Source organism: Aureimonas phyllosphaerae, from assembly GCF_047943035.1.
Lineage (GTDB): Bacteria > Pseudomonadota > Alphaproteobacteria > Rhizobiales > Rhizobiaceae > Aureimonas > Aureimonas phyllosphaerae.
Window position 1 is genome coordinate 3,633,507 of record NZ_CP181348.1, and the last position, 115,343, is coordinate 3,748,849.

A 115,343-nucleotide genomic window follows, 5' to 3' on the forward strand; every position below is an offset into this window, starting at 1 on the left:
GACTTCGAAACCAAATTCACCTTGGAGGACTGAGCATGGCGATTGAAACATCTAGTAAAGAACCGATCAACGCCATCGAGCGGCTGCGTGCCCACCGCAATGCTGACGATGTCGCGAAGAGCAAGCGCGTCCAGCACGTTCTGAATGCGTATCTCCCTTTGCCCCGTGACGAGGAACTTCAGGATCGGCTTAACGACCTTATCGAGCACTGCGCGATGGCCTTGGAACAGGTGTCTGAGGGACGCGCCCGTGGCCGTCTCTTGGAGGGGCGCGCACTCTGCCTGATCGGTCAATCCGGAACCGGAAAGACCACTGTCTTGCACAAAGCTCTCGCCCGCGTGAAGGCGTTCGAGGGCTATCAAGACCCGACTAGTGACAGCCTGCTGATCTCGATCGTTGCCCCCTCCCCTGGTGTATCGAAGCAGGTCGCGATGCAGCTCTTGCGAGCTCTTGGGTACACGACCGAACGGGTTTTGCAGGAAAACGTCGCATGGGATCTGGTTCGTCGCCAGATCGCGTTGCGCGGCGTACGCTTCGTACACATCGATGAGCTACAGCACATCCATCAGGTCCCGAACCCAATCGAAATACAGAAAGTCCGGGATACGCTGAAGGCGCTCATGCAGAACAGCGTGTGGCCGGTCTCGCTGATCCTGTCGGGAACGCCTGAGATCGCGCCGTTCTTGCAGGCGGATACGCAGATCCGACGCCGGTGCACCATCGTAAAGTTCGACAGCCTCAGCATGCCCCGCGACATCGCCATCGTGCGCACGATCGTCGCGCAATTCTGCCAACGCGGGGGCCTCGACCACGACGGCTTGATACGCGATCTACGTAGCAAAGAGGATAAAGCCACCGACGAATTCGTCCGACGGCTCGCGCACGCATCGATCGATGAAATCGGCATAGTCATCGAGATGGTCCAGGATGCGATCACGATCGCAATCCGGGCCGGAGACGACAAATTAACGGGCGGACATTTTGCGTCGGCGTATCAGCGTCGGACCGGTTGCGACGCTATGCGCAACGTTTTCTTGGCCTTCGAATGGGAAACGATTGACGTGCGCAGCGCGCTGTATCCTGAAAACGCTTTGAAGGAAGAGGATCGAAGCCGCCGCCGCACTGTCAAGAACGGGGGCACGTATTGATGCTGCTCCACCGCTCGTTTGTCCCGCACCTGCATGAAGACGAGACGCTTGCCAGTGCCGTCTCGCGCACGTCCGCCCGCCTCGGCCGCACCGCTCGCGAATTCTGCGCGGATTACGGAGGCCTCTTCCAGGGCATAGTGGAGGGTAGACTTGATGAACTCAGACTATTCGAGAGGACAATTGGACGCCCATTTCCGGGGGTGATCGTCGAGGGTGCTGGCCGGACCTTCGCGATAGCGAACCAGCACATTCCGCGTCACCTCTTGAGCCGCGGCCGCCTGCGGGTGTGCGCTTGCTGCATTGAGGACGATGTGAAAAACGGCAGCGGACCGGTCGAAGCTAGACCGTATGGTCGAGCTATTTGGCTAATCGACGCGATCCGCACTTGTCATGTGCACGGCATCGCCCTCGTCGTGATCGATGAAGATCCCGCGCCGTCCATGTTGCACGATTTCGCGCAACTCGTGGCGCCATTCGCCGACGGCCTCAGCCACGGCACATTTGCGACTAAGGGTAGACAGTCATCCCGGCTGGAAAATCACCTGATCAATCTGTTTCAGGGCAGGACCGGCGGGACGGGCTGGCTCGCAACCTACCCGCCCTATGCGGTGGTTAGCCTGTGCGAGATCTTCGGCGCGGTAGTTTCTCATGGCTCGTCGGCTGCTCCCGCGTCGTTGACGGCCGATGAACTGTACGCTGCAGGCCAACTCGGGTTCGAAATTTTGGACGCGGGACCATCCTCGATTGAAGCCGCTTTGAAGAGCCTCGTTTCTGTTCACGGGGCGAAGAAAGGCGAGCTCGGCGGACGGCTTGTGTTTGGCCGTCTTTACGAATGGCTCGCGCATGAGACCGATGACGCAGTCTACGAGCCGCTTCGCGTCATCATGAGGAACGTGGCGGTAAACGCGTTGCCTCTCGGACCAGGCGAAACCTTCCTTGGGAAAGCCGTTGAGGAGAGGAAGGTACATTCCATCCACACGCTGCATCTGTCGACCGGTGAACACCCGAAACGTCTGCGTAAGCTCCTCGTGGCCGCTGAAGTTGTCGGGCCCGAAACCTCAGTTCTGTCGGACGATCGGGTCGTTTTCCCCGCCGTTGTTGCCGATAGCCTGAGTGGTAAAATGCTGGGGACGATGACCCTGGCCGGCGCAGCCCGATACCTCGGTGTTCCCCGGCCAAACGACCGTGCTCTACTCACCTCTGGTGTGATCGATCCGTTAGTCTCAACGTCGCATCGCGGTCCCCTCAAGCACGTGTACTCGGTTGCGGATCTCGAACGTCTGGTGGAGCGACTCCAAGCCGATGCATCACTAATCGATGCGTCCGAGACGCACCTCGTGCCGATCCTGGCTGCCGCGAAGAAAGCGAACTGTTCCGTGATGGAGGTTGTTCAACTGCTGCTCGATAGGCGTCTTCGCGCGGTTCGTATCACGCCGAAGCTGAAGCCTTTCCCTTCCATCATGGTCGATCCCAAGGAAGTCGGTGCGCTTGTCCGGGGACCGGAACACGGCGGTATATCGCTTCGGGAGGTGATGCGCCGGATGGGAACGAACGATTCGGTCGTGAAAGCTCTGGTGGATTCGGGAAGTCTTCCGTCCAGACGGGCGATCAACCCGACGAACAGATGTCCTCAAACGGTGGTTTCCGAGACCGATCTTCACGACTTCATGTCTCGTTACGTCTCGCTGATGAAGCTCGCCGACGAAACCGGTGTCCATTTCCGTCGCCTTAATTCCGAGATCACCCGGAGAGGCGCCACTCCGGCATTCGATCCGGAAAAGATCGGCGCTCGGTTTTTCGAGCGGTCGCTTATCATGCCCATGATCGACGACTTGTCAGTGGATCTCTGATCCCCTTGCCTTTCGCCAACAGAGAACCCCGGCGTCGACCGGGGTTTTTTATTGCCTTGGCTGCAAGAGTAGCAGGTGCGCTACCTTTAAGACTGCAATGTGAGCCACACGAATGGCTTCATATCATCTACGGACGCGCCAACTCCCCTAAAATATCATTCCTTACCAATAACTTATACTACGGGTGCGCCATCCTTTGCCACGTCTTTCACAAAGGATGCACTCGGGCGCCTATAGTTCGCACTCGTTGCCGCCATTCGACTGCCTCACCTGATCGAGGCAGTGGGACCACCTGAAAAGCAGACCGGCCGCTTCTCTCGGAAGCGGCCGGAACCAGTAAGAGGAACATATCGTGAAACTTCAGCCGGTCGGCCGCTTTGCACGATCTGACGACCGTTTTGCCGCACTCTGAAGAGCCGTGGTCGAATGACGAGCCAGACCTAATGAGCCGAAGACACAATCCAACCTGAGGGTCGCGCCGTTCGGAGGCAATCACCATATCCGGAACTGGCTTCGCGGTCGGGGAGACACCATGAACATCCGTGCCAACATCGACGACAGACTCGCGATCGATCCGGTCGAGGCCGCCCTGATGGATCTCGCCCGCGCGATACAGTTGACCCCCACGATGCACCGAGAGGCCACCGACCGCTATGTAGCGCTCGCGGACTATGTCGATCGCCCGGGCAGCCCGCTCGAAGACAGGGTAACGGAGGTGTATCCGTCGGGAAGCTTCGCCATCCACGCCGCCACGCGATCGGACGTGAAGCGCGAGCAGCACGACGTCGATGCGGTCCTCGAGCTGCTGGTCGAGTTGAATGCCGATCCCGAGGTCGTCCTCGATGATCTTTACGAAGCCATCATCGGCGATCCGGGGAGCCGATACCGTCAACTCAAGGTCGAGCGCAACAGCCGCTGCATCACCATCCATTATGCGGACGGCGTCACGGTGGATCTGATGCCCGTGGTCCGGCTCCCGAACACCCCCGACCGGGTCGCCAATCTGTTCCACCACAATGCCGACAAAGGCGAGAAGTACCCGAAGGAGGTCAATCCGAAGGGATTCGCCCTGCATTTCAACGAGGCCGTCGAAGTCAGCGAGGAGTTCGCGAAGCGGTTCGACACGCGTCGCTTCCTGGTGGAGGGGGCGACCTATGCAGAGCGGCTCGTCCGGGATCTGAACGCCAGCGAGCAGGTGTTGGCCGAGAAGGCTGAAACCCAGCCGATGCCCGACTATCTGCCTCTCGACCAGAAATCTCCCCGTGTCGTGGCTCTGCAGATCCTGAAGCGGCTCCGCGACAAGCGATATCGTATGCGTGACGATCACCACGGACGGAGGAAGCCGCCTTCGGTCGTTCTGGCCGCCCTCGCTCTCGATGCGGTGTCGACCGCGCCTACCTTGACCGACGAGGTCATCGCTGTCGCGACCGCCATTCGAAACGCGATCATCGATGCGGAACGTGCGGGGCGTACGCTCGAGGTCCGCAATCCTGCCCACCATCCGGACGTCTTCACGGATCGATGGCCGGAAGATCGAAGCGATCAGCAGCTCTGGGCCGCCGATCTTCGCGACCTCGTCGCGGGGCTGGAAAACCTGCGGGCCAGAGGCTTCGATCCCGTATCGGTGACGCGAACGTTCGATGATCTCTTCGGAGCCGAGGTCGCTACCCTCGTGCTCGAAGAGCATTTCAAGGTTCAGAACCGGGCGATTCTCGACGGGACGTCGCGCATGACGCAGGACGGAAGATTGAGTTCGCCGGCGGTACCCGCCCCTCCGCCCCCTCTCGGCCGACCCGCCATCATCGGCGGGGCCGCGGCAGGTGCCGGCCTCATCACGCCGGCCCGAGCCAATACCGGTATGGGAGGTCCGATCCCCCATGATGACGATTGACCGTCAGATCGACGACATGGCCGCCCGGTTGCCGGAATGGACGGTGAGCCGCATCGATGAACGGACGGCATCGTGGACAGGCGAACTCCGACCCTACAACACCACCTACAGTGTCCGCCTGGAGCTTAACGTCCCTCCGGTGATAGAATACAGGAGCCTGGTCTACCTGCAGCCGCTCGTTGAGGTGGTGGCGCCGCGCCTTCGCCGCCTACCGGGCAACCCCGAAGGATCCTTGCCGCACGTCTACTGGTCCCACCCGCGCACGTCGCGTCCTGGACCGTTCCTATGCGTGTTCGACCCGGATGCACGCGAGTGGACCCTCAGCGACCCGTTGTCGACGACGACCGTTCCCTACACCCTACATTGGCTGCAGTCATATGAGGGATGGCTCGCGACAGGACGTTGGCTAGGCCTCGGACGTCATCCAGGACAGGAGCGCACCGGTGAACCAGACTACAAGCGAGAGCGAGGACCTGGCACCGATCCCTCGAGGCATTCGCTCGACAGGGGTTCGTCGCTCGCGACGCCCTCAGCAACCTTGGCCGTCTGACGAGTTCCGCATTCTGTCCATCGACGGGGGCGGCATCCGCGGGATCCTTCCGGCGACGATCCTCGAACTCTGTGAACGGCATTTTTTGGGCGGCAGTTCGGCAGGACGTTGCTTCGACATGATCGCGGGCACGTCGACCGGCGGCATCATCGCCTTGGGGCTAGGGCGGGGCAAGACTGCAGCCGAGATCCTGAAGCTCTACACGGATCATGGAAACGAGATCTTCCCGCCGGAGCCCGAGGCGGAGGGGATCGCTCGAATCTCGCAAAAGTGGCTGAGGATCAGTCGGAACGTCCATCGTGTCCGGTACAGTCCACATGCTCTTACGGCGCAATTGGAAAAGACGTTCGGCAGCGATGTGTACGGAGAAAGCGAGAGCCGGCTCGTCATCCCGACCTTCGACGCTCATACGAAGGTCAATGTCCTGAAGACGCCGCATCACCCCGACTTCCAGGTCGACTGGCAAAAGCGGATGGTCGACGTAGCCTTGGCCACGTCCGCAGCGCCGACGTATCTGCCTCCTCACAGGATCGGGACGCAGGTCTTCGCGGACGGCGGCGTCTGGGCGAACAATCCGGTGATGCTGGGCCTCGTGGACGCCCTGACGTGTTACGACCTCGACAGGCACAAGATCCGCATCCTGTCTCTCGGTTGCGGCTCAGGAGAACTGAGGTTCACTGAGCAGCAGATGGTACGCGGCGGCCAGTGGGATTGGCGCGACCTCGTCAGTACGGCGATGGATCTGAGCAGCCAGAATGCCGATGGTCAGGCTAGGCTGCTCGTCGGGGCGGATCGCTTCTGCCGACTGGATCTCCCGGATCAGGTTCATCCCATACCTCTGGACGACTTCAAGGCGGCCGTCAGTCTACTTCCGCCGGAGGGAGAGCGCCTTTTCCAGGAAAACCGGCAGCAGCTCGCCGCCTTCTTCGATGGCCCCAGACCCGCGTATGCCGCCCACTACGGTCCTCGCGCAGCCGCACCTTGACGGCATGGACCACCGAGATTTGCAGGCAAGATCAACAAGGGCTTGTCACTAAGCGCGACATCGCGAGACCTCCGCACTGGTGAGGAAGCGGGTCCGCATCGCATGCGATCCGCGTAGCTACCAGCCGATGCGGGACAAGCAGTTTGTTTCCATCGCTGTCACCAGAGCCGAGACGGGTTGGACGCCCTCTCCGTATCGGCTTCCTCCTCGGCTCTGACGTCCTCCGCCAAAACGACGTCTTCCCGGGTCGAAACTTCGTAGAGCGCCGTAATCATGGCCGGCAGCTGGGACAGTTCGGAACACGGGTCGATCAAGGTTCTCAAGTAGGCCGCTCGTGCCAGGCCGAGCGATTGGGCCGCCCCGGACAGCGACAAGGTCGCGTCGTAGAATCCGCCCAGCGCTTCGTCCGCGCTGCGCTGTCTTTTCAGGAGACGACCTGCAGCCGCGGACAGCTCCTGGCGATCGAAGATCCACGGTTTCACCCTGACCAGGCGCAAGGCGGCCTCCTTGATGGTCCGCTCCCCTTGCTGGATGCTGCAGTACAGGAAGCCTGCCGACCGCGTCGTTCCATCCTGCAGGATCGCGATCTACCGATCCGGATGGGAAAGTTCTCCGATCCTCCTGAAAGCGCTCCTGCGCTTCGTGGTAGCGATGCAAAAACCCTGTCCGTCGGTCATGGGTTTGAACAGCAGGACGCCGAGTTGACTGTCCACCAGGTATTCTGTCGCCGCCGCGATCTGGGTGAATTCGGATGCTTCGATACCTTGCGCGATTCCATCCGGAAGCTGTCGCAAGACGATCGCGTGGTCCTCCTGCGCGACGTCGACGCTGGCCTGCGCCTCGGCCAGCGCATCGGCCGACGCGAAAGGCGCCGAAACGGAGTGAGATCGCCGAGATGTTCCGGGAATTCTGCACCCGGCTCCTCGCGGCACCCCACCCGAACTACATCTATATGCGGATTCCGGAACCGGTGCTGCGCGTGGATCTACGACCGGACGGCAGCCCGGAGCTCTCCTATTGCTATTCGTGGAGGTGCAGGTTCGAGGCACGGCCTTCTGGCGGAGGACCCGTACCCTTCATCTTTCCGCTCCCAGCCTACGACGAGGCCCTCGCCTTCAGGAAGCTATTCAATCGAACGCCGACGAAGACGACCACGCGTCCGGTGCTGGACGTGACCTCGGTCTTCTCACCCTCCTTCGACGAATGGAGTCTGAAGGTTGCGCTCGTGCACATGCTTTCGGCCGAGGAAGGACCGCTTGCTCTCCTCCCGACGCCGACGATCGAAGCGGGCGTCCGGGTCACGCAGTTGCTCGATCTATGGTGCATGGACACGGTTGCGGCTCGTTCATTCCAGCATGGTAGCTTCCTCGGAGACTGCGGCGAACTGCTAGACGGAATCGCGCGTCCGATCTTCGGGCGACCGGTTCGACAGCTCCTGCATCGCTTCTCCGCAGAGATCGTAGATCGGCTCAGACAGCACGATCACAAGTCCGCAGCAGCGGTGCAGGAGGACGACCACGTTTTTGATGCGTCCGGGTGTCTGCCCTCGCCGGGATAGCACTTCCCCGGCGTAGGCGGCTGTTTGGTGCGCCGCTGGATCGCCGACGATGCCATCGTGGCTTCATCTCGACAATGGAGCGACGAAACGTGCCCATAGATATGAAGCCAGGTCGTCTGCGCTCAGCCGCTTCATGTCGTGCGACTTCTCGAACTCGGTGTACCCCATCGCCATGAGCGCGGAGAACACGAGTTCGTCTTCACCGGATACCGTGATCATGTCGTTGTGCGCGTTGCCGGACATCGACCTGCCTTCGGCGAAGAGGATCGCATCGCTGCCCATCATGTCATCGATCCACACGCGGCACGCTCCGCGGCTCGCTCCGTCAACGAACAGCTCTCCCCGCAGATCGGCGTTTGTCCGCATCTCGATATCAATCGTGATGCGGGGTTCGTGTTCGGAGGCCTGCACGGCGTGCGCCTCGAAGAGATTGCGGATCGTCTCGAACCCCTGCCGCAGGAACCGGCGTCTGTCCGCATCAGTCGCAGCGAGCCGAAGCTTGGGCACCGGACTGGGACGGACGGTCGCCTCGTCCGTCCTGGTACCTCCTTGCGAAGAAGATCCGCCAGGACCCGGAAACGATTTCGCCTGCGCGTGCCCTACGGCACCAGGAAATGCCGGACGGATCGACGGCTTGGCGCGGCTGCGATCGAGCCCGGCAAGCAAAGCCGCTCGAGCGGCGTCCTCGGTCACTCCGTTGATCCTGATCTGGACGATCGAGGTAAGAAGGCCGGGCGCATCGACAGCCTCGACGGCGACGGGCAGCAGCTTCTGCTGGAGTCCCTTCGGATCTCTGGAGAAGGCCGAGACCCATTCGGGCTCGGCGAAATCCGATTGGAGATAACGCTCGGTCAGGACCATGATCGTGCGGTCGGCCGTGGATGCGGCCCTCTGCATCTCAACGACGAAGTTGCTGCCGGGACGGAAGTCCCACGCCTGGATGACGACGGTGTACCCCTCCTCCTCCAGCACGTACGCGATCCATTCCGCCCACGCTTGGTCCCTACCGGTATAGCTGATGAAAAAGTCGGTCATCCTGCCCTATTCCATTTGGTACGATGCGCGCACATTCATCCCTCCGAGATCTCTCCTTCATCTGTGTAGCGCGATCGATCCGAAGTTCATCTGCGACCGATCCGGCTTCTTCAGCTATCCACAGTGCCAATAGGATCGCCGATCCCGCCGCTTCGGGTTCCCAACCATCGCCGTCCCCAGGACGATCCACGAATCGCCCTTCCCCGAGACCAACAGGACGACGAGCACAAATGTCGAGCTCACCGAAGCTCTACGAGAGTCCATCTTTTCCGTAACATAGTGCGATTTATTAGGGGCTTAGGAGAAATGGGCGTTCCAAGCCAAAAGAGCCGGGATGTTTCCACCGCGGCCCTTTCTTCGTTGCTTCTGGTTCGGGTCAGACGACGCTCCTGACGAGATCGATCGCAGCTAGTGGCCGTCGAGCAAGCTCGAAGGTGTCCACCAGAGCGATATCTTCTGGTATCGCGAGGCGTTCCCTCAGTCCGCTCAGTTCCCAGAGAGGGTGAACGACGACCGCCCAGCGAATGCCTTCTCGATCGACGGTGAAGCCAGGCAGATCCAGCTTCCCGATCGGTCTACGCATGCGTCCCGGAACATAGCTTTCGACCTCGTCCGCCATGGCGGACGCCATCTCACGCCAATCCTGCAGCTCGAAGTGATCGCCGAAACGGCCGTCCAAGCCACAGGTGAAATCCGGGTCAACGAAAGCTCGAAGATAAGAAATCCCGAGACGCCAGTCGAGAAGACCATGATAGTTTCGATTGTCGAAGCGCTGAAGGCAGCGATAGCAGGAGGTATCGCATGCCTTTCTATGGTCGAGCGATGCATCCTTGAACTCCAAGGCCTTCCGCGGCCATGAATGCCTATCTTGCAGGATACTGCGGATCAACAGAGGAACTGAACCTTCGCCGGACTGCAGATGGCGACAGAACCCAGATCCATTCGCAAGGCTGTCGGCGATCTGCAGAAACGGCTTCATTGTGCCGTCGGACCCTGCTGCCGATCGCGGCGAAAGGATCTCGAACTCTTCAGGTGCGACATCGAGATCGAGGGCCGCCCGATTGACAACAATCTGCGTCGCACTGATCGCAGCCGCACGAACACTGGTGAGTTCCGGCTGTCGCTCGCCGAAGGGCGATGCATCGATGTCGCGGATTCGGAGCGCGGCGTTCACTCGTTGGGGTGATATCTGAAGAGCGTTCGTCCTCTTGGACGAGGCAAGCCAGCCATGGACGCCGGTTTCCCCCGCCAACGGAAAGCGATGCTCATCGACAAGGTCTGCCTGCACCGCCTGATCGTGCAGTATGGTGTTGACGTCCCGGCCGAACACGCGTCTTTTCGGAAAGCCTCGGACCGGCTGAGTATCAGTCACCTCACGGACGAGGTACCCATAGGGTTTTCCATCCTGAACCTCCGGGCCGGGATTGATGGTGTGGATTTCGGTGACCTCCTGGAAATAGATATCGAGATTGCCGGTAGTTTCTGGCTTCTGCAGCGTTCCAATGCTGGAGAGCTTAAGACTGCGGCGTCCGCCAACCCTCACGTCGTCCTGCCGTGGAGAGAAGTCCGTCCGATAGCCTGCCGGGCTGATGCAGGCTCTTCGGCTGCCCTCGTCTATGGAGCTTCCGCAGACTGCGCATTCCAGAAGGTCCCTCTGCCAGTTTCCGCATGCGGCGCAATAGCCCAGGACGTACTTGTCCTTGTACCAATGCCCGTAAGGCTCGACATCAGCTTCCTTGTGAAAGGAAAGGTCTGGCAGCTCTCCGGTAAAGCCGACGGCGAGATGACGCTCCTTGTCTCGGACGACGACACTGCCGGGCGCGAAATCGAAGATCGCCATGTCCTGATCTCGGTCGATCGTATCCCAGCCGTCGAACTCCCCAGTCTTCTCACGCTCCATCTCCAAGTAGAGGTTACGGCTACGGGTCGGCATGCCGTAAAGCGGAAATAGGCCCCTCTCGGCCATCGCAGAGGCGAGGCCCGTCTTTTGAAGCCCGAACTCCTCCTCCATCCCGGCGATCGAATCCAGGAGCTTGTCTTGCGAGACGAGAGCGAGCAACTCGCTCTCGTCGACCGAACACGCCGAGGCTAGGAGACGTGCGAGCTTTCGCCGGCGGTCATCGGTCCGATCGAGGGCGTCGCTCAACTTCTGCGGCCAATCGGCTCCGTCCTCGAAATAGGTGGAGCATTTGACGAACTCGCCGTGAAAGTCGCCGGGGACCAGGTCGTCGCCCGCCCACTGGTCTCCTGCTTCTTCGCGGATCAGTTCGAATGCCGCGATCATCCAGAACTTCCTCAGCAGACGGGCCGGAATGTCGGTGAGGCCATTCGTAAGGAACGGAGGCGGTGGTGCGTCTCCAGTGATCGCCACCGGGTTTCTGAAGTAGTGCAGATCATGCGACCGGCTTCGGCAGACGGTATAGACCGAGGAGAATGCCTGCCCTCGCCGACCCGCCCGACCGACACGCTGCTGATAATTGAACCGTTGTGGAGGCATGTTTGCCTGATACACGGCCTGGAGCGCTCCGATGTCGACACCCACCTCCATCGTGGTCGTCACCGACAGCAGATCAATCTCGTGGGCGCTGCGTCGCAGTTCGAAGGCCTTGTTGCTCTCACCCTGCCTTGTGACGAAGATCCCCTTGAACTGTTGCAGGCGTTCGCTCGGATCTCCGGTCTGGCCCGTCAGTTCCTGGCAACGCAGCCGGAACGGCTCGCCGCCTCCATTCATGGCCCGCACGACGCGAGATCCCAAGAAGTTTCCGTTGCGCAGTTCGTCGACGGCCCCGGAAGCCGATTCCGGCAGCGGGTCTGCGCAGCGGGTGCACTTCCGAAAGGCTCTGTGCAGATGGATCCTCGAGCATGTTCCGCATCGCCAGAACGGATCGCCGCTCAAGGTCGGACGGAGGTGGAGCTTTCGAACGTCGATCCTGCCGTTCTTGTGCCCCGCCGCGTCGATCTTCTTCAAGAAACCGTCTATCGTCAGTGCTGCAGCCGCATCGGTTCCGAAGATCGACTTGGTCAGCTCACGAACCCTCCGGTTCCTCGAAACGTCGTGCCAGCTGTCCCAAGGCTTCGCATCGTCGGTCTTCATGAAACGATTCGGAACGATCCTGTATGCATCGCCGAATATCCGGAGGAGCGCGTCCTCCTGGTCCAGTTCATCCAGATACGCCTGGGTTCCGAAGAAGCTGGGCCAGCCGAGGCCGGTCTCTTCCAGAGCGAAATAGGTCTTGCTGAAGAGCAGATCCGTCGCCTCCGGACTCTGCTGAAGCTCGAGCTGCGAGCGAGCGTCATCGAGTTTCTTGGCGTCTGTCGCGTCGGTGCTCTGCTTCCAACGAAAGCTTCCGTCCTCGTGCCGGTAGAAGTTCTCCTCCCACCGCCGTTTACCGAGCAGTCTGCGCTTCGTGTCGGCGCCTTCGATAGGATTCGTTCCGAGGCCGACGAGAGTCGACATCAGGGGACGCAATCTCCCGTGCTCGCGATCCGATCCCTCGTTGAATTCGAACAGGTCCTTTAGGGGCACAGCGACTGGAAGGTTCGCGCTGTCTCTTCTACGCTCCAGAGACTCGATGCGACTGCTGATCTCCGCTAGATTGCCGAACTGCTTGTTCTTAAAAGCAGATTCCGCCTCGGCTTCGGCAGCCTTGAGGGCGTCGGCGTCCTGCGTTGAGAACGCCTGTCCTTGCGCGATCTTCTCCGCCTTTATGACCAGCAGCTCGCGGCGAAGATCTCTTTGGTGAGCTTCCTCCAGTTCCATTGCCAGACTCGCCGAATCCCGTCGACTGTCCGAGAACGCGACCAGCTTGCCGTCGCCGCCCTGCATCTTCAAGGCGCCTACGAGTTCGCTGGCGAGAAGCTGCGAGAATTTGTTGAAGCCGGTTCTGAAGCTTCGGATGGGAGATAGTCTGCCTTCTCGCCGGAGTGCGTTCTCTGAAAGGCGGCGAGTGGAATAGTTCGCCGCACACTTCGGACAGCAGTAAGGGACCGATGTCCCCGGGGAATCGTCGGTCCTGTTGTGCGTATCCTTGCCGGTGGATCTGTGGGAAAGAAGGAACCCGGGCACCTGGCCTTCAACTGCGGCGGTCGAGACGACACCGGTCCTCTGGTCGAGGCAGGCTTTCGTCCAGTGGTACTTTGGGTCGTCCAGCACCGGGTCTGCCAGGCTCGGCCAGAAGACCGCATATTCCCGAAAGCTGGAGTCTTCGAAGCGACCCGTGGATGCGGTCTCCGGAAGTCTCTCGAGGGCCTGCGGCGTCGGTAGGAGCGAGACCTTGTTGGTCTTCGCTCCGTCCCCTCCGCGTCGGCCTCCCACGAGAAGCGTTCCGCAGGCTTCGCAGTAGAGCATCTCGAAGCGGCGCAGTCGCTCGGTGCCTTCGCCCGGATCGAAGCCTACCCCTCTCTCCACGTCGGGGTTGATCCACTGGAATCCTGCGCCTTCCTTGGAAGCAAGAGATCCGAACAAGCCTTCGAGACTGCGGAAGAAGAAATGACCGCGAAAGCTGGGTAGCTCCGTGAACAAGTTCTTCGGAGGCCTTATGGCATCTGGAACGATGGTATCCGGCATGTCGGGAATGGCGCGGAGAAGCATCAAGCCTCGAGTGACCCTCGGATCGCTCGATCCCAATAGTCCGTTCGCGATGGACGAGATCGGCTTGGGTCCTTCGGCTAGGACCGAGGCGATGACGCGTCCGGCCAAGATGACGGCCTCTTTCAGTGCCGTCGCACCGGTCTTTCCCGAAAGCCGATCGGCAGCCTTGGCGATGGCCGATCCGCAACGAGCGGCGTCGGGGACCCTCTGTTCGAACTCGCCAGCCAGTTCGATCAGGCTCGGACCGTCGATGATCACGCCTTCAGGCATCGATGGCCTGATCGCCTCGCCCTTCACGATCGAGTCCTCCCAGACGGAGGGAACGTCGCGGTCTTTGTCTATACGGCCGTTCGTTCCGGCGGAGCCGAACATGTCCGAAAGATAACCCAGGCTTCTTTCCGCGACGGCCTCGTCATCGACCGGCAGCGAGGCCGATGATGCAAGGATGCGAAGCTTGTGTCTGTGATCCAGCTCGTCCAGGCCCAGTCTTTGCAGAAGGATTCTGATCAGTGCCGATACTTCAGCACCTCCCGAGCCGCGGACAAGGTGAAGCTCGTCCATCACAAGAAAGAAGCGTGCCTCCTTGGTCCGGAGCAGCCACTCTCGTGTCTTATCGAGAATGTTGCGATCGACCTCGCGTGTCAGAAGAGCGCTCATCATCGCCTGATTGGTCACCAGGATATCTGGTGGATAGGCGTGCATGTCCCATCGGCTGTACATCTCCGCGCCGTCCAGAGACTGGAAGAGGTATCTGTTCTCTTCGGCACCGCGGTTCGCCGCCAGGCGCCGCTCGTCGTCTTCGCGCACCCTGGTCTGCAGAGTGTCCAGTTCCTGGAGCTTCCTGCGAAGGTCGCGAACCTTTCGATCTTTCCGTTTCTTTTCGTAGTCTTCGACTGGACGAGGATGATCGAGGAAGCCGGTCACAGGAGTCGCTCCTGTATAACGACCGAAGTAGATCCGGTTTCCCGAGAAATGATCCTTATGAACCGCTCGGGCTGCAGGCGAGTCGAGTGCCCTTCTCAGCCTCGTCAACTGATCCTCAACGAGCGCGTTCATCGGATAGAGTACGAGAGCGCGAACCGCGGCGGTTCGGCGTTCGCCCGAGCGTTGATAGGCGAAACTGTTCCCATCTTCCCACCAGCTGGTCCCGAGATGGCGGGAAGGGGCTGCCCAAGAGACTGCCTCTGCCGCGATCTGCGCCAGCACCGGCAGCATCATCGACTCGGTCTTGCCCGAGCCGGTTCCCGAAGTCACAATGCCCGGGTTGCCGTCGAGTGTTCCCTTCTCGAGCATCTGCAACTGATGAGCGTAAGGCGCGTATGCGCCAACGACAGTTCCATCTTGGCTGATGCGACTTTCGAAGAGGCCGGACAGGACGAGTCCAACGAAGGCACGCCGCTGCTTCGACGAATACCCAGAAAGATATTTGTCTCCGGCAGGACCGATAAGGTCTTCAATCCTGGCGTCGGCGGACTTGTAGCGCGGCACCATCTCGAGGATGGGGTCCAGCGTAAGTGTTCCGGGTCGCTCTAGGATCTCCCGGCGGACCCTCGACACCATCGGGTCATCGATCCGAAAAGCTGTCTCGATGTACGAGATCAGGAATTGCTTTGAGCGTTCGAAGCCGCCGATCGGATCGTACATGTTGGATTCAGCCCTTAAGAATTTCGATCGCCTGGACGATCGCATCATCGGCAGCAAGATCTGCTCGGCGACCCCACCTCAATGGCTTCTCGAACCCACGTTCTACGTCAACCGGATCGAGTTCGAGGTAGCCGCATACCGTCTTGAGCAAGGTGTCGGCATCGTGAGCAACCTCCGGGACGAACGAAGTGCCGCATGCTCTTCGCGCAACTTGGAGAAGCGCTTTTGTGACACCCGAAGGAAAGGGTCCTTCGGCCGGGGGGCAGTACGGCCAGTGCGTATGCATGAAGGCCTCTGGATTCGAACCAGCGACTGTCTGATCTTCCGCCTGCGAGTGTTCTGCCGATAGTGGAACCAGATGCATCCAGTGCCCCTGAGGAACACCGACTCTGAGATCGTCCACCGCTATTGTTGCAAGGACGATCATGTTTCTTGGAATAGGCGTCGCCCCACGTCGTTTTGCAATCGCACTCAGCCAGAACTGGCAAGGCGCATAGTTGATGTTGTGGAGTAGGACCGGAATCAGCAGATCCGGAGTTTCTCTTGCCGTCTTTATGGCGTCTTTGAAAGGCGCGAAGAACTCGTCTTGCCTCCCGATGAGATCCGCCAACGAAATCATCGTCGGATCACAGTGGATCGACGCGAAGCCGTCGCCGCCGACGATGGCCTTACAGACTGCCTCCGCGGCCTGATCGGCATGGGGACCGTAGAGCATCGGCACGCGTCCGGACATCGCGACGCCTAAGGCAGCTGCGAGCGAAGCGAAAGAAACCTCTGCCTTCTGCGCCCATCCCCTGAGGCTACTGCTTCTTGCGGAGGCGTTCTCGGCGCGAGGTCGAAGTGGCGTAGAACCGATGATCCCGGTGCTATCTTGAGAACGTACTACCGAGACTATGCGCTGGATAAGACGATCATCGGCGAGAAGGTCGTCGACTTCGATACGAGGCTCCTGGACTCGACCTTCTGCCGCCTCGTGTTTGCTTTCCAGTGCGGAGACACGATCGGAAAGGTCGATTGCGCCTTCGCCAAGGAACTGGATGACGGCCTCTTCCAGATCGTTCTTGAACCCGGCTTTCGCCGATGCGGCGCTTTCGTTGAATGCACGAAGTCTTTCCGAAGCCAAAGCGGCCTCTCGCTTCAGGCTCTCCAGCGTCTCGCGGGCGGCGGCGAGTTGGGACTCCGCCTCCTTCCTGGGAGCAGCGAAGTCCTTCTCGATCTTGTCCAGCGCTTCCTCTGTGGCCCGTTCCGCCGACGTACGCAGCTCTTCCGCGTAGACAGGGTCTTCGCGTAGCAACGCAGGGATTGCCTCAATGATCGGTGTCCGATCGGTGATTCCGATGAGCGTCGCTCTAGCGACGTCGATCTCGTCGGCATCGAGCGATCCCGAGGCCAGAAGTTTGACGAGTTCGGCTGCTCGCGAGAGCACTTCCCGGTCCGCCGGCTTGAGATGTTCCGACGAAGCACCTCTGTCGAGCAGATCGCGGAGTGCCTCATCCTTCTCTCGCGCTGTACGAATATCGGCGGGATGTTCTTCTCGGACTGGGCCGTCCAGAAATATTCGGATCGTACTTCCCGACAGGACAATGTCCTGATGCCTGCCCGACAGAGCGTAGGTAGGAAATCGAGAGAGCTGCCGGTCCGGCGCAATGAAACGTCCATCGCGCAGAGAAAGGGATTCGCGGCGAACGAACCGATTCCGGCCGATTCCTATGAAGTCCAGCTCGACACCGCCGGGTGCCGGCACTCCGTCCGATCTGAGGATCGTGGTGGAGTCTTCGGACGTCTGGTTCGGAAGAAGCGCGGCGACGAGCTTGGTGAGACTGCGAACCAGTCTCGCCGATCCGGTGTCGGCCAGTCGAACAGAAGTCGCTGGGAGGGAAACCGATGCACGGAAGTGGCTGGTGCCTGCGGCTGTCGGAAATTGCTTGGAGGGTTCAGGTTTCTTGGCAAGCGGGGTGAATGGGTCTGCCGGAGGGGCATCGAGCGTCGACTTCTTCGCGTCGTCCAGTTCGATTTCCCAGAACGAGCCGATGCTCTCGTTCTGGAGTGCACTGGCTTGTACGACGAGCGGGTGCGTCGGAAGGTTGCCATGCTCAGGGGCGTGGCCGTCCAAGCCTTTGAGAGGTTCGATCATGACGGTGCCGAGGCCGACGTGACCTCTCAGCCTGCATATCAACTTGTATCGCGGTGTTCTCGTAAGCATGTCCGCAGGCCGCCCAGATCGTATGTCGCCCTCAGCTTCCCGTCGAGCCAGATCGGACGACGGTCTTTTGCGAAGCGGATTCTTGTCCGTTCCATCCATGGGAGCATGCCTGATTCGGTCGCGCTATGACTGGGAATCATATGCAAAGCAGGGTAAATTTCTGCCAAGATCGAAGCGGAGCGAAATGTCGCTGGATAGCTGCACGACCAGCCCTCGTCATTCTCCTGCAGGGCGCAGTTTCGAAGGTGTACAACGCTGAGCCATCTCGCCCATGAAGACGGAAGCCTGAAGCGAGGATGCACTGCTCTGATTTCGTCTCCTGATGCGACGAACGCCGGACTATCCTGAAGATCGAGGTATCGAAGAAGGGCGAGGTTCGCGGAAACGAAGGTTTCCCGTAGCCCGTTCTCGTGTTCGATCAGGAAGCGGGCGTGAGTGTCGCGATCTGCGCGATCCATCCTCGACAACCGAGGCCAACGCTCCGTCGCGTAATTTCCACCGAAGCGGATCTCTACGGAATCCCAAGTGCCCGTACGCTCGAACTCTGCGCCGACCTCTATGGCGGCCCATTCGATAGAGCGGTTTCGCGCTTCGGCTATCTGCAGCTCACCGAGGTCACTGGAGTCGATGAACGCGTGGACTGCCTCCTTTTCCCTCGACCCGATCCAAAGCTTGGGTAGGCTCCACGCTGTCCGGCCCAGGTTTCGCTCGAGCACCAGTCCAAGCGCCTCAGCTTTCCTACGGATGGAATCTTCGAGCCTGATCGGCAGCGGCCCTTCGATGGTCATTCCGTACAAGTCGTTCTTGCTGCGCCAGCGAAAACTGGGGCGCCGCTGAACGAGAATTCGGGCTGGAACCTGAGAGAGAGACGGTACGTCGAACCATCCGCTATCCACGAACAGACGAACGAGGCCCCAAACGTCAGGAGTTCCGGGCATCGTCGCGACTCTCGATGCCATGTCCACTGCAGCCTGAAGAGGTATGGTTCTGGCGCTGCGAGCATACAGTGCTTCTTGAAGGGCTATCAGCCGCGGATCCGGCTCGACACCCGTTTCGAACATGCCGATCGGAAGGTCGTCGGGATCATGGGGTTGCGTGTCGTGTAGGACGCCGTCTTCAGGCACGTGCCGCGCCCGGTCAATGAAACGGATGTCTTGGTCCGCGTGTGGATAAGCATCACTGCGCAGCGTGATTTCCGTCGATTGTCGACCGGTCCGTGCTCGCGCTACGCCGTTCCATATGCCTTCCGGGAAGGACGCCGTGCCGTCACCGAGGTGGTCCGCATCGAGGGGCTGTCCGGCGATTTCGAGGATGGGGCGCTCCGAACCCGGAAAGGCGACACGTGGCGTCATAGGCCACCGACCAAGATAAGTGCCGCGTGCACCGACCCGGACCTTGTCGATGAAGCGAAGCGACGTCACCTGCTGCGGCGCAGCTACCTTCTTTCTCGTTCCGAACTCTATCGTGCAAAGCCGCCATGGCAGATACCGAACCTCTCCGCGTGCATGGATCGTGCTCTGTGCAGCAGGAGTAAAATTCTCGAAGGCGGCGTGCGAGACCAGGTAATCGTCTCCGCCGCCGCTATCCGTGACTATCCAGGATGCTAGGCCCGTCTTTCTTAGAGGAAGCAGGCCGTTGATTGTGCTTTTGGCTATCTTGCTCCCGAGCTTGCGACATTCCGAAACGAAATCCCTATCAGTCTGGAGAGTCCGTACCCGACCGTCCGCGAGGCACTTGAGGGCCTCGATGCTTCCGAACTCGTCACACGACAAGACAATCGTCGTGCCGATGTCCTTTTCCGCCAGCACGCGAACCCAGGCGCCCATGAACGGCAATTCTCTTGCGGCCTCTTCATCGATGACGGCGGTGGATTGCCAAGCGGCGAAGGCGCGGCGGAAGGCGGGCGAGGTGCGGTCGAACGAGTTGTCTCCGGCAATGCGCCTTGTGACCGATCTCAGATCCGTTCGCGAATAACCGTCGTCGCGGACGCGTCGAAGAAGGTCGAGATCCCGCTTCGTCGGAAAGGCGAGGCGTTTCGTAATGCCGACGTGGTTTTCATTTCCGTGATCTGGAAGTACGAGGACGATGTCCCGGTGGTCTCTAAGCCACTTCGACAGCGCCACCCACATGTGATGAAGGCCGACAAGAACCTGTGGCGACTGACGCTGGAGAGCCTTGCTCGCCATACGCCTGATATCGCCTTCGTCTTCGTCCTTCGATGCTGTAATCTGCAACCAAAGGAAGAAAAGTAGGATGCGGACGAAGTTGGGCCGAGCTTCGCTTCCGCCGAGTGAGCGAGCGGAGGCCTTTCCCACTGTTTTGAACGAGGGGCTTATTTCGCCTTTTAGATAGCCGTCAATTGTTGAAGGCAGAACAGAGAGGAATTCTCTGTGAGCCCCAGCAATGTCTAGAGAATTCGAAAAATCGACGATCCTCTCGTCGTTGATTTCGATCGCTTCGATCTTCCCATCCACCGCTGCATTCAGGAAGAATGTCTCAAGACACCAATCTTCCCACTCGGCTGATGTCGGCATCCGCCTTCCTCACGTTGCTGGTATCTCTTCGACTAAGTCGTGTGGGCACTTGCATGGATTGTGGAAATGGACTCGCTCAATCGTTCACGAAGCTGCTCAGGATTCCGCGTCTGACATTCCCAGACGACTATCACCGCCCAGCCGTTTTCCTCGAGGGCTATCTCGGAACGTCTATCCCGTTCGACATTCCTCGCGAACTTCGCTTCCCAGAAGTCCGTGCGGGTCTTGGGAGTAGAGGCCAATCGACAATTGGCATGACGGTGCCAGAAGCATCCATGGACGAAGATCGCCAGCTTGCGACGCCTGTTGACGATGTCTGGACTACCCGGCAGTTCCTTGGCGTGCAGGCGATAGCGCAGCCCGAGCGACGTCAGTGCGCGACGTACGGCGAGCTCAGGAGCGGTGTCCCGCCGTCGGACCCGGCGCATCAGCTCGCTTCGTGCGGGATCGACGGGTGACTCAGCCAAGCTTACGCTTCCGGTCAACGATCTTGATCTGCTGCGTCGCAGGCGCCGCGGCTTGGACGTTCTTGATCGTCAGGCAAGCGATGTGGCTGCCCTCGTCGGCATGCCCGTCGAAGCCGAGGGTCATCGCGATCTTACGTCTACGATCGAACACGATCCTGATCGTCTCGTCGCTATCCGTTGCCGTTACCGATCGGGGAGCGTGCTCAATCTCCTTCTCTCGAAACAGGCCAGCGATTAGCGCCATGCGGTTGCGAACGTAGCCGAAAGGAGCTTGGATCGTGTACTGTCCCCCTGCTTCGGACATGGCCGAGAGTAGTCCGACGATCGCGCAGTCCAGGGGGTCGAGCTTCTTCTGCGGGCCTGGGACGATCGAGACTGAGAAAGACGTTCTGTCGCTGGACGCGGAAAGAGCCTCTGCGACCGCCTCCTTGTCGTGAGAGCCGTCCCTGAAGAGACGCGCAAGGGGCTCGAGAGCGACTCCGTCACGCGCTTCGCGGCGCTCCCTGCGCGCATATCGCAGAGGCATGTCGCTATCCTTGCGGTGCCCGTTCCTGGCGATGACATCGCGCTCGAGCTCCGGTCCCCAGCCCTTCGGCCAGTAAGTACCGCCGCCATACCCGTCCTTGCCCAGCACCGACTCCGTCTTGCGTCCCATGAAGCGACGGACTGCTTTGGGAAGGCCCTGATTTGCGTTCACGGTCTGCACCGTAAGCCTCGGAGTCTTTCCCTCTGCACCGGAGATCAGGTGTCGGATGATAGCGGCAAAGCCATAAGGGGGTACAGCGTTGCCTACTTGCCGATATTGAGCACTCCTTGGCCCCCGAAAGACGAAGTCGTCGGGAAACCCTTGAAGACGGGCGCCTTCGCGAATGGTCAGCGAACCGTTACGTCTGGGATGGGTGAAGCAGCCGGAGGTGATGTTCGAGAACCCAGCCGATATTGTGTAGGACGGAGCCTCCTCGTGCAGTCGGCCGTAGAGCGTCCCATAGTCAGTCATCCGCACTCGTTGGAAGCGGTCCGGTAGAAGGGTGGGTGGAATGTCCTTCCAACTTCCTCCTTGAGGGACGCCGGCAATGCGGGAGACGTTCAACGGCGATATTTGGGAGCATGCATGGTTGTGCACTTGACTGCAGTCGCTTCGCAGCTCCGATTGGTAGACGCCTTCGGGACCCGCAGCGTAGGTCAATGGTTCGTGTGCGTTCTCGATGGGCGATTGCCCATAGAGATCGGACATCGCGTCGCGAACGGTACGATAGGGAGAAAGGTTTCCGTCAGGGTTCTCGGAGAATTTCGGCAGCGGAAACGTCAACGGCGCATCCGTCATGGTCGCCATCAGAATGAAGCGGTTGCGAAGCTGTGGCAGCCCGTAGTCCGCGAAGCTCACGACATCGGCTGCGACGTTGTAGCCGCGTTTGGAAAGGAATTGGAAAAGCTCTCGGACAATGGCGAGATTCTTGCCGTAGACGATGCCTGGAACGTTCTCGAGGACGATGTTCGTTGGCTGGACGCCTTCGTCGATGAACCCGTCGAGCAGTCGGGCAAAATGCACGAACAAGGCGTTTCGTGGATCGCCGGGATGGAAGATCCCCATCGTGCTGACCGCTTGGCAAGTCGGACCGGCAAAGAACCAGTCGATCGCCGTCAAGCCTGCCTTTCGAATGATACCCGCAGCCGAAACTTCAGCGACGTTCCTGTTCTCTACTATAGCTTCCGGGTGACGGTTTCGGAATGTCTCGGTCGCATGCTTGTCGATATCGAGAGCCCATTTGATTTTGAGATCGGGCATGACCATCTGGGCACCCGCCGACATGCCTCCGCAGCCGCAATAGAGATCGATCGCCGTCTGCACGCCAGCCCCCCGAATCGTTCGGTCATCCTAACGCGTTCAGGCGAACTCGTCGACCTAGATTTCTGAGGGTCCTCACCGGCGAAGCAAGAGCTGAGTTTGGCGAGGGTTAACCCTTAAGCTATCAGGAAACGGCTGAAGTGGCAGTCTCGCCGAGATCCGCCATGATCTCATCGGCGACCGCGCTGGTTGACCCTCCCATGTTCAGTTTCTACTTGAGCACCGGCACCTAGACATCATCAGTCTGGCTCCGGATGTGGGGAGCGTCCGCGGGCTGTCGACGTCGGTCTTGGCAGCAAGACTGGCGGACAAGACGTTCAAATAAGGTACGGATCATCGAAGTCGGAGGTGGATCGACTACAACACACGCCGCACCCATACGCGCTTGGGCGGCCTAACTCCGAACGAGTTTGCACCCCGGAGCAGACAGAACTAGGACCGAACCTGTTTATGAATGGGCATTCAGGGGGCAAGGTCAGCGGGAGTGTGAGCGTTGTGCCCATCTCCCTACATGCCGTGCGACAGGCACGTTGTCGGCATCAACAGTGGTGTAACGGGATTTGGTCTTCAGCCGCCATAGGTGGACGTATCCGGCACGCGATAGATACGATTGCCGATTTACGTTCCGTGAACTGTGACATCCTTGCTGGGCACTTCCCTACTGGTCCGCACAAGGCAGATCGCATAGCATCTTCCTCGAGCTGTACGCGCAGCTTGGGGCGTGGAAACCCCGGACTACGTTGGTGTGGCCGCCGACCAGAACGGCGCCGTATCCTTGATCTTTGGGTCGGGGAGCCGTGGACGCATGTCCAGGTTCTCACGAACTAAAGGTCCATGGGACCGTACGTAGTCCGGTTTTCCAACTCCCCGATCATGGGTCGAGGCAGCATATCGCGGGGGCGCACCGCGGAAGCTTCCCATCAGAGTTGGACGATGTGGCGGATACCAGCAGCGTTTATCGCAGTGACCGTACTGGCCTCGATGCCGGGCGTCTCGTTCGCGGCTCAAGGTCTCCTGACCTGTGGCCGCTGCGTCGGCACGACTCTGACGGCCTCGTCCGGCATCAGCACGGCGAAAGCGCGTATACGGTCGGAGGTGAGGGAAGCGGACGTTGCAGAGTACTGCGAACGCGAGGTCGGCGATCCGGCACGCCTGCTGACATGCCTGACTGACACGCGGAAGACGGATCTGGGAACCGCCCTCACCGCCTCCGCCGACTGCACCGCTGGCCGCATCAGGAATGTCGACGATGTGGACTATCGTATCGTCGGGGTCTGGGGACGCGAGGATCCCACCGGCGTGGCGAGCGGCACGCCGAAGTTCGCACGCGCCGATGGCAGCGTCGTGTCGACCGACCACGCGAGCGGCGGCCGCGAACTCGCGACGAACTGGCTCCTCCTTTGCGGTGCCAAGGTTCCGGCCGCAATGAAGGCCGCGGCGAAGGTCGGCCCAGCGGGCGGCGAGATCCTCGGCGAGCCGTTCACGCACAACGGCAGCGGGATGACGATCGACGTCCATTCTGGGGTCATCGCCTACGCCGAGCCCAAGGCCTCGATACGCCGCTCCATTCCTCGCGGGGCGATCCTGTTCCGTGGCGACATGAGCGATCCGCGACGCGTCCGCGGCAAGTCCTTCACGTTCAGGTACGGCTGCGAACCGGCGGCATACGACGTCACCGGCGCGTTCGCCGACGGTTACGCGTCAACTCTGATCCTGCGGGGAAAGGCTCCGGTCCGCGCCGCGTCCGGCTGCGCGATCACCGGATACTCCTCTTCTTCGCCGAACAGCCGCCTCGTCTTCAAGTACGAATCCCCTCCCGAGCTCTAAACCTCCGAGAGAAACATGAAGAACCATCTGTCGAGTGCCGCGTTCGCCGCGGCGCTGCTGATCCCTTGCGTCTGCGCGGCGGCCGAACTTCCCTTCTCCGCTCCTGAAGCGGCGGCGTCTGAGGTGTTCGAGGGGACCGTGCCGGCCATCGCCGGCTTGTCGCTCGGAACCTCGTACGAGGACGTGGAAAGGACGTTCGCCGCGGCCGTCGGCGACGAGTTCCAGCTGAAGCGCGGGAACCGCGAACTGCAGTTCGGAAACTCGAGAGACGGAACCGTCGAGTTCTCCTTCCCCGACACGCTCCAGCTGGCGGGAAAGGCGGACGGCGCCGGGCCGATCCGGGAGGAGCGCACGGCGACCTTCTCCTCGCCGTTGACCGGATCGCAGCTGCTCACCCTGGAGCGCAGCATCGTCGGCCGAGGCGGCGAAGAACTGTCGATCCCCGCGATCCAGGAAGCCATCGTGGCGGCGCTCGGACAGCCGACCGGCCGCTACGACGAGACGACGCCGAAGTGGTCCTACGTCTGGCTGGACGGGAGGCTGATCGCCGGAGCCGATGTTCCGCACCTGAAGGCGACGGTATTGGCGACAATGGAAGCGACTGGCGTTCGGCCGAGCGAACTCGGAGACCTCGAACGCCGCGTGGATGCATGCAGTTCTCTTGCAGGCTACGTCTCGAACGATCCGCTGATCGACACCGTGAATGCCCTCGCGTCCGGCGAGAAGGTACCGAGGGACTGCACGGCCCTTGCGACGGTCGTCTTCTACCCGGGCAGTCAGGACGACCTGTCGAGCCGCATCGTAGTCGAGCTGGCCTACACCGGCGCCATCGTCCAGGACGCGGAAGCCGTCGGAGCGCACATGCGCGAAGCCCTGACGTCGGGAGCCGGCCGCAAGGGCGGCGTGGGTCTCGACACCTTCTGATCCCTCCCCCGCAACGACAGGAATACGGAAATGAAGACGCGCTTCGCGATCGGAATGATGATGGCTCCCCTGCTTCTGGCCGGCTGTTCTGGCGAGCCGTCCGAATCCGAGATACGGACATCGGTATCGGCGTTCATGGTCGAACTGGGGAAGATCGTCGCGAAGCGTGCGCCCCAGCCGCTCGTCGCGACCGACGTGACGAAGCACGGCTGCACGCTCCAGCAGGGGGCGACGTACGTTTGCGACGTGACCGTCACGGTCTCGGGCGGCCACATGCCCGCGCCGCAGACCAGAACGGCACCGATGCGGTTCACGAAGGTCGAGGACGGCTGGGTCGCGAGCGAATGAAGAGCGACGATCGGTCCTCGCCGGCAAGAGGACCGAAAGACGTCGGACGTTCCTGCAAGATAATTTCGCCTTGCAACAGGCGCGACATCGGACGCTCCGGCGTTGTTCGGCACCCGATCCATTGATCAGGGCGTGAAAACACGTCAGGATGGTGCGATAACTCGCACAGATTGTGGAGAACGTCTATTTGAACAGCAGTATAACGAAGCGGGGGTGAGTCCGTTAACCACGATCGACTCGCTTCGATCGACAAACTTGCTTTCAGCCGGATCGTGATTAGATCGTCGGCGGTCGGGCGATTCGAATATCCTCCCCGACGCCCCTGATCGGCCGCCGAGCAGCGCCAACTGCATCGACGGCCTGGCCATCACGTAGCTTTTGTGGAGCTCAGCAATGGTTGACGGCAATATCGTTGCGCCGCAGCGCGACGGCAACTGCGCGCACGCGCTTTCCGCATATCTCGTTAACGCCGCCGAGGCCCGCCGGTACCGAAAGGCGCGCCAGGACCTTCTCGACCGTGCTCCCTGCTCGGGTGATACGATCGCGATCGAGGATGCAGCGGCCGTGCTGGACTGGCACGGCCCCACGGCAATCGTCGAGCTTCTCTATCTTCTGGATCGGGGCAAGTTCGTCGCCGACTTCCAGAACGCCGACGATCGGACGATCGTCCTGCGCCGCCTCTAGTCCCGTCGGATACGTCCGCCGGGCTGAGACGTTCGGCGGACCCGAACCTCCCCGCACATGGAAATCCGCTCGCCGACTGCATTCCGCGCTCGGCGACCGTGCCGCCGCATCCCGCCCGGTATCAACCGGCGGGATGCCTTGCCGCGCCATTCGTCACCAGAGGAGTTCCCATGCACGCCCTTCCTGCACCCGTTCAGGACGACACCCAGCCGGGCGGCGCTCCGCCCCCGACACTCGGGCGCCGTTTTATCGATCTGCTGCTCGCCGATGCGGCCCGTCTGCATTCCGTCATGGCGGGCGGCGATCCGGCGCCCGACCTCGACGATCTGCCGGAGTTCGGCACGTTGCCCGGCACGACCGATGCGCCCTCGACCGACGAGATCGGCCTGTCGGTCGACGTCGCGGCGACGGCCGTTCTCCTGGCCGCAGCGTTCGAGGCGGAGCCCGGCGTGCTGCGTGCGCTGCGTACGGCCGCGCCCCTCGTCGTCTTCCGTCTTCCCGACGAAGATCTCCTGAGCGCGCTGAAGACCGTCCTTGCGGTCTGCGCGTTCGGTCGTCCGACGCCGATCGTCGAGGACGTGTCCGCGATGTACAAGCTCGCCGGCCTGCGCGCAGATCGGCGGGCTGCCGTCGTCATGCCCTGCGACGGGGCTCGGAAGCGTGACGAGCTCGACGACTGGGCCATCGGTGCGATGTCTCTCGGAGTGCCGATCTGCGCCGTCTCGACGGACCCGCAGCAAGGCATTCCGAAGCGCATCCGCACCGCGGCCGATCATGTCCTGGACTTCGGCAGGTGGACCAGGCAGGACGTCAGCCTGGTGATCGAGGCCGTCACGGGATCGGCGGTCGAGGTGCCGAACGGTCCGTGGATCGGCAGCATCGCCCTGGACGACGTCAGGTCGTCCGTCTCGCGTCGTCGCGGCGCTGCGGACTCGCTGGAGCGGCTCCGTTGGACCGTCGAGAGGAGGCTCGCAAGTTCCGAGGGGCTGCCCTGGCTCGACGACCTCTCCGGCTACGGTGAGGCGAAGGAGATCGGACTCGATCTGATCGCCGATCTGAAGGCCTACCGCGAGGGGAAGATCGGCTGGTGCGACATCGACCGCGGCATGCTGCTCGCCGGTCCGCCCGGTGTCGGCAAGACCTACTTCGCGAAAGTGTTCGCGCATTCGGCCGGCTTGCCGCTCGTCTCCGCGTCGCTTGCGCAGTGGCAGGCCGCCGGCCATCTCGGCGATCTTCTCAAGGCGATGAAGCGGACGTTCGCGGAAGCCCGGGCGGCCGCGCCTTGCATCCTTTTCATCGACGAGCTGGACTCGCTCGGCGACAGGTCGACGTTCGAGCACCGGCATCGTGACTACTCCGTCCAGGTCGTCAACGGCCTGCTCGAGCAGCTCGACGGCGCCGCAGACCGCGAGGGCGTCGTCGTCCTCGGCGCAACGAACCATGTCGGCATGATCGATCCGGCCATCGTTAGGCCCGGACGGATCGACCGCATGATCCGGATCGACCTTCCCACACCTGGCGAATTGGTCGGCATCCTCAGGACATGCCTGGGACGCGATCTTCACGGCGCCGACCTCATGCCCGTGGCGCGTGCCGGGGCCGGAGGGAGCGGTGCGGATGCCGCCTCCTGGTGCCGGAGAGCACGCGGCTTCGCCAGACGGGCGGGACGCGACCTGTGCGTCGCGGATCTCCTCGAGGCAGTGCGAGGTGACCGCACCGACCTTTCCGCCGAGGATCTCCGTCGCTGCGCGCTGCACGAAGCCTCGCATGCCTGCGCGGCAGCGGCTCTCGGCATCGGAACGATCGGATATCTGACACTCAGCGATGCGGGCGGCGCGATCCATCTGACTCCCTCGAGCGAGATCGTGACTGCGGACCGTGCGCTCCGGGACATCGTCAGCGTCCTCGCGGGTCGGGCCGGCGAGATCGTCTTCCTGGGTTCTCCGTCCGCCGGTGCCGGCGGAACCAGGGCATCGGATCTGGCGAAGGCGACCGGCATCGCCATGGCATTCGAACTGAGCTGGGGCCTCGGGCACGTCGGCCCGCTCTGGCACGGAGATCCGACGAACGGCCTGTCCGCGCTCGGGAGCCCCCCGGGGGCCATGATTGCCGTCCACAGTCTGCTGCGTCACGCCGAAGCCGAAGCTGCGCGTCTGGTGAGGCATCATCGATACGCGATCGAGCGCCTTGCGGAGCGGCTCATGGATGCGGGGCATCTCGACGGCACGGAGATCGCCCCGTTTCTCGCGGAAATTCCCGCGTTCGAACTTCGGGCATGTACAACGCCGCTTCCCCCGCAATCCTGCTCCTCGGACTGAGGAACCGCGTCGCGAAGACCTGCGGGTCGACCATCGATCGTGTCGACCCGTCACGCATCCCGACCCAAATCCGAATGACCGCAGCGATGCGGCCCATTCGGCACGCGGAGTGAGAACGTGGCCGTCATCCGCTTCACAGGCGCCGTCGTACCGCGCCGTCCCAAGGCAACCGTCATATCGCCCACCCCCGCCGACATCGGGTCGGCGACGATCATCGGCGCGGCGATCCGCTGCCATGCGCACGGCATCGACGGCCCACGCAGACGCTGGCTCGTCAGGAAACTGCGGCAGCTGACCGAAGAGGGCGATCCCGCAGCGGCGGTCGTGCTCGACCATCTGAACCGGCGCCGCCGACGACCTCTCGACGAGTAGGAGGGCACCGCTCGCCGACCTATCCGGACGACACCCTTCACCGTCATCTCTCGATCCCCCACAACGAAAGGCAGCAGTATGCAGACTGCTACGGCATCGACGGACCAGACTGCTCAGGACCCGATCTGCCCCGGCACTTCGGAAGGATCGGCAACGGCGCGTCCCGACGTCCTGGACAGGATTGCATCATCGCTCCAGGAAAGCGGCCGGTATCGGATCCTGAGAAGGATCGAACCGCGCCGCATCGTGGTACCGACGAACTCCGATTCGGCGGAAGGCATCCGCACCGGTATCGTGCTCGACACGGAGACGACCGGCCTGAACCACGCCACGGACGAGGTCGTCGAGATCGCCCTGATCAAGTTTCGCTATCGGGGCGCCGAGATCCTCGACGTCATCGACGTGTTCGAAGGCCTGCAGCAGCCTTCCGGTCCATTGTCGCCCGAGGTCTCCGACCTGACCGGGCTTTCGGACACGATGCTGTCGGGTCAGGCGATCGACGGCGAGAAGCTGTCCGCGTTCCTGGACGGCGTCGACCTCGTGATCGCCCACAATGCCAGGTTCGACCGCCCTTTTGCCGAACGTCTCGATCCGGCCTTCTCGCGCTTGGCCTGGGCGTGCTCGGCAGCCGAGGTTCCCTGGCGCAGGCTTGGCGTGGAGGGAACGAAGCTGGGATACATCCTGACGCGCTTCGGCCTCTACCACGAGGGGCACCGAGCTCTTGCGGATTGCCATGCCCTGCTCGAAGTCCTGGCCAGGCCCCCTCCTCGTGGCGACACGACGGCATTCGCACACGTCCTGGACGCATCTCGGCGCGTGACCGCCGAAGTGCGGGCCGTCGATGCGCCCTACGCGGTCAAGGACGTCCTGAAGGCTCGCAGCTACCGCTGGAGCAACGGGTCGGACGGCAAGGAGCGGTGCTGGTCACGCGAGCTGCCGGTAGAGGATCTCGACGACGAGCTCCGATATCTGGGCCGTGAGATCTACGGTCGTCCCGTCACGCTGCCGGTGACGTTTCGCGGAGCGGCCGAGCGCCACCGGCCGTAGCATAGGGTCCGCCCGACCCCGGCGGGAAGCCGCGGGGGTGCCGTATCATCACAACATCGTGCTTCCGAAGCCAGTTGACAGGATTCAGACCGAATCAGCCCCGATGTCGAATCAGGATGGATTCCAACAAGATACTTGCAGGTTTGACTCCGGGTCCGATTTTTGACTCAGCCAGACTGATTCGACAAGTAAGCCTCAAGCTGAAATCAGCCCCGACAAACGGGTTTCATTGCCTAGCCCTGCGCCTCTATTTTCGAAGCGAGGGCGATTCGTAGCACCTGCTCGTTACCGAATTCTCTCGCTCGACCGTGAAACCTGCCGACGCAGGATCAGGTGTCGGACAGACGAATGGACGGGTCGGAGTGCTTGCGTTCCGGGTCCGCCGCATCGTCGAAACGAAAAAACGCGCCGACCCGGAAGGGCCGACGCGTCCTGACACGAACCGGACCCCTCGCCGTAGGAAGCAGGGTCCGACCATCCATCCATGAGAGCCAAGACGCTCTCGGTACGCACAAGATGCCGCCCGGCCGCGATTCGGTCAAGCGTCGTCCCGTGCGATCGGGATCGGCTGGCCTCGACACGAGGAGCACTCGATGCCCGTACGCGTAGACGGAACCCGTCTCTGGGTCCCCCCGAAGTCTTCCCGCGGCAGCCGCCGCCCGCCCACCAAGAACGTCTTCTCGGTCCGGGGCGTCATCATTGACCCCGCGACGAACCGCGAGATCGTCTACGAGAGCACGCTCGAGCGCGACCTGCTGTGCATTCTGCTGGCGGACCGGAGGGTGGCATCCCTGCTCGACCAGCCGCCTGCCGTCGAATACTTCGACGATACCGGAAGGATCCGGCGCCACACGCTCGACTTCATGGCGACACTTCGCGACGGAAGGCGGATCTGGATCGCCGTGAAGCCGCAGGCCAGGGTCATTTCGAGCGGCATCGAAGAGACGCTCGAGCGGATCGGCACCGGTCCGTCGCGACACCGGGCGGATGCGGTCGTCCTGCGCACCGACCGGCACATCTCCCGCGATCGGGCCGCCGACGCCAGGATGATCCTGCGTGCCCGTCGCACCCGCGTCGCCCGGGATGTCGAAGCGGTTGCCGAATGGGTGCGTCGCACGAACGGACGCATCTCCGTCGACGCGATCTGCAACGCCCTTCCGGACATCCCGGCCGTCTTCATGCGGATCGTCAACCTCGTCGACGAGGGCGTGCTGCGACCGGTGGGGACCGGCCGGCTCTCCATGTCCACCAGCGTTCGCCACATCGGCGCACCGGCGATGGAGGCTGCGTGATGTCCCTCGTCGTATCGCACGATCGCACCGACGTCCGGGTGCCCGCCGCTCCGACGGTGCCGCGCTACAGGTTCGCGCCCACCTCGACCGTCATGATAGAGGGGACCGCGTACGTTCCCGCTTCCGACGACGAGCACGGGCACGTCATGCGGCGGGCCGACAACCCCCTTGTCGTCGAGAGCTTCACGCACGACGACATCCACGCGCTCGTCGAAGGCGGACTTCTGATCGAGAACGAGGCCGGACTGTCGGTTGCGCGCTCCGCCCTGGCGCTCGCCGAGCCGGCCTGTCGCCTGAGCGACCTCACTGCGAAGGAACGGCGGACCATCCTGTTCCGCCAGCACATGTGCGACGGGATGCTGCGCCTGATCGAGGCCGGGAAGGCGTCGAGGTCGGATGCGTCGATGTCCGAGGTCATCCCGAAGATCTACGGCGAATACGTTTCCCGGGAGATCGCACGGCAGACGGTCGACGGACGTTGCGGTACGGCCGTCACGCTGCTCAACAGCCCGAGCCCGACGACGCTCAGGAAATGGCTCCGGCGTTACGAGCGGCTCAGCCTGAAGGCTCTCTCGCTGCGTCGGCGCTACCATGCCAGCGGGAATACCGTGCCGCGTCTGGGCGAGACGGAAAGCGTCGTCATCGAGCGGTTCGCGCAACGCTACGCGAGCCGGCGGAAGCCGACGCAGGCCTCCCTCCTTCTCGAGATGAAGGCGGTCGTCGCCCGCATCAACCGGTTCAGGAAGGCACGCGGCATCGCGACGATCCGGTGTCCGGGCAAGACGGCGTTGGCGAACAGGATCGCGGCGATGAACCAGTTCCACGTCCTCGCCGGCAGGGAGGGGGTCGACGCGGCACGAAGGCGCCTCGCCATCGTGAGGAGCGAGCTCGACGTCACGGCTCCGCTCGAACGCGTCGAAATGGACGAATGCAAGCTTCCCCTGCAGAAGCTCCTCAAGGATGTGGGCGCCTGGAAGACGCTCGACGGTAGCGTCAGGACCGCGGTGGAAAAGGCGAGGCTTTGGGTTTCGACCGCAGTCGATACGCGATCGAGGTGCTTCCTTGCGCTGCGCCTGATCAGGAACCCGTGCGCTGCCGCCGCGGTGGCGACGCTGGAAATGGCGGTCTCGGACAAGACCGACATTGCCGGGGCTGCCGGCTGCAGGACCCCATGGGACATGCATGGGGGGATCGACACGATCGCGGTCGATGGCGGTTCGGCCTACATCTCGGACGAGTTCTCCGCATGCGTCGCCGATCTCGGTTGCGAGCTTCTGAGACCCCCGGCGAAGCAGCCGCGGCTGCGCGGTACGCAGGAGCGCGTCTACGGAACGATCCACACCGCCCTGATCACCATGCTCGACGGCCGCTCCTTCGCGAACGTGGTCGAGAAGGGTGACTACGAGTCCGAGGCCAACGCGACGCTGGACGAGGTCAGGTTCGGCCAGCTCCTCGTTCGATACATCGTCGACATCTACCACAACACGCCGCATGCGGGCCTCGGCGGTCAGACGCCCCGGAATGCCTGGCTCGAACTGCGGAAGAGGTTCGGGGTGCCTCTGCCGCCGACGGCGGAAGAGCGGCGGCACATCTTCGGCACGCTGCTCGAACGACGCGTGACGAAGAACGGCGTTCGTTTCATGGGGCTCTTCTACCAGTCGCCCGAGCTGTACGCCCTGCTCGCCGGTCGGTCGCGGATGGACGTTCTCGTGCGCGTCGATCCGTCCGATCTCGGAAGCATTTCCGTTCGCATGCCGAACGGTCGGCTGACGGTTCCCTGCCGACGTCACGGCATGGACGGCGTCACGCTGGACCACTGGCTGATGGCCGCCAGGAACCTTCGATCCCGCTTCAAAAAGGAGGCCGCCGCGAGCGAGAAGATCGTTCTCGATGCCGTCCGCGACATCCGCGCTGCGGCCGAGGGGGCACGCAGGCGTGCAGGTATCGCGTCGCCGATCCTCGATTTCGCAGACTACGCCCGGATCGAGAAGGCGGTGTTCACGGGCTTCGAACGCACGGAAGCGGAGATCAACGACGCCCTCTTCGACGTGGTTCGGAACGAAGGGGACGGCGTCCTCCTGCTCGAAGGCCCGACACAGGACGAAGGTGTCTCCGAAGAGCCCGAACGCCTGGCCGACACGGACGAACCGGACCGCTCCGTGTCCGGCGACGGAAACGACGAAGATCTTCTGGAGGATTGATCATGAAGAACGACGCGAAGTCTCACGACGTTCTGGCCCGGCTGCAGGCTGGGCAGACACCGGAGCGGTTGGACAGGGCACGCATGACGTCGTCCGTGTGGCGCGGCTTCTTCCCCCTCGCCCGGGACACGAAGCTGAAGGCGGAGATGGAGCATCTGGTCGATGCCTGCCTCCTCAACGTGGCGGAGGGCGAAACCAAGGGTATGCCGGCCGTCGGTCGGCTTGGAGAAGGGCGCGTGCTCGGCGTGATCGGCCCGTCCGGGTCCGGCAAGACGCGCTCGCTGCATCGGTGCTTCTCGAACATGCCGGAGTTCGAAGGCTATCTGAATGCGGACGGCGGATCGGTCCTCGTCTCGATCGTCGCTCCGTCGCCCTGCACGCTCAAGCTCCTCGGGCAGACGCTGCTGCGCAAGCTCGGCTACGACTCGACGCGGGACATCAAGGAGAACGTCGTCTGGTCGATGGTCCGCCAGATTCTTCCGATCAGGGGCGTCAAGTTCATCCATATCGACGAACTTCAGCACCTTCTCACGAACAAGTCCGAGACCGACATCCAGAAGGTGCGCGACACGCTGAAGGGCATGCTTCAGGCCCCGGAATGGCCGGTGTGGCTCGTGCTGTCCGGTCTCCCGGAGATTGCCGACGTCATCGAGAGGGACAGGCAGATCAGGCGACGTTGCCTCTTCCTCCGGTTCGAACCGCTGACGCTGGCGAACGACCGTGACGAGGTTCTCGGCATCTTCAGGCAGTATGCCAACCGCGGCGGCGTCCGGGTTCGCCGAATGCCGGGCGACGACTTCTTCCTTCGCCTCCTGCATGCATCGGGAGGCGCCGCCGGCACGACGATCGAACTGGTTCAGGACGCGGTGCTGGAAGCGGCCCGCGCCGGAGACGAAGAGGTCGGATCCGACCATTTCGCATCCGTCTACGCCAGGCGGAGCGGATGCGGGGATCAGGGCAACGTCTTCCTTGTCGACGACTGGCGCTCGCTCGACGTCATGAACGTGTCCGTCGCGGCGGCGGCGAAAGCCGATACCGAAGCGAAGAAGCCTCGCGATGTGAGGGATTCATAATGATACACCCCGATCTCGTCCCCTCCTGCCATCAGGACGAAACCCCGGCGAGCTTCTGCTCCCGCACGGCCCTTGCCGTCGGTCGCAGCGCTCGTGATCTCTGCCTCGATCTTGGGCTCCGCTTCCAGGGGCTCGTCGACGGCGATCCGGTGGAGCTGGATTCGCTCGCTCGATTGACGCATCTGCCTCAGGGCCGGTTCAACGGGCTGCCCATCGTCGGACACGGACACCGGTTCGAACTGGCCGGCCAGCTCCTCACTCGTGAAACCTTGAGCCGGAAGGCCCTGCGCGTCTGCCCGGATTGCCTGGCGGCCGATGTCGAAAGCGGCGGTGGGCGGGCGGATGTCCGACCCTACGGCCGCACGCTCTGGCTGATCGATCCGATCAGGACCTGCTTCCGGCATGTCCGGGAACTGGTCGTCGCGTCCGACGACGGCCGACCGAACTCGCTGCACGATTTCGCCGGCCTCGTCGCGCCGTCCCTAGCTTCGCTTTCCGCGGTACCGAAGAATGTGCGGAAGCCTACCCGCTTCGAGCACTACGTGGCGGACAGGATCGCCGGCGGCGCCCCGGACGGCTGGCTGGCGCCGCTCCCGCTCTATGCCGTCTGCCGGATGGCGGAAGTCGTCGGCGCGACGGAACTTTTCGGACGGCGTTACCGCACGGATGAGCTTACCGAGACCCAGAAGTATATGGCGGATTCAGTCGGCTACGACATCGTCAAAGGTGGCGAGCAGTCCATCCGCTCGTTCCTCGAGCGGCTTCAGAACCGCTTCGTCGCGTCGAAGACGACCTGGGGACCGAGAGCGACCTTCGGGCGACTTTATGAACTCCTCGCCTACGAGTGCGAGGACGCGGCCTATGATCCGCTCCGAGATCTGATGATCAGGCACGTTCTCGAGACGATGCCCGTCGGTCCGGGCGACGATCTCTTCGGTAGGCCTGTTCCCGAACGTCGTCTGCACTCGATCCATTCCGCCGCGCTGCAGTCCGGGGCGCACCCGAAGCGGCTTCGGAAGTTGGCGAAGGCTGCCGGGATCATCGGGAAGGAGACGGACGCCCTCAGCGATGACCGGGTGCTCGTCGCCGCCGAGCGGATGGATGTCTTCCTGGGGCACGTCGCCGGCTCGATGTCGCTGAAGGCGGCTGGCAGGTATCTGGGGGTGGAGCGGCCCGTGGACATGCTCCTCCTCAAGAGCGATCTCTTCGAGCCGTGGATCGAAGGCGGTGCTGACGGCCTCGGCGATCACGCCTATCGTCGCGCCGATCTCGACCGCTTCCTGGCGACCGTTCTCATTCGCAAGGGTGATCCGGACGCTGGCGACCTCCGGCCCGTCGGCGAGGCAGCGAAGCGAGCGAACTGCTCCATCCTGGAGATCTTCCGCCTTCTCGTCGCCGGGCGGCTCGAAACCGTCGACCTCGATCCGAGCGCCAGGCGATGCGCGGCAATTCTGGTCAGGGTCGAGGAAATACTGCCGCTCGTACGGCAGCCCGATCACGGCGGGATGTCCCTACGAGATGCGGAGCGGCGTCTGCAACTCTCGAACCGAAGGATGAAGGAACTCCTCGATGCCGGCCATCTCCACTTTCGGCACGCCCGCAACCCGGTGAACCGCTGCGAACAGACGGTGATCGACGAAGCCGACGTCGCGGCATTCGAAAACCGTTACGTGCAGCTCTTCCATTTCGCGCGAGGAGCGGGCGTGCCTCCTCGGCGGATGCGGACCATCTTGAGCGGAAACAAGATCGAGCCCGCCTTCGTGATCGGACCGACCATCTTCTACGAGAAGTCGAGATTGACGAACCTTCCGGGGACGAGCCCCGGCTGATCCGATTCCGGATCGAATGCGGAAACAGCCCTCGGCGGAAACGCCGGGGGCTTTTCTTTGTGGCGAACTGCGAAACACCTGGATGCCGCAATCCGCCGTCTTCGGATTGCCTCACCTTTTCCCGGCGTTATCTTGAGGATCGAGGCATTTAGGGAGCGGCAATGGCTGCTGGCCGAGGCAATCACGTCTAGAGATTGCAATGATTACAGATACTTGCAGAAACCCTGAGGCATCCTTTGGCGGTCGTGACATCGGCGCCCGAAGATCGTCTTCGGACGTCGTTGCCCCGCCGCGAAACGCCTCGGCGTCAGTTGGAAGGCGGTCTAACCCTACGAACGCCGCCGACCGCCTCGCAAGGGCGGTCGGCGATTCTCGTGGGAACCTTGAGTGTTCGCGGAGGAGCGACTCGGTTCGCGAGAAGCGAGCGGACTTGCCGCACGAGCCCCGCATCGCGGTCTGACATCGGAGCTCAGCGCGGATGAGAGCTCTCGATGACAAGAGAATCTGACCCTCCGTTCCGGAGGTTGATGCGACCGGAACCACAAGAAGACAACTCCTTCGGACGCGTTAGAGGGCCGTGAACATCGGTCCGACGCCTTTTGCCGGGGACGGCAGATGTCCCGAAGCGCCGACTGCCAGCACCAAATCGAATTGCGATCAGGCGCTGACAGGCTGGTGCTTCACCGGCTCCTCTCGCCCGACCCTTGACCGGCTTGGCGCAAGGGGTTCTCGGCGAGCAGCGACAGGGCCTCGTCGTCGCTCATGGCGGCGGGTCGCTCGCAGCGCGAGGCGACGGCCAGGCTTCGGCCTTCTTCCGCGGAGCGCAGGATGGTGAGCATGACGTCGAGGATGTGGAAGGCCCACTCGCCGCTGACGCGCGGTGGGCGTCCGTCTCCGATCGCACGCGCCATCTCCGCAAGACCGAGTCCCCGGTAGTTGGCATGGATCGGCTTGGCCGCAGGATAGTTCGCGCGGCCATAGAAGCGGTCGGCCATGTCCTGGCCGGACCAGACGTCGCGATCGACCGCACGCTCGATGCGCCCCCCGAAGAAGTTCGGATCGGGAACCCGCAAGGAAGCCGTTTCGCCATGCAGCTCGATCGGCGCATGCGCATGTTTCCAGACGTCCCAGCTCGCGAGCAACGTCACCTGCGCGCCGCTCTCAAAGCAGAGGACCGCATGGACTGTCGTCGGCACCTCGACCGGAATGCGCTGGCCGACGTTGGGCCCTTCGGCGGTGACGATCCGTTCCTTCAATCCGACTCGACCAACCGCAGTGACGGTCGAGACCGGCCCGAGGAGCGTGACCAGAGCGCCGATGTAATAGGGCCCCATGTCCAGCACCGGCCCGCCGCCCGGCTGGAAGTAGTAGGCCGGTGCCGGATGCCAGTGCTCCATCCCGCGCGACATGATCGTCGCGACGCCCGAGATGACCGGACCGACCGTTCCGTCATCGATCATCCGGCGGCAGGTCTGAAGACCGGGTCCGAGGATCGTGTCGGGCGCGGAGCCGACCTGTAGTCCCCTCTCCCGAGCCTTCATCACGATCGCCTCGCCATCCGCGCGCGAGGTCGCGAGCGGCTTCTCCGTGTAGACGTGCTTGCCGGCATCGAGTGCGCGGAGCGAAACGGCGGCATGCGCCTCGGGATTGGTGAGGTTGAGGACGATATCGACGTCGGACGATGCGTAGAGTTCATCGAGCGTCATCGGACGGAGGCCGTACTGTCCTGCCCGTGCCTCCGCCGCTTCGGGCCGCATGTCGGCGCAGGCGGTAAACCGGATGTCGTTGAAGAGTGCGGCATTGCGGAGGTAGATGTCGGAGATCACTCCGCAGCCGACGAGGCCGATGCGCTGCACCATGGTCTCAGTTTCCCTTCTCGAAGCGCCCGAACGCGTCGATCGTCCGGCGCGCGAAACGGCTGAAGTCGCTCGGATTGTCGTGCTCGGCGATCATCAGGTCCGCACCGGCGGCACGGCCCCTGGCCCAGAGCGACGACCAGTCGAGCGTTCCATCTCCCACATCGGCCCAGCCGTCCTCGTCGGTCTTGGTCCCGGCTTCGGCGATGTCTTTCACATGGAGAGCGGAGACCCGCCCGGAATAGCGCTCTAGCCACGCAGCAGGATCTTCGCCGCCGCGCACCACCCAGGCGAGGTCGGCCTCCCACTCGATCGCGGAATCGGCGTCGAGGATGTATTCGAGCGGACGGCCGCCGCCCTCGACCTCGCGCAGCTCGAAGTCGTGGTTGTGCCAGGACGCCCTCAGACCCTCGCCCTTGATGCGCCGGGCGATGGCCCCGATGCGCGCGCCGAAGTCGCGCCATCCCGCCGCGTCCTTCGGCCGCTGGTCTGGCACGACATAGGGTAGCACGAGGATTTCGTTGCCGAGCATGCGTGCGATATCGAGCGAGCGGTCGAATTCGTTCTCCAAGAGATCGACGCTGAAATGACCGCTGCGGGCGGTCAGGCCGTTGGCCTCCAACCCGGACTTCAAGGCCGGAACGTCGTCGTAGAGCCCGCGAAAGCACTCGACGTCAGTGTAGCCGAGTTCGGCGAGTTCGCGCAGCCGATCGGCGAGCGGCGGTGCGTTCCGGGCGGAATAAAGCTGCATGGAGAAGGTCGTCATGAGGCACTCCCTGTAACGAAAGAGTTAGGGGCATCCGGCCATGGCGCGGCCGATGGACCGTCCGGGCTGACCGTCGGAATCGCGTGGCGGCGTGGCGCGGTGGTTCGGGCCTAGAGGCGCGCGCCGTCGGGCGCGAAGATCGAAGCCTTGCGCAGGTCGAGGGTGAAACGCAGCGCCTCGCCGACGCGGTGCCGGCTTTCGCCGTCCGTGCGGATCGCGAGCGGCTGGCCGCCGAGCCGGGTCCAGAGCAGGGTGTCGGCACCCATCGGCTCCACCACTTCGACCTTCGCCTCAGCCTCGACGAGCCCCGGCGCATCGGCGAGGCCGAGGCGGATGTGCTCCGGCCGCAGGCCGAGCGTCGCCTCGCCGAAGGGCGGTTCGCCGCCCGACACCTCGTAGCCCTGAAGCGGCAGCACGTCGGTGCCGGCGAGAAACTGGCCGTTCTCGATCCGCCCTTCGATGAAGTTCATGGCGGGCGAGCCGATGAACCCGGCGACGAACCGGTTCACCGGGCGGCGATAGACCTCGCCCGGCGGGCCGATCTGCTGGATCAGGCCGTTCTTCATCACGACGATCCGGTCGGCCAGCGTCAGCGCCTCGATCTGATCATGCGTGACGTAGATCATCGTGTTGCCGAGGCTTTGGTGGAGACGCTTGATCTCGACTCGAAGCTCCGCCCGCAGTTTGGCGTCGAGGTTCGAGAGCGGCTCGTCGAACAGGAAGACGTCGACCTCGCGCACCAACGCGCGGCCGATGGCGACGCGCTGCCGCTGACCACCCGACAACTCGGCCGGCCGCCGCTTCAGGTAGGGCTCGAGCTGCAGCATCTTGGCCGCCTTGGCGATCCGCGTCTGGATCTCGGCCCTCGACACCCCGTTCATCCGAAGACCGAAGGAGAGGTTTTCCTCGACACTCATGCGCGGGTAGAGCGCATAGGACTGGAACACCATGCCGATGCCGCGATCCTTGGGTTCGGACCAGGTGACGTTGCGGCCGGAGATCCAGATCTCGCCGTCCGTGATGTCGAGAAGCCCGGCGATCGCGTTGAGGAGCGTCGACTTTCCGCAGCCGGAGGGCCCGAGCAACACCAGAAACTCGCCCTGCCGCACTTCGAGATCGAGCCCGTCGATCGCCTTGTGCGCGCCGTAGTGGATGTCGAGCTCGCGCACCGCGACGCTCGCCGGATGGACCGTGGATATCATCATCCCTTGACGCTCCCCGCTGCGATGCCCCGCACGAACCAGCGGCCGGACAGGAGGTAGACGACGAGCGGCACCAGCGCCGTGAGGATCGTCGCCGCCATGTTGACGTTGTAGAGCTTCTCGCCCTGAGCCGAATTGACGATGTTGTTGAGCTGAACCGTCATCGGCAGGTTCTCGCGGCCGGCGAAGACGAGGCCGAGAATGAAGTCGTTCCAGATGCCCGTGACCTGCAGGATCACCGCCACGACCAGCATCGGCGTCGACATCGGCAGCATCACGTGGACGAAGATCTGCCAGAAGCCGCCTCCGTCGATACGGGCGGCCTTGAACAGCTCGACCGGCAGCCCCGCGTAGAAGTTGCGGAAGAGAAGCGTCATCACCGGCAGGCCGAAGATGACGTGGACCAGCACGATGCCGGGAAGCGAGCCGTAGATGCCGAGCGTCGAGAAGATGCGCACCAGCGGATAGATGAAGACCTGATAGGGGATGAAGGCGCCGAGCAGCAGCACCACGAACAGGATGTTCGCCCCCTTCACGCGCCAGAGCGATAGGGCGTAGCCCGTCACCGACCCGAGGGCGATCGATGCGATCACCGATGGAATCAGGATCTTCACGGAATTGAGGAAGCCGACCTGAATGCCGGAGCAGTCGAGCCCTGTGCAGGCGGTGGACCAGGCGGCGACCCAGGCCTGGAAACCGGGATCGGACGGCCATGCGAAGATGTTGGCAAGGCGCACCTCATCCATCGTCTTCAGCGAGGTGACGACCATGATGTAAAGCGGCAGGAGGAAGAAGGCCGCCGACAGCCCGAGGAAGGCGTAGAGGCCGACGCGGCCTGCGGTGAGCCGACGAGGCCGGCGGCCGCGATTGGCCGCGGCACGATCGAGCGTTGCGGGCGAGATCGTATCGATCGCAGCCATCAGGCGCCTCCCCTCTCCTTACGGAAGTATTCGGCGTAGATCCACGGCGCGAGCACGCACAGAACGGTGACGAGGAGGACGGTCGAGGCCGCCGCCGCGAGACCGATATTCTGCCGCTCGAAGAGGTAGTCCATCACGTATTTCGCGGGCACCGCTGTCGAGGTGCCGGGACCGCCGTTGGTGAGAGCCACCACGAGATCGTAGACCTTCACCACCGCGATCGAGAGCAGCACGACGGATGTGATGATCATCGGCTTGAGCAGCGGCAGGACGATCGACGTGTAGACGCGCCAGGGCGGGATGCCGTCGACGCGCGCGGCCTTCCAGAGGTCCTCGTCGACGCCGCGAAGGCCCGCCAGCATGAGCGCCATGACGAGGCCCGCGGACTGCCAGACGCCGGCGATGACGACGGCATAGATCGCCATGTCGCGCCGCACGACCCAGTCGAAGCGAAAGCTCTCCCAGCCCATCGCCTGCACCGCTTCCTGGATGCCGAGCGTCGGGTTCATCATCCACTGCCACACGAGGCCGGTGACGATGAAGGACATCGCGTGCGGGTAGAGAAAGATGGTGCGGAGCCCATCCTCGCCGCGCACGCGCTGGTCGATGGCGACCGCGAGGAGGAAACCGAGCACAAGGCAGAAGCCGATGAACAGCACGCCGAACAGCGCCATGTTCTGCAGCGAGATCAGCCAGCGCGCATCGCCGAAGAGGCGCTCGTACTGCTGCGTGCCGACCAGCGTGTTGACCGGCAGGAGCCGGGAGCCGGTGAAGGACATCCAGACCGTCCACCCCATCGTGCCGACATAGGCGAAGAGGACGATCAGGATCGTGGGGGACAGCGCGACGACCGGAGCGGCCGAGCGCAGGGTGCGCGTCGCCATGGGCGGGCCTCCTTTTTCAGCGTTCGGTCAGGCAGCGGGCCGCCGCGACGACGGCCCGCGGTCCGCTCAGTCGGCCGAGCCGATCACGGAGGCGAAATCCGCCGCGAAGTCTTCCGGCGTCGCCGCCGGATCGTTGAAGTAGGAGGTGATCGTGTCCTGCAGCGCGCCCACCGTGTCGGCGGAGACGTGGAAGTTGACCGAAGGTACCTGGTTTGCCGGATCTCTCACGAGTTCGGCGCCGCGGCGCGCACAGGCGTCCATACCCGACACGTCGACGTCGGTGCGCACGGGGATCGAACCCTTCTTCTCGTTGAAGGCGATCTGCGTGGCGGGATCGAGCATCGTTCGGGCCAGAAGGTTCTGCGCCTCGGTGGCGGCACCGCCGCCGAGCTTGGGAAACACGAAGACGTCGCCGCCCATCACGTACCCCGTCTCGCCCGGCACAAGCGCACAGCCGGCAACCCCACCCGGCGTCATGCCGGCGGCGATGAAGTCGCCCTTCGCCCAGTCGCCCATGATCTGCACGCCGGCCTGACCCGTGATAACCATGTTGGTCGCGTCGTTCCAGTTGCGGCCCGGCGCGCCGGCGTCGACATAGTCGCGCATCCGATGAAAGGTTTCGGCGACCTTCTGGAACGCCTCGGAGGTGATCGCCTCCTCGTCCTTGTCGCGATAGACCTTCAGGAACAGGTCCTTGCCGCCCTGCCCGAGCAGCACGGCGTCGAAGACGAGCGCTTCCTGCCAGGGCTGGCCGCCCCAGGCGATCGGCGTGACGCCGGCGGCCTTCAGCTTGTCCATATCGGCGAAGAAGGCGTCGAACGTCTTGGGCGCCTCGGTTATGCCGGCCTTCTGGAGCGTTGCGGTGTTGTAGAACATCCAGTTGTGGCCGTGGATGTTGATCGGCACCGCATAGAACTTGCCCTCGCGCGAGGCCGCGTTGACGATCGGCGCGGGGATCACGTCGCGCCACCTGCCCTCGCCGGCTACGGTGTCGAGATCGACCAGAAGGCCCTGACCAACGAGGTCGTCGAACTGGCGGCCGGTGTTGAACTGCGACGAGGTGGGCGGATTGCCGCCGACGATCCGGTTGATGGCGGCAGCCCGCAGGTTCTGCCCTCCGGCGATGGCCGCGTCGACCCAGGTGCCTCCGGCCTTCTCGTAAGCATCGGCGAAGACGCGGACACCCGCAGCCTCGCCACCCGAGGTCCACCAGTGCATGACTTCTGCACGGTTCGGTTCCTGCGCCGCCGCCCCCGTCAAATGGGCGCAGAGCATCGTGGCGCTCAGAAGAGCGCCGCGCATCAGTTTCGACATGGTATCTCCTCCCAGAGACGTCTCGTTCGACTGATGTAATCGATTACAATCCCGAGGCTATTCGACATGGTAATCGATTACAAGTATGCCTTGCTGTAATTCGTCATTGCGGAGCAGCATCACGTGAATGGGAGGCAGGCCACGGGGGCCGGACGGGGTGCACGGATTGGCGATGTCGCGGTCGAGGCTGGCGTGTCCACCGCCACGGTCAGCCGCGCGCTCGCAAGCCCCGATCAGGTGAGCCCGGAACTGCGGGCCCGCGTTCAGGCGGCTGTTGCCAAGCTTGGTTACACACCCAATGCCGCAGCGCGGCAGTTGCGCATCAAGCGCAGCCGAACGGCGTTGGTGGTGACGCGGCGTCGCTGGAGCGCCCCGTTCTTCGCCGAAGTTCTGCGCGGACTGGACGAGGAGTTTTCCGCCGCTGGCTACGCGATGGTCCTCGGTAACGTCGATGAGGACGGCGGCGAACGCAGCCGTCAGCTCGTCGACATGATGTTCTCGGGCACGATCGACGGTGCGGTGCTTCTGTCGGGCCGTGTCGCCGCAGCCGACGGCCGCACGATGTTCGAGGCGGGCCTCCCGCTGGTTTCGCTCTGCGCCGCGATCGAAGGCACGCACACGATCCTGACCGATGAGGGCGAGTGCATCGCACGCGGCGCCCGCGAGCTTCTGAGGCTCGGCCATTGCAAGTTCCTGTATCTGCCGGGGCCATCCGACAACTACAACGAGCAGGTGCGCTGGGCGGCCCTGGCGGAGGTCTTTGCGTCGGCCTCGACGGACGCCACGGTGTCCCGCGCGCGGCAGTGCGATTTCTCGCTCGCAGCCGGCGTTGCGGCCGCGAGGGACTTCCTGTCCATGAAGCAGAGACCGACGGCCGTCATCGCCGTGTCGGACGAGAACGCCATCGGCTTCCTTCAGACGGTGCAGGAAGCGGGCGTCAGCGTCCCGCACGACGTGTCCGTTCTGGGCTTCGACGGCATCGAGTTCGCCGACTTCTGCCGCCCGACACTTTCCACCATCCGCCAGCCGCGCCTGGAGCTCGGCCAGGCCGGTGCCCGCATCCTCCTCAAGGCGATCGAGGCGGGACCGCCGCTGTCGTTATCACGCGAGATCCTACCCAACGAGCTGCAGTTCCGCGGATCGACCGGACCGGTCTGCGATAGCTGATCGGTCAAGTTCGTGACGAGTTCCGAAAGCCGGATTTTCCACGCGATCGATGGCATGTCTTTCGGCAACGAACCGGTCGTGACGTTCAGTCGCTCGACCGCGCCGAATGCGTGACGGACCGCCCGTCGCTGCCGAACAGCCGCAGCTTCTCCGGGCTGGCGGCCAGACTCACGGCGGTACCTCGCGCCAGCTCGACGCTGCCCGGTAATTTCGCGACAAGCGGCTCGTCCTCACGGCCGACGTCGACATAGACCAGCGTCACCTCACCGAGATCCTCGGTCAGCGTCACCGTTCCCTCCACCAGCGCCGCCTCGCCCGCAACCGCCAGGGAGAGATCTTCCGGCCGAACTCCGAGATGCAGTTCGCTCTCTTCACCGGGCGGCGGTGCCAAGGGTACGCGACCAGTCCCGCCCTTCAGCGAGAGACCTCCGCCGGACGACGTCAGCGGCAGGATGTTCATGGCCGGCGAGCCGATGAAACGGGCGACGAAGAGATTGTCGGGATCGTTGTAGAGTTCCAGCGGCGTGCCGACCTGCTCGACATGGCCCTTGTTCAGGACCACGATCCGGTCCGCCAGCGTCATCGCCTCCACCTGATCGTGGGTGACGTAAATCATGGTCGTGTCCGGCATGCGCTCATGCAGGCGGGCGATCTCGATGCGGGTCTGGACGCGAAGCGCCGCGTCGAGGTTCGACAGGGGCTCGTCAAACAGGAAGACCTTGGGGTCGCGCGTGATGGCGCGGCCGATCGCCACGCGCTGGCGCTGGCCGCCTGACAACGCCTTCGGCAGGCGGTCGAGATAGGGCTCGATCTGCAGGATCTTCGCGGCCTCGCGCACCCGCCGGTCGATCTCGCCCTTGGACTGCCCTTTCTCGAGCGTCAGGCCGAAGGCCATGTTGTCGTAGACCGTCATGTGCGGGTAGAGCGCGTAGGACTGGAACACCATGGCGATGCCTCGCTCCTTGGGCGTCGCCTCGTTGACGACGCGACCGTCGATCGCGAGCGTGCCGCCGGTGATGTCCTCCAGTCCCGCGATGGTCCGCAGGAGCGTCGACTTGCCGCAGCCGGACGGGCCGACGAAGACGACGAACTCGCCGGACGGAATATCGAGGTCGATGCCGTGCAGCACCTCGACCGACCCGTAGGCCTTGCGAACGCCGGTGAGCTTGAGATGGGCCATCGGTTCTGCCTCCCCGTCAGTCGAGTTGGATGAAGGCGGCGCCATGCCGCGCGAGGTTCAGTCGCGATCCCTCCAGCCGGGCGCAGAGAGCGCCGGCTTCGGACAGGAGCCGCACGGCGCCGAGATCATGGGGCAGCGCAAGATCCGCGGCTTGGCGCGACAGGTTGAAGACGCAAAGCAGGCGTTCCGAGCCGGCCGTCCTCGTGAAGGCGAGGCAGCCCGCCCCGAGGTCGAGGAAGGCGATATCGCCCTTCACCAACGACGGATGCCCGGCGCGGAAGGACAGGAAGCGGCGATAGGTTTCGAGCAGCGAACCTTGCCGTCCCTCCTGCCGATCGACCGCCAGAGCCAGATGCTCGGCCGGGATCGGAAGCCAGGCGCGCGCGCCGTCAGTAAAGCCGGCATTCGGCGCCTCCGCCTCCCAGACCATCGGCGTGCGACAACCGTCGCGCCCCTTGATGGTCGGCCAGAAGCGCTTTCCCCAAGGATCCACGATGTCTTCGAAGGGAATGTCGGCTTCCGTCAGCCCGAGTTCCTCGCCCTGATAAAGACAGACCGAGCCGCGCAGGCTGAGAAGCAGCACGGCGGCCAGACGCAGGACGGCGTCGCGGTCCTCCTCCCCCTCCGCCCAGCGCGTCGCGTGGCGCGTCACGTCGTGGTTGGAGAAGGCCCAGCAGGCCCAGGCATCCGTACCCCCCTCGATAAACCGCTCGATTACCGGACGGATGTCGTCGATCGAGGGTAGCCGGGTGTTCAGGAAGTCGAATGCGTAGCTCATGTGGAGCCGGTCGCCGCCTTGCGTGTATTCGCGCATCAGTTCGACGCCGCGGATCAGTTCGCCCACCTCCCCCACAGCCGCAGCCGCAGGGTACTCGTCGAGAAGCCCGCGAAAGCGCTCGAGGAAGGCAAGATTCTCCGGCCGGTTCTTGTCGTAGAGGTGATCCTGGCGATTGTACGGGCGGTCGCGCGGCGCGGTGCGCTCGTTCCAGTCCGCCTCGGCGAGCGGCGGGTTGTCGCGAAGCCCGCCGTCGTGGAAGTAGAAGTTCACCGTGTCCAGCCGGAAACCGTCCACTCCCCGATCGAGCCAGAAGCGCACGACGTCCAGCATCGCGTCCTGAACCGCCGGGTTGTGAAAGTTGAGATCGGGCTGCGAGATCAGGAAGTTGTGCAGGTAGTACTGCTGCCGCCCGGCATCCCACTCCCAGGACGAGCCGCCGAAGTTCGACATCCAGTTGCTCGGCGGCGAGCCGTCCTCCTTGGCGTCGGCCCAGACGTACCAGTCGGCCTTCGGATTGGTACGGTCGCGCCGGCTTTCGACGAACCAGGAATGGCGATCCGAGGAGTGCGAGAGAACGAGGTCGATCATGACCTTGAGGCCGAGGCGATGGGCCTCCGCCACCAGCGCATCGAAATCGGCCAGCGTCCCGAAGATCGGATCGACGTCGCGGTAGTCCGACACGTCGTAGCCGAAGTCGTCCATCGGCGATGTGAAGAAGGGCGAGATCCAGAGCGCGTCGGCGCCGAGCGCGGCGATATGGGAAAGACGCTGCGTGATGCCCGGAAGGTCGCCGATCCCGTCCCCGTCGGAGTCCTGGAACGAGCGCGGATAGACTTGGTAGATCACCGCGCCGCGCCACCAGTCGCGGTCGGGAGCGGGCGCTGCCGCGGCGAGCGCGGCGGTCGCGGGCGTCGGGAAGTCGAGCATGGACATCAGCCCTTCACTCCGCCTGCCGTGAGGCCGGAGATGATCTTGCGTTGGAAAATGAGGACAAGGACGATCAGGGGCACCGTGACGACGACGGAGGCGGCCATGATCGTGCCCCACGGCGTTTCCTGCTCGGAGGCGCCCGACAGGAGCGCGATGGCGACCGGCACCGTTCGCGTGTCGTTGTTGGCGACGAAGGTCAGCGCGAAGAGGAACTCGTTCCAGGCAGCGATGAAGGCGAGGAGGCCCGTCGTCACCAGCGCCGGCCACATCAGCGGCAGGAAGACGCGGCGCACGATGGTGAACGGCGAGGCGCCGTCGACGATCGCCGCCTCCTCGATCTCCACCGGCAAATCGCGCATGAAGGTGGTGAGCACCCAGACCGTGAACGGCAGCGTGAAGATCATGTAGGTGAAGATCAGCGAGAAGAGGGTGTTGTAGAGCCCCATCCAGCGGATCATCTCGAAGAGACCGGCCAGCACCGCGATCTGCGGAAACATCGACACACCAAGGATCGTCAGCAGCAGGAGCCCGCGCCCCCGGAACGGCACGCGCGAGAGCGCATAGGCGGCGGTCACGGCAAGGAACAGCGAGATCGCCACCACCGACACCGCGACGAAGAGCGAGTTCAGGATGTTCTGCAGGAACGTGCCGCTGCTGAGCACGCCCTCGTAGTTGGCGAGGGTGATCGCGCGCGGCAGGTAGTCGATGCGGAAGAGGTCGGTGCCCGTCTTCAGGCTGGTCAGGATCGCGTAGTAGAACGGAAAGACCGAGAAGACGACGATGGCGATGACGAGGGCGTAGAAGCCGACCCGCCCGGCCGTGCGCTGGATCGTGCGCGCGCTCATCACTTGCCTCCCTCGAGATTGAGCCGCGCCGTCTTGATGTAGAGAAGCGTGATCATCGCGATCACGAGGAACAACATCGTCGAAGCGGCGGACCCTTGGGCGAAGTTGTCGAACTGGAAGAGGTTCTCCTGGGCGTAGACGCTCATGGTCTTGGTCTGCGGATTGTTCGGCGTCAGCACGTAGATGAGGTCGAAGACGCGCAGGGCGTCGAGCGCGCGGAAGATAACCGCGACCAGAATCGCCGGGCGGATCAGCGGCAGGGTGACACGGAAGAAGACCTTGATCGGATTGACCCCGTCGATCTTCGCCGCCTCGTAGACGTCGCCCGGCACCATCTGGAGCCCGGCGAGGATGAGGAGCGCCATGAAGGGCGTGGTCTTCCAGACGTCGACGATGATGACGGCGATCATTGCCGTGTCCGGCGAGGCCGTCCAGGCGATCGGCGCCGAGATGAGCCCGAGCTTGACCGAGATGTCGTTGAGGATGCCGAACTGGTCGTTCATCATCCAGGCCCACATCTTGGCCGAGACAATGGTCGGGATCGCCCAAGGGATGAGGACGGCGGCGCGCACGAAGGCGCGGCCCTTGAACTCGGCGTTCAGTACCAGCGCGAAGATCAGACCCAGCACCGTTTCGATCGAAACGGAGATGACAGTGTAGCGCACCGTGTTCCAGACGGCCTGCCACCAGACCGGATCGGCGAGCAGTCCGAAGGCCTCGCCCTCCCCGCCGCCGTAGTCGACCCATTCGTAATAGTTGCCGAAGCCGATGAAGCTGGCACCCTCGAGGTCGGAGAGGCGCGCGTCGGTGAGCGAGAAGCGAATCGTCTGCAGGAGCGGCCAGGCGGCGACCAGCGCCAGCACGAGCAGCATCGGCAGCAGAAACAGCCACGCCGCGCGCCGGCGCTGCGACGAGAGTGCCGAGCGCCGCGCCGGAGCGGCCTCGGCGCGAAAGGCGGCCTCGGTCGGAGGAGCGCCGGGGGTTGTGCTGGACATGGGACAAGCGCCTCGCTGGAAACGGGAAGCCTCGGGCGCAGGACCGCGAGAGGCCGCGCCATGCCGAGGACAAGCGAATGAGGCTGCGGTCCGCGCCCCGCCGCAGATTGGGGGCGCGGAATGATCGTTGCGGCCGGAGGTCGGCGGCGGCGGCTCCTACCAGGCGTTGCGCTTCAGGCGCCGCAACTGGCGTTCGAGATCCTGGAGGTTGGTCGCAGCGTCGCCCTGCCCGGCCAGCGTCTTGTTGACCGCGGTCCAGAACTGCTGGGACACCTCGTTGTACTTCGCCTTCGTGGGTGCGGAGGGGCGCGGCGTCGCGTTCTCGAAGACCGTCTTCCATTTGGCGACGAGCGGTTGCTTCTCGGCGATTTCCGGGTCCTCGTAGAGCGAGGGGATCGTCGGGAGGCGGGCCGTGCCGAGCGCGCGCGACTTCTGCGACTCCGCAGACGTCAGGAACTTCACGAGCTCGATCGCGACGTCCTGATGCTCGGAATACTGCGAGACCGCGAGGTTCCAGCCGCCGAGGCACGCGGCGGACTGCCCGCCCTCGCCTGCCGGCAGCGGCACCGCATCGAACTTGCCCTTGACGGGGGAATCGTCGGCCGCGCTCAGCGGATAGGCATAGGGCCAATTGCGCATGAAGACCGCATTGCCCGTCTGCCAGACGCCGCGCGACTCCTCTTCCATATAGCCGAGAACGCCCTGCGGGGCGATCGTGCCGACCCAGCCCTTGGCGAGATCGAGAGCAGCCGCCGCCTTCCCGTTGTTGATCGTGATCTCGCCCTCGGGCGAGACGATCTGGCCGCCCCCGTTGGAGGCCACCCATTCCAGCGCGTCGCAGGTCAGGCCCTCATAGGCCGCGCCCTGAAACACGAACCCGTTCATCTGGGCGTTGCCGCCCTGGCGCTCGGCGTCCTGCACCACCTTGGCCGTCTCGGTCAGCTCGGCCCAGGTCTTCGGCACCTCGCGCCCGTGCTTCTCCAGAAGGTCCTTGCGATAGTAGAGCGCCGGCGCATCGGCGAAGAGCGGCATGGCGACGAGCTTGCCCTCGACCGTCTGCGACTGGATCACCGCCGGCAGGTGCTGGCCGACGACGTCCTTCATCGCGTCCGTCAGATCGACGAGATTGGCGGCGAGTTGCGGCGCCCAAATGACGTCGGTCCGATAGACGTCCACGTCCTTATTGCCGGCCGAAAGCCAGAGGCGGTACTGGCCGAACTGGTCGGTCGTCGATGCCGGCATGGTCACGATCTTCACCGTGTGGCCGGTCGCCTCCTGGAAGGCGTCGAGCTGGCCGCGCATCTCGTCGACGTCGCGGCCGACCGAACCGAGCGCGATGGAGATCTCTTCCGCCCGGGCGGAGCCGACGGACAGGATGGTCGCGGCCAGAAGTGCGGCGGCAAGGACTTTGGGCATGCGTTGATTCCTCCCGTGGATACCTCGGCGCCCGTTGAGACCGGGCCTCCCGCCGAACTCTGCTCTCTGCACCGGGCCGATGCGATGGTCTCCGACGCCGACGCTAAAACGGCAATGGCTCGGCCCCAAGACACCTAGCGCCCTGTTCGCCCGCGTCTCCCGCCGCCGACGAACGATTGTGTCAAAAAGTTGTAGCTTACCTCTCAAAGCGCTTTGGACTGAGTTTGAAGCGGTTTGAGAAACGTGTCAACATGGCTTATTCGCCAACGGCGACGCTGCGGCGCGACAAGCGCGCGCAGCCAGTCGGGCGATGCGCAGGGGAGGTCCGGCAGCATGGTGCGCAATCTCAAGGATCTGGCGGAACACCTGAAGCTTTCACCCGCGACCGTCAGCCGGGCGCTCAACGGTTTCCCGGAGGTCAGCGCCAAGACACGTCGCCGCGTCGAGGAGGCGGCCGAACGGCTGAACTATCGGCCCAACCCCGTGGCGCAACGCCTTGCCACCGGGCGGGCCGACGCCATCGGCATCCTGTTCAGCACTGCCGACCATCTTCTCGCCAACCCGATCGTGACCGACCTCCTCACCGGGATCAGCGAAACGGCGGCAGAACACGGCCTCGCGATCCACCTGTTTCCGATCAAGGCTGGCGAGGAGCGGTCGGCCTGCGAGAGGATCGTCGGATCGGGCGCGGTGGACGCCCTCGTGTTTCTCTCGCCGATCCTCGATCGGCCGGAGACGGCGGATCTGGCGGAGATCGACTTTCCCGTCGTCTGTCACGGCCGGCCGCTGCTCGGCCAATCCGTCGCCTCGCTCAGCGTCGACAATCTCGGCGCCTTCGCCAAGGGCACAGCCCACCTCACCGGCCTTGGCCATCGTCGGATCGCGCTTCTCAACGGCGAGGAGGACTACGCCTACGCCCGCGACCGGCGGCAGGGCTACCTTGCGACCCTTCGCGAGGCGGGGCTGCACATCGATCAGGACCTGATGGCGCAAGGGCCGCAAAGCTTCGCGGAGGGATATGCGGCAGCGGGGCGGATGCTTGACCTGCTAGAGCGGCCCACCGCGTTCCTGTGCACGTCCGTCCTGGTCGCGACAGGCGCCGCGCGCGCCATCGCGGAAGCCGGACTGTCGGTGCCCGGCGACGTTTCACTGATGGCCCATGACGACGTGATCGCCGCGTTGCCGCCGGAGATCGCGGCCCCGAGCCTTACGGTGCTCCGGTCCAGCGTTCGGCTCGCGGGGCGCCGGGTCGCCGAAATGGCGATCGAGCGACGGCAGGGCACGCCGGCGTCCGATCTCGCGGAAGTCTGGGACGTGCCGCTGATCCCCGGTGCTTCGACGGCCCCCGTTCGAACAGCCGCCGCCGCATCGGGAAAAGCCGACGCCTGAGCGGTCTCTTCTCCTTGCAAAACGTGCCGCGATCCGGCGCATCGCTCACCGCATCGCGCTGACGGCCCCGAGGACGAGCGAGGCCGCGAGAGAGAGCATCACAATGCCGACCAAGGCGTCGAGAACGCGCCAGGCCGCCGGCCGGGCGAAGACCGGCTGAAGCAGGCGCGCGCCGTAGCCAAGGCCCGCAAACCACAGGAAACTCGCCGAGGCCGCACCGAGCACGAAGACCGGGCGCAGCCCCTCCGGTTGCGCCGACCCCGCCGTGCCCATCAGAAGCACGGTGTCGAGATAGACGTGCGGATTGAGAAAGGTGAAAGCGGCGCCGGTGGTCAGCGCGCGTCCGAGCGAGATGGTGCCGGCCGCGCCGGTCGTGATCGCGGACGGCGCCGCCACCCGGCGAAAGGCTGCAACGCCGTACCACGTGAGGAACGCTGCACCGCCGAGAGCGAGCGCGATCTCCAGTTGCGGGACGGCCGACAGGAATGCACCCATCCCGCCGACGCCAGCCGCGATCAGCACCGCATCGGACGATCCGAAGAAGAGGACGAGCGGCACGACGTGCTCGCCCCGCAACCCCTGCCGCAGAACGAAGAGGTTCTGTGCGCCGATCGCCATGATGAGCGCCGCGGACAGGGCGAAACCGGAGAAGAAGGCGGAGAGCGGTGCTGTCATGGCGCAAGGGATGCGGGATCGACTGCGTGAAGTAAAACTTGTTCGCCTTACGCCAGTGAAGCATAGCTTCACACCATGCTGGACTATCCCGCCCTTTCAGCCGTTGCCGCCGTGATCCGCGAAGGGTCGTTCGAACGGGCAGCCCTGGTTCTGGCCATCACGCCGTCCGCCGTCTCGCAGCGCGTGCGAGGGCTCGAGGAACGGCTCGGGGCGATCCTCGTCGTCCGCGGGCAGCCCTGCCGTCCGACGGATCTCGGTCGCACCCTCTGCGCGCATCTGGAGCGGGTGCGATTGATGGAGATGGAGGTCGCGCTAGGCCTCCCGACCACGGGAGCCTCCGAGACCAACCGGTTGCCACTGCGGATCGCGGTCAATTCCGACAGTCTGGCGACCTGGTTTCCCGCAGCCGTTGCCGCCTTCGGCCGGGCGACGGGCGCGCTTCTCGATCTGACGCTGGACGACGAAGCTCACACGGCCGACCGCCTGCGCTCGGGAGACGTGCTTGCGGCCGTGACTGCCGATGCGCGTAGCGTTCAAGGCTGCCGGACGACGCGGCTCGGCGGCCTTCGCTACATCGCCTGCGCGAGCCCGGACTTTGCGGCACGATTTTTCGCAGACGGGGTGACACCGACGTCGTTGTCGGCAGCGCCCTGCCTGCGATTCGATCGGCGGGATGGACTGCAGGCGCGCTGGGCGAGGGAAACCCTCGGGGTCGAGTTCGACGCTCCCGTCCATACGGTCGCCTCGACGCACGCCTTCGTCGACTTCGCGCTGGCGGGACTGGCCTGGGGCATGCAGCCAGCCGCATTGGCCGCGCCGCATCTGGCGACCGGTCACCTGGTCGCCCTGACGCCGGACGCGACGCTCGACGTCATGCTCTACTGGACCGTCGCGAGGCTGCCCGTCGCATCGCTCCCGCGCCTCACCGACGCGGTGCGGGCGGCTGCCAAGGCGGCTCTGGTTCAGGCCGGCACGGCCGCGTCGTAGGGCGCGCCGACGCATTGAACGTGGAAGCGCCGACGGAATCGGCGGGAGGCCCGCTGCTGCGATGCCCCCGCCGACAAGCCTCAGAAGTTCGCGGTCATCGGATCGGGACCCATGCGCCCGTCGGGCGAATCGAGGCCGGCGAAGGTCGCCATGTCCTCCTCGTCGAGGCGGAAGTCGAAGACGTCGAAATTGGCGACGATGCGGCTTGGTGTCACGGACTTCGGGATCACCACCAGCCCGTTGTCGATATGCCAGCGAATGATGACCTGAGCCGGCGTCTTGCCGTGCTTCTGCGCGATCCAGCCGATCGTCGGATCTTCCAGCAACTGGCCTTGGCCGAGCGGGCTCCAGGATTCGGTGGCAATACCTCGCTCCGCGTGTGCGGCGCGCATGGCACGCTGCTGGAAGCGCGGGTGAAGTTCGATCTGGTTCAGGACCGGCTTCACGCCGGTTTCCGCGATCAGTCGGTCGAGATGTTCCACGGTGAAGTTGGAAACGCCGATCGACTTGGCGCGTCCCTCTTCCTTCAGCCGCACCAGCGCACGCCAGGTCTCGACGTAGAGATCGCGGTTCGGCGCCGGCCAGTGGATGAGATAGAGGTCGACGGTTTCGAGGCCGAGCCGCTTGAGGCTCGCGTCGAAGGCCTTCAGTGTCGCGTCAAATCCCTGGTCGGCGTTCCAGACCTTGGTGGTCAGGAAGAGGTCGTCCCGCGCGACGCCCGACTGGCGCAGGCCTTCGCCGACGCCGCTCTCGTTCTCGTAGACCGCCGCCGTGTCAACATGGCGGTAACCGGCACCGATCGCCGCGGACACGGCGTCCGCCGCGCCGTCGTTGGGCGTGCGCCACACGCCGAGACCGACCTGCGGGATCGTATGGCCATCGTTGAGCGAGACGGTCGTTTGCTGGTTCATGGGAGCTCCGTAAGTGACGGGTCGGGGCGGAAGGCCGGCCCCAGTCGCTGCCGTAGATAGGCACGAGCCGCTAAAGCCGAAACCGAAAGTGCTTGGTTCGCCACGACGGCTTAGTCGAAACAACAAGCCGGGCCACCTTCGGAACACTGGTCGCGCCGCACCGTTTGCACGCAGGCTCCTGCGGCTCGTCCTCGGACGGACGAAGGCCGAAGCCGATCGCCGAAACAACGGATGCGCATGACCCAGGACGTCGATTTTCTCATCATCGGGGCAGGAGCCGCCGGCATCGGTGCCGCGCGCCAGCTCAGGAGCCTCGGTGCCTCGCCTCTCGTCCTGGAGGCTGCCGACCACATCGGGGGACGCGCCGAGACCTTTTACCATGGGGCTCTCGCGCTCGACCTCGGATGCGGCTGGCTGCATTCGGCCGAGCGTAATGCCTGGACGAAAATCGCCACGGAGACCGGCTTCGCCGTCGACCGGCGCACGCCCGCCTGGGGCCGACAGTACCGCAGCCTCGGGTTTTCCCCGAGCGAACAGGCGGCCGCCTCCGCCGCGATGGAGCGTTGGGCCGAGCGGCTGGTCGAAGCGCCCCCGGCGAGCGATCGCGCGAGCGATGCCCTGGAGCCGGACAACCCCTGGAACGACTTCATCGCAGCGCGCACCGGCTATATCAGCGGCGTCGGCCCGGAACGCATCTCGGTGGCCGACTACGTCGCCTATGACGAAGCCTCGTCGGACGAGAACTGGCGTGTCGAGGCCGGCTACGGAACGCTCGTCGCCGCCAGCCTCCCGCCCGCCGCGGACCTTCGCCTCGGCGTTTCGGTGCGTCGGATCGATTTGGGCGCGGATCGCGCGATGGTCGAGACCGACGCGGGCACCCTGCGCGCACGCTGCGTGATCTCCACCGTCTCCACCAACGTCCTTGCGGGCGATGCGATCGCGATGCCCGCCGCGCTCGATCCCTGGCGCGACGCCGCCGCGCGCCTGCCCCTCGGCCGCAACGAGAAGGTGTTCCTCGAGATCGTGGGCGACGCACCGTTCGAGGACGAAACGCACGTCGTCGGCGCACCGCACAGCCGCAGGACGGGAAGCTACTACATTCGCCCGCTCGGCGCGCCCGTGATCGAGGCATTCCTCGGCGGTGATAGCGCCGAGGTTCTGGATGGCGGACCGGAGGCCGGGTTCGATTTTGCCGTCGGTGAGCTCAGGGGACTTTTCGGCTCGGACATCGCCCGGTGGCTCCGCCCACTGACGTCGACGCATTGGAGCGGGCTCGTGACCATCGGTGGGGGCTACAGTTGCGCCCTGCCCGGCCATGCGGACGCTCGGGCCCGCCTCGCCCGCCCGTTCGAGGACCGGCTGTTCTTCGCCGGCGAAGCCACGAGCCGCACCGATTTCTCGACCGCGCACGGGGCGCACGACAGCGGCGTTCGCGCAGCCGACGAAGCGTTCGCGGCGAGAAAAGGCCTGCAACGGCTGACCGGAGCGTGATCCCGAACGGTTGGGTCTCGACAACAGGCGCCCGCTTGCCCATCAGGGGACAGGCACACAAGCGGCGGTTCTCATGGTGAAGACGACAGGTTCCGGATCGCGACGCCGCCGCATCGGACGCGCCCCGATGGTCCGTCGCTCCCGTGCGATGTGGCTGTCGAGGCGCCTGTGGCGGCCCCGGCTCGTCTTCTGGTTCGGCGCGCTGGCAGTGGGCCTCGTCAGCGTCGCCTTCGCCGAACTGGCCGACTGGGCACAACGGGCCTTCGCTTCGATGCGCAGCGACGATGGCACCGGCTTTCTCGTCGCGCTTCTGGTGCCGCCTCTCGGCTTCGCCCTTTCCAGCTTCCTTGCCCTTCGCTTCTTTCCCTATTCGCAAGGCAGCGGCATCCCGCAGGCGATTGCGGCGCGCCATTTCGAGGCGGACGGAGAACGCGGCATCCTCCTGTCGCTCCGCGTCGCGGCGGGCAAGATCCTGCTGACGCTGCTCGGTCTCCTGTCGGGCGCCTCGATCGGGCGCGAGGGCCCGACCGTGCAGGTCGGCGCAGCCATCATGCTGGCCGCGGGGCGGCTCGGCGGCATGGCGCATGCACGGGGGCTGATCCTCGCCGGCTCCGCCGCCGGCATTGCCGCCGCCTTCAACACGCCCCTGGCGGGGATCGTCTTCGCCATCGAGGAGATGGGCCGAGCCTACGAGGCGCGGACCAACGGCCTCGTCCTGTCGGCGGTGGTGCTTGCCGGTCTCGCATCGCTCGCGCTGACCGGCAACTATACCTATTTCGGCCAGAGCGACGCCGTTGTCGCGTCGGCCAGCGAGTGGATGCTCGTCATCGCATGCGGCGTCGTCGGCGGTGGGCTCGGCGCCCTGTTCAGCGCGGGCGCTCTCGCCCTCATGCGCCGCGTTCGGGTCTGGTCGAAAGGCCGGGCGATGCGCGTCGTGGGCATCGCGGGTGCCTGCGGCCTGCTGGTCGCCCTGATCGGCCTCGCATCGGGCGGCGCGACCTACGGCACCGGCTACGAGCAGGCGCGCTCCGCCATCGAAGGGTCGCCGCTTCCGCCATCTTATTTCCTCGCCAAGTTCGCGGCCGGACTGGCTTCGATGGTCTCGGGCATCCCCGGCGGCATCTTCGCGCCTTCGCTCTCGGTGGGCGCCGGGATCGGCTCGACGATCGGCCTCGTGCTCGGCCTCGGCACGGGCCTCGCCGCGACGCTCGGCATGGCCGGGTATTTCGCCGGGGTCGTGCAGGCGCCGATGACGGCCTTCGTCATCATCCTCGAGATGACCGGCAACCAGGGAAACGTCGTGCCGATCATGCTGGCGTCGCTGATCGGCTTCGGCACCGCGCGGCTCGTCTCGGGCACGCCTCTCTATCACAGCCTCTCGCGCAACTACGTCGCCGAGGTGCTTCGGCAGACACGCAGCGAACGCGAGGGCCCAGCGACGTGACGGCGACGCGCTGGCAGTGGGTCCTGCGCCGCGTCACGCGGCGCATCTGGTTCCGGGCAGGACTGTTCTCGCTTCTGGCCGTAGCGACGGCGCTCGTCGGGGCGTGGGCCAGCCCCTTCATCTCGTTCGGGCTGTCGGCCTCGATCGGCGCGGATGCGGTCGACAACATACTCGGCATCCTCGCCTCCTCGATGCTGACGGTCACGACCTTCTCGCTGTCGACCATGGTCTCGGCCTATTCCGCCGCGACCAGCAACGTCACGCCGCGCGCGAACGTCCTCATCATGGAGGACTCGACCACCCAGAACGTCCTGTCGACCTTCATCGGCTCGTTCCTGTTCAGCCTCGTCGGCATCATCGCCCTGTCGACCGGCACCTATGGCGAGCAGGGGCGCGTCGTCCTGTTCGGCGTCACGATCCTAGTCATCGGCTTCATCATCGTGACGCTGCTTCGCTGGATCGATCATCTGTCGCGGCTCGGCCGGGTGACCGAGACGACGCAGCGCGTCGAGGAAGCCGCCATCGCGGCGGTCCGCGAGAGGCGGCGGCGGCCATATCTCGGCGGGCTACCGCTGCACGACCGCACGTCCGGCGTTCCGGCCGGTGCCGTGCGGCTGGCGGCGCGTGAGATCGGCTACGTCCAGCACATCGACGTCGAAGCGCTGGCTTCGCTGGCCCGCCGCGCTCGGGCACGCGTGTTCGTTCTGCGTCTGCCCGGCGAGATGGCCGATCCGACCGAAGCGATCCTGGCCGTCGAGGGCGCGCGGATCGAGGAAGCAGCGCTTCTCCGGTGCGTGACGATCGGTGACCGTCGCTCCTTCGACCAGGACCCGCGCTTCGGCATCTGCGTGCTGAGGGAGGTCGCCAGCCGCGCCCTGTCGCCGGCGACCAACGATCTCGGCACGGCGGTCGACGTGGTCGGCCGGCTCCTGCGCGTGCTGGCCGCATGGGCCGAGCTGGGCGAAGCCGACGAGCCCGCGTTCGCCGAGGTGCTTGTCCCGCCGCTCCGGGTCGATGATCTGTTCGACGATGCCTTTCTCGCAGTGGCCCGTGACGGGGCCGGCATCGTCGAGGTCGGGGTGCGTCTCCAGAAGGCGCTGCGCACGCTCTCGCGTCTCGACCATCCCGACTACGCGCCAGCCGCCCGGCACCATGCAAGGCAGGCGCTTGAAAGGGCCAAAGTCGCCATGACGCTGGAAGCGGACAAGAAGGCGCTGCGCGAGATCGCGGCGACGGTTTGACCTGTCGGCTGTACCCTCCGAGCGTGTCATAGGCCGAGGTCAGACCGGCAGCACCAGCGCGTCGGGCGGGCAGGTTGTCGCAAGCTATGGTCAGCGGCGGGAGGGTCTCTAGCCAGCGAAGCGTTCCTGCCTAAGTGCCCCTTCCCGATCGTTCGACGGCTGGACCTTGCCGCGCGATCATCCGAAGGAGCTCGACATGGACACGATGACGCCCGGCGCAGGGACCTGCCCTTTCGGTGGGACCCGGATCAGCGGTGCGGCCGGCAGCGAGCCGCAGATCGATCACTGGTGGCCGAACCGGCTGAAGGTCGAGCTCCTGCATCAGGAGCCGCCGGCAGCCAACCCGCTCGGCCCGGACTTCGACTATGCCGAGGCCTTCAAGGCGCTCGACCTCCAGGCCGTGAAGTCCGACATCAAGGCGTTCCTGACGACGTCGGTTTCGTGGTGGCCGTCCGACTACGGGAACTACGGGCCGCAGATGATCCGCATGGCCTGGCATTCGGCCGGCACCTATCGCATCGCGGACGGGCGCGGCGGCGCGGGCCAAGGCATGCAGCGCTTCGCACCGGTCAACTCCTGGTGGGACAACGGCAACACCGACAAGTCCCGCCGCCTTCTCTGGCCGATCAAGCAGAAGTACGGCGCGGCGCTCTCCTGGGCTGACCTGATGGTCCTGACCGGCAACTGCGCGCTGGAGATCATGGGCTTCAAGACCTTCGGCTTCGCCGGCGGGCGCGTCGACGCCTGGGAGCCGGATCGCTCGACCTACTGGGGTCCCGAGGGCTGGACCGGCAAGGCCCCGAAGGACGCGCCGCGTGGCCCCATGGCCGGACACCCGGAAGAGATGGTCAATCGCGGCCTACGCTGGCAGGGCGGCCCGAAGGACGCGACCTACGAGCTCGACAGCCCGCTCGCCGCCTCGCACCAGTCGCTGATCTACGTCGATCCGGAAGGCCCGAACGCCAACGGCGATCCGCTAGATTCGGCCCGTGACATTCGCCTCACCTTCGGCCGGATGGCGATGAACGACGAGGAGACGGTCGCGCTGATCGCCGGCGGCCACGCCTTCGGCAAGTCGCACGGCATGGTGAAGGCCGACCGCATCGGCGGCGCGCCGGAAGTCGCGCGCATGCACGAGATGGGTCTCGGCTGGCACAACCCGGAAGGCTCGGGCAACGCCGAGTTCACGATGACCAACGGCATCGAGGGCTCGTGGACGCCGAACCCGACGCAGTGGGACAACGACTACCTCGAGAACCTCTTCCGCTTCGAGTGGCGCAAGACCAAGAGCCCGGCCGGCTCGATCCAGTGGACCCCGGTCGATCCGGACGCGCCAAAGACCCCGGACGCCCACGTTGAGGGTCGAATGAACCCCTTGATGATGATGACCTCGGACATCGCCCTCAAGGAGGATCCGGCCTATCGCGCCGTCTGCGAGAAGTTCCTCGCCGACTTCGATTACTTCTCCGACGCCTTCTCGCGCGCCTGGTTCAAGCTGACCCATCGCGACATGGGCCCGAAGGTTCGCTACCTCGGCCCCGAGGTGCCCGCCGAGGACCTGATCTGGCAGGACCCGATCCCGCCGCTCGACCATGCCGTAATCGACGACGCGGACATCGCGCGCCTGAAGTCGGACATTCTCGCGAGCGGCCTGTCGGTCACCGACCTTGTCGCGACGGCCTGGGCCGCCGCCTCGACGCATCGCGTGTCCGACAAGCGCGGCGGCGCCAACGGCGGTCGCATCCGCCTGCAGCCGCAGCGCGGCTGGGCGGTCAACGAGCCCGACCGGCTGGAGCGCGTCATCCCGAAGCTGGAGGAGATCGCCGATCGCTTCAACGGCTCGGCGCCCGGCGGCAAGCGCGTGTCCTTCGCGGACATGGTCGTGCTCGCCGGCTGTGCGGGCGTCGAGAAGGCGGCGCGCGACGCGGGATCCAATGTCGAGGTTCCGTTCGTGCCGGGTCGCCGAGACACGACGCAGGAGCTGACCGATGTCGAGCAGTTCGACTGGCTTCAGCCCGTGTCGGACGGCTTCCGCAACTACCACGACACGTCGATCGACTTCACCGTATCGCCGGAGGAGCTGTTCCTCGACCGCGCCATGCTCCTGTCCCTGACCGCGCCGGAATGGACTGCCCTCACTGGCGGCCTGCGTGTCCTCGGCGTCAATGCCGGCGGCTCGCAGCACGGCGTCTTCACCGATCGCGTCGGCACGCTGACCAACGACATGTTCCGCCACCTCACCTCGATGGACTACGTCTGGTCGCCGCAGGACGCCTCGGAGATGACGTTCGACATCAAGGACCGCAACAGCGGCGAGCGTCGCTTCACCGCCACGCGCTGCGACCTCGTGTTCGGCTCGAACTCGCAGCTTCGCCAGATCGCCGAGGTCTATGCGGCTGACGACGGCAAGGACCGCTTCGTTCGCGAGTTCGTCGATGCCTGGCACAAGGTGATGATGCTCGACCGCTACGAGGTGAAGCCGACGCAGCGTTGAGCCGGCACGGCGCATGACCCTTCGGGACGGTCCGACGGATCGCTCCCAGCATCCATGCCCTTGCCGATCGATGGGGGTTTCGGCGACATGGTGATCCGTGTCGCCGAAACCGGAGCTTCAAATTGGACGCGCCCGAACCGCAGCCCGCAACCGCCCCGTCGGGCGCCCCCACGATCCGCACCATCGCCATGCCCGCTGACACCAACCCGGCAGGCGACATCTTCGGTGGCTGGCTGCTGGCACAGATGGACTTCGCGGCCGGCACGGCGGCGGCTCGCCTCGCACGAGGTCGCTGCGCCACGATCGCGATCGAGGCCATGCGCTTCCTCAAGCCCGTCTATGTCGGCGACGAGGTGAGCCTCTACGCCGAGATTTTGCATGTCGGCCGCACCTCAATGCGCATCAACGTCGAGGCCTGGCGCCGCAGCCGCGAGGGCGAGGAGGTCGAGCAGGTGACGCAAGGCGTCTTCACCTTCGTCGCGATCGACGCCAATCGGAAGCCGCGGCCGATCCCGGTTCAGAGCTAGCCCCACCGCGACACACGGCGTCATCCGCCGGAAGCGCGGATAGGCTAATCTGCATGGCGCAAAGCGGGAGATGGCGGATGGACGGTGCCTTCAGTGTTCTGGCGACCTCGGCGCTGTTCGTCGGCTCGCACTTTCTTCTGTCCCACCCGCTCCGGGGCCCTCTCGTCGCGAGGTTGGGAGAGAAGGGCTTCCAGGGCGTCTACACGCTCGTTGCCTTCGCAACGCTCGGCGCCACGGTCTGGGCCTATCGCGCCGCGCCCGTCACCGAACCCCTCTGGGACGTCGGCGACGGTCTCTGGGCGATCGCCACAGTCCTGATGCTCGTCGCCTCGATCCTCTTCATGGGCTCGCTGGTCCGCAACCCCACGCTGTCCGGCTCGAAGACCGACCCCGCCCATGCCGAGGCACGTGGAGTCTTCGCCGTGACCCGGCACCCGATGATGTGGTCCTTCGCGATCTGGGGCCTGTCGCATATCCTCGTCTATCCGATCCCGAAGAACGTCGTGCTCTGCCTGGCGATCATCATCCTGGCGCTGGTCGGCTCGGCGCTGCAGGAGCGCAAGCGCGCGGCGCTCGATCCGGCGGGATGGCGATCCTGGAGCGCACGAACCAGCTTCTGGCCGTTCGCCGCCGTCGCGGCAGGCCGGGCGCGTTTCGGCGGTTTCGGCATGCATGCCCTTGCGGGCGGGGTGGTGGTCTGGCTTGTCGCAACCTGGGCCCACATTCCCCTCGCCGGCTGGGCGGCCGGCATCTGGCGCTGGGTTGTCTGACGGCTCGGCCAACGCTCCTGTGGACTAGGGGCTGGCGCCGTGCGAAGCGGCTTGCCATTGCGTTCCTGATCTGTTCTGTCGGCTGGTGACGACGGCCGCAGAGAAAGGCGATGGTGGCGCGCGAGGCAGAGGTGGAAGCCGACGACGGGATCGATCGCGCGGGCGCCGCGAGACCGACCCGCCAGCGCAAGATCATCCATGTCGACATGGATGCGTTCTATGCCTCGGTCGAGCAGCGGGACGATCCGTCGCTGCGCGGCAAGCCGCTGGCTGTCGGCGGTTCGGCGCAGCGCGGCGTCGTGGCGGCGGCAAGCTACGAGGCCCGTGCCTTCGGCGTACGCTCGGCCATGCCGTCGGTCACCGCCAAGCGCCGCTGCCCCGACCTTCTGTTCGTGAAGCCGCGCTTCGACGTCTACAAGGCCGTCTCGCTCCAGATTCGCGAGATCTTCGCCGAACACACCGACATCATCGAGCCGCTGTCGCTCGACGAGGCCTATCTCGACGTGACGGAGAACAAGCAGGGCATCACGTCCGCCACCGCGATCGCCGAAGCGATCCGCCGGCGCATCCGCGAGGTCACCGGCCTCACCGCCTCGGCCGGCGTCTCCTACAACAAGTTCCTCGCCAAGCTCGCCTCCGACCATCGCAAGCCCGATGGGCTCTTCGTGGTGACGCCCGCGATGGGCGCGGCCTTCGTGGAAACGCTGCCCGTCGGCCGCTTCCACGGCGTCGGCCCGGCGACCGTCGCCAAGATGGAGCGGCTCGGCATCCACACGGGCGCCGACCTCAAGGCGCAATCCCTCGCCTTCCTGCAGGAGCGCTTCGGCAAGATCGGCCCCTACTATTACGGCATCTCGCGCGGCATCGACGAGCGTCCGGTGCGCGCCAACCGCATCCGAAAGTCGGTCGGGGCCGAGAACACGTTCTCCGCCGATCTCTATACGCCGGACGAAATGCGCGAGGCGCTGGGGCCGATCATCGACAAGGTCTGGCGGCATTGCGAGGGCGCGGGAACGCGGGGGCGGACCGTGACGCTGAAGGTCAAGTATGCCGATTTCCGCCAGATCACCCGCGCCCTGTCGTCCGCCGCACCGGTCGGCTCGCGTGCCGAGATCGAGCGGGCGGCCTTCCGCCTGATCGACGATCTGCCGGCCGATCCACGCGGTGTCCGTCTTCTCGGCGTGACGCTTTCGGCGCTGACCAACGAAACCATGTCGGCCCCACCGCCCGCCCAGTTCGCGCTGCCGCTGTGACCGGCGGCTGACGGTCGCAGGTCCTGATCTATCTTTCGAAGGCCAATCAGGGAGCGCGGGCATGGATACGTTCGACACGATCGGTTTTCTCGGCTTCGACGTCTTCGGCACCGTGGTCGACTGGCGCACGAGCGTCGCGCGCAGGGCCGAACCGTTTCTCCGGCGTCATGGGATCGACGTCGATCCCTCACGCTTCGCCGACGAATGGCGGGCGGAGTACCAGCCTTCCATGGAACGGGTGCGGTCAGGCGAGCGCGCGTTCGTGCGGCTCGACATCCTGAACCGCGAGAACTTAGGACGCGTCCTCCTGCGCCATGGCGTCGAACCCGCAGCCCTGCCCGACAGCGAACTGGCCGACCTCAACCGCGCGTGGGAGCGGCTCGATCCATGGCCGGACAGCGTCGAAGGACTGGCACGCCTCAAGCGTCGTTTCGCGATCGGCCCGATCTCCAACAGCCATATCGCAGGCATGATGAACCTCGCGCGTTTCGGCGGCCTGCCGTGGGACGTGATCGTCGGGGCCGAGATCGCGCAGACCTACAAGCCGCGGCCGGAAACCTACCTGCGCTCCATCGAAGCCGTCGGCCTGCCGCCCGAACGCGCCGCCATGGTCGCCGCCCACAACGACGACCTCGCAGCCGCCAGCGCCCTCGGCCTTGGCACCGTCTTCATCTGCCGACCGCGCGAGCACGGCTCCGAACAAGCGACCGATCTCGAGCCCGCGCGAGACTGGGACGTGGTGGCGGAGGATCTCGTGGATGCCGCAAGGCAACTGGGATGCTAGACCGCCCCGCCGCGCCTCTTTCTTCCGACCCGGACCCCACGATGAGCGTCACGATCTACCACAACCCCGCCTGCGGCACGTCCCGCAACGTTCTGGAGATGATTCGCCAATCGGGTGAGGATCCGACGGTGATCGAGTACCTGAAGACGCCGCCGAGCCGCGAGCGTCTCGTCGAACTGATCGGCGCGATGGGTCTGGGCCCACGTGAGCTCCTGCGCGAGAAGGGCACGCCCTATGCCGAACTCGGCCTCGACGATCCCGCGCTCTCCGACGATGCGATCCTCGACGCCATGATGGCGCACCCGATCCTGATCAACCGTCCGATCGTCGTGACGGCCAAGGGCACGGCCCTCTGCCGCCCGTCGGAACGTGTGCTGGACCTGTTGGACCGTCCCGTCGCCAGCTTCCGCAAAGAGGACGGCGAAATGGTCGGCCTGACTGCCTGAACCGTTCGCCTTCAGGGCACGACGTTGGAGCCGCGGATCGCTTCGCATACGGCGTCCGTCACCTCCTGCGTCGTGGCCGTGCCGCCGACGTCCGGCGTCATCACGCCGCCGCCCGTCACCGTCTCGATGGCATGCATCAGGCGCCGGGCGGCCTGCGGCTGTCCGAGATGCTCCAGCATCTGCGCCGCGGTCCAGAAGGTCGCGACGGGATTGGCGATGCCTTTGCCGGTGATGTCGAAGGCCGAGCCGTGGATCGGCTCGAACATGGAGGGGAACCGCCGCTCGGGATCGATGTTTGCCGTCGGCGCGACCCCGAGACTTCCGGCCAGCGCACCGGCGAGGTCCGAGAGGATGTCGGCATGGAGGTTGGTGGCGACGATCGTGTCGAGGCTTTGCGGCTTGAGCGTCATGCGCACCGTCATCGCGTCGACCAGCATCTTGTCCCAGGTCACATCGGGGAATTCGACTGACACCTCCGCCGCGATCTCGTCCCACATCACCATGCCGAAGCGCTGGGCGTTGGACTTCGTCACGACGGTCAGGAGCTTGCGCGACCGGGACTGGGCGAGGCGGAAGGCATAGCGCATGATCCGGGTGACGCCGACGCGGGTGAAGATCGCGACTTCGGTGGCGACCTCCTCCGGCAGGCCGCGATGGGCTCGGCCGCCGTGGCCGGAATACTCGCCTTCCGAGTTCTCGCGAACGATCACCCAGTCGAGGTCGCCGGGCTTGACCCCGCCAGCGGCGAGACGATGCCCGGCAGGATCTTGGTGGGGCGCACGTTGGCGTACTGGTCGAAGCCTTGGCAGATCGGCAGACGCAGCCCCCACAGCGTGACATGATCGGGCACATCGGGCGCGCCCACGGCGCCGAAGAAGATGGCGTCGAAACCCTTCAGCTGCTCGGTGCCGTCCGCCGGCATCATGACGCTGTGCTTCCGGTAGTAGTCCGACACCCAGTCGAACTGCGTCACGTCCAGCCTGAAGCCACCGTCGCGCCGCTCCAGCGCCTCTAGCGCCTGAAGGCCAGCGGCGATGACCTCCGGTCCGATGCCGTCGGCAGGAATGGCGGCGATCCTGTAGGTCTGCATGGCGGCGGCGTCCTCCTGGCCTCGCGTACCGGCTTACGGGGATTCGGCCGCCGGATGAAGTCGCACGCGCTGCGCAGCTCCCGCCCCGCCCTCGACCTTTGACCCGCCCGCGCCAGTTTCGGCAGCGATCAACTATGGGTGATGGCGCGTGGCAGACGGTTCGAAGATGGTGGTCTACGCGGCACTGGCGGGCAACGCGCTCATCGCCGCGACGAAGTTCGCCGCTGCCTTCTTCACCGGTTCGTCGGCGATGCTCAGCGAGGGTGTGCATTCCCTTGTCGACACCGGCAACGAGGTGCTCCTCCTCTACGGGATGCGTCGCGCGGGCCGCCCGCCGGACCGCACGCATCCGCTCGGCCACGGACGCGAGCTCTATTTCTGGAGCTTCATCGTCGCGCTTCTCGTCTTCGCGCTCGGCGCCGGCGTATCCATCTACCAGGGCATCCACCACATCATGGAGCCCGAGCCGATCGAGAACGTCGGCTGGAACTATGGGGTGCTTGCGGCGTCGTTCCTCTTCGAGGGTTTCTCGTGGATCGTGGCGCTGCGCGAGTTCCGGGAGCAGAAGGGATCGGCCGGCTACGTCGAGGCGATCACGCGCAGCAAGGACCCGACGACCTTCACGGTGCTTCTCGAGGACAGCGCGGCGCTGATCGGCCTTGCGATCGCCTTCGTCGGTATCTTCCTCGCGCAAGCGCTCGGACGACCGGAGCTCGATGGCGTCGCCTCGGTCGGCATCGGCATCGTTCTGGCGGGCGTCGCAATCTTTCTTGCGCGCGAGAGCAAGGGGCTGCTGATCGGCGAGCCGGCGCTACCGACCGTGCAGGCCGCGATCCTCAAGATGGCGGAGGCGGACCCGGCGATCCAGAAGGCGAACGGCGTGATCACGACCCAGCTGGGGCCGCGCCAGATCGTGGTCGCGCTCAGCGTCGAGTTCGAGGATCACATGACCGCGCCCGAAATCGAAACCTGCGTCCAGCGGCTGGAGGCGCGCGTGAAGGCCGAACTGCCCGACGTGACCACCGTCTTCGTCAAGCCGCAGACGGCCGGCACCTGGGCGAAGCGCGCCAGCGCAATCCGCTGACGCGGACGCGCCCCGTCATTCGAATTCGAGGATGACGAAATCGGCCGGCAGGCTGTCGCCGACCGCCGCGTGCACCGCGCCGATCGTCGCGGCCTTCGGCGCCCTGAGGTTGTTCTCCATCTTCATCGCCTCGATGGTGCCAAGCACTTGCCCCGCTTCCACCCGGTCTCCGGGCTTCACGCCGAGCCGCGTCAGGAGGCCCGGCATCGGGCAGATCAGGAGGCGCGACAGGTCCGGCGGCTCCTTGTGAAGCATGTGGCGGGACAGTTCGAACACGCGCGGCAGGGAGACGCGGACCTCGTGCGTCGCCCCGCGCGTCGTCAGGCGCGCGCCGGTCAGGGTCGGCCGAATGCGCAGCGACAGGTCCTCGCCCACGAACCGCAGTCGCGCCATCGCCTCGCCGAAGCGCCAGTCGAGCGCGGCCGGCACGGGTTCGGCCCCATCGATCGAGACACGACGCTCGCTGCCCTCGCCGGAGACGACGACCTCGAAACGTTGGTCGCCGAATTGCGCGATGCGCGCAGCATTCGGCCGGATCGGCGGTCCGAGCTGACCGTCGATCCGGGCATCGCGCTCGGCCCGGAGAACCGAGACGAGAACGCCGGCCACCGCGAGCTTTCGCGCCAGCGCCGCGTCCGGCTCGGTGCCGGTGAAGCCTTCGGGATACTCCTCCGCGATGAAGCCGGTGGTGAGGTGCCCGTCGCGAAATCGCGGGTGCTGCATGATTGCGGAGAGGAAATCGATGTTGTTGCCGAGGCCGCTCAGCTCGAAGCGGTCGAGCGCCTCGACCTGGCGGTCGATGGCTTCGCCCCGCGTCGACCCGTGGGTCACGAGCTTGGCGATCATCGGGTCGTAGAACATCGAGACCTCGCTGCCCTCGGCGACGCCGTCGTCGACGCGAACGCCGTCGCGGGACGCCGGCGGGCGATAGCGGGTCAGGCGGCCGGTCGACGGCAGGAAACCGCGATACGGGTCTTCCGCATAGATGCGGGTCTCGATCGACCAGCCATCGAGGCGAACGTCGTCCTGGCCGATCCGCAGCGGCTCGCCCGCCGCGACCCGGATCATTTCCTCGACGAGATCGAGCTCGGTGACCATCTCGGTCACCGGATGCTCCACCTGAAGACGCGTGTTCATCTCCAGGAAATAGAAACTTTTTCCCGTCGGGTCGGCGCCGGAGACGATGAGTTCGACGGTGCCCGCCGATTGGTAGCCGACGGCCTTGGCGAGCGCGACGGCCTGTTCGCCCATCGCCTGCCGCATCTCGGGCGTGACGAAGGGCGACGGCGCTTCCTCGACCACCTTCTGGTGCCGCCGCTGGATCGAGCACTCGCGCTCGCCGAGGTAGAGGACGGTGCCGTGCTTGTCGCCGAGCACCTGGATCTCGATGTGGCGGGGGCTCTCGATGAACTTCTCGATGAAGACGCGGTCGTCGCCGAAGCTCGCCAGCCCCTCGCGCCTGACCGCCTCGAAGCCCTCGCGCACGTCGCCCTCGCCCCAAGCGAGCCGCATACCCTTGCCGCCGCCGCCGGCAGAAGCCTTCATCATCACGGGAAAGCCGATCTCGGACGCGATCCGCACGGCATCGTCCGTGCTCTCGATCTCGCCGAGAAAGCCGGGAACGACGTTGACGCCGGCCGCCTTCGCCAGCTTCTTGGACTGGATCTTGTCGCCCATCGCCGCGATGGCGCCGGGCGGCGGGCCTACGAAGGCGATGCCGGCGTCCTCGCAGGCGCGCGCGAAGCTCTCGCGCTCCGAGAGGAAGCCGTAGCCGGGGTGAATGCAGTCGGCGCCGGTCGCCTTCGCGGCCTCGAGAATGAGGTCGGCGCGCAGGTAGCTTTCCGCCGCGGGCGCCGGCCCGAGGCGCACGGCCTCGTCCGCCATACGAACATGCGGGCTCAGCGCGTCGGCATCGGAATAGACGGCGACCGTCGCGATGCCCATGCGCTTCGCGGTGCGCATGACGCGGCAGGCAATCTCGCCCCGGTTTGCAATCAGGATCTTACGGAACACGGGAGACGCTTTCATTCTGCGGCGTTGCGATCGCCGGTGTCGCCGAGCGGCGGCATGTTGTGGCCGAGGAGGCGTAGCACTTCGGCCGCCGCCTCCACGAGATTGGTGCCGGGTCCGAAGATCGCGTGGACACCGGCGCGGCGAAGCGCGTCGTAGTCCTGCGCCGGGATGACGCCGCCGGCCACGACCTTGATGTCGGAGCGGCCGAGTTCGCCGAGGCGCGCGATCAGGTCCGGGATCAGCGTCTTGTGGCCGGCCGCCAGTGACGAGGCGCCGACGATATCGACCTCGCGCTCCACCGCGAGAGCCGCGGCCTCGTCCGGCGTCTGGAACAGGGGGCCCGGCACGATCTCGAAGCCGAGATCGCCGAACATCGAGGACACGAGGTTTGCGCCGCGATCGTGCCCATCCTGCCCCATCTTGGCGACCAGCATGCGCGGCCGACGCCCGAGGCGCCGCTCCGTCGCCGCCACGGCGTCCGTCAGCCGCGTCCAGCGGGGATCGTCGGCGTAGGCTCCGCCATAGACGCCGCTGACCGGCCGAGGCTGCGTGTCGTAGCGACCGAAGACGTCCTCCATCGCAGCCGAGATTTCACCGAGCGTCGCGCGGGCCCTCGCGCACGCGACGGCGAGTTCGAGAAGGTTGCCGCGTCCCGACGCCCCCTCGCGCAAGGCATCGAGCGCCGCCCTGACGGCCTCGGCGTCGCGCTCGGCCTTGACCCTTTGGATCCGCGCGACCTGCGCCTCGCGGACGGCATGGTTGTCGACGTCGAGGATCTCGATCGGCGCCTCGGCCTCCAGCCGATAGCGATTGACGCCGACGATCACGTCCTCGCCGCGATCGACCCGAGCGGCCTTCGCTGCCGCCGCTTCCTCGATCATCGCCTTCGGCCAGCCGGCCGCGACGGCCTTGGCCATTCCGCCCTCAGCACGGATGCGCTCGATGAGCGCCCACGCGCCGTCCACGAGCGCCTTGGTCAGGCTCTCGACATAGTAGGAACCGCCGAGCGGATCGACGACCCTCGTCATGCCCGTCTCCTCCTGCAGCACGAGCTGCGTGTTGCGGGCGATGCGGGCGGAGAAGTCGGTCGGCAGCGCGATCGCCTCGTCGAGCGCGTTGGTGTGGAGCGACTGCGTGCCGCCGAGCATCGCGGCCATCGCCTCGATCGTGGTGCGCATGACGTTGTTGTACGGGTCCTGCTCTGTCAGCGAGACGCCCGACGTCTGGCAATGCGTGCGCAGCATCTTGGAGCGCTCGTCCCGCGCCCCGAGTTCGGTCATCGCCCGGTGCCACAGGACGCGGGCGGCGCGCAGCTTGGCGACTTCCATGAAGAAGTTCATGCCGATCGCGAAGAAGAAGCTCAAACGCCCCGCAAATGCATCGATATCGAGCCCCGACGCCACGCCGTAGCGCACGTATTCCATGCCGTCGGCGATGGTGAAGGCAAGCTCCTGGAGCTGCGTCGCCCCGGCTTCCTGCATATGGTAGCCGGAGATCGAGATCGAGTTAAACTTCGGCATCTCGCGGCTCGTGTAGGCGAAGATGTCCGAGACGATCCGCATCGAGGGTTCGGGCGGATAGATATATGTGTTGCGGACCATGAACTCCTTGAGGATGTCGTTCTGGATGGTCCCGTCGAGCCGGTCGCGTGGCACGCCCTGCTCCTCCCCCGCGACAATGAAGAAGGCGAGTACCGGGATCACCGCCCCATTCATCGTCATCGAAACCGACATCTCTCCCAAGGGAATGCCGTCGAAGAGGATCTTCATGTCCTCAACCGTGTCGATCGCGACGCCCGCCTTGCCGACGTCGCCGACGACGCGGGGGTGATCCGAATCGTAGCCGCGATGGGTGGCCAGGTCGAAGGCGACCGACAGGCCCTTCTGGCCCGCCGCGAGATTGCGGCGATAGAAGGCGTTGGACTCTTCGGCGGTCGAAAACCCGGCATATTGCCTGATCGTCCAGGGGCGCCCGGCATACATCGAAGCGCGCACGCCGCGTGTGAAAGGCGCGAAGCCCGGCAGGCCGGGATCCCAGCCGGCGACGTCCTCGGCGGTGTAGAGAGGCTTGACCGTGATACCCTCGGGCGTCTCCCAGTCGAGATCGCGGCCCTTCACCTCGCGCGCCGCCAGCGCGTCCCAGTCCCGCAGCGAAGGCCGCTCAGTGTCCGCCATCGGGGGCCTCCATGAGTTCGATCAGAACGCCGCCCATGTCGCGCGGGTGCAGGAAGACGATCCGCGTCCCGTGGGCGCCGATGCGCGGGGGTCCGAGCGCGCGGACGCCTCGGGATGCAAGGTCCGCGATGGCGGCATCGAGATCGGCGACCTCGAAACAGAGATGGTGCTGCCCGCCGGCCGGATTGCGCTGGAGAAAACCGGCGACCGGCGAGGCGTCGTCCAGCGGTTCGATGAGTTCGACCTGCGTGTTCCCGGCGTCGACGAAGCAGACCTTCACGCCCTGCTCGGGCAGATCGAAGGGCGTGCCGACCGCTGCCTCTCCGAAAAGCGCGGCGTAGTGCTCGCCCGCGCGCGCGATCGAAGGCGTCGCCACCCCGACATGATTCAGGCGTCCGAACATCGCGGGGCCTCCCGTCCCTTTGCCGTTCATAGCGGAATGTTGTCGTGCTTCTTCCAGGGATTCTGCAACTGCTTGCCCCGCAGCTTGCGCAGGCCCAGCGCCACACGCCGACGGGTGGAATGCGGCATGATCACCTCGTCGACGAACCCCTTGGACGCCGCGACGAACGGGTTGGCGAAGCGGCTCTCGTATTCCGCCGTACGGGTCGCGATCTCCTCGGCGCTTCGGCCGCGGAAGATGATCTCGACCGCGCCCTTCGCGCCCATCACCGCGATCTCGGCGGTGGGCCACGCGTAGTTCAGGTCGCCGCGCAGGTGCTTGGACGCCATCACGTCGTAGGCGCCGCCATAGGCCTTCCGGGTGATGACAGTGATCTTCGGCACCGTCGCCTCGGCATAGGCGAAGAGGAGCTTCGCCCCGTGCTTGATGATGCCGTTGTGCTCCTGCGCGACGCCCGGCAGGAAGCCCGGCACGTCGACGAAGGTGACGATCGGGATTTCGAACGCGTCGCAGAAGCGCACGAAGCGCGCCGCCTTCTTCGAGGCCGCGATGTCGAGGCAGCCCGCGAGGACCATCGGCTGGTTGGCCACGAGCCCGATCGTGCGCCCTTCGATGCGCCCGAACCCGACGATGATGTTGCCCGCATGGTTCGGCTGGATTTCGAAGAACTCGCCCTCGTCGACGACTTTTGAGACCAGCTCGTGCATATCGTAGGGCTGGTTGGCGCTCGGCGGGATCAGTGTGTCGAGGCTCGGCTCCAGACGGTCGAACGGGTCGGGGCTCGGGCGCTCGGGCACCCCCGTCCGGTTCGAGGCGGGCAGGAAACCCATGAAGTCGCGCGCGGCGAGCAGCACCTCGATGTCGTTCTCGAAGGCGCAGTCGGCGACCGAGGATTTCGTCGTGTGCGTCACCGCGCCGCCGAGATCCTCCTGGCTCACCACCTCGTTGGTCACCGTCTTCACGACGTCCGGGCCGGTGACGAACATGTAGCTCGAATCCTTCACCATGAAGATGAAGTCGGTCATCGCCGGTGAATAGACGGCGCCGCCCGCGCACGGCCCCATCACGAGGCTGAGTTGCGGCACGACGCCGGACGCCAGCACGTTGCGCTGGAACACCTCGGCATAGCCGCCGAGCGAAGCCACGCCTTCCTGGATGCGCGCGCCGCCCGAATCGTTCAGCCCGATCACCGGCGCGCCGACCTTCAGCGCCATGTCCATGATCTTGCAGATCTTAGCCGCGTGGCGCTCCGAGAGCGAACCGCCGAACACCGTAAAGTCCTGGCTGAAGACGAAGACCAGCCGGCCATTGATCGTGCCCGATCCCGTAACGACCCCGTCGCCGGGTACGATCTGCGTTTCCATGCCGAAGTCGGTGCAGTTGTGCTCGACGAACATGTCGAGCTCCTCGAACGAACCTTCGTCGAGCAGGACGTCGAGGCGTTCGCGCGCCGTGAGCTTGCCCTTGGCGTGCTGCGCCGCGACGCGGCGTTCGCCGCCGCCCTCGCGCGCGGCGGCGCGGCGGCGTTCGAGTTCCTCAATCGTCGACGACATGCACGGCCTCCCTTTACCGCGACAGGATGGAGGAAGGGACGGGCCCGCTGCAACCGCCGTCTCGCGTCGGACACGGGCTTTCGCACATTCCGGCAAGCGAGGCATCGGCGACCCACGACGCGGCGAAGCGCCACGCTGCCTCGGTCGCGTTCAGCCGATCCGGGAACCGAACTCAGCCGCACGGCCGAGACTGGCCAACTGCCGGACGGCCAGCATCTGCAGGCCCTTGGCAGCGGCTCGGGAAGCGATCGCGTGCATGGGTCGGAGCCCAGCGCCTCCCGACATTGTGTGCCGCGACCGGATGACGACGCGCGTGCTGCCGGTAGCCGGCGGCGCAATCTGGATTAGTTACAAACTGCAGCGATGCCAGCGCATCACCGTCCGGGTGGAGCGCGATGGCATCGATCCCTTGCGTTCAGGCCCCCGATCCGCCGACCGGCAACGGCGAATCGCGTTGGGTCTCCCGTTGCGCCCCACCGAAGAGCCTCGCGAACCATGTCGAGATTCCCCGACCTTGAACTGAACCGGCGGCAGCTCATGTCCGGCGTGACGGCGACCGCCGCGCTCGGCGCCCTGCCCGCCTCCGCGCTGGCGCAGTCGTCCGCGACGAGCGGCGCGGCTGCGGACGCCGCGATCACGGCGCCTGTCGCCTTCACCGTCAACGGCGAACGGCGTGAGCTCGACCTCGATCTGCACACCACGCTCCTCGATGCGTTGCGTGAGCATATCAAGCTCACCGGCACGAAGAAGGGCTGCGACCACGGCCAGTGCGGCGCCTGCACCGTGATGGTCAACGGCCGGCGCATCAACGCCTGCCTGACGCTCGCGGTGCTGCACGAGGGCGACGAGATCACGACGATCGAGGGCCTCGGGACCCCCGACAACCTGCACCCGATGCAGGAGGCCTTCCTGAAGCACGACGGCTACCAGTGCGGCTACTGCACGCCGGGTCAGATCTGCTCGGCAGTCGGCGTCCTCGAAGAGGTCAAGGCCGGCATTCCGAGCCATGTCACCGCCGATCTCAACGGTTCGATGGAAGCCACGAACGAAGAAATGCGCGAGCGCATGAGCGGCAACATCTGCCGCTGCGGCGCCTATTCCAACATCGCCGACGCCATGGCCGAAGTCGCCGGGAGGCCCGCATGAAGTCCTTCACCTTCGAGCGCGCCAACTCCCCGGCGGAAGCCGCCAAGGCTGCGGCGGCCCGGCCCGACGCCAAGTTCATCGCCGGCGGCACCAATCTCCTCGACCTGATGAAGCTTGAGATCGAGGCGCCACGCCATCTCATCGACGTCAACCGGCTCGGCCTCGACACGATCGAGGCGACCGAGGACGGCGGCCTTCGCATCGGCGCGCTCGTGCGCAACACCGACATGGCCGCCGACGAGCGCGTGCGGCGCGACTACGGCGTGCTGACGCGGGCGGTTGTGGCGGGTGCGTCCGGCCAGCTGCGCAACAAGGCGACGACGGCCGGCAACCTCCTCCAGCGCACGCGCTGCCCCTACTTCTACGACACCAACATGGCCTGCAACAAACGCCAGCCGGGCGCCGGCTGCGCCGCGATCGAGGGCTATTCGCGTCTTCTCGGCGTCGTCGGCGTCAGCGACGCCTGCATCGCCACCAACCCGTCCGACATGAATGTCGCGCTCAGCGTCCTCGACGCCTCGGTCGAAACCGTGAAGCCTGACGGGGCGACCCGCACCATCGCGTTCGCCGACTTCCACCGACTGCCCGGCGACACGCCGGAGGTCGAGACCGCGCTGGAGGCGGGCGAGTTCGTCACCGCGGTCACCCTGCCCGCGCCGCTCGGCGGCAAGCACATCTACCGCAAGGTTCGCGACCGCGCGTCCTATGCCTTCGCCGTCGTCTCGGTCGCGGCGGTGATCCAGCCGGACGGCACGGGGCGCGTGGCGATCGGCGGTGTCGCGCCGCGGCCCTGGCGCGTCGCGGAAGCCGACGCGCGGCTGCGCGAGGGCGCCAAGCCAGCCGCCGCGCGGCTCTTCGCCGATGCCAGGACCACCGAGCACAACGCCTTCAAGATTCCGCTGACCGAGCGCACGCTCGGCGCCGTGCTGACCGAAGCGAGGAGCTGATCCGATGAAGTTCGACACCCCCGCCGGCACCAATCCGATCGACCGGGAACGCGTCGTCGGTCAGCCGCACGAGCGCATCGACGGTCGCCTGAAGGTGACGGGCACCGCGCCCTACGCCTACGAGCACCACGACGTCGCCGAGAACGTCGCCTACGGTTACGTCGTGGGCTCCGCCATCGCCAAGGGACGCATCACGCGCCTCGACTCGACGGTCGCCCGGCGCGCGCCGGGCGTCGTCGCGATCGTCACCCACGAGAACGCCGGAGAACTCGGCAAGGGCGACAAGAACACCGCCAAGCTCCTCGGCGGGCCCGAAGTGCAGCACTACCATCAGGCGGTCGCGGTCGTCGTTGCCGAGACCTTCGAGCAGGCCCGCGCCGCGGCCATGATGCTCGACATCGCCTATGAGAGCGCCGACGGCGCCTTTGACCTCGCGGCCGCCAAGGACACCGCGCCCGACGCGCCGTCGACCGAAGAGTCGCCGACCCAGACCGGCGCGGGCGATTTCGCGAGCGCCTTCGCCTCAGCGCCCGTCAAGTTCGACCAAAGCTACACGACGCCCGACCAGAGCCACGCGATGATGGAGCCGCACGCGTCGCTCGCCGAATGGAATGGTGACAGCGTCACCGTCTGGACCTCCAACCAGATGATCGCTTGGGGCTCGGCCGATCTTGCCAAGACGCTGAAGATCGCGCCGGAGAAGGTGCGCATCGTCTCGCCCTTCATCGGCGGCGGCTTCGGCGGCAAGCTGTTCCTGCGGGCGGATGCCGTGATGGCGGCGCTCGGCGCGAAGGCGGCGGGGCGCCCGGTCAAGGTCGCACTGTCCCGGCCGATGATGGCCAACAACACGACGCACCGCCCCGCCACGATCCAGCGCGTGCGGATCGGCGCGGAGCGCGACGGCAAGATCACGGCGATCGCGCACGAAAGCTGGTCGGGCGATCTGGAGGGCGGCCAGCCGGAGGTCGCCACGCAGCAGACGCGGCTTCTCTATGCCGGCGCCAACCGGATGACGTCGCTGAAGCTCGCCGTTCTCGACCTGCCGGAAGGCAACGCCATGCGCGCGCCCGGCGAGGCGCCCGGCCTGATGGCGCTGGAGGTCGCGATGGACGAACTCGCCGAGCAACTCGGCCAGGACCCCGTCCAGTTCCGCATCCTGAACGACACGCAGGTCGACCCCGAGGATCCGTCGCGTCCCTTCTCGCAGCGTCGTCTCGCGGACTGCTTCCGCCAGGGCGCGGAAAAGTTCGGGTGGAGTGCGCGCAATGCCCGGCCCGCGCAGGTCCGCGACGGCCGCTGGATGGTCGGCATGGGCGTCGCGAGCGCCTTCCGCAACAACATGAACATGGATTCGGGCGCCCGCGCCCGACTGGGCCGCGACGGCGTGGTAACGGTCGAGACCGACATGACCGACATCGGCACCGGCTCCTACACGATCATCGCGCAGACGGCGGCGGAGATGATGGGCCTGCCGCTCGACAAGGTGCAGGTCACGCTCGGCGACTCGATGTTCCCGGTCTCCGCCGGGTCCGGCGGCCAGTGGGGTGCCAACTCCTCGACGGCCGGCGTCTATGCTGCCTGCGTCAAGCTGCGCGAGGCGATCGCCGGCAAGCTCGGCCTCGACCCGTCGACCGCCGAGTTCGCGGACGGGATGGTGCGCGCGGGCGACCGGCAGGTGCCAATTGCCGATGCAGCCAGTGAGGGTGAGATCGTCGCCGAGGACAAGATCGAGTTCTCGAAGGAGATGATGAAGAACAAGCAGCAGTCGACCTTCGGCGCCCATTTCGTGGAAGTCGGAGTCGACATGGCGACGGCCGAGGTCCGCGTACGCCGCATGCTTGCGGTCTGCGCGGCCGGGCGCATCCTCAATCCCCTCACCGCCCGCAGCCAGGTCATCGGCGGCATGACAATGGGCGTCGGCGGCGCGCTGATGGAGGATCTCGTCGTCGACAAGCGGCACGGTCTCTTCATCAACCACGATCTCGCCGGCTACGAGGTGCCGGTTCATGCCGACATTCCGCATCAAGAGGTCGTGTTCCTCGACGAGACCGACCCCGACGTCTCGCCGATGAAGGCGAAGGGTGTCGGCGAACTCGGGCTCTGCGGCGTCTCGGCGGCGATCGCCAACGCGATTCACAACGCCACCGGCATCCGGGTTCGCGACTATCCGATCACCCTCGACAAGCTGATCGAGGACCTGCCGGACGTCGCCTGAACGACCATCGGCGGCGGGCGTGGAGCCTCACGGTTCCGCGTCCGCCGTTGCAATGTTTGATCCGGCCGGCGCTTTCGGACGGGACGCGGCGTCGCGCGCACCCTACAACCGGAAGGGTCCCAGACGATCCCGATTCCTTCCCGTTCCGCTTCCTTGTCCGATACCGCTCCGCTCCTTCGCCCGTTCCGCAGCGCCGACTTCCGCCTCCTCTGGTCCGCGGTTCTCGCCTCCAACCTCGGCGGGCTGATCCAGGCGGTCGGCGCCGGGTGGATGATGGCGAGCATCGCGACGTCGGACGACATGGTCGCGCTGGTGCAGACCGCGACCACGCTGCCGATCATGATCTTCTCGCTGGCGGCTGGGGCTCTCGCCGACAGCTACGACCGGCGACGGGTGATGCTGGTCGCGCAGAGCCTGATGATGGGGGCGTCGGTCGCACTGGCCGCGCTGACCATCCAGGGCTGGATGACGCCCTGGCTACTTCTCTTATTCACCTTCCTGATCGGCTGCGGCACGGCGCTCCACAACCCGTCTTGGCAAGCCTCAATCGGCGATCTCGTCAGCCGGTCCGACATCCCGTCGGCCGTGACGCTGAACAGCATGGCTTTCAACCTGATGCGCAGCATCGGTCCGGCCATCGGCGGCCTGATCGTCGCATCGGTCGGCGCGGCCGGCGCCTTCGCCTTGAACGCGGTCAGCTACATTCCCCTAATCGCGGCGCTCGGCCGGTGGGGCTACCGGCGCCAACCCTCGACACTGCCGCGCGAGACATTTCGCCATGCGATGTCGGCGGGCCTTCGCTTCGTCGCGATGTCGCCGAACCTTCTCACCGTGATCGGCCGGGCCTTCCTGTTCGGTGTCGGCGCGGTGTCCGTTCTGGCGCTGCTGCCGCTCGTCGCGCGCGACCTCGTCGCCGGCAATGCGGCGACCTTCGGCCTCCTCCTCGGCTGCTTCGGTGTGGGCGCGATCGGTGGCGCGCTGCTCTCGACGCGGCTGCGCAGCGCATTGTCGAGCGAGATGATCGCGCGGATCGGCTTCCTCACATTCGCGCTGAGCGCCGTGGTGGTGGCATGGAGCCGCCAGACTTGGCTGACGGGCCTCGCGCTGATGCCCGCCGGCGCCGCCTGGGTGCTTACGCTCTCCCTCTTCAACGTGACGGTTCAGCTGTCGACGCCGCGCTGGGTGGTCGGCCGCGCGCTGTCGATCTATCAGACAGCGACCTTCGGTGGCATGGCGCTCGGCAGCTGGATCTGGGGCCTCATCGCGGATGCCTACGACCCCTCGTCCGCGCTCCTCGCATCAAGCGCGGTTCTCGCGACGGGCGCCGCGGTCGGCCTGCGCTTCGGCATCCCCGCGCTCGTCGCGCTCGACCTCGACCCGCTGGACCGGTTCAAGGAGCCGGAACTGCGCCTGGACCTTCGCTCGCGCAGCGGCCCGATCATGGTGCTGGTCGACTACGAGATCGCGGCCGAAGACGTGCAGGCCTTTCTCGCCGTCATGGCGGAGCGACGGCGCGTGCGCATCCGTGACGGCGCCCGGCAATGGTCGCTGCTGCGCGATCTTGAGAACCCGGAAATCTGGACCGAGACGTACCATGTGCCGACCTGGGTCGAGTACGTCCGACACAACACGCGGCGCACCAAGGCCGACGCCGACGTTTACGATCGCCTGCTGGCTCTCCACCGGGGCGCGAGCCGGCCGCGCGTCCACCGCATGATCGAGCGGCAGACGGTTCCAGTGATGGACGACACGCCGCTGAAGCCGCACCCCGAGGTGCCCTGAGACGTCGTCCGCCGCCGGACTAGCGCGGCGCCTTGCCCGGTGCCGGCCCCGCCAGCACTTTCCGGCGCGCGGCGGCCTTGCGGGTGTCGCGCTCGATCCGGGCATCGCGGTCCCGCTCGGCTTGAAGGCGCGCGGCTTTCAGGCGCTGCGTCTTCTCCTGCGTCGTCTCGGTCTTGTCGTCCGCACTCATCGTTCACCTCGCTTCGCCGAACCGCCCGCGGCTTTAGCACGCGCGATGGAGCGGACGGAGCGGGACGACGTTGATCGACCATGGAAGATGATTTCGCGCCGACCCATCGCACCATCCATTGCAACGGTCTGCGCCTTCACGTGGTGCAGGCGGGGCCGGCGAGCGGACCGCCGGTCGTTCTCCTGCACGGCTTTCCCGATTTCTGGATCGGCTGGCGTCCGCAGATGGAGGCGCTGGCGGAAGCCGGCTTTCGCGTCATCGTGCCCGACCAGCGTGGGTATAATCTCAGCGACAAGCCGAAGGGCGTCGGCGCCTATGCGTTGCCGAAGCTTGTCGGCGACGTCCTCGCCCTCTCGGACGCGCTGGGCCACGAACGCTTCGACCTCGTCGGCCATGATTGGGGTGGCATCGTCGCCTGGACGCTCGCCGCCAAGGCGCCGCATCGGCTCCGGCGGCTGGCGATCCTCAACGCCCCGCATCCGGAAGCGCTGTTTCCCCATGCCCTGCGATCCCCGACGCAGTTCCTGCGCAGTGGATATGCCGCATTCTTCCAGTTTTCGCTTCTGCCCGAGGCGGTGCTCGGCGCGCGCCGTTTCGCCGTGATGGTGCGCGCCCTTCGCCAAACCGGTCGGCCCGACGCCTTCACGTCCGCCGACCTCGATCTTTATCGAGAGGCCTGGAGCCGCCCTGGCGCGCTGACCGGAATGCTGAACTGGTATCGTGCGCTCCGCCTGCGACCGCGCGTGCAGGAACGCATCACCGTTCCGACGCTGATTCTTTGGGGTCTGCAGGATACCGCTCTGGAGCGTGGGCTCGCCGACCGGAGCCTGCGCTTCTGCGACGATGGGCGACTTGAGACCTTTCGGGACGCAACGCACTGGCTGCATCGCGAGGAGCCCGGACGCGTCAACGCGGCGCTTCTGTCGTTCCTGAAGTCCTGAAACCCTATCCCGCGATCCGCTGCGCCATCGCCTCGACCGTTCGGATGAGGGAAGCGGGAGGGTAGGGTTTGGCGAAGAACAGACCGTCCCGCGGAAGCTCCTCCGGCGAAACGTTGACGTGCCCGGATGCCACAATGATCGACATCGGCGGCCAGCGGTTGCGAACGGCGTGGGCGAGCTTCAGCCCGTCCATGGACCCTGGCATGTCGACGTCGGTGAAGAGGATGCGGATATCGTCGTGGCGCTCGAGCAGGCGGATCGCCTCGTCCGCGCTGGTCGCCCCGTAGGCCTTGAAACCGGCGTCCTCCACCATGTCCATCGCATCGAGGAGGAGAAGCGGCTCGTCCTCGACCACGAGGATGCCGATGCGGGATCTGTCGAACGGAATGGTCATGCGACGTCGTGCTCAGGAATGGTCGTGACGGTCCGCCGCCAGCGATCCGTCGAGTTGGTACACAAGCCCACGGGGGGCGAACTCGGTCTGCGCATGCCCTTGGAAATAGCCGGGAACAACCCTTTCCGTCAGGCGTGAACCAAAGCCGCGTCGATTCGGTTCCGAAACGGGCGGACCGCCTTCCTCACGCCACTCGAAGGAAAAGCGCTCCCCGTCGCCCACGTCCCAGGAAACGGCGATGTGGCCGCCGTCGGCCGAAAGGGCTCCGTACTTCGTGGCGTTGGTCGCCAGTTCATGGATCGCGAGCGCGAGGCCGAGCGCGTGCCGGGCGTCGAGATCGACGCATGGGCCCGCGAGGCGCAGGCGCGCAGGGTCGTCGACATGGGGCGCGATCGACGCCTCGACGATCGCCTTCACGTCGGACGCGGCCCAGTCCGTCGCCGTCAGCATGTCCTGCGCGCGCGCCAGCGCCTGGATCCGCGCCGACGCCATCGTAGCGGCTTCCTTCGGGTCGGTCGCGTTGCGCAGGCTCTGCGACACCACGGCCTGCACCATGGCAAGCGTGTTCTTCATGCGATGCGACAGCTCGCGCTGCAGCACCCGCTGCTGGCGCTGCTGCGCCTGGCTTTCCTCCAGATGCAGCTTCTGCTGCGCGAGGAGCTGCTGATTGATCGCACGCTCCGCCTCGAGCCGCCTGACCGCGCCATGCATCGCCTCGATCAACGCGATGTCGACCCCGACGACGAACAAATAGAAGGCCAGCGCGATGAGAACGGGCGTGCCGAGAGTGAAGCTGCCGAACGGGGGAATGAACCAGAACCAGGCCGACAGGCCGCAAGCGATGGCACAGACGAGACCCGGCCGCGGTCCCGCGAAGAACGCGGTGAGGATGACTGCCGGAAAGAACGTCAGGTACGGGAAGCCGGCCGGAAGGATATGGTCGAAGCCGAACCGCAGCCCCAAGGCCAGTCCGAACGCGACGCATGCAAGGCTCCAGGCGCTCAACGGGCTCGAGCGCACGCGCTTTGCCGCTTCGAATACCATGCGATGCCGGTCTCCCGCCTCTTCGTCGGGGCCCACTACCCGGTTCCGTGCCGAACTTCCACAACAACCCGCATAGCCGACGTCTTGTGTCCGGCGTTCGGCGGTCGGCGACACCGCTGGACGCCTCATTTTTCTACAAATATGATGGATTGAGGAACGCCATTCGTCGTCGAAGCGCGTTTCCTTGCCTAGCCTGATGCTCAGACCGACCGCTCGCCTCGTTTGGAGGCTTCCGGCAGTTGAAGGATCATGATGCCGCAAACGCCTGGATCGGAAATCGAGCTTTCCACCGAACTGCCTGGCCGAGGAGACGCTGCAAGGACGAGGGTATCCGGATGACGCATCATGTGATCATCGTCGGCGGCGGTGCGAGCGGCGTCCTGCTGGCCGCGCATCTCCTGCGACAGGCCAATCGGACCGACGTCACGATCGTCGAGCCGCGCTCGGGCATCGGCGAGGGTCTCGCCTATTCGACGAAGGATTCCTGTCATCTCCTCAACACGCGCGCGGCGAACATGAGCGCCTTCGACGACGACCCCCAGCACTTCTGGCGCTGGCTGGTCGAGAGCGGGGCGGCGACGGCCTGCGAACTCGAGGGAGCGTTCAGCTTCGCGCCGCGAAGTCGGTATCGCGACTATCTCGTCGACCTCGTCCGTCATTGGCTGCCCGGCAGCGGCGACGGGCGCCTGCGGGTGCTGCGCGACACCTGCATCGCGCTGGCGCAGACGCATCGCGGCGTGAGTGCCACGCTGGCGAGCGGCCTCAGCCTCACCGCCGATCGCGCGGTTCTGGCGATCGGTCACGCCGTCCCTGTCGGCCCCTCCCCCTACGATCCCGCCTGGTCTTCGCCGAAAGATCTGGGGATCGGGCCGGACGAGGACATCCTGGTCCTTGGCGCTGGCCTGTCGATGATCGACAAGCTCGCCTCGCTCCATGCGCGCGGCCATCGCGGCCGGGTCACCGCCCTGTCGCGTCGGGCGCTCCTGCCGCGCATCCATGCCGTCACCGCGCCGTTCCACCTCGATCCCGCTGATATCCCGCTCGGCACCGGGCCCGGCTACTTCCTTCGCTGGCTGAGGCGGACCGTGCGCTGGGCCGAGAGCGAGGGCCGCGACTGGCGCGAGGTCATGGATGCGGTGCGCCCGCATGCCAGTGCCATCTGGTCCGCCATGCCCGCCTCGGGCCGCGCTCGCTTCCTGCGCCACGGCCGGACGATGTGGGACGTCCATCGCCACCGGATGCCGCCCGCTCTCGCCGACCTGACGCATGAAGCGCTGTCGAGCGGCCTCCTCCGGCTTGTCGCCGGTCGGCTGGTGGACGAGCACGTGGACGGGGACCGCCACCACGTGCGCATTCGTCATCGCCGCGGCGACCATGAAACGCTGGTCGTCGACCGGATCATCGACTGCACCGGTATTCGGCGGCGACCGGACGCCGATGGAACCGGCCTCGTCACACAGCTGATCGAGAGCGGCATCGCGAGAATGGACCCCCTCGGCCTCGGGCTCGACGTCGCGGCCAACTGTGGGCTGGCCGATCGCTCCGGTACGGCATCCGGCCGGATTTTTGCGCTCGGTCCCGTCACAAAGGCACGCTTCTGGGAGATCACGGCGATACCGGACATTCGGGCACAGGCACGTCGCCTGGCGGCCGAACTTGCCTAGCGCCCGCGCATCCGTCCGTCGTGAGGAGCGTCCTCAGACACTCTCGTCGATCAGACGAGGATCCACCGAGCGGATATCCTGGAAGGCGAGACCGACGAGGTTTTCCATCGCCTGACGGGCCGCCTCGGGATCCCCGGCAGCGATCGCCGCAAGGACCTTGGCGTGCTCGGGCACCGGATCACGCGGCATCCGCCCGTCGCGCGCCTTGAATAGGGTGGTCCAGCGCACCGCGGCGGCGATGCCGCTTGCCAACGTGCCAAGAGCCTCGTTGCGCGTCGCCCGCAGGATGGTCTCGTGGAACAGGCGGTCCGCATTGCGCCCTTCCTCGACGCCAAGGCCGTGCCGTCCCATGAGTTCCAGCGCTGCCCGCAGTTCCGCGATGTCGGCACGCGTGTGGCGCTGCGCCGCCAACGCGGCGGCGGACGGCTCGACGATCTGCCGCAGTTCAAAGAGCTCGCGTACGAAGGCGGGCGTCGGCGGCCCGTTCTCGAAGATCCAGCGCAGGATGTCGGGGTCGAGGAAATTCCAGTTGCTGCGGGCGTTGACGCGCGTTCCGGCTTTCGGCCGGCTGCTGACGAGCCCTTTCGCCGCCAGAATGCGCACCGCCTCGCGATAGGCCGTGCGCGACACGCTAAGCCGTTCGCTGAAGTCGACCTCGTTGGCGAGAAGGTCGCCCGGCGCATAGGCGCCCGTCAGGATCGCGGTGCCGATCTCCTGCGCGATCGAGCCATGCAATCGCTGCGAGCGCCCCCTCGGCACTGCGCGTTCCGCTCGTTCGGTCTCGCTCACCGGCACTCGCACTCAACTCCCCAACGGGACGAATCGTCCGTCCAGCGATATGATCCATCCCCAAACCGCGAGTGGACCGCGAGTTGAACGACTTGGCAAGCCGGAGGACGGCTGCACAACCGATCCAGCGTAGCGTATTTCGAAACCTGTTGCCTTGACGGTGCGGGGGGGCCAAAGAAACGGAGCCGCGCTGCGATCGCCGGCCGCGACCAGGAACGAGTATGATCGAAGACAACCAGGCAGCTGCCGGAATCCATGCTTCGGACCAAATGCGGCTCGACGCGTCCCGCGGTCTTGCGATCCTGATCGTCGGAATGCACCGCAGCGGCACCTCGGCGCTCGCCGGCATGATGATGCGGCTCGGCATCGACGTTCCCGGCGACCTGATCCCAGCAGCCTTCGACAATCCGAAAGGTTTCTTCGAGAACCGCCGTTTCGTCGAGTTCGATGACCGGCTGCTCGGGGAACTCGGCTATCTCTATGACGACGCCGTCAGCATTCCGCACGCCGCATTCGCGGTCGCCAGAGAGGCTGGCGCGGTGGAGCGTCTGCGCCGGCTGGCGACGCTCGAACTCGGCGAGGCCGAGTCCGTCCTCATCAAGGATCCACGCATCTGCCGGCTTCTGCCGCTCTGGATCCCGGCGGTCGAGGCGACGGGCCGGGTGGTCGCGACCATTCACCCGCTGCGCCACCCGATGGAAGTCGCGCAGTCGCTGCAGAAGCGGAACGAGTTTCCGCTGGAGCAAGGCCTTCTTCTCTGGCTTTCGCACGTGCTGGCAGCCGAGCGCGACTCGCGCGGGCGCCCCCGCTCCTTCCTGATGTACGATGCCGTGATGCGCGACTGGCGTTCGGCCGCCAGCCGGATTGCCTCCGACATCGGCATCGAATGGCCCCGGTCCTTCGACGAGGTTGCCGCCGACATCGACGATTTCCTGTCCGGCGACATGCGCCATCACACCGCGCCCGAACGCATCGAGGCCGCGCCGGGCTCGCTGGAATGGCTGGTTGGGGACGTCTGGGACGCGCTCGCCGCCTTGATCGAGGAGCCCGCCTCGCCCCAGGCGATCGCCCGGCTCGACGCGGCATCGGAGACGCTGGCCGCGGCCGAAAACCTGTTCCGCGGCTATGTGAAGGGTGCCAACCGGCTCCTCGAGGCGCGCTACGATCGGATCGATTCGCTCGAGCAGCACGCCGCCCATATGGATCATGTGGTCGAGAGCCAGGCCAACGAGGCGGCACACCGGCTCGACGTCGAACGGGCCGAGACGGAACGCTGGCGCATCCATGCCGGCTTCCTGACCGAAGAGCGGGATGCGCTCGAACGGATGGGCCAGCAGCTTCGCGACGAGCGCGACCAGTTGTACGCCGCATGGCAGGCGACCCAGCAGAGCCTGCAGGCCGTCCTCGTTTCGTTCAGCTGGCGCGCCGGCGCGCCGCTGCGCCGCATGGCCGATCGGGTTTCGCCCGCCGCGCGCGCGCGCATCCGCTCTTCCGTCCGTCCAGCCGTACGGCTCCTGCGCGGCATCGCCAGCCCGCGCCGGCCGGCCCCACCCGCGATCGAGCGCGGCTCAGTCGCGCCGGAGGCCGGCGAGACGGGGGCGATCGAGGGTCCGATCCGCTCCTACTCCGAGGACGATCTGCGCACCGCCGAGGCGATCCTGCGCAGTCCCTATTTCGATGTGGCCTATTATGCCCGCGAGGCGGGCATCGGCCTCACCGGCCTCGACGCGGCGCTGCACTACGTGACGGTCGGCGAAGCCGCGCGTCGACGGCCGTCCTCCCGTTTCGACCCCCGCTTCTATGCACTGCGCTATCCTGACCTTGCGGAAGCGGTTCCGAACCTTCTGGCGCACTACGTGCTGCATGGCGCAACCGAGGGCCGCGCGGGCAGCTCGGCCGCCGCGTCGATGACCTTCCCCGAGGCGCATTTCGATCCAGCGCGCCGCACGGTCCTCGTCATTGCTCACGAGGCCTCGCGCACCGGCGCGCCGATCCTCGCCTGGAACATCGCCGACCGTTTTCACCGCACGCACAACGTCGTGACGCTGCTGATGGCGGGGGGCGAGTTCGAGGAAACCTTCGCGCGCGCGGCCGACGTGGCACTCGGCCCGGTCGGACGGCCCGCCTGCTTCGATCCGTTCGAAGCCGAGGCGGTGGTCGAAGAGATCGTCCGGCATTACCGGATCGACTTTGCGATCGCCAACAGCGTCGAGACCCGCCACTTCGCCGTGGCGCTCGAGCGCGCTGGCGTCCCCGTGATCGCCCTCGTCCACGAATTCTCGACTTACTATCGCCCGCCCGGCATGCTGCACGATCTCTACGAGACGGTGTCGCGGCTCGTCTTCCCGGCGCGCGTCGTCCACGAGGTCTCGCGGCTGGAATACGAGGCCGTGCGCAAGCGCGCCTGCGACATCGTTCCGCAGGGGCCCTCCGAGGTGCCCAAGGTCGCGAGCGCGAAGGCCAAGAACGCCGTCAACGATCCAAAGCTTCCCGGCATCCTCCGCCCGCCCGGCTTCGAGGACGCCTTCCTCGTGCTCGGCATGGGAACCGTGCAGCAGCGCAAGGGCGTCGATCTCTTCGTCGCCGCCGCGCTGGCCGCCCGCAACGCCGCCCCGGACCGCAAATTCCGTTTCCTCTGGATCGGCCACGGCTACAAGCCCGCCGAGGACTTGAACTTCTCGGTCTACGTTCAGGCGCAAATCGAGCTATCTGGTCTCGAGGACTGCCTCGACATCATCGACAACGTGGCGGACCTCGAGCCGGTCTACGAGCGGATGGACGCGCTGCTCCTGCCCTCGCGTCTCGATCCTCTGCCCAATGTCTCGATCGACGCGGCGCTGCGCGGCGTGCCGGTGGTCTGCTTCGACGGCGCGACCGGCATGTCCGACATCCTGGTCGAAGGCGAGGCCGCCCGCTCGCTCGTCGTGCCTCATCTCGACACGCATCTGGCCGGCGTCGAGATCGCGAAGCTGGCGACCGACCGCGCGCATTACGAGGCGGTGTCGGCGGATCTGACCGCCATCGCCCGGCGGACCTTCGACATGAACGTCTATGTCGGAAAGCTCGCCGATCTCGGGGAAGCGGCGATCGCCGGCGCGAGGGACGAGGCGCGCGATCGCGAGGCGATCGCGGCTGAACCCGACCTCTTCGACCGCGACTTCTTCACCGGCGAGGTGCTGACGACGCTCGACCGCGAGGCGGCGATCGCGCACTACGTCGCCGCGTCCGCCCGCCGGACACGCGGCGCGGCGCCCGAATCCTACGCCTATCCCCGCCGTCCGCTGCCCGGCTTCAACCCTTTGCGCTTCGAGGCGGACCACCCGGGCCTCCAGCGCGATCCGCTGGCGGAATATGCCGCGCTCGGACGCCCCGCAGGCCCTTGGTCGCATCCCGTCATCCGCGCGGATGCTCCGGCGGAAGCCGCGCCCACTCGCCTCAAGGTCATGCTTCACGGCCACTTCCACTATCCCGAGCTTCTGCCGGAATTTTTGAAGCGGCTCTCGGCCAACACGCTCGCCTGCGACCTCTTCCTCACCACCGATACGCCCGAAGCGCTCGCGGCGCTTCGGGGCGCGAGCCACAGCTATCGCAAAGGTCGCGTCGAACTCTTGGAAGTGCCGAACCGGGGACGCGACATCGCCCCCTTCCTCACCGCCCTCGGCCGCAGCACGCTCGGGGAGTACGATCTCGTCGGGCATCTGCACGGCAAGCGCAGCCTCCACACGCAGGGCGTCGACGCGACCTATGGCGAGCGCTGGCGCACCTTCCTGTGGGAGCACCTCCTCGGCGGCGCCCACCCGATGGCCGATCGCGTCGCGGCAGCCTTCGCTCGCGACGCGCGGCTGGGTCTCGTCTTCCCGGAAGACCCCAACCTCGTCGGCTGGGACGGCAGCCGGAAGGCGGCGGAGGATCTCGCATCGCGGATGGGCGTCGCCCTGCCCCTGCCCCATGCGTTCGACTTCCCGAACGGTACGATGTTCTGGGCCCGGCCGGCCGCGCTGGAGCCGCTCTTCAAGCTCGGCCTGAGCGTCGAGGACTACCCGTCGGAGCCGCTGCCGAAGGACGGAACGCTGCTGCACGCGCTGGAGCGCCTCCTGCCCTTCGCGGCGGAAAAGGCGGGCTACACGATCGCGACGACGCTCGTGCGGGGCTCGGTGCGCTAGGACGATCGGGAGATGAGGGTTCCTCGATGATCGGCATCTTCGGCGCCAACGGCTTCATCGGCCGGCATCTCGTGCGGCGGCTCGCCGGCGGGCCGGAGCGCGTGCGCGCCGTCTCGCGCCACATCGATCCGGCCTTCGCCGCTTCGCTTCCCACCGATGTCGAGATCGTCCAAGCCGATCTCGGCGATGAACTGGCGATGGCCTCGGCGCTGACCGACCTGCGCGTCGTGGTGCAGCTCATCTCGACCTCGTCGCCCGGACTGCAGAACCGCTATGCCGTCAGCGACATCCGCGACAACGTGCTGCCGCAGGTCGCCTTCCTGGAAGCCTGCCTGGCGGCGAAGATCGAGCGCTACGTGTTCCTGTCGTCGGGCGGCACGGTCTACGGCCAGCCGCAGACGTTGCCGATCCCGGAGACGCACGAGGCCCGGCCGCTCTCCTCCCACGGCATGACGAAGCTCGTGGTGGAGCAGTACATCGGCATGTACGGCCGGCTGCACGATCTTGATTCGGTGATCCTGCGCGTCGCCAACCCGTTCGGCCCCGGCCAGACCTTCCGCAAGGGACAGGGGCTGATTCCCGCCCTTCTCCAGCGCCATGCGCAGGGGCTACCCGTGCGCATTATCAACGGCGGTCAGGCGATCCGCGACTTCCTCTATATCGACGATCTCGCGGACGCCGTGGCGCTGAGCCTCACCGCCCCGGGCGCGGCCGGCCGTACGATCAACATCGGCTCGGGCGAAGGCCGGCGAATCGTGGACGTGATCGAGGCGGTGGAAAGCGTGCTCGGCGAACGCTTCGCCCGCGAGGACGGCGGCACGCGCAATTCGGACGTCGACGCCAACGTCCTCGACATCACGCTTGCGGGTCAGCTCCTCGGCTGGCGGCCGAAGACGCCGTTCATGGACGGGTTGCGGCTGACGCTGCGAGACTGATCAGCGACCGAACCAGCTCCGGCGCTTCTCCGTCGTGCCGGCGAGTTGGGCCCGCAGTTCCTCGTTCTCGGCGCGCAGCCGGTCGATCTCGGCCTGGAGATCCCGCTTGACCGGCGGCCCCTCGAAGGCCGTGTCCTCGTGCAGCGCGCCGGAGGCGGACGCGTGCGAGGCGTCGAACGGCTGGAATGCCAGGTTCGGCCGTAGGGCGCGTTCGCGCAGGACGTCAGCCGAGGCGATCGGGCTCATGCCGCGATAGGCGGCGCCCCAGTGCGAGACATCGACGCCGCTGAGGTCCGCGAAGGCCTCGATCTCGTACTGGAACAAGCGATACAGGAACTCGCCGTCGCGCTGATCGAACTCGTAGCCGTAGTCGTGCGCGAAAGCGGTGTTTTCGCGCAACGGCTTCGGGGCCGCGGCCGGTGCGTCGAGTTCCAGGAAATTCCAGATGCGGGCCAGCGTCTCCTCGACGCGCTGTTCCAGCGCGCGCGTCTCGAGGACGAGCACCTGCTCGCGCGGGAAATGGGCGAACACGCGGCGGAGCTGGTTCGCGTAGAAGCCGCGCTCGACATAGGAGAACACGCGGTGGAAGCCGGGCGCGGTCGGGTCGCTGGCGACGCGCGAGCGGCCGGAGCGGATCGCTTCCGGAAACGACAGCGTCTCGCGTCCGTGGAAGTACTCCATCTTCCAGTGCGAATAGGCGCGCTCGATCGGGTCGCGATAGATGAGCACGAGGCGCGTCGCGGGATTGTAGGCCGCCAGCCGCTCGATGGCGTTCGGCCAGTAGCAGTAGACGGGCGTCGCATCCGCGAGATAGCGCGGCAGAACGCCTTCCATCGCGACGAGGTTGGCGAAGCGCCTGGGGTAGGCGTCGTTCAGGTCGTAGTCGGGATCGGCGAAGCGATCTTTGTCGCTTGCGACGTGCAGTTCCTTCGTATCGCCGAAGGCGATCAGCGGATGGTTGCGCAGATGTTGCGAGATCGTCGTCGTCCCGCCCTTCTGGACGCCGCCGACGATGAGATTGACCTTGGCCACGATGAGAACCCGCCGTCCGCCTGCAGAAACGAAGAAGGCCGCACGAGGCGGCCTTCCCGATGGTCAGTCGATCGAAGCCGATCAGCCGACGATGTTGGCAGCCGAGAAATCGGCGGTCGTGACGCCGGTCAGGACGACCGAGGCGTCAACCGTGCCGTCGCCGTTCGTGTCGGCGAACAGAACGGTCGTGGCGGTGCCGTTGACCGTGACGTTCTCGTACAGAGCGTACGTGACCGAACCATTGAACGCGTTGTTAGCCTGCGTCACAGCGGCGTCGAACGAGATCGCCGAACCGAACGACTGCTCGACGTAGTTGATGCCGTTGCCGGCCGTCGAACCGAAGTCGATCACGTTGTTGGTGCCGGCCGTGAAGTCCACGATCACGTCGCCCGTAGCCGAAACCGGAGCGTCGCCAGCGTTGAACACGAACGTGTTCGTGCCCGCACCGCCGGTCAGGTTGTCGTTGCCAGCGCCACCGGTGATGGTGTCGTTGCCCGCGCCGCCGATCAGCGTGTCGTTACCGTTGTCGCCGTTCAGCGTGATGGCAACAGTCGACAGCGAGGCGTCGACGGAGTCGTCACCGCGACCGCCGAAGATCACGTTCTCGCCCGTCGCCGAAGCCGACACGGTGATGACGTCCGCACCGACGTTGCCGTTCACAACGTTGTTGCCGGTGCCCGAGATCGTGATCGTGTCGACGCCGTCGCCACCCAGGATCGTGTTGTTGCCCGTGGCAGCAGCGCCGATCGTGAACGTGTCGTCGCCGAGATCACCCGACAGCGTGTTGTTGCCGGTACCGGTCACGGAGAAGATGTCGGCATCCTGACCGCCGAACACCGTGTTGTTGCCGTTGCCGCTGATCGTGAACGTGTCAGCGCCCTGGTTGCCGCTCAGCAGGTTGGCCGAGTTGCCCGTGACGTTGAAGGCGTCAGCCCCCTCACCGCCGAACACGGTGCTCGTGCCGGACGTCGAGGAGATGTTGAAGGTGTCGGTACCGAGGTCGCCCGAGAGGAAATGCGAACCGGTGCCCGACACGTTGAAGATGTCGTTATCCTGACCGCCGTACACGGTGTTGGAGCCGGTACCCGTGATCGCGAAGGTGTCGTTGCCGACGTTGCCGTTGGCGAAGGAACCAACGTCGCCACCAAGGTTGATCGTGTCACCGTCCATACCACCAAACACGGTGCCGGAGCCGTCGGCGTCGACAGTGATCACGTCGGCGCCCATACCGCCCGACACGTATGCGCCAGTCGCGCTCACGGTGTAGGTGTCGATGCCATCAAAACCGAAGGCGGCCGAATTCGCGGCACCGAGCGTCTCGGTGTTCGCACCAGTCGTGCCGACGTAGAGTTGCGAGCCGTCAGCAAAGATGTAGTCGTTCACGGTCGTGCCCGTCGTGCCGAGGACGACGGTGCGGCCAGCACCCACCAGCGTGGTCGTCGAAGCACCGAGCGCAACGGCGATCGCGGACGCGCTGACGTTCGTGAAGAGCAGGTTGTCGGTAGCCGGGTTGAACGCCGCCGCTTCAGCTGCGGTGATCGTTTCGTAATTGTAGACTGCCACGGTGGAATCTCCGTCCAAGCGGTTTGATCAAAGCTCCCAGGTCCCGGTGAGGCCGAGATAGGCCTCTCTCAGGCCGACCAAGCGATGTCGCCACCGCACAGGCCCAGAACCTTGAAACTGCTTAACCGGGTAGCAGACGGTCTTGGGTAAGGCAACGCGCAATGATTAAACTTTAGAGGACCAAACAGCAGGCGGCTCAAAGCGTGTGGCGCGGCCGCCACAACTACGGGCGTCGCAGATTTTTTCTGCTGCGGGTGGAACCATTTAACGGTTTCTCAATAGAGTGCGCGATCCGCCCTACAAACGCGATCAAATCGCGAACAAGGACGGCTCCATCGCGCTTCTCACCTGCCAGTCAAGGACGCGCTCGCGGCGGCGCCCGATCGCGGACGAAGCATTCTCGAAACCAGATCGCTCGCCGCGCGCGGATTTCACGTCGCTTCAGCCATCCGCCTCGCTGATCCAATCACGAGCTCCCCGGTTTCGGACCGCAACCGAAACGCAAGCGGGACGTAGGAAATTCGCGTGTTTGGTTGTATGGTCCGGGCGCGACGCCGAGTGCCTGCCGGGACTGCCCTCATGATGCCGTGATTGGCTGATGGGAGCGAAGTCCGGCTTGCGGGCGTCGTTCGTGTTCCGCAGCGTTCCGTCCGCAAAGGCGATCCATGCAGCCCAACGTCAACCTCGCGCCCGAAATGCGCGATGCGCTCCGCGCCGGTGCCAAGCCCATGGCCTTCGCCGCGCTGTTCTCCTTCGGATCGAACCTCCTGTTCCTGGCGATGCCGCTGTACATGACGCAGGTCTACAGCCGCGTCATCACCTCGCATTCGGAAGCGACGCTGATCTACCTGTCGATCGCGGTGATCATGGCCTTCGTCGTGATGATCGCGCTGGAAGAGCTGCGCGGGCGCATCCTCATCGGCATCGGCTCGATGATCGACCGCAAGATGGCGCCGCGCCTGCTCGACGCAGTCGTGAACGCCGGGCTCCGCGCCGGGCGCCCCGCCCGAGCCTCGGCGCTGCGCGATCTCGACACGTTCAGGCAGGGCATCGCCGGCAACGTCACCAACACGATCCTCGACACGCCCTGGGCGCCGATCTTCCTGATCGTCATCACGATGATCGACTGGCGCCTCGGCATGGCCGCGACGGTCGGCGCGATTCTCCTGTTCGGCCTCGCGCTCCTCAACGAGTACGTGACGAAGCCGGCGCTGAAGGAGGCGAACATCGCCGGCCAGCGCTCCTATGCGGCGACCGATTCGGGCCTTCGCAACGCCGAAGTCATCTACGCGATGGGCATGCTGCCGGGCCTGACCAACCGCTGGAACCGCGACCGCCTCGCCATGCTCGCCTCGCAGGAGGAGGCGTCGGAGCGTGGCGGGTCGGTGCAGGCCGCGATCCGCTTCCTCAACAACTTCCTGCAGGTTTCGATGCTGGCGGGCGGCGCGCTGCTGGTGATCGAGGGCCTTGCCGGCCCCGGCATCATGTTCGCGGCCGTGATGCTGGTGTCGAAGGCGCTGGCCCCGGTGCAGCGAGCGGTCGGCTCGTGGAGCACGATCGTCAACACGCGCCAGAGCTTCGAGCGCCTGAACGCCCTCCTCATCGAGTTCCCGGCCGCCGAGCGCGGCATGGAACTGCCGCGTCCCGCCGGCAAGCTTTCGGTGGAAGGCTGCTTCTACGCCTTTCCGGGCACGAACAAGGCGCTCCTGAAGAACCTCAACTTCGCACTCGAGCCGGGCGACTGCCTCGGCCTCATCGGCCCGTCGGGCGCCGGCAAGAGCTCGCTCGCCCGCCTCCTGATCGGTGTGCAGCGCCCGACCTCCGGCTCGGTCCGCCTCGATGGCGCCGAGATGCACTCCTGGGGCCGCGACCATATCGGCCGCCACATCGGCTACCTGCCGCAGGACGTCGAACTCTTCTCGGGCACCGTGCGCGAGAACATCGCGCGCTTTGCGCCGGAGCCGGACGACGCCGCCGTGCTCGCCGCCGCCAGGATGGCCGGCTGCCACGACCTGATCCTGCGCCTGCCGGACGGCTACGACACCGAACTTGGCGAAGGCGGTGCGATGCTCTCGGTCGGCCAGCGCCAGCGCGTCGCGCTCGCGCGCGCCGTCTACGGCAATCCGTCCTTCGTGGTGCTGGACGAGCCCAACGCCTCGCTCGATTCCGATGGCGAGCAGGCGCTCCTGGCCGCGATCGTCGCGCTTCGCCGCATCGGCTCGACCGTGGTGGTCATCTCGCATCGCATGTCGGCGCTGAACTACTCCAACAAGATCCTGCTCCTGCGCGACGGCATGGTGGAGCGCTTCGGCCCGCGCGACGAGGTGCTCGCCCGCGTCGTCGCCCCGGCTCCGGCTCCGGCGGCGCAGCAGCCCCAGTCGCAGCCGGCGGTGGCCGCTGCGCCGGAGCCGAAGGCCATCCCGGCCTCGTCCTGACCCTGAAGCTTCGAGAGATAGACCCATGTCCGTGATCGCCTTCAGGAAGAAGCCCGACGATGAGCAGCCCGCGCAGCCGGGCGAGGTGCCCAAGCTCGCCAAGCCCGGCGGGGACGACGGCGCCTATGAATTCAACCTTCGCCGCCCGATCCTTCTGGGCTCGGTGATCGTCGGCGTCTTCATCGTCGGCATCGGCACCTGGGCGGCCTTCGCACCGCTTTCGGGCGCGGTGCTGGCGGGCGGCGTCGTCAAGGTCGAGGACAGCCGCAAGGTCGTGAAGAACCGCGACGGCGGCATCGTGAAGTCGGTGATGGTGCGCGACGGCCAGCATGTGCAGGCCGGCGACGTTCTCCTGCGCATGGACGACGTGCAGGCGCGCTCGGCCTACGAGGTCTACGACAACCAGCTCATGAACCTTCTCGCCCGCCGCGCTCGCTTCACCGCGGAAAGCAAGGGCGACGAGGAGATTACCTTCCCGCCGGAGGTGCTCGAGCGGCGCGACGACCCGGCGATCGAGCAGTTGATCACCGATCAGACCACCCTGTTCCAGACCCGCAAGATGGGCCTGGAGACGCAGGTCGAAATTCTGCAGCAGCGCCGCCAGCAGCTCGAAACCCGCATCAGCGGATACCAGATCCAGATCAACTCGATCGACCGCCAGCAGGAGCTGATCGAGGAAGAGAAGAAGGGCGTCGCCTCGCTGCTGGCCAAGGGCCTCGCGCCCAAAACGCAGGTTCTGGCGCTCGAGCGTGCATCCGTCGATCTCGGCGGCCAGACCGGATCCTTGAAGTCGCAGATCGCCGAGGCCCGCGAGACGCAGGGCGAGGCGGAGATGCAGATGAACCGGCTGAAGCAGGACCGTCTGACGGAAGCCAACGAGGGCATCAGCAACGTCCAGTCCGAGATGGCCAACATTGTGCCGCGCCTCCAGTCGGCCAAGGCGACGCTGGCGCTGACCGAGGTCCGTGCGCCCGTGACCGGCACCGTGCTCGGTCTCACGCAGTTCACCGACGGCGGCGTGCTTGGCCCCGGCGAGCGCATCCTCGATCTCGTGCCGGAAAACACGCAGCTCATCATCGAGGCGATGATCCAGCCGCAGGACATCGCCAAGGTCGAGCCCGACATGAACGCGATGGTAAAGCTCACGGCCTACAACCAGAGCAACACGCCGTCGGTCAACGGACGAATCCTGCGCGTGTCGCCGGACCGGCTGACGACCGAGAACGGCACGGCCTACTTCAAGGCCGACGTCGAGGTGGCTCCGAGCGCCCTCGCCCATCTGTCGCACGACATCCGCCTCTATCCCGGCATGCCGGCCGAGGTCATCATCCCGACGGGCGAGCGCACGGCGCTGGACTACATCCTCGCGCCGATCACGCGCTCGATGGATCGCGCCTTCCGCGAGGAATAGAGCCAATCCGGCGGCGCGCTTCGGTGCGCCGCCTCTCGCCGTCCCGATCGTCGCCGCGTGACGGGATGCCGTCCCGATTTCACGCCGCGTAGATCATGATCCAGAACAAGACGCTTCTCTTCATCCATCAGAACTTTCCCGGCCAGTTTCTCCACCTGTGCCGGGCCTTGGCCCAGCACAACCGGGTCTTCTTCATCACCAAGCCGACCAAGAACCGCCTCGCAGGCGTCCGGCTGGTGGAATACACGCCGCACCGCGCGCCGAATCCGCAGATCCACAACTACCTGCGCACCACGGAAGACGCGATCCTCCACGGGCAGGCAGTAGCCCGCCTCCTCCTGCAGATGCAGAAGGAGAACGTGCGCCCGGACATCATCATCGGGCACAGCGGCTGGGGCGAGACACAGTTCGTCAAGGACATCTTCCCTGACGTTCCTCTGCTCAGCTACATCGAGTTCTACTACAGCGCGACGGGCGCCGACGTCGGCTTCGACCCGGAATTTCCGAGCCAGACGGAGCTCAAGTTCCAGTTGCGTTGCCGCAACCAGGTCATTCTGTCCGCTCTCGAATCGACCGATCTCGGCCTGTCGCCGACGCGCTGGCAGCACAGCCGCATCCCGTCGGTCTTCCAGCCGAAGGTGAAGGTGATCCACGACGGGGTGGACACCGACCAGATCAGACCCGCCGAAGCGCCTTCCATCACGATCGAGGGCCGAACCTACGACAAGTCGGCGCCGGTGGTGACCTATGTCGCCCGCAACATCGAGCCCTATCGCGGCTCGCACATCTTCATGCGCGCGATCAACCGCATCCTTGCCAAGGCGCCGGACGCGCGGATCGTAATCGTCGGCGGCGACGGCGTGTCCTATGGGGCCCGTTTGCCAGAGGGCGAGACCTACAAGGCACGCTTCCTCAAGGAGAACCCGGTCGACGAGACGCGCGTGCACTTCGTCGGGCGCGTCGAGTACGAGGACTTCAAGACGCTGCTGCAGGTGTCTGCGGCCCACGTCTATTTGACCTATCCGTTCGTCCTGTCCTGGTCGATGCTGGAATCGATGGCGACCGAGTGCCTGCTCATCGGATCGCGCACCGCGCCGGTCGAAGAGGTGGTGCGCCACAGCGAGAACGGGCTGCTCGTCGACTTCTTCGATCCGCAGGAGCTTGCCGAGACGGTGGTCGAGGCGCTGCGCCAGCCGGAAAAGTATCATGAGATGCGCCGCGAAGCGCGGCGGACGATCGTGCGCGACTACGACCTGAAGCGGGTCTGTCTGCCCGCACAGCTCAACCTGATCGGCCGGATGCTCGGCTGATCAGCTCGCCAGCGGAATCGGCGCGGGCGCTATCGCTTCGCCGAGGCCGAGCCGGTTGCGGATCGCGCCGCTCGACGACACGAGCCCCTCGATCGTGTAGTTGCCGAGCGTCGAGAGAAAGGCGTCGAGCGCGCTGCGGAGCGCGGCGTTCAGGGCGCAGCTGTCGATCAGCGGGCAATCCACCGCGCCGGTCTCGAAGCATTCGGCCATCGCGAAGCTTTCTTCCGTCGTCTCCACCACTTCGCGAAGGGTGATCGCGGCGGCAGGACGCGCCAGCCGGATGCCGCCGTTGCGGCCGCGGACGGTCTCGACGAAGCCCGCCTCCACCAGCGGCTGAAGGATCTTGAAGAGGAAGAGTTCCGACACGTTGTAGGCTGCCGCGACGTCGCCGACGCGGCTCAGCCGCTCGGTGTTGACCGCGCAGTACATCAGGAGTCGGATGGCGTAGTTCGTCTGGCGCGTGAGCCGCATCAAGTCCTCCCTCGGGCGGGCTGCCGAGCAGATGATGTTTCCTTAGAACAATTCCAAGCGCATGGGAAATGCGGCGGCATCGTGCATGGTTGTCGCAGAATTGTCGCTTTTCCACGCCCGTGCGCTATGGGCGCGTTGGCGAAAGCTTTTCGAGTTGCTAAGAAATTCGCCATGCATGAGGGATGTGCGACGGAGCGTTGACGCTCGCCGCCCGAAGCGGCTCGAATCAACGAGGCTCCATGGAATACTTCCTGCAACAATTGATCAACGGCGTGACGCTGGGATCGATCTACGGATTGATCGCCATCGGCTACACGATGGTCTACGGCATCATCGGCATGATCAACTTCGCCCATGGCGAGGTCTTCATGATCGGCTCGTTCATCGCGCTGACGACGTTCCTCGTGCTGATCTCGATGGGCGTGACGTTCCTGCCGATCGTGCTGCTTCTGATGATCGTCGTGGCGATGCTGTTCACCGCCCTTTGGGGCTGGTCGATCGAGCGGATCGCCTACCGTCCGCTTCGCGGCTCGTTCCGCCTTGCGCCGCTGATCACCGCCATCGGCATGTCGATCTTCCTGCAGAACTTCGTGCAGGTGTCGCAGGGCGCCCGCGTGAAGCCGCTGCCGCCGCAAATCCAGGGCGCAGTGCAGGTCATCCCGGGCGTTCAAATCTCCTACATGCAGATCACGATCATCATCGTGACGCTGGTGCTGATGACGGTGTTCTCGCTTCTCATCGCGCGCACGCCGCTCGGTCGCCAGCAGCGCGCCTGCGAGCAGGATTCCAAGATGGCCGCGCTTCTCGGCGTCAACGTCGACCGGACGATCTCGCTGACCTTCGTGATGGGCGCCTCGCTCGCGGCGGTCGCCGGCACGATGTACCTCCTCTATTACGGCGTCATCGACTTCTACATCGGCTTCCTCGCCGGGGTTAAGGCCTTCACCGCGGCCGTTCTCGGCGGCATCGGCTCGCTGCCGGGCGCCATGCTCGGCGGCCTCGCGATCGGTCTCATCGAAACCTTCTGGTCGGGTTATTTCTCGGTCGAGTACAAGGACGTCGCCGCCTTCTCGATCCTCGCGATCGTCCTGATCTTCCTGCCCTCCGGCCTTCTCGGCCGGCCTGAAGTGGAGAAGGTCTGATCATGGCCGGTCCTCAGACCCCGTCCACGACCACGCCCGAGGGCGCGCAGATCGAAGAGGAAATGCGTCGCGACGCCATGCGCGGCGTACCGCCGGCGGCCGAAGCGCCGCCCTCCGGGCCGAGCTTTGCCGTCGCGCTGCGCGAGGCGCTCGTCACCGCCGCGATCGTCGGCGCGCTGACGTTGTTCTTCCTTCTGATGCGCACGGACATCGCGCCGGGCGGCCTCGTCCTGTCGGTGCGCTGGGACCTCTGGTTCATCGCGATCGCGCTCGCCTTCGGCGTGCGCCTCGTCCTCAGCCTCGTCCTATTCCAGCGCAAGGAGAAGGGCACGGGCTCGGCCAAGGCCGGCAAGACCGTCTCCACCAAGGGCGCCGGCCTCGGCCGCTTCCTCGGCGTCGGGCTGCTCGGTCTCGCGCTTGTGCTGCCGTTCCTGATCCGGGTCGTGGCGCCGTCGAGCGACCGCTACCTGATCGACCTCGCGATCCTGATCCTGACCTATGTGATGCTCGGCTGGGGCCTCAACATCGTGGTCGGTCTCGCGGGCCTTCTCGATCTCGGCTACGTCGCGTTCTACGCGGTCGGCGCCTATTCCTTCGCGCTCCTCGCCATCAACTTCGAGCTCGGCTTCTGGGTCTGCCTGCCGATGGCGGGACTCTTCGCCGCGCTCTGGGGCATCGTCCTCGGCTTCCCGGTGCTGCGCCTGCGCGGCGACTATCTCGCCATCGTGACGCTCGCCTTCGGTGAGATCATCCGCGTGGTGCTTCTCAATTGGTACCAGGTGACGGGCGGCCCGAACGGTCTTCTCGGCATTCCGCGTCCGACGCTCTTCGGCCTCGACTTCGGCCGTGGCGAAGGGTCGTTCTCGGACTATTTCGGCATTCAGTACGACGGCATCCACCGCTTCATCTTCCTCTATTACATCATCCTGGCGCTCGCGCTTCTGACCAACTTCGTGACGCTGCGCATGCGCCGCATGCCGGTCGGCCGAGCCTGGGAAGCGCTGCGCGAGGACGAGATCGCCTGCCGGGCGCTCGGCATCAACACGACCAACGTCAAGCTGACGGCGTTCGCGACGGGCGCCATGTTCGGCGGCTTCGCGGGCTCGTTCTTCGCCACGCGGCAGGGCTTCATCTCGCCGGAGAGCTTCACGTTCCTCGAATCGGCGATCATCCTCGCCATCGTGGTGCTCGGCGGCCTGGGCTCTCAGATCGGCGTCGTGATCGCCTCGATCGTGATGATCGGCGGCATCGAACTCCTGCGTAATCTCGGCTTCCTGGAGGTCGTTTTCGGTGCGGGCTTCGATCCCACGCAGTACCGCATGCTGATCTTCGGCGTCGCCATGGTCGCGATCATGGTCTGGAAGCCGCGCGGGCTCGTGTCCTCCCGCCAGCCGTCGGCCGTCTACAAGGAACGCAAGGCGATCGGGGCCGACATGGTCGCTCAGGGCGAGGGGCACTGATCATGGCTATGACGACGGAAACGATGGGTCGCTGGATGCGCGACCCGGTGCTGACGGTCGAGCACCTGACCATGCGGTTCGGCGGGCTCGTAGCGATCAACGACCTGTCCTTCGAGGTCGGTCGCGGCGACATCACCGCGCTGATCGGCCCGAACGGCGCCGGCAAGACCACGGTCTTCAACTGCGTGACCGGCTTCTACAAGCCGACCGAGGGGCGCATCGCGCTTCGCCGCGGCACCGGCATCGGCAAGGACGAGGTCGTGGCGCTCACCCGCACGGGCGCGCAGAGCCGCAAGGTTTCGGGCGGCGAGGTGTTCCTGCTCGAGCGCATGAGCGACTTCCGCATCACGGAAGTCGCCGGCGTCGCGCGCACCTTCCAGAACATCCGCCTCTTCGGCGGCATGACGGTCTTCGAGAACCTTCTCGTCGCCCAGCACAACAAGCTGATGGCGGCGTCCGGCTTCACGGTCGGCGGCCTCCTCGGCCTGCCGGGCTACCGCCGCGCCAGGGAGGCCGCGCAGGACCGCGCGGTGGACTGGCTGAAGCGCACCGCCCTCCTCCACCGCGCCGACGACCCGGCGGCCGACCTGTCCTACGGCGACCAGCGCCGCCTGGAGATCGCCCGCGCCATGTGCACCGACCCGGTGCTCCTATGCCTCGACGAGCCGGCCGCCGGCCTCAACCCGCGCGAATCGGCCGAGCTCAACACGCTGCTCCGGTCGCTGCGCGACGACTTCGGCGTCTCGATCCTGCTGATCGAGCACGACATGGGCGTCGTGATGGAGATCTCCGACCACGTGGTCGTGCTCGACTACGGCACCAAGATCTCGGACGGCACGGCGCATGCGGTGCGCAACGATCCGCGCGTCATCGCCGCCTATCTCGGCGTCGACGACGAGGAAGTCGAGGCGGTGGAAGCCAAGCTCGACCAGGGCGACATCGACGGCGCGGCGGCCACCGCCGGACTGCCGGGAGGAGCGGGCGCATGAGCGCGACCATGACCGAGGTTCCGACCATCGCTCCGGCAGTCTCCGACCCGCTCCTGTCGATCCGCGGCGTCGAGACCTTCTACGGCAAGATCCAGGCCCTGAAGGGCGTCGATCTCGACGTCGGCGACGGGGAGATCGTGACGCTGATCGGCGCCAACGGCGCCGGCAAGTCGACGCTGATGATGACGATCTGCGGCAACCCGCGCGCGCGCTCTGGGCAGATCCTCTACCGCGGCGAGGACATCTCGCAGCTCCCCACCCACACGATCATGACCCGCCGGATCGCGCAGTCGCCGGAAGGGCGGCGCATCTTCGGCCGGATGACCGTGATGGAGAACCTCCAGATGGGCACGACGCTCGTCGGGCAGGAGCACTTCGACGACGACCTGCGCAAGGTGTTCGAGCTGTTCCCGCGCCTGAAAGAACGTGCCGGGCAACGCGGCGGCACGCTGTCGGGCGGCGAGCAGCAGATGCTGGCGATCGGCCGCGCGCTGATGAGCCGGCCGAAGCTGCTCCTCCTCGACGAGCCCTCGCTCGGCCTCGCCCCCCTGATCGTCAAGCAGATCTTCGAGGCGGTGCGCGAGCTCAACCGCAACGAGGGCCTTACAGTCTTCCTCGTCGAGCAGAACGCCTTCCATGCACTCCGCCTCGCCCATCGCGGCTACGTGATGGTCAACGGCCGCATCACCATGAGCGGTACCGGGCGCGAACTCTTGGCCCGTGAGGAAGTCCGCAGCGCCTATCTTGAGGGAGGGCATCACTGATGCAGAAGGAAATGGCCCTCCTCTGGGAGGTGACGTTCTTCGAGTTCCTGATCGTCACGGTCGTGATCGGCGGCGCGCTGGCCTATGCGATCGGACGCTCCACTGCGCGCTCGTGGAGCGGCTGGGGCCTGATGGTCTTCTACTGCTTGCTCCTCGCGGTCGCGATTCGCTTCCTGCACTTCAGTCTGTTCCACGGAACGTTCTTCCTGCCCGCGGCGACGTTGCCGACGGCCCTGCACTACGCTGTGATCGACTTTGCCGTGATTCTCGCCGTCGCATCGCTCGGTCGCGGTCGCACGCGAGCCGGCCAGATGGCGCGGCAGTACCGCTTCGAGAAGGCATAAAACTTGAGCATTCGCCCGATCGTTGAAAAAAAGCGGCAGAAATAGGCGATCGGCTGAAAATGACTATTCCGCTTGGCAAGGGCTTGGTCTTTACTCCCATCGGGGACGAAACGCACGAACCCGCCGGACCGCCCATGACGATCCGGGAATCAACAGGGAAAACAGAACGATGATGAAAGCGCTTCTGGCCGGTGTGGCCCTCAACGTCGTGCTGGGCGGCGCCGCCTTCGCCGACATCACGATCGGCGTCGCGGGCCCGATGACGGGCCAGTACGCCACCTTCGGAGAGCAGCTGCGCGTCGGCGCCGAGCAGGCCGTCAAGGACATCAACGCCGCGGGCGGCGTGAACGGCGAGATGCTGAAGCTGTCGGTGGGCGACGACGCCTGCGATCCGAAGCAGGCCGTGGCGGTCGCCAACCAGTTCGCCTCGCAAGGCGTGCCCTTCGTGGCCGGCCACTTCTGCTCGGGCTCGTCGATCCCGGCCAGCCAGGTCTACTCGGAAGAGGGCATCGTCGAGATCTCGCCGGCCTCGACCAACCCGGACTACACCGACAAGCGCCCGTCGGACGGCATCTACCGCGTCTGCGGTCGTGACGACCAGCAGGGCGAGGTCGCCGGCGCTTACATCGCCGAGAACTTCAAGGACCAGAACGTGGCCGTGCTCGACGACAAGTCGGCCTACGGCAAGGGTCTCGCCGAGCAGACCGCCAAGGCGATGGAAGCCAACGGCAAGAAGCCGACGCTGACGGAGTCCTACTCGGCCGGCGAAAAGGACTACACCGCCCTCGTCTCAAAGCTGAAGCAGGCCGACGTCAAGCTCGTCTACATCGGCGGCTACCACACCGAGGCCGGCCTTATCGCCCGCCAGATGAAGGAACAGGGCGTCAGCGCCAAGATCATGTCGGGCGACGCGATCGTCACCGACGAGTACTGGGCGATCACCGGCGATGCCGGCGAAGGCACGCTGATGACCTTCTCGCCGGATCCGCGCAAGAACCCGACCGCCGCACCCGTCGTGCAGGCGATCGAGGGCTCGGGCAAGAGCGCCGAGGGTTACGCGCTCTACACCTACGCCGCGATTCAGGCCTGGGTCGAGGCGGCCAAGAAGGCCGGCGGGACCGAGTACGAGGACGTCGTCAAGGCGCTCGATTCCGAGACCTTCCCGACCGTGATCGGCGACCTGAAGTTCGACAGCAAGGGCGACGTCACCCTGCCGGGCTACGTCATCTACGAATGGAAGAACGGCAAGTACGACTACATCCAGACGGCCGCCGCGAAGTAAGCGACGCTGTCACCTGACAGACGGACGGCCCGGCATGGCGACATGCCGGGCCGTTCTCGTTTCCGCGGCCGGGCGCTTTGCTTGCTGCAGCCGACCGTACCCGCTCAAGCGACGACGATCTCGGGTCCCGCCTTCCGCAGCGGGGCGAGAAGCAGATCGGGAAGGTCCCGCTCGACGATGATCGATGAGATCTCGGCCAGCAGGACGATGCCGAAGGGCGACGCGGCGCCGAGCTTGTCGCGGGTCGCAAGGACGATCGTCTCGGCCGACTGGCGAACGATGAAGCGCTTGAGAGCCGCCTCCTCTGCCTGGCCGGTGCTGGCCCCGGCCTGTGCGTGGACGCCGGTGGCGCCCATGACGAAGAGGTCCGCGCGGATCCGGCCGAGGGTCTCGACGCAGGCCGCGCCCATCGCGACGACCGAATGCTTGAACAGGCGGCCTCCGATCAACTCCACCTCGATCCGTGGATGTCGCGCGAGTTCCACCGCGACGCTCGGACTGTGGGTGACGACGGTCGCCTCAAGGTCCGGCGGCAGCTGACGCGCGAGCTGGACATTGGTGGTCCCGCCATCGAGGAAGACGACCTGACCCGGCCGGACGAGCCGCGCCGCCGCGGCGCCGAGCCGCGCCTTCGCGTCCGTTTCGATCGTCTGCCGCACGCCGTAGTCGGCCGTGGCCGGCGAGGCCGGCAGGGCGCCGCCGTGGACGCGCTGAAGAAGCCCCTCCCCCGCCATCTCCCGCAGGTCGCGCCGGATCGTGTCCTCCGACAGACCGAGCTGACGACTGAACTCCTTCGCGACGAGCCGTCCGTCGCGTCGCACGGTCTCCAGGATCAGCGCCTTGCGCTCGCTCGTCAGCATGGTTCACCTTGGTTGCACGAAATATCTTGACTCTGCACGATCATGCACGAATGTTGGACGTGTGCCAAGCGGTGTATTTCTCGCGCTGCCATTGAGGAAACGGTTTCATGAGCATCGCCGAGCGCATTCGCGTCGAAGACGTCACGGTCCTGTCGGACGATTGGTATGTCCTGAAGAAGACCGTCTTCTCCTACCGCCGCAGTGACGGGAGTTGGCAGCGACAGTCGCGCGAGACCTACGACCGCGGCAACGGCGCGACGATCCTGCTCTACGATCCGCAACGTCGCACGGTCATCCTGACGCGGCAGTTCCGCTACCCGGCCTTCGTGAACGGGCACGACGATCTCCTGATCGAAGCGCCGGCCGGCCTTCTCGACGACGCGACGCCGGAAGCACGCATCCGCGCGGAAACCGCCGAGGAAACCGGCTTTGCGATAGGCGAGGTCCGCCCGATCTTCGACGCCTTCATGAGCCCCGGTTCGGTGACCGAGCGGCTGCACTTCTTCGTCGCGGAATACGCGCCCCGCGACCGTGCGTCCGCCGGCGGCGGCAATGCCGACGAGGGCGAGGACATCGATGTCCTCGAACTCGGCATCAATGAGGCGCTCGGCATGATCGCTTCCGGCGCGATCCGCGACGGAAAGACGATTATGCTGCTGCAGTATGCAGCCCTGCACCTCCTGCGCGCCTGATCAGCCGCAGGAGGTGCTTCCTCAGGCGCGGCCGGCGGCCATCAGGGCGGGGTAAAGCGAGCGGTAGCGGTCGTGCGCGCGGGCGAAGGATTCGACCAGCGTCTCGTCCGGCTCGTAGCGCGCTGCGATCGGCGGTTCGGTCATCACCGAGTCCGGGTCCGCGCCGGTGGCCGCGCAGATGCCGAGGCGCGCCGCACCGAAGGCGGCACCGAAGTCGCCGGCCGCCGGCAGGGCGACGGGCGTCTCGAGGACGCTCGCCATGATCTTCAGCCAGAGTTCCGAGCGCGAGCCGGCGCCGACCGCGATCAGCTGGCGCACCCACGAGGCATGCGGCGCGGCGTCGAGGCAGTCGCGGATCGAGAAGGCGACGCCCTCCAACACGGCGCGGACCATGTCGGCGCGGCTCGTATCGGCCTGAAGGCCGATGAAGGCGCCGCGTACGGCAGCGTCGTTGTGGGGCGTGCGCTCGCCCGAGAGATACGGCAGGAACAGGAGCCGCCCTGGCGCGCGCAGGTCGTCCCCCGCCTGCGCGACGAGCGCGCCCGGCTTCTCGGCAAGAACGCCGGACAGCCATTCCAGCGAGCCCGCCGCCGAGAGCGTCACGCCCATCTGGTGCCAGAGGCCGGGAAGCGCGTGGCAGAAGGTGTGGAGCGCCGTGTCGGGAACCGGGTCGTAGCCGGCGCTCGCCGTGAACAGGACGCCGGACGTGCCGAGCGACAGGAAGCCCGTACCCGGGCGCGTGACGCCGACGCCGCAGGCCGAGGCCGCGTTGTCGCCGCCGCCGCCCGCGACGACGACGCCCTGCGGCAGGCCCCAGCGGCTGGCGAGTTCGGGGCGCAGCGTTCCGCTCGCCTCGGTGCCTTCGACGAGGCGCGGCATCTCGGCCTCGGAGAGCTTCGTCCGGCGCAGCATCGTCGACGACCAGCGCCGCTCGCCGGTGCGCAGCCACGCGGTGCCGGCGGCATCCGACATATCGGACGCGGCCTCGCCCGTCAGCCAGAGACGAAGGTAGTCCTTCGGCAAGAGCACGCGGCGCACGCGCTCGAAGATTCGCGGCTCGTTGCGCGACACCCAGAGGAGCTTCGGCGCGGTGAAACCGGGAAACACGATGTTGCCGGTGATCGCCCGCGCTTCCTCGTCGTCGAGTTCCTCGGCTTCCTCGTGGGATCGCGTGTCGTTCCAGAGGATGCAGGGACGCAACACCTCGTCGGCCCCGTCGAGCAGCGTCGCGCCGTGCATCTGGCCGGACAGGCCGATGCCCTTCACCGACGCCATCGCGGCCGGGTGCTTCGCCTGCAGTTCCACGAGCACCGCCTCGCAGGCGGCGATCCAGTCGACAGGCGCCTGCTCCGACCAGCCGAAGGCGGGTCTCGTGACGTTCAGCGAGGCGCTGGCCGTTGCGACGGGGTTCTGATCCTCGTCGACGATCAGGGCCTTCAGCGACGACGTGCCCAGATCCAGCCCGAGATAATGGCCCATTCGCGTCCCGTCCTCCCCCGGTCGGGAAGCCCCGAGCGGCGATGATTCTTTCCTGAGTTTCACAGGTAACGTCGGATGCCGGTCATCATCAACCGCCAACCGTGCATCGGTGAAGCCGGAGCGGCCCCGACCGCTTCTGATCCGGCGCCGAACAGGCTAGAAGCGGCTCGAAGCGCATCAGCACCGGACCATTCCATGACCCGCATCGTCTACGTCAACGGCGCGTATCGCCCGGAAGCCGAAGCCAAGGTCTCGGTCTTCGATCGAGGCTTCCTGTTCGCCGATGCGGTCTACGAGGTGACGGCGGTGATCGGTGGCAAGCTGATCGATTTTCCCGGCCATTGCGCACGCCTGCGCCGGTCGCTCGCGGAACTCGGCCTGCCCTCGCCCGCGACCGACGACGAGATCCTCGCCATCCACCGTGAACTCGTCTCGCGCAACGGGCTGGAGCTCGGGCACGTCTACCTCATGGTCACGCGCGGCGAGGCGGACCGCGACTTCGTCTTTCCGAAAGTCGACACGCCGCCGAGCTTCGTCCTGTTCACGCAGCGCCGCGACGCGATCGAGACCCGCGAGGCCGAACAGGGCCTCAAGGTCGCCTCCGTACCCGACCTTCGCTGGGGCCGGCGCGACATCAAGACGGTGCAGCTTCTCTATCCGTCGATGGCCAAGATGGAGGCCAAGCGGAAGGGCAAGGACGATGCCTGGTTCGTCGAGAACGGCACCGTCACCGAGGGGACCAGCAACAACGCCTATATCGTCACCCACGAGGGCGCGATCCGCACCCGCGCGCTCGGTCACGACATCCTGCACGGCATCACCCGCGCGGCGCTTCTGAAGGTCGCCGGCGAACTCGGGCTTCATGTCGAGGAACGGCCGTTCACAATCGAGGAGGCGCAGGGCGCGCGCGAGGCCTTCGTCACCTCGGCCGGGGCGTTCGTGACGCCTGTGGTCGAGATCGACGACGTCGCGGTCGGCGACGGTCGGCCGGGCCCGATCGCTCGCCGCCTGCGCGCCGCCTATCTCGACGTCGCGATCGCAGAGGCCCTTTGAACGCAGCGTCTCGACGGCGACCCGTCCGTTGCGTAAGAGCCTGCCCCATCGTTTTCGCGTCCCCGATCGAAGGGAAAACCGCATGAGCACTCGCGACATCGTCTTCATCGCCCTATTCGCCGCCCTGATGGCGGTTCTGGGAACCTTCCCGGCGCTGCAGGTGCCGCTGATCAACGTCCCCATCACCGCGCAGTCGATGGGCGTGATGCTCGCAGGCGGCATCCTCGGCGCCCGCCGCGGCACGCTCGCGATCCTCCTGTTCATCGTGATCGTGCTCGCCGGACTGCCGCTCCTGTCGGGCGGGCGCGGCGGCCTTGCGGTGCTTGCCGGGCCGACGGTCGGCTTCTTCCTCGGCTGGCTGCCGGCGGCCTTCGTCACCGGCCTTCTGACCGAACGGTTCATGCCGAAGCTGAACTTCGTCACCGCCTTCCTCGCAGCGGTGGCCGGCGGTATCGTGGTTCTCTACGCCTGCGGCATTCCCGGCATCTCGCTGGTCACCGGCACTCCGCTCCTGACGGCCGCCAAGGGCTCGCTCGCCTTCATTCCGGGCGATCTCGTCAAGGCGGGACTGGCCGCCGCGATCATCGTGACGGTGTCGAAGGCCTACCCGCTGATCGAGACGCGCACCGCCCGCCGCGCGGGATGATCGAGCTTTCGGGCGTCGCCCTCGATCGCGCGGGGCGGCGCGTCCTGTCCGGGCTCGACCTTCGCCTGACGGAGCGCCGGATCGGCGTCGTCGGCGCCAACGGCTCGGGCAAGTCGAGCTTCGTGCGCCTTCTCAACGGCTTGCTGAAGCCGAGCGAAGGCGTGGTGCGGGTCTTCGGCATCGACACGGCCGCCGATCCGAAAGCGGCGCGCCGGGCGGTCGGTTTCCTCTTTCAGAACCCCGATCATCAGATCGTCTATCCCGGCGTCGCGGAAGACCTCGCCTTCGGGCTGAAGAACCGCGACCTGCCGAAGCGCGAGATCGCCCCCCGCGTCGACGCCGCGCTCGTCCGCTTCGGCCTCGCCGGCTTCGGCGAGCGTCTGGTGCACGAGTTGTCGGGCGGCGAGCGGCAGCTCGTTGCGCTTGCCGGCATCATGGTGCTCGAGCCGCGCCTTCTCGTGCTCGACGAACCGACGACGCTTCTCGACCTGCGTAACACGCGGCGGGTCATGGCTGCGGTGGAAGCCGCCGACACACCGGTCGTCATGGTGACGCACGACCTCGCATTGCTCGAAGGCTTCGACCGGGTGCTGGTGTTCGAGGCGGGCCGCCTCGTCTGCGACGGGCCACCGCGGGATGCCCTCGACGCCTACCGACGGATCGCGAGCGCATGATCGCCGATCTCTACCGGCCGGGAGCGTCCGCGCTGCACCGGGCGCCGGCCGGCGCGAAGCTCGCGGGGCTTGCGGCGATCGGCACGGGCCTTTTCGTCATCCCGAGTCTGCCGTTGTCCTCGCTTGCCTTCGCGGCGGCACTCGCAGCGATCGGCGCGGCCGGCCTCGGCTGGCGCTTTGCGGCGCGTTCCGTGCGCGCCGCCTTGCCCGTCGTGCTTCTCGTCGCCGCCGTGCAGGCTTGGTTCGCGGGCTGGCACGAGGCGGCGCTCTACGGGGTGCGACTTGCGGCCCTCCTGCTCCTCGCCGGGCTCGTCACCGCGACGACCCGCCCCTCCGCCATCGCCGAGACGATCGCGTGGCTCCTCCGGCCCCTCCGGGTGATCGGCGTCGATCCCGCCCGTGTCGGCCTCGCCTTCGGTCTTGCCGTCCGCTTCGTCCCGGTGCTTGCCAGCGTCGCGGCCGACATTCGCGAGGCGCAGGCCGCGCGCGGGCTCGATCGCTCCGTCTTCGCGCTGGCCGTGCCGCTGACGCTGCGCACCCTGCGGATGGCCGACGAGATCGCCGAGGCGATCGACGCGCGTAGCTGACGCGCTGCAGCAATTTCACCCCTTCGACCGCTTGACCCTGCAACCCGTTCGACCGACCTTGGCCCCATGACTTCGATTCGATCTCTCTGCGTTTATTGCGGCTCCTCTTCGGGCCGCGATCCCATCTACCGCGAGTCCGCCGAGGCGCTCGGCACCGCCATGGGCCGCGCCGGCATGCATCTCGTCTATGGCGGCGGCACGCGCGGCATCATGGGCGCGGTGTCCGATGCCGTGATCGCCGCGGGCGGGCGCGTCACCGGCATCATCCCGCGCTTCCTGATCGACATGGAGGCGACCGAGTCCGAGCTGAAGCGGCTGGACGAGCTGGTGATCACGCAGGACATGCATGAGCGCAAGCACCTGATGTTCGAGCGCGCCGACGCCTTCGTCGCGCTACCCGGCGGCATCGGGACGCTCGAGGAACTCGTCGAGATCATGACGTGGAGCCAGCTCGGCCGTCACGCCAAGCCGATCGCGATCGCCAACATCAACGGGTTCTGGGAGCCGTTCGCCGCCCTCCTCGACCACATGCGCGATGCGGGCTTCATCCACACGGCCCACATGGTGAAGCCGATCGTGGTGGACCGGATCGAGGACCTCCTGCCCGCCCTGGAGGCGGCGGCCCCGAAGCGCGCGAGCGAGGGCGTCGCCGAAGTGATCGAGAAGCTCTAACGGCCCGTCAGCGCGCGGGCTCGGCGGCCAGGGTCTCTGCGGCCGCCACCCGGCGGCCGCGGACGATCGAGTAGCTGTAGAGCGCGAGCGCGGTCCAGATGCAGCCGAAGGCGACGGCCTGCCAGACGCCGAAGGGCTCCCCAAAGACGAAGATCGCGGTCAGCGTGATCAGGGTCGGGGCGATGTACTGGAGGAGGCCGACCGTCGTGTAGCGCAGAAGGCGCGCGGCGGCCGAGAAAAGGATCATCGGCACGGCCGTGACGACACCGGTGCCGACGAGAAGCGCGGTCTCCGTGGTGCCGACCCCGAAATGACCGCCCCCGGCCCGCACCAGCCAGATGGCCATGGCAAGCGCCGGCAGGAACAGGATCGTCACTTCAAGGAAGAAGCCTTCCGTCGCCCCGATCTTCACGGTCTTGCGCAGAAGACCGTAGGAGGCGAACGAGAGCGCGAGCGCGAGCGACACCCAAGGCAGGCCGCCGCTTTCGATCGTCAGAACGATCACGCCGGCCGCCGCGATGCCGACGGCGATCGTCTGCAACCGCGTCAGCCGCTCGCGCAGGAAGACGGCGGCCATCACGACGTTGATCAGCGGGTTGATGTAGTAGCCGAGCGCCGCATCAAGGCCGTGCCCCGTCGCGATCGCCCAGACATAGACGCCCCAGTTCACCGAGATCAGGAGCGCGGTGAGGACGAGCGTTCCGAACACACGCGGGCTGCGCGCGGCCCGCAGACCGGCGAGGCCGGTGCCGAAGGCGAGGATGCCGAGCGTCAGCACCCACGACCACAGGACGCGCTGCGCCATGACCTCCATTGAGGGGACATGCGCCAGCGCCTTCATGTAGAGCGGCAGGACGAGGCCCCAGATCGAATAAGCGGCGATGCCGTAGGCGTAACCGCTGGCGGGCTCGGCGGAGGCGTTGGGCATGGCGCGACACTCGGCATCCGGAAACGTGCCCCGCTTCTAGCAACCCGCAACCATCACCGCACCTTAGTTTCTCTGATGGCTGCCATTCGTTTCCCTGATGCGACGCTGGGCCGCGTCAGGGATGCCGAGCGTCTCCCGGCGCCTCGCCCGGCATCTCGCGATCGGGGTGCTGACAGGAGACGATATCGGCAAGATAGCTGTCGCCGTCCGCATCCTCGACGCTGCTCCGGACCGGCAGGTGCGCGATGCCGTCGACATAGGGCAGCTTGCCCTCGATGCCGAACTGGATCTGCGGAGCCAATTGGGACGGGTCGTCGAAGGCGCCGATGGCGAGCGCCGCGCCGTCCGGCGCTTCGTAGGTCAGCGGCGTTCCGCAGTCCGGGCAGAAGCCGCGCAGGACGTGATTGGACGAGCGGAAGCGCTTCGGCTCACGCTTCGTCCAGACGATCTCGGCCTGGCCGAGGTTGACGAGCGGAGCGTAGAGGCCGCCGAACGCCTTCTGGCACATGCGGCAATGGCAGACGGACGCGCGTCCGAGCTTGCCATGAATGCGGAAGCGGACGGCGCCGCACTGGCACCCACCCGTGTGTGACGGCTCGGCTTGCAGGGTCATGATCGCGCGCTCCTTCCCGGCTGGACGTGCCCCTGGTTATGGGGCGTGAACCGGTCGGTGGCGAGGATCAGACGGTCCAGCGTGCCGGGCTCGGAATAGGCGTGGCCCGCGTCCTCGACGATCTGGAGTTCGGAGCCGGGCCATGCCTTGTGAAGATCCCAGGCGGTCTTCGGCGGCGTGACGACGTCGTAGCGGCCCTGCACGATGACGCCGGGAATGCCCGCCAGACGTCCGGCGTCGCGGATCAACTGGCCTTCCTCCAGCCAGAGGTCGTGGACGAAGAAGTGGTTCTCGATCCGGGCGAAGGCGATGGCGTGGTCGCTCGCGCCGAAACCTCCCGCGACGTCATGGAGCGTGCGCATGGACACGGTGCGCCCTTCCCAGTCGGTCCAGGCGCGGGCCGCTCGCGATCGCACGTTGCGGTCGGGGTCGAGGAGCAGCGGCCGGTAGGCCGCGATCGGGTCGGCCCGGCCGGCCTCGTCGAGCGGCGCGAGGAAGCGCTCCCATTCGTCCGGGAACAGGCGGCTCGCGCCCTCGCGATAGTACCAGTCGAGTTCTTCGCGGCGGCCGGTGAAGATGCCGCGCAGAATCATCTCGCTCACGTGGGCGGGATAGGCTTGCGCGTAGGCCAGTGCCAGCGTCGAGCCCCAGGATCCTCCGAACAGCATGACCTTGCCGAAGCCCGCCATGCGACGCAGGCGCTCGACATCCTCCGCAAGGTGCTGCGTCGTGTTGGCATGGAGCGCGCCGAGCGGCGAAGACCGGCCGCAGCCGCGCTGGTCGAACAGAAGGACGTTGTACTGGTCGGGATCGAAGAGCCGGCGGTGCGACGGGTTGCAGCCGCTGCCCGGCCCCCCGTGCAGGAAGATCACCGGCTTGCCGTCGGGGTTTCCGCACAATTCGAAGTAGAGGATATGCCCGTCGCCGACGTCGAACTGCCCGGTGCGGTAGGGCTGGATCGTCGGATAGAGCTGCCGCCGCGCCTCGCTCAACGCCGGATCTCCCACGTGGTGACGCGCTCGCCCGTCGCGGGGTCCTTGCCGTCCTTGAGGAGAACGCCTTCCGTGGCGAGTTCGTCGCGCAGGGCATCCGCGGCGGAGAAGTCGCGCGCTTTGAGGAGGTCGAGGCGGCGCGCGATCCGCGCGGCGACGTCGGCGCCGAGCGCCTGCTCGCGAACCGGGTCGATGCCGAGGAGGCGCAGCGAGGCGAGCGCCTCGATCGCCCGGCCCTCGTCGAACAGCGCGTGGACGCGCGCGATGGCCGGCGCCAGCGAAAGGTCATCGCAGGCCGCCTCCAAGAACGCATCGTCCGGCACGCTCGCGTCCGCCTTGTCCGCGCCTGCCGCGCGAGCCAGCCGCTCCCACTTGTCGAGCTCGCGCACGGCATCCTCGAGCTTGGCCGCCGTGAAATCAATCGGCTCGCGGTAGTGCGTCTTCAGCATGAGGAGCCGCACGGCCTCGCCCGGCCAACGCCGCCCGCCGACCTTGTCGGTCTCGAGGACGTCCGCGATGGTGACGAAGTTGCCCTCGGACTTCGACATCTTGCGCCCTTCGACCTGCACGAAGCCGTTGTGCATCCACACCTCGGCCATCCGTTCGGTGCCGTGGGCGCAGCAGGACTGGGCGATCTCGTTCTCGTGGTGCGGGAAGATGAGGTCGAGCCCGCCGCCATGGATGTCGAAGGTCTGGCCGAGATAGGCCGCCGACATGACCGAGCACTCGATGTGCCAGCCGGGCCGCCCGCGGCCCCATGGGCTGTCCCAGCCGGGCTCGTTGGCCGCCGACAGCTTCCAAAGAACGAAGTCGGCTGGGTTCCTCTTGTGCGCCTCGACAGCCACGCGCGCGCCGGCCTGCTGGTCCTCCAGCCGCCGATGCGACAGCGCGCCATAGGCCGGCATGGACTGGACGTCGAACAGCACCTCCCCGCCCGCGACATAGGCGTGGCCTTTCTCGATCAGCGTCGCGATCATGCCGATCATGTCGGGCAGGCCGTCGGCGCGCGGCGCGACGAAGGCGGTCGCGCGCGGCTCGACCGTCGGCGGCAGGCAGCCGAGCGCCGCGACGTCCTTGTGGAACTGCGCGGCCGTCTTCTCGGTGACGCGCGCGATGGCGTCGTTCAGCGGCAGGTCGGGAAAGTCGCGCGCGGCCCGCGCGTTGATCTTGTCGTCGACGTCCGTGATGTTGCGGGCGTAGACGACGCGCGTCTCGCCGTAGAGGTGACGCAGCAGGCGGAACAGGACGTCGAAGACGATCACCGGCCGCGCGTTGCCGATATGGGCGAAGTCGTAGACCGTCGGACCGCAGACATACATGCGCACCCGCCGGTCGGCTTCCGCCACGCTGCCCTCGCGCCAGTCGAGCGGCCGGAAGGCCTCCTTTTGGCGCGTCAGCGTGTTGGTGAGGTGCAGGCGATGCGTCTCGTCGGTCATGTCGGTCCTCGGTCCGCCGCCGTCGTGGCAGCGCAGCAGAGCTACAGCCAAACCGGAAACCGTTCAAACCGAGGTGAACCCGCCGCCGCCGTTCAGCTTGTGTTAAGTATTCGTCGCAGTGCCGTTCCTTATTGCGCAATGCAGCATGATGCAATCACGCCACATGTCACGGTGGCAACCATTTGTTAAGTATAGATTCGTCGTCTTTTCAGATTTGCGCCGCTAGAAAGACGCATTCGGACGGCTTTCTTCGGCCCATCACGTCACCACAGGCATGCGGCAATGAACCAGCAGCAATTCAACTTTCGATCCCGCACCGAGCGCGAGCGCGACTCGAAGCTCGTCAGCAATTATCGCGAAATCGGCATCGCAGCGGTGCTCGCGGCGAAGGCCACGCGTCGCAAGGACGAGAGCGGCAAGGCCGCCGCGCAGCGGACCGTCGCGAACGTCAACGCCCGCGACTGATCGAAAAAGCAGGATTTCCGGCGCTGCCGGATCGAGCCGCTCGGAGCCCGCCCCTGCGGCGGGCTCTTCTCGTTTGCGGCTCTGTCAGTGCCGCGAGAGGAAGGCCGCGAGAACGTCGCGCGCCGCCAGAAGGTCCCGCCGGTCGATCATCTCGCACACCGTGTGGATGTAGCGCGTGCCGACCACGATGCCGATCGCGCGGGCACCCGACGCCGCCTGCTGGAGCGAGGCGCCGTCCATGCCGCCGCCGGCGAGGATCGTGCGCTGGCTGGCGATCCCCTCCTCCTTCGCCACCGCCTCGAACTCGCGCACCAGCGCGCCGTCGGCGATGAAGGAGTTGTCCTTCATGTGCAGGCCGAACCCGGCGCCGAGCTCGGTCGTCTTGTCGCGCTCGGGCACGCCCGGCGTGTCGCAGGCGAGCGTCGTGTCGATGCCGATGCCGATATGCGGCTTCAGGTCGTAGGCGACCGTGCGCGCGCCGCGAAGGCCGACCTCCTCTTGCACCGTGAAGGCGACGGTGAGCTGGCACGTGTGGCTGCGGCCGTCCGCCAGCAGCTTGCGCACGACCTCGAGGCCGAGCCAGCAGGCGATGCGGTTGTCGAGCGCCTTCGATACGATGCGCTCGCCCATCTCG

General features: G+C 65.8%; 92 protein-coding genes and 1 pseudogene (2 of these 93 cut by a window edge). 54 read left to right on the forward strand and 39 right to left on the reverse strand.

What is annotated here, in order from left to right:
• From ACLNGM_RS17425 to ACLNGM_RS17445, 5 genes are all read left to right on the forward strand, one after another.
• On the forward strand, nt 1–33 hold the final stretch of the coding sequence (locus tag ACLNGM_RS17425) for a Mu transposase C-terminal domain-containing protein (protein WP_416355891.1). It extends 2,244 nt beyond the left edge of the window; only the last 33 of its 2,277 coding nucleotides appear in the window; the start codon falls outside the window, past its left edge; it ends in the stop codon at nt 31–33.
• Between the two features lie 2 nt (nt 34–35).
• Nucleotides 36–1,148 (forward strand): ATP-binding protein, encoded by a 1,113-nt coding sequence (locus ACLNGM_RS17430; RefSeq protein ID WP_416355892.1) that lies wholly within the window; start codon nt 36–38, stop codon nt 1,146–1,148.
• Nucleotides 1,148–2,998, forward strand: a complete 1,851-nt coding sequence (locus ACLNGM_RS17435) for a TniQ family protein (RefSeq protein ID WP_416355893.1) — start codon at nt 1,148–1,150, stop codon at nt 2,996–2,998. The genes ACLNGM_RS17430 and ACLNGM_RS17435 overlap by 1 nt, the downstream gene beginning before the upstream one ends.
• 532 nt (nt 2,999–3,530) lie before the next feature.
• Nucleotides 3,531–4,889: a nucleotidyltransferase gene (locus tag ACLNGM_RS17440; protein ID WP_416355894.1), complete on the forward strand. Its 1,359-nt coding sequence runs from the start codon at nt 3,531–3,533 to the stop codon at nt 4,887–4,889.
• A 443-nt stretch (nt 4,890–5,332) separates the two neighbouring features.
• On the forward strand, nt 5,333–6,424 hold the full coding sequence (locus ACLNGM_RS17445; RefSeq protein ID WP_416355895.1) for a CBASS cGAMP-activated phospholipase: 1,092 nt from the start codon (nt 5,333–5,335) through the stop codon (nt 6,422–6,424).
• Between the two features lie 158 nt (nt 6,425–6,582).
• On the opposite strand, the gene ACLNGM_RS17450 is transcribed toward ACLNGM_RS17445, so the two are convergent.
• Nucleotides 6,583–6,921, reverse strand: a complete 339-nt coding sequence (locus ACLNGM_RS17450) for a hypothetical protein (RefSeq protein WP_416355896.1) — start codon at nt 6,919–6,921, stop codon at nt 6,583–6,585.
• Nucleotides 6,922–7,319: 398 nt separating this feature from the next.
• Here ACLNGM_RS17450 and ACLNGM_RS17455 point away from each other — a divergent pair, with 398 nt between their 5' ends.
• A complete protein-coding gene (locus tag ACLNGM_RS17455; RefSeq protein ID WP_416355897.1) occupies nt 7,320–7,982 on the forward strand; it encodes a hypothetical protein in 663 nt (220 codons plus the stop codon).
• Nucleotides 7,983–8,045: 63 nt separating this feature from the next.
• Here the strand turns inward: ACLNGM_RS17455 and ACLNGM_RS17460 are convergent, their stop codons facing one another.
• The 6 genes from ACLNGM_RS17460 to ACLNGM_RS17485 form a co-directional block, all read right to left on the reverse strand.
• Complete coding sequence (locus ACLNGM_RS17460; protein WP_416355898.1) at nt 8,046–9,017, reverse strand: toll/interleukin-1 receptor domain-containing protein; 972 nt, start codon at nt 9,015–9,017, stop codon at nt 8,046–8,048.
• 376 nt (nt 9,018–9,393) lie between these two features.
• Nucleotides 9,394–15,252 carry a DEAD/DEAH box helicase gene (locus ACLNGM_RS17465; RefSeq protein ID WP_416355899.1) on the reverse strand — a complete coding sequence of 1,953 codons (5,859 nt, stop codon included), beginning with the start codon at nt 15,250–15,252 and terminating at the stop codon, nt 9,394–9,396.
• Between the two features lie 7 nt (nt 15,253–15,259).
• Entirely contained in the window at nt 15,260–17,386 is a 2,127-nt protein-coding gene (locus tag ACLNGM_RS17470) for a hypothetical protein (RefSeq protein WP_416355900.1), read from the reverse strand.
• A gap of 38 nt (nt 17,387–17,424) precedes the next feature.
• Complete coding sequence (locus tag ACLNGM_RS17475; protein ID WP_416355901.1) at nt 17,425–19,989, reverse strand: hypothetical protein; 2,565 nt, start codon at nt 19,987–19,989, stop codon at nt 17,425–17,427.
• A gap of 32 nt (nt 19,990–20,021) precedes the next feature.
• Nucleotides 20,022–20,456, reverse strand: coding sequence for a very short patch repair endonuclease (locus ACLNGM_RS17480; protein WP_416355902.1), 435 nt, complete (start codon nt 20,454–20,456; stop codon nt 20,022–20,024).
• On the reverse strand, nt 20,449–22,305 hold the full coding sequence (locus tag ACLNGM_RS17485; RefSeq protein ID WP_416355903.1) for a DNA cytosine methyltransferase: 1,857 nt from the start codon (nt 22,303–22,305) through the stop codon (nt 20,449–20,451). Before ACLNGM_RS17485 ends, ACLNGM_RS17480 begins: the two co-directional genes overlap by 8 nt.
• Nucleotides 22,306–23,265: 960 nt before the next feature.
• Here ACLNGM_RS17485 and ACLNGM_RS17490 point away from each other — a divergent pair.
• The 11 genes from ACLNGM_RS17490 to ACLNGM_RS17540 all read left to right on the forward strand — a co-directional run bounded on the left by ACLNGM_RS17490 (nt 23,266) and on the right by ACLNGM_RS17540 (nt 36,217).
• Nucleotides 23,266–24,129 (forward strand): hypothetical protein, encoded by an 864-nt coding sequence (locus ACLNGM_RS17490; RefSeq protein ID WP_416355904.1) that lies wholly within the window; start codon nt 23,266–23,268, stop codon nt 24,127–24,129.
• A gap of 15 nt (nt 24,130–24,144) precedes the next feature.
• Nucleotides 24,145–25,053 (forward strand): hypothetical protein, encoded by a 909-nt coding sequence (locus tag ACLNGM_RS17495; protein WP_416355905.1) that lies wholly within the window; start codon nt 24,145–24,147, stop codon nt 25,051–25,053.
• Nucleotides 25,054–25,083: 30 nt separating this feature from the next.
• Nucleotides 25,084–25,401 (forward strand): hypothetical protein, encoded by a 318-nt coding sequence (locus tag ACLNGM_RS17500; protein WP_416355906.1) that lies wholly within the window; start codon nt 25,084–25,086, stop codon nt 25,399–25,401.
• Between the two features lie 393 nt (nt 25,402–25,794).
• Nucleotides 25,795–26,085: a hypothetical protein gene (locus tag ACLNGM_RS17505; protein WP_294642445.1), complete on the forward strand. Its 291-nt coding sequence runs from the start codon at nt 25,795–25,797 to the stop codon at nt 26,083–26,085.
• 170 nt (nt 26,086–26,255) lie between these two features.
• Nucleotides 26,256–28,403 carry an AAA family ATPase gene (locus ACLNGM_RS17510; protein WP_416355907.1) on the forward strand — a complete coding sequence of 716 codons (2,148 nt, stop codon included), beginning with the start codon at nt 26,256–26,258 and terminating at the stop codon, nt 28,401–28,403.
• A gap of 117 nt (nt 28,404–28,520) precedes the next feature.
• Nucleotides 28,521–28,775 carry a hypothetical protein gene (locus ACLNGM_RS17515; RefSeq protein ID WP_416355908.1) on the forward strand — a complete coding sequence of 85 codons (255 nt, stop codon included), beginning with the start codon at nt 28,521–28,523 and terminating at the stop codon, nt 28,773–28,775.
• 78 nt (nt 28,776–28,853) lie between these two features.
• On the forward strand, nt 28,854–29,822 hold the full coding sequence (locus ACLNGM_RS17520) for a 3'-5' exonuclease (RefSeq protein ID WP_416355909.1): 969 nt from the start codon (nt 28,854–28,856) through the stop codon (nt 29,820–29,822).
• Between the two features lie 593 nt (nt 29,823–30,415).
• Nucleotides 30,416–31,114, forward strand: a complete 699-nt coding sequence (locus ACLNGM_RS17525; protein ID WP_416355910.1) for a hypothetical protein — start codon at nt 30,416–30,418, stop codon at nt 31,112–31,114.
• A complete protein-coding gene (locus ACLNGM_RS17530; protein WP_416355911.1) occupies nt 31,114–33,315 on the forward strand; it encodes a Mu transposase C-terminal domain-containing protein in 2,202 nt (733 codons plus the stop codon). Before ACLNGM_RS17525 ends, ACLNGM_RS17530 begins: the two co-directional genes overlap by 1 nt.
• Nucleotides 33,316–33,317: 2 nt before the next feature.
• Complete coding sequence (locus tag ACLNGM_RS17535; RefSeq protein ID WP_416355912.1) at nt 33,318–34,388, forward strand: AAA family ATPase; 1,071 nt, start codon at nt 33,318–33,320, stop codon at nt 34,386–34,388.
• Nucleotides 34,388–36,217: a TniQ family protein gene (locus tag ACLNGM_RS17540; RefSeq protein ID WP_416355913.1), complete on the forward strand. Its 1,830-nt coding sequence runs from the start codon at nt 34,388–34,390 to the stop codon at nt 36,215–36,217. The genes ACLNGM_RS17535 and ACLNGM_RS17540 overlap by 1 nt, the downstream gene beginning before the upstream one ends.
• Nucleotides 36,218–36,897: 680 nt before the next feature.
• Here the strand turns inward: ACLNGM_RS17540 and ACLNGM_RS17545 are convergent.
• The 6 genes from ACLNGM_RS17545 to ACLNGM_RS17570 all read right to left on the reverse strand — a co-directional run bounded on the left by ACLNGM_RS17545 (nt 36,898) and on the right by ACLNGM_RS17570 (nt 43,159).
• Entirely contained in the window at nt 36,898–38,076 is a 1,179-nt protein-coding gene (locus ACLNGM_RS17545; protein ID WP_416355914.1) for a Gfo/Idh/MocA family protein, read from the reverse strand.
• 4 nt (nt 38,077–38,080) lie between these two features.
• Nucleotides 38,081–38,839 (reverse strand): sugar phosphate isomerase/epimerase family protein, encoded by a 759-nt coding sequence (locus ACLNGM_RS17550; protein ID WP_416355915.1) that lies wholly within the window; start codon nt 38,837–38,839, stop codon nt 38,081–38,083.
• Between the two features lie 110 nt (nt 38,840–38,949).
• Nucleotides 38,950–40,044 (reverse strand): ABC transporter ATP-binding protein, encoded by a 1,095-nt coding sequence (locus ACLNGM_RS17555; RefSeq protein ID WP_416355916.1) that lies wholly within the window; start codon nt 40,042–40,044, stop codon nt 38,950–38,952.
• Entirely contained in the window at nt 40,041–40,961 is a 921-nt protein-coding gene (locus ACLNGM_RS17560; RefSeq protein WP_416355917.1) for a carbohydrate ABC transporter permease, read from the reverse strand. The genes ACLNGM_RS17555 and ACLNGM_RS17560 overlap by 4 nt, the downstream gene beginning before the upstream one ends.
• Nucleotides 40,961–41,845: a carbohydrate ABC transporter permease gene (locus ACLNGM_RS17565; RefSeq protein WP_090958010.1), complete on the reverse strand. Its 885-nt coding sequence runs from the start codon at nt 41,843–41,845 to the stop codon at nt 40,961–40,963. The genes ACLNGM_RS17560 and ACLNGM_RS17565 overlap by 1 nt, the downstream gene beginning before the upstream one ends.
• Before the next feature lie 66 nt (nt 41,846–41,911).
• Nucleotides 41,912–43,159 carry an ABC transporter substrate-binding protein gene (locus tag ACLNGM_RS17570; protein WP_416355918.1) on the reverse strand — a complete coding sequence of 416 codons (1,248 nt, stop codon included), beginning with the start codon at nt 43,157–43,159 and terminating at the stop codon, nt 41,912–41,914.
• A gap of 192 nt (nt 43,160–43,351) precedes the next feature.
• On the opposite strand from ACLNGM_RS17570, the gene ACLNGM_RS17575 reads away from it, so the two are divergent.
• A complete protein-coding gene (locus tag ACLNGM_RS17575; RefSeq protein WP_416355919.1) occupies nt 43,352–44,326 on the forward strand; it encodes a LacI family DNA-binding transcriptional regulator in 975 nt (324 codons plus the stop codon).
• A gap of 85 nt (nt 44,327–44,411) precedes the next feature.
• On the opposite strand, the gene ACLNGM_RS17580 is transcribed toward ACLNGM_RS17575, so the two are convergent.
• From ACLNGM_RS17580 to ACLNGM_RS17600, 5 genes are all read right to left on the reverse strand, one after another.
• A complete protein-coding gene (locus ACLNGM_RS17580) occupies nt 44,412–45,506 on the reverse strand; it encodes an ABC transporter ATP-binding protein (protein ID WP_416355920.1) in 1,095 nt (364 codons plus the stop codon).
• 16 nt (nt 45,507–45,522) lie between these two features.
• Nucleotides 45,523–47,211 carry an alpha-glucosidase family protein gene (locus ACLNGM_RS17585; RefSeq protein WP_416358480.1) on the reverse strand — a complete coding sequence of 563 codons (1,689 nt, stop codon included), beginning with the start codon at nt 47,209–47,211 and terminating at the stop codon, nt 45,523–45,525.
• A gap of 5 nt (nt 47,212–47,216) precedes the next feature.
• Nucleotides 47,217–48,059: a carbohydrate ABC transporter permease gene (locus ACLNGM_RS17590; protein ID WP_416355921.1), complete on the reverse strand. Its 843-nt coding sequence runs from the start codon at nt 48,057–48,059 to the stop codon at nt 47,217–47,219.
• On the reverse strand, nt 48,059–49,054 hold the full coding sequence (locus ACLNGM_RS17595; RefSeq protein ID WP_416355922.1) for a carbohydrate ABC transporter permease: 996 nt from the start codon (nt 49,052–49,054) through the stop codon (nt 48,059–48,061). The genes ACLNGM_RS17590 and ACLNGM_RS17595 overlap by 1 nt, the downstream gene beginning before the upstream one ends.
• A 156-nt stretch (nt 49,055–49,210) precedes the next feature.
• Nucleotides 49,211–50,470, reverse strand: a complete 1,260-nt coding sequence (locus ACLNGM_RS17600; RefSeq protein WP_416355923.1) for an ABC transporter substrate-binding protein — start codon at nt 50,468–50,470, stop codon at nt 49,211–49,213.
• Between the two features lie 333 nt (nt 50,471–50,803).
• Between ACLNGM_RS17600 and ACLNGM_RS17605 the strand changes: the two genes are divergently transcribed.
• Complete coding sequence (locus ACLNGM_RS17605; RefSeq protein ID WP_416355924.1) at nt 50,804–51,859, forward strand: LacI family DNA-binding transcriptional regulator; 1,056 nt, start codon at nt 50,804–50,806, stop codon at nt 51,857–51,859.
• Between the two features lie 45 nt (nt 51,860–51,904).
• On the opposite strand, the gene ACLNGM_RS17610 is transcribed toward ACLNGM_RS17605, so the two are convergent.
• Nucleotides 51,905–52,534, reverse strand: a complete 630-nt coding sequence (locus ACLNGM_RS17610) for a LysE/ArgO family amino acid transporter (RefSeq protein ID WP_416355925.1) — start codon at nt 52,532–52,534, stop codon at nt 51,905–51,907.
• Nucleotides 52,535–52,609: 75 nt separating this feature from the next.
• On the opposite strand from ACLNGM_RS17610, the gene ACLNGM_RS17615 reads away from it, so the two are divergent.
• The gene (locus ACLNGM_RS17615) at nt 52,610–53,521 is read left to right on the forward strand and encodes a LysR family transcriptional regulator ArgP (RefSeq protein ID WP_416355926.1); all 912 of its coding nucleotides are present in this window, start codon (nt 52,610–52,612) and stop codon (nt 53,519–53,521) included.
• Nucleotides 53,522–53,601: 80 nt separating this feature from the next.
• Here ACLNGM_RS17615 and ACLNGM_RS17620 read toward each other — a convergent pair whose 3' ends face one another.
• A complete protein-coding gene (locus tag ACLNGM_RS17620) occupies nt 53,602–54,432 on the reverse strand; it encodes an aldo/keto reductase (protein WP_416355927.1) in 831 nt (276 codons plus the stop codon).
• A gap of 237 nt (nt 54,433–54,669) precedes the next feature.
• Between ACLNGM_RS17620 and ACLNGM_RS17625 the strand changes: the two genes are divergently transcribed.
• From ACLNGM_RS17625 to arsC, 9 genes are all read left to right on the forward strand, one after another.
• A complete protein-coding gene (locus ACLNGM_RS17625; RefSeq protein WP_416355928.1) occupies nt 54,670–55,923 on the forward strand; it encodes a flavin monoamine oxidase family protein in 1,254 nt (417 codons plus the stop codon).
• Between the two features lie 73 nt (nt 55,924–55,996).
• Nucleotides 55,997–57,367, forward strand: a complete 1,371-nt coding sequence (locus ACLNGM_RS17630) for a chloride channel protein (protein ID WP_416355929.1) — start codon at nt 55,997–55,999, stop codon at nt 57,365–57,367.
• Nucleotides 57,364–58,608: a DUF2254 domain-containing protein gene (locus tag ACLNGM_RS17635; protein WP_416355930.1), complete on the forward strand. Its 1,245-nt coding sequence runs from the start codon at nt 57,364–57,366 to the stop codon at nt 58,606–58,608. Before ACLNGM_RS17630 ends, ACLNGM_RS17635 begins: the two co-directional genes overlap by 4 nt.
• Before the next feature lie 196 nt (nt 58,609–58,804).
• The gene (katG, locus tag ACLNGM_RS17640; protein ID WP_416355931.1) at nt 58,805–61,102 is read left to right on the forward strand and encodes a catalase/peroxidase HPI; all 2,298 of its coding nucleotides are present in this window, start codon (nt 58,805–58,807) and stop codon (nt 61,100–61,102) included.
• Nucleotides 61,103–61,290: 188 nt separating this feature from the next.
• The gene (locus ACLNGM_RS17645; protein ID WP_090959036.1) at nt 61,291–61,629 is read left to right on the forward strand and encodes an acyl-CoA thioesterase; all 339 of its coding nucleotides are present in this window, start codon (nt 61,291–61,293) and stop codon (nt 61,627–61,629) included.
• A gap of 77 nt (nt 61,630–61,706) precedes the next feature.
• Nucleotides 61,707–62,399: an NnrU family protein gene (locus tag ACLNGM_RS17650; protein ID WP_416355932.1), complete on the forward strand. Its 693-nt coding sequence runs from the start codon at nt 61,707–61,709 to the stop codon at nt 62,397–62,399.
• Between the two features lie 110 nt (nt 62,400–62,509).
• Entirely contained in the window at nt 62,510–63,652 is a 1,143-nt protein-coding gene (gene dinB / locus ACLNGM_RS17655; RefSeq protein WP_416355933.1) for a DNA polymerase IV, read from the forward strand.
• A gap of 61 nt (nt 63,653–63,713) precedes the next feature.
• Nucleotides 63,714–64,436: a haloacid dehalogenase type II gene (locus ACLNGM_RS17660; RefSeq protein WP_416355934.1), complete on the forward strand. Its 723-nt coding sequence runs from the start codon at nt 63,714–63,716 to the stop codon at nt 64,434–64,436.
• Between the two features lie 41 nt (nt 64,437–64,477).
• Entirely contained in the window at nt 64,478–64,882 is a 405-nt protein-coding gene (gene arsC, locus ACLNGM_RS17665) for an arsenate reductase (glutaredoxin) (protein ID WP_416355935.1), read from the forward strand.
• Nucleotides 64,883–64,893: 11 nt separating this feature from the next.
• Here the strand turns inward: arsC and ACLNGM_RS17670 are convergent.
• Nucleotides 64,894–65,972 (reverse strand): annotated as a pseudogene (locus tag ACLNGM_RS17670) (tartrate dehydrogenase).
• Between the two features lie 166 nt (nt 65,973–66,138).
• Between ACLNGM_RS17670 and ACLNGM_RS17675 the strand changes: the two are divergent.
• Nucleotides 66,139–67,056 carry a cation diffusion facilitator family transporter gene (locus ACLNGM_RS17675; RefSeq protein ID WP_416358481.1) on the forward strand — a complete coding sequence of 306 codons (918 nt, stop codon included), beginning with the start codon at nt 66,139–66,141 and terminating at the stop codon, nt 67,054–67,056.
• A 15-nt stretch (nt 67,057–67,071) separates the two neighbouring features.
• Here the strand turns inward: ACLNGM_RS17675 and ACLNGM_RS17680 are convergent, their stop codons facing one another.
• The 4 genes from ACLNGM_RS17680 to ACLNGM_RS17695 are packed head-to-tail and all read right to left on the reverse strand — an operon-like array spanning nt 67,072 to nt 73,199.
• A complete protein-coding gene (locus tag ACLNGM_RS17680; protein ID WP_416355936.1) occupies nt 67,072–69,069 on the reverse strand; it encodes a biotin carboxylase N-terminal domain-containing protein in 1,998 nt (665 codons plus the stop codon).
• 11 nt (nt 69,070–69,080) lie between these two features.
• Entirely contained in the window at nt 69,081–71,243 is a 2,163-nt protein-coding gene (scpA, locus tag ACLNGM_RS17685; protein WP_416355937.1) for a methylmalonyl-CoA mutase, read from the reverse strand.
• The gene (gene mce / locus ACLNGM_RS17690) at nt 71,230–71,646 is read right to left on the reverse strand and encodes a methylmalonyl-CoA epimerase (protein WP_416355938.1); all 417 of its coding nucleotides are present in this window, start codon (nt 71,644–71,646) and stop codon (nt 71,230–71,232) included. Before mce ends, scpA begins: the two co-directional genes overlap by 14 nt.
• A 26-nt stretch (nt 71,647–71,672) precedes the next feature.
• Nucleotides 71,673–73,199, reverse strand: coding sequence for an acyl-CoA carboxylase subunit beta (locus tag ACLNGM_RS17695; protein ID WP_416355939.1), 1,527 nt, complete (start codon nt 73,197–73,199; stop codon nt 71,673–71,675).
• Between the two features lie 495 nt (nt 73,200–73,694).
• On the opposite strand from ACLNGM_RS17695, the gene paoA reads away from it, so the two are divergent.
• The 4 genes from paoA to ACLNGM_RS17715 all read left to right on the forward strand — a co-directional run bounded on the left by paoA (nt 73,695) and on the right by ACLNGM_RS17715 (nt 79,289).
• Complete coding sequence (gene paoA / locus ACLNGM_RS17700; RefSeq protein WP_416355940.1) at nt 73,695–74,345, forward strand: aldehyde dehydrogenase iron-sulfur subunit PaoA; 651 nt, start codon at nt 73,695–73,697, stop codon at nt 74,343–74,345.
• Entirely contained in the window at nt 74,342–75,292 is a 951-nt protein-coding gene (locus tag ACLNGM_RS17705) for an FAD binding domain-containing protein (protein ID WP_416355941.1), read from the forward strand. Before paoA ends, ACLNGM_RS17705 begins: the two co-directional genes overlap by 4 nt.
• Before the next feature lie 4 nt (nt 75,293–75,296).
• A complete protein-coding gene (gene paoC, locus ACLNGM_RS17710; protein ID WP_416355942.1) occupies nt 75,297–77,507 on the forward strand; it encodes an aldehyde oxidoreductase molybdenum-binding subunit PaoC in 2,211 nt (736 codons plus the stop codon).
• Nucleotides 77,508–77,660: 153 nt separating this feature from the next.
• A complete protein-coding gene (locus tag ACLNGM_RS17715; RefSeq protein ID WP_416355943.1) occupies nt 77,661–79,289 on the forward strand; it encodes an MFS transporter in 1,629 nt (542 codons plus the stop codon).
• Nucleotides 79,290–79,308: 19 nt separating this feature from the next.
• Here the strand turns inward: ACLNGM_RS17715 and ACLNGM_RS17720 are convergent, their stop codons facing one another.
• Complete coding sequence (locus tag ACLNGM_RS17720; RefSeq protein WP_175526714.1) at nt 79,309–79,479, reverse strand: hypothetical protein; 171 nt, start codon at nt 79,477–79,479, stop codon at nt 79,309–79,311.
• An 80-nt stretch (nt 79,480–79,559) separates the two neighbouring features.
• Between ACLNGM_RS17720 and ACLNGM_RS17725 the strand changes: the two genes are divergently transcribed.
• The gene (locus ACLNGM_RS17725) at nt 79,560–80,420 is read left to right on the forward strand and encodes an alpha/beta fold hydrolase (protein ID WP_416355944.1); all 861 of its coding nucleotides are present in this window, start codon (nt 79,560–79,562) and stop codon (nt 80,418–80,420) included.
• 4 nt (nt 80,421–80,424) lie between these two features.
• On the opposite strand, the gene ACLNGM_RS17730 is transcribed toward ACLNGM_RS17725, so the two are convergent.
• Nucleotides 80,425–80,814, reverse strand: a complete 390-nt coding sequence (locus ACLNGM_RS17730) for a response regulator (protein WP_416355945.1) — start codon at nt 80,812–80,814, stop codon at nt 80,425–80,427.
• Nucleotides 80,815–80,826: 12 nt separating this feature from the next.
• Nucleotides 80,827–81,858 (reverse strand): sensor histidine kinase, encoded by a 1,032-nt coding sequence (locus tag ACLNGM_RS17735; protein WP_416355946.1) that lies wholly within the window; start codon nt 81,856–81,858, stop codon nt 80,827–80,829.
• Nucleotides 81,859–82,193: 335 nt separating this feature from the next.
• Between ACLNGM_RS17735 and ACLNGM_RS17740 the strand changes: the two genes are divergently transcribed.
• Nucleotides 82,194–83,522, forward strand: coding sequence for an FAD/NAD(P)-binding protein (locus tag ACLNGM_RS17740; RefSeq protein WP_416355947.1), 1,329 nt, complete (start codon nt 82,194–82,196; stop codon nt 83,520–83,522).
• A 33-nt stretch (nt 83,523–83,555) separates the two neighbouring features.
• Here ACLNGM_RS17740 and ACLNGM_RS17745 read toward each other — a convergent pair whose 3' ends face one another.
• On the reverse strand, nt 83,556–84,311 hold the full coding sequence (locus ACLNGM_RS17745; RefSeq protein ID WP_416355948.1) for a FadR/GntR family transcriptional regulator: 756 nt from the start codon (nt 84,309–84,311) through the stop codon (nt 83,556–83,558).
• Nucleotides 84,312–84,532: 221 nt separating this feature from the next.
• On the opposite strand from ACLNGM_RS17745, the gene ACLNGM_RS17750 reads away from it, so the two are divergent.
• Together ACLNGM_RS17750 and ACLNGM_RS17755 are read left to right on the forward strand one after the other, a co-directional pair.
• Nucleotides 84,533–88,474, forward strand: coding sequence for a rhamnan synthesis F family protein (locus ACLNGM_RS17750; protein WP_416355949.1), 3,942 nt, complete (start codon nt 84,533–84,535; stop codon nt 88,472–88,474).
• A 26-nt stretch (nt 88,475–88,500) separates the two neighbouring features.
• Nucleotides 88,501–89,409 carry an NAD-dependent epimerase/dehydratase family protein gene (locus tag ACLNGM_RS17755; RefSeq protein ID WP_090958074.1) on the forward strand — a complete coding sequence of 303 codons (909 nt, stop codon included), beginning with the start codon at nt 88,501–88,503 and terminating at the stop codon, nt 89,407–89,409.
• On the opposite strand, the gene ACLNGM_RS17760 is transcribed toward ACLNGM_RS17755, so the two are convergent.
• Together ACLNGM_RS17760 and ACLNGM_RS17765 are read right to left on the reverse strand one after the other, a co-directional pair.
• On the reverse strand, nt 89,410–90,441 hold the full coding sequence (locus tag ACLNGM_RS17760; RefSeq protein WP_416355950.1) for a sulfotransferase domain-containing protein: 1,032 nt from the start codon (nt 90,439–90,441) through the stop codon (nt 89,410–89,412).
• Nucleotides 90,442–90,522: 81 nt separating this feature from the next.
• Nucleotides 90,523–92,004, reverse strand: coding sequence for a beta strand repeat-containing protein (locus ACLNGM_RS17765; RefSeq protein ID WP_416355951.1), 1,482 nt, complete (start codon nt 92,002–92,004; stop codon nt 90,523–90,525).
• Between the two features lie 665 nt (nt 92,005–92,669).
• Between ACLNGM_RS17765 and ACLNGM_RS17770 the strand changes: the two genes are divergently transcribed.
• The 3 genes from ACLNGM_RS17770 (at nt 92,670) to ACLNGM_RS17780 (ending at nt 97,160) form a co-directional block, all read left to right on the forward strand.
• Entirely contained in the window at nt 92,670–94,439 is a 1,770-nt protein-coding gene (locus tag ACLNGM_RS17770) for a type I secretion system permease/ATPase (protein WP_416355952.1), read from the forward strand.
• 25 nt (nt 94,440–94,464) lie between these two features.
• The gene (locus ACLNGM_RS17775; protein WP_416355953.1) at nt 94,465–95,850 is read left to right on the forward strand and encodes an HlyD family type I secretion periplasmic adaptor subunit; all 1,386 of its coding nucleotides are present in this window, start codon (nt 94,465–94,467) and stop codon (nt 95,848–95,850) included.
• Between the two features lie 95 nt (nt 95,851–95,945).
• Nucleotides 95,946–97,160, forward strand: a complete 1,215-nt coding sequence (locus tag ACLNGM_RS17780; protein WP_416355954.1) for a glycosyltransferase family 4 protein — start codon at nt 95,946–95,948, stop codon at nt 97,158–97,160.
• Here ACLNGM_RS17780 and rirA read toward each other — a convergent pair whose 3' ends face one another.
• Nucleotides 97,161–97,631, reverse strand: a complete 471-nt coding sequence (gene rirA, locus ACLNGM_RS17785; RefSeq protein WP_090958083.1) for an iron-responsive transcriptional regulator RirA — start codon at nt 97,629–97,631, stop codon at nt 97,161–97,163.
• Nucleotides 97,632–97,870: 239 nt separating this feature from the next.
• Between rirA and ACLNGM_RS17790 the strand changes: the two genes are divergently transcribed.
• The 6 genes from ACLNGM_RS17790 (at nt 97,871) to ACLNGM_RS17815 (ending at nt 103,612) form a co-directional block, all read left to right on the forward strand.
• Nucleotides 97,871–98,773: an ABC transporter permease subunit gene (locus tag ACLNGM_RS17790; RefSeq protein WP_090958085.1), complete on the forward strand. Its 903-nt coding sequence runs from the start codon at nt 97,871–97,873 to the stop codon at nt 98,771–98,773.
• A gap of 2 nt (nt 98,774–98,775) precedes the next feature.
• On the forward strand, nt 98,776–100,233 hold the full coding sequence (gene livM, locus ACLNGM_RS17795) for a high-affinity branched-chain amino acid ABC transporter permease LivM (protein ID WP_416355955.1): 1,458 nt from the start codon (nt 98,776–98,778) through the stop codon (nt 100,231–100,233).
• A 2-nt stretch (nt 100,234–100,235) separates the two neighbouring features.
• Nucleotides 100,236–101,222 carry an ABC transporter ATP-binding protein gene (locus ACLNGM_RS17800; RefSeq protein ID WP_416355956.1) on the forward strand — a complete coding sequence of 329 codons (987 nt, stop codon included), beginning with the start codon at nt 100,236–100,238 and terminating at the stop codon, nt 101,220–101,222.
• Nucleotides 101,219–101,986, forward strand: coding sequence for an ABC transporter ATP-binding protein (locus ACLNGM_RS17805; protein ID WP_416355957.1), 768 nt, complete (start codon nt 101,219–101,221; stop codon nt 101,984–101,986). Before ACLNGM_RS17800 ends, ACLNGM_RS17805 begins: the two co-directional genes overlap by 4 nt.
• On the forward strand, nt 101,986–102,330 hold the full coding sequence (locus ACLNGM_RS17810) for a DUF6867 family protein (protein WP_090958091.1): 345 nt from the start codon (nt 101,986–101,988) through the stop codon (nt 102,328–102,330). The genes ACLNGM_RS17805 and ACLNGM_RS17810 overlap by 1 nt, the downstream gene beginning before the upstream one ends.
• A gap of 169 nt (nt 102,331–102,499) precedes the next feature.
• Nucleotides 102,500–103,612, forward strand: coding sequence for a branched-chain amino acid ABC transporter substrate-binding protein (locus ACLNGM_RS17815; RefSeq protein ID WP_090958093.1), 1,113 nt, complete (start codon nt 102,500–102,502; stop codon nt 103,610–103,612).
• Between the two features lie 104 nt (nt 103,613–103,716).
• On the opposite strand, the gene ACLNGM_RS17820 is transcribed toward ACLNGM_RS17815, so the two are convergent.
• Nucleotides 103,717–104,472, reverse strand: a complete 756-nt coding sequence (locus ACLNGM_RS17820) for a DeoR/GlpR family DNA-binding transcription regulator (protein WP_416355958.1) — start codon at nt 104,470–104,472, stop codon at nt 103,717–103,719.
• A 107-nt stretch (nt 104,473–104,579) separates the two neighbouring features.
• On the opposite strand from ACLNGM_RS17820, the gene ACLNGM_RS17825 reads away from it, so the two are divergent.
• A complete protein-coding gene (locus ACLNGM_RS17825; protein WP_090958096.1) occupies nt 104,580–105,164 on the forward strand; it encodes an NUDIX domain-containing protein in 585 nt (194 codons plus the stop codon).
• Nucleotides 105,165–105,185: 21 nt separating this feature from the next.
• Here ACLNGM_RS17825 and xylB read toward each other — a convergent pair whose 3' ends face one another.
• Nucleotides 105,186–106,643, reverse strand: coding sequence for a xylulokinase (gene xylB / locus ACLNGM_RS17830; protein WP_416355959.1), 1,458 nt, complete (start codon nt 106,641–106,643; stop codon nt 105,186–105,188).
• Between the two features lie 195 nt (nt 106,644–106,838).
• Between xylB and ACLNGM_RS17835 the strand changes: the two genes are divergently transcribed.
• The 5 genes from ACLNGM_RS17835 to ACLNGM_RS17855 all read left to right on the forward strand — a co-directional run bounded on the left by ACLNGM_RS17835 (nt 106,839) and on the right by ACLNGM_RS17855 (nt 110,275).
• Nucleotides 106,839–107,696, forward strand: coding sequence for a D-amino-acid transaminase (locus tag ACLNGM_RS17835; protein ID WP_416355960.1), 858 nt, complete (start codon nt 106,839–106,841; stop codon nt 107,694–107,696).
• A gap of 82 nt (nt 107,697–107,778) precedes the next feature.
• Nucleotides 107,779–108,342 carry a biotin transporter BioY gene (locus tag ACLNGM_RS17840; RefSeq protein ID WP_416355961.1) on the forward strand — a complete coding sequence of 188 codons (564 nt, stop codon included), beginning with the start codon at nt 107,779–107,781 and terminating at the stop codon, nt 108,340–108,342.
• Nucleotides 108,339–109,016, forward strand: a complete 678-nt coding sequence (locus tag ACLNGM_RS17845; RefSeq protein WP_416355962.1) for an energy-coupling factor ABC transporter ATP-binding protein — start codon at nt 108,339–108,341, stop codon at nt 109,014–109,016. Before ACLNGM_RS17840 ends, ACLNGM_RS17845 begins: the two co-directional genes overlap by 4 nt.
• Nucleotides 109,013–109,603, forward strand: coding sequence for an energy-coupling factor transporter transmembrane component T family protein (locus ACLNGM_RS17850; RefSeq protein ID WP_416355963.1), 591 nt, complete (start codon nt 109,013–109,015; stop codon nt 109,601–109,603). Before ACLNGM_RS17845 ends, ACLNGM_RS17850 begins: the two co-directional genes overlap by 4 nt.
• Nucleotides 109,604–109,669: 66 nt before the next feature.
• Complete coding sequence (locus ACLNGM_RS17855) at nt 109,670–110,275, forward strand: TIGR00730 family Rossman fold protein (protein ID WP_090958108.1); 606 nt, start codon at nt 109,670–109,672, stop codon at nt 110,273–110,275.
• A gap of 7 nt (nt 110,276–110,282) precedes the next feature.
• Here the strand turns inward: ACLNGM_RS17855 and rarD are convergent, their stop codons facing one another.
• The 4 genes from rarD to cysS all read right to left on the reverse strand — a co-directional run bounded on the left by rarD (nt 110,283) and on the right by cysS (nt 114,244).
• Nucleotides 110,283–111,203, reverse strand: a complete 921-nt coding sequence (gene rarD / locus ACLNGM_RS17860) for an EamA family transporter RarD (protein ID WP_416355964.1) — start codon at nt 111,201–111,203, stop codon at nt 110,283–110,285.
• Nucleotides 111,204–111,318: 115 nt separating this feature from the next.
• Nucleotides 111,319–111,816, reverse strand: a complete 498-nt coding sequence (locus ACLNGM_RS17865; protein ID WP_416355965.1) for a GFA family protein — start codon at nt 111,814–111,816, stop codon at nt 111,319–111,321.
• A complete protein-coding gene (gene pip, locus ACLNGM_RS17870) occupies nt 111,813–112,808 on the reverse strand; it encodes a prolyl aminopeptidase (protein ID WP_416355966.1) in 996 nt (331 codons plus the stop codon). The genes ACLNGM_RS17865 and pip overlap by 4 nt, the downstream gene beginning before the upstream one ends.
• A complete protein-coding gene (gene cysS, locus ACLNGM_RS17875) occupies nt 112,805–114,244 on the reverse strand; it encodes a cysteine--tRNA ligase (protein WP_416355967.1) in 1,440 nt (479 codons plus the stop codon). The genes pip and cysS overlap by 4 nt, the downstream gene beginning before the upstream one ends.
• Nucleotides 114,245–114,526: 282 nt before the next feature.
• Here cysS and ACLNGM_RS17880 point away from each other — a divergent pair, with 282 nt between their 5' ends.
• Entirely contained in the window at nt 114,527–114,709 is a 183-nt protein-coding gene (locus tag ACLNGM_RS17880) for a hypothetical protein (RefSeq protein ID WP_090958114.1), read from the forward strand.
• 84 nt (nt 114,710–114,793) lie between these two features.
• Here the strand turns inward: ACLNGM_RS17880 and ACLNGM_RS17885 are convergent, their stop codons facing one another.
• On the reverse strand, nt 114,794–115,343 hold the 3' portion of the coding sequence (locus ACLNGM_RS17885) for a M42 family metallopeptidase (RefSeq protein ID WP_416355968.1). It continues 488 nt past the right edge of the window; only the last 550 of its 1,038 coding nucleotides appear in the window; its start codon lies off the right edge, out of view; it ends in the stop codon at nt 114,794–114,796.

Coding starts and splice junctions, on each gene's coding strand:
- ACLNGM_RS17675 (WP_416358481.1), top strand. CDS start 66,139: ATGGTGGTCTACGCGGCACTGGCGGGCAACGCGCTCATCGCCGCGACG.
- ACLNGM_RS17880 (WP_090958114.1), top strand. CDS start 114,527: ATGAACCAGCAGCAATTCAACTTTCGATCCCGCACCGAGCGCGAGCGC.
- ACLNGM_RS17855 (WP_090958108.1), top strand. CDS start 109,670: ATGACTTCGATTCGATCTCTCTGCGTTTATTGCGGCTCCTCTTCGGGC.
- ACLNGM_RS17600 (WP_416355923.1), bottom strand. CDS start 50,470: ATGCCCAAAGTCCTTGCCGCCGCACTTCTGGCCGCGACCATCCTGTCC.
- ACLNGM_RS17850 (WP_416355963.1), top strand. CDS start 109,013: ATGATCGCCGATCTCTACCGGCCGGGAGCGTCCGCGCTGCACCGGGCG.
- ACLNGM_RS17725 (WP_416355944.1), top strand. CDS start 79,560: ATGGAAGATGATTTCGCGCCGACCCATCGCACCATCCATTGCAACGGT.
- cysS (WP_416355967.1), bottom strand. CDS start 114,244: ATGACCGACGAGACGCATCGCCTGCACCTCACCAACACGCTGACGCGC.
- livM (WP_416355955.1), top strand. CDS start 98,776: ATGGCCGGTCCTCAGACCCCGTCCACGACCACGCCCGAGGGCGCGCAG.
- ACLNGM_RS17790 (WP_090958085.1), top strand. CDS start 97,871: ATGGAATACTTCCTGCAACAATTGATCAACGGCGTGACGCTGGGATCG.
- ACLNGM_RS17590 (WP_416355921.1), bottom strand. CDS start 48,059: ATGAGCGCGCGCACGATCCAGCGCACGGCCGGGCGGGTCGGCTTCTAC.
- ACLNGM_RS17800 (WP_416355956.1), top strand. CDS start 100,236: ATGGCTATGACGACGGAAACGATGGGTCGCTGGATGCGCGACCCGGTG.
- ACLNGM_RS17730 (WP_416355945.1), bottom strand. CDS start 80,814: ATGACCATTCCGTTCGACAGATCCCGCATCGGCATCCTCGTGGTCGAG.
- ACLNGM_RS17625 (WP_416355928.1), top strand. CDS start 54,670: ATGACCCAGGACGTCGATTTTCTCATCATCGGGGCAGGAGCCGCCGGC.
- ACLNGM_RS17740 (WP_416355947.1), top strand. CDS start 82,194: ATGACGCATCATGTGATCATCGTCGGCGGCGGTGCGAGCGGCGTCCTG.
- katG (WP_416355931.1), top strand. CDS start 58,805: ATGGACACGATGACGCCCGGCGCAGGGACCTGCCCTTTCGGTGGGACC.
- paoC (WP_416355942.1), top strand. CDS start 75,297: ATGAAGTTCGACACCCCCGCCGGCACCAATCCGATCGACCGGGAACGC.
- ACLNGM_RS17560 (WP_416355917.1), bottom strand. CDS start 40,961: ATGGCTGCGATCGATACGATCTCGCCCGCAACGCTCGATCGTGCCGCG.
- ACLNGM_RS17520 (WP_416355909.1), top strand. CDS start 28,854: ATGCAGACTGCTACGGCATCGACGGACCAGACTGCTCAGGACCCGATC.
- ACLNGM_RS17630 (WP_416355929.1), top strand. CDS start 55,997: ATGGTGAAGACGACAGGTTCCGGATCGCGACGCCGCCGCATCGGACGC.
- ACLNGM_RS17835 (WP_416355960.1), top strand. CDS start 106,839: ATGACCCGCATCGTCTACGTCAACGGCGCGTATCGCCCGGAAGCCGAA.
- ACLNGM_RS17605 (WP_416355924.1), top strand. CDS start 50,804: ATGGTGCGCAATCTCAAGGATCTGGCGGAACACCTGAAGCTTTCACCC.
- ACLNGM_RS17570 (WP_416355918.1), bottom strand. CDS start 43,159: ATGTCGAAACTGATGCGCGGCGCTCTTCTGAGCGCCACGATGCTCTGC.
- scpA (WP_416355937.1), bottom strand. CDS start 71,243: ATGGCGGACACTGAGCGGCCTTCGCTGCGGGACTGGGACGCGCTGGCG.
- ACLNGM_RS17595 (WP_416355922.1), bottom strand. CDS start 49,054: ATGTCCAGCACAACCCCCGGCGCTCCTCCGACCGAGGCCGCCTTTCGC.
- ACLNGM_RS17755 (WP_090958074.1), top strand. CDS start 88,501: ATGATCGGCATCTTCGGCGCCAACGGCTTCATCGGCCGGCATCTCGTG.
- ACLNGM_RS17525 (WP_416355910.1), top strand. CDS start 30,416: ATGCCCGTACGCGTAGACGGAACCCGTCTCTGGGTCCCCCCGAAGTCT.
- ACLNGM_RS17580 (WP_416355920.1), bottom strand. CDS start 45,506: ATGGCCCATCTCAAGCTCACCGGCGTTCGCAAGGCCTACGGGTCGGTC.
- ACLNGM_RS17430 (WP_416355892.1), top strand. CDS start 36: ATGGCGATTGAAACATCTAGTAAAGAACCGATCAACGCCATCGAGCGG.
- ACLNGM_RS17825 (WP_090958096.1), top strand. CDS start 104,580: ATGAGCATCGCCGAGCGCATTCGCGTCGAAGACGTCACGGTCCTGTCG.
- ACLNGM_RS17775 (WP_416355953.1), top strand. CDS start 94,465: ATGTCCGTGATCGCCTTCAGGAAGAAGCCCGACGATGAGCAGCCCGCG.
- ACLNGM_RS17645 (WP_090959036.1), top strand. CDS start 61,291: ATGCCCGCTGACACCAACCCGGCAGGCGACATCTTCGGTGGCTGGCTG.
- ACLNGM_RS17780 (WP_416355954.1), top strand. CDS start 95,946: ATGATCCAGAACAAGACGCTTCTCTTCATCCATCAGAACTTTCCCGGC.
- ACLNGM_RS17750 (WP_416355949.1), top strand. CDS start 84,533: ATGATCGAAGACAACCAGGCAGCTGCCGGAATCCATGCTTCGGACCAA.
- ACLNGM_RS17865 (WP_416355965.1), bottom strand. CDS start 111,816: ATGACCCTGCAAGCCGAGCCGTCACACACGGGTGGGTGCCAGTGCGGC.
- ACLNGM_RS17465 (WP_416355899.1), bottom strand. CDS start 15,252: ATGTACGATCCGATCGGCGGCTTCGAACGCTCAAAGCAATTCCTGATC.
- ACLNGM_RS17505 (WP_294642445.1), top strand. CDS start 25,795: ATGGTTGACGGCAATATCGTTGCGCCGCAGCGCGACGGCAACTGCGCG.
- ACLNGM_RS17530 (WP_416355911.1), top strand. CDS start 31,114: ATGTCCCTCGTCGTATCGCACGATCGCACCGACGTCCGGGTGCCCGCC.
- ACLNGM_RS17615 (WP_416355926.1), top strand. CDS start 52,610: ATGCTGGACTATCCCGCCCTTTCAGCCGTTGCCGCCGTGATCCGCGAA.
- ACLNGM_RS17620 (WP_416355927.1), bottom strand. CDS start 54,432: ATGAACCAGCAAACGACCGTCTCGCTCAACGATGGCCATACGATCCCG.
- ACLNGM_RS17565 (WP_090958010.1), bottom strand. CDS start 41,845: ATGGCGACGCGCACCCTGCGCTCGGCCGCTCCGGTCGTCGCGCTGTCC.
- ACLNGM_RS17495 (WP_416355905.1), top strand. CDS start 24,145: ATGAAGAACCATCTGTCGAGTGCCGCGTTCGCCGCGGCGCTGCTGATC.
- ACLNGM_RS17650 (WP_416355932.1), top strand. CDS start 61,707: ATGGACGGTGCCTTCAGTGTTCTGGCGACCTCGGCGCTGTTCGTCGGC.
- ACLNGM_RS17500 (WP_416355906.1), top strand. CDS start 25,084: ATGAAGACGCGCTTCGCGATCGGAATGATGATGGCTCCCCTGCTTCTG.
- ACLNGM_RS17475 (WP_416355901.1), bottom strand. CDS start 19,989: ATGCCGACATCAGCCGAGTGGGAAGATTGGTGTCTTGAGACATTCTTC.
- ACLNGM_RS17610 (WP_416355925.1), bottom strand. CDS start 52,534: ATGACAGCACCGCTCTCCGCCTTCTTCTCCGGTTTCGCCCTGTCCGCG.
- mce (WP_416355938.1), bottom strand. CDS start 71,646: ATGTTCGGACGCCTGAATCATGTCGGGGTGGCGACGCCTTCGATCGCG.
- ACLNGM_RS17820 (WP_416355958.1), bottom strand. CDS start 104,472: ATGCTGACGAGCGAGCGCAAGGCGCTGATCCTGGAGACCGTGCGACGC.
- ACLNGM_RS17510 (WP_416355907.1), top strand. CDS start 26,256: ATGCACGCCCTTCCTGCACCCGTTCAGGACGACACCCAGCCGGGCGGC.
- ACLNGM_RS17720 (WP_175526714.1), bottom strand. CDS start 79,479: ATGAGTGCGGACGACAAGACCGAGACGACGCAGGAGAAGACGCAGCGC.
- ACLNGM_RS17815 (WP_090958093.1), top strand. CDS start 102,500: ATGATGAAAGCGCTTCTGGCCGGTGTGGCCCTCAACGTCGTGCTGGGC.
- ACLNGM_RS17660 (WP_416355934.1), top strand. CDS start 63,714: ATGGATACGTTCGACACGATCGGTTTTCTCGGCTTCGACGTCTTCGGC.
- ACLNGM_RS17805 (WP_416355957.1), top strand. CDS start 101,219: ATGAGCGCGACCATGACCGAGGTTCCGACCATCGCTCCGGCAGTCTCC.
- ACLNGM_RS17540 (WP_416355913.1), top strand. CDS start 34,388: ATGATACACCCCGATCTCGTCCCCTCCTGCCATCAGGACGAAACCCCG.
- ACLNGM_RS17845 (WP_416355962.1), top strand. CDS start 108,339: ATGATCGAGCTTTCGGGCGTCGCCCTCGATCGCGCGGGGCGGCGCGTC.
- ACLNGM_RS17705 (WP_416355941.1), top strand. CDS start 74,342: ATGAAGTCCTTCACCTTCGAGCGCGCCAACTCCCCGGCGGAAGCCGCC.
- ACLNGM_RS17735 (WP_416355946.1), bottom strand. CDS start 81,858: ATGGTATTCGAAGCGGCAAAGCGCGTGCGCTCGAGCCCGTTGAGCGCC.
- ACLNGM_RS17535 (WP_416355912.1), top strand. CDS start 33,318: ATGAAGAACGACGCGAAGTCTCACGACGTTCTGGCCCGGCTGCAGGCT.
- ACLNGM_RS17555 (WP_416355916.1), bottom strand. CDS start 40,044: ATGATGATATCCACGGTCCATCCGGCGAGCGTCGCGGTGCGCGAGCTC.
- ACLNGM_RS17550 (WP_416355915.1), bottom strand. CDS start 38,839: ATGACGACCTTCTCCATGCAGCTTTATTCCGCCCGGAACGCACCGCCG.
- ACLNGM_RS17440 (WP_416355894.1), top strand. CDS start 3,531: ATGAACATCCGTGCCAACATCGACGACAGACTCGCGATCGATCCGGTC.
- arsC (WP_416355935.1), top strand. CDS start 64,478: ATGAGCGTCACGATCTACCACAACCCCGCCTGCGGCACGTCCCGCAAC.
- xylB (WP_416355959.1), bottom strand. CDS start 106,643: ATGGGCCATTATCTCGGGCTGGATCTGGGCACGTCGTCGCTGAAGGCC.
- rarD (WP_416355964.1), bottom strand. CDS start 111,203: ATGCCCAACGCCTCCGCCGAGCCCGCCAGCGGTTACGCCTACGGCATC.
- ACLNGM_RS17460 (WP_416355898.1), bottom strand. CDS start 9,017: ATGACCGACTTTTTCATCAGCTATACCGGTAGGGACCAAGCGTGGGCG.
- ACLNGM_RS17695 (WP_416355939.1), bottom strand. CDS start 73,199: ATGTCGTCGACGATTGAGGAACTCGAACGCCGCCGCGCCGCCGCGCGC.
- ACLNGM_RS17470 (WP_416355900.1), bottom strand. CDS start 17,386: ATGATCGAACCTCTCAAAGGCTTGGACGGCCACGCCCCTGAGCATGGC.
- ACLNGM_RS17810 (WP_090958091.1), top strand. CDS start 101,986: ATGCAGAAGGAAATGGCCCTCCTCTGGGAGGTGACGTTCTTCGAGTTC.
- ACLNGM_RS17435 (WP_416355893.1), top strand. CDS start 1,148: ATGCTGCTCCACCGCTCGTTTGTCCCGCACCTGCATGAAGACGAGACG.
- ACLNGM_RS17455 (WP_416355897.1), top strand. CDS start 7,320: ATGTTCCGGGAATTCTGCACCCGGCTCCTCGCGGCACCCCACCCGAAC.
- ACLNGM_RS17770 (WP_416355952.1), top strand. CDS start 92,670: ATGCAGCCCAACGTCAACCTCGCGCCCGAAATGCGCGATGCGCTCCGC.
- ACLNGM_RS17840 (WP_416355961.1), top strand. CDS start 107,779: ATGAGCACTCGCGACATCGTCTTCATCGCCCTATTCGCCGCCCTGATG.
- ACLNGM_RS17585 (WP_416358480.1), bottom strand. CDS start 47,211: ATGCTCGACTTCCCGACGCCCGCGACCGCCGCGCTCGCCGCGGCAGCG.
- paoA (WP_416355940.1), top strand. CDS start 73,695: ATGTCGAGATTCCCCGACCTTGAACTGAACCGGCGGCAGCTCATGTCC.
- dinB (WP_416355933.1), top strand. CDS start 62,510: ATGGTGGCGCGCGAGGCAGAGGTGGAAGCCGACGACGGGATCGATCGC.
- ACLNGM_RS17545 (WP_416355914.1), bottom strand. CDS start 38,076: ATGGTGCAGCGCATCGGCCTCGTCGGCTGCGGAGTGATCTCCGACATC.
- rirA (WP_090958083.1), bottom strand. CDS start 97,631: ATGCGGCTCACGCGCCAGACGAACTACGCCATCCGACTCCTGATGTAC.